This is a genomic window from Acetobacterium sp. KB-1, assembly GCF_003260995.1.
Taxonomy (GTDB): domain Bacteria; phylum Bacillota; class Clostridia; order Eubacteriales; family Eubacteriaceae; genus Acetobacterium; species Acetobacterium carbinolicum.
The window spans coordinates 346,029-461,371 of record NZ_CP030040.1 but is presented as its reverse complement, the minus strand read 5'-3'; the positions used below and the strand labels follow the sequence as shown (position 1 = coordinate 461,371).

At 42.2% G+C, this 115,343-nt stretch carries 113 protein-coding genes and 1 pseudogene (1 of these 114 only partly in view); 26 read left to right on the top strand and 88 right to left on the bottom strand.

Going from position 1 to position 115,343, the window contains the following annotated elements:
• Nucleotides 1-536 carry the start of an aldehyde ferredoxin oxidoreductase family protein gene (locus tag DOZ58_RS02180; RefSeq protein WP_162624386.1) on the bottom strand. The gene continues 1,348 nt to the left of window position 1, outside the view, so 536 of the gene's 1,884 nt are visible here — the first part of the coding sequence; the start codon lies at nt 534-536; its stop codon lies off the left edge, out of view.
• A 274-nt stretch (nt 537-810) separates the two neighbouring features.
• Between DOZ58_RS02180 and DOZ58_RS02175 the strand changes: the two genes are divergently transcribed.
• Complete coding sequence (locus tag DOZ58_RS02175) at nt 811-1,704, top strand: PLP-dependent cysteine synthase family protein (protein WP_111889657.1); 894 nt, start codon at nt 811-813, stop codon at nt 1,702-1,704.
• A 297-nt stretch (nt 1,705-2,001) separates the two neighbouring features.
• Here DOZ58_RS02175 and DOZ58_RS02170 read toward each other — a convergent pair whose 3' ends face one another.
• The gene (locus tag DOZ58_RS02170) at nt 2,002-2,553 is read right to left on the bottom strand and encodes a DUF2804 domain-containing protein (protein WP_111886796.1); all 552 of its coding nucleotides are present in this window, start codon (nt 2,551-2,553) and stop codon (nt 2,002-2,004) included.
• Between the two features lie 374 nt (nt 2,554-2,927).
• Here DOZ58_RS02170 and istA point away from each other — a divergent pair, with 374 nt between their 5' ends.
• Together istA and DOZ58_RS02160 are read left to right on the top strand one after the other, a co-directional pair.
• The gene (gene istA, locus DOZ58_RS02165; RefSeq protein WP_242988578.1) at nt 2,928-4,388 is read left to right on the top strand and encodes an IS21 family transposase; all 1,461 of its coding nucleotides are present in this window, start codon (nt 2,928-2,930) and stop codon (nt 4,386-4,388) included.
• Nucleotides 4,389-4,409: 21 nt separating this feature from the next.
• A complete protein-coding gene (locus tag DOZ58_RS02160; RefSeq protein ID WP_242988546.1) occupies nt 4,410-5,237 on the top strand; it encodes an ATP-binding protein in 828 nt (275 codons plus the stop codon).
• A 235-nt stretch (nt 5,238-5,472) separates the two neighbouring features.
• On the opposite strand, the gene DOZ58_RS02155 is transcribed toward DOZ58_RS02160, so the two are convergent.
• The 3 genes from DOZ58_RS02155 to DOZ58_RS02145 all read right to left on the bottom strand — a co-directional run bounded on the left by DOZ58_RS02155 (nt 5,473) and on the right by DOZ58_RS02145 (nt 9,999).
• Nucleotides 5,473-5,985 (bottom strand): DUF2804 family protein, encoded by a 513-nt coding sequence (locus tag DOZ58_RS02155; RefSeq protein WP_111886794.1) that lies wholly within the window; start codon nt 5,983-5,985, stop codon nt 5,473-5,475.
• 177 nt (nt 5,986-6,162) lie between these two features.
• Nucleotides 6,163-8,178 carry a M13-type metalloendopeptidase gene (locus DOZ58_RS02150; RefSeq protein WP_111886793.1) on the bottom strand — a complete coding sequence of 672 codons (2,016 nt, stop codon included), beginning with the start codon at nt 8,176-8,178 and terminating at the stop codon, nt 6,163-6,165.
• Nucleotides 8,179-8,292: 114 nt separating this feature from the next.
• Nucleotides 8,293-9,999 carry a S8 family serine peptidase gene (locus DOZ58_RS02145; protein WP_111886792.1) on the bottom strand — a complete coding sequence of 569 codons (1,707 nt, stop codon included), beginning with the start codon at nt 9,997-9,999 and terminating at the stop codon, nt 8,293-8,295.
• A gap of 346 nt (nt 10,000-10,345) precedes the next feature.
• Here DOZ58_RS02145 and DOZ58_RS02140 point away from each other — a divergent pair, with 346 nt between their 5' ends.
• A complete protein-coding gene (locus DOZ58_RS02140; protein WP_111886791.1) occupies nt 10,346-11,560 on the top strand; it encodes a pentapeptide repeat-containing protein in 1,215 nt (404 codons plus the stop codon).
• Nucleotides 11,561-11,575: 15 nt separating this feature from the next.
• Nucleotides 11,576-11,965, top strand: coding sequence for a response regulator (locus tag DOZ58_RS02135; protein WP_111886790.1), 390 nt, complete (start codon nt 11,576-11,578; stop codon nt 11,963-11,965).
• A 177-nt stretch (nt 11,966-12,142) separates the two neighbouring features.
• On the opposite strand, the gene DOZ58_RS02130 is transcribed toward DOZ58_RS02135, so the two are convergent.
• From DOZ58_RS02130 to DOZ58_RS02050, 17 genes are all read right to left on the bottom strand, one after another.
• On the bottom strand, nt 12,143-12,985 hold the full coding sequence (locus DOZ58_RS02130; RefSeq protein ID WP_111886789.1) for a prenyltransferase: 843 nt from the start codon (nt 12,983-12,985) through the stop codon (nt 12,143-12,145).
• A 202-nt stretch (nt 12,986-13,187) separates the two neighbouring features.
• Nucleotides 13,188-14,129, bottom strand: coding sequence for an alpha/beta fold hydrolase (locus DOZ58_RS02125; RefSeq protein ID WP_111886788.1), 942 nt, complete (start codon nt 14,127-14,129; stop codon nt 13,188-13,190).
• Between the two features lie 86 nt (nt 14,130-14,215).
• Nucleotides 14,216-14,701, bottom strand: coding sequence for a hypothetical protein (locus DOZ58_RS02120; RefSeq protein WP_111886787.1), 486 nt, complete (start codon nt 14,699-14,701; stop codon nt 14,216-14,218).
• An 11-nt stretch (nt 14,702-14,712) separates the two neighbouring features.
• Nucleotides 14,713-15,459: a hypothetical protein gene (locus DOZ58_RS02115; RefSeq protein WP_111886786.1), complete on the bottom strand. Its 747-nt coding sequence runs from the start codon at nt 15,457-15,459 to the stop codon at nt 14,713-14,715.
• A 264-nt stretch (nt 15,460-15,723) separates the two neighbouring features.
• Nucleotides 15,724-16,350, bottom strand: a complete 627-nt coding sequence (locus DOZ58_RS02110) for a DsbA family oxidoreductase (protein WP_111886785.1) — start codon at nt 16,348-16,350, stop codon at nt 15,724-15,726.
• A 225-nt stretch (nt 16,351-16,575) separates the two neighbouring features.
• On the bottom strand, nt 16,576-17,082 hold the full coding sequence (locus tag DOZ58_RS02105) for a hypothetical protein (RefSeq protein WP_242988577.1): 507 nt from the start codon (nt 17,080-17,082) through the stop codon (nt 16,576-16,578).
• A 51-nt stretch (nt 17,083-17,133) separates the two neighbouring features.
• Nucleotides 17,134-18,339, bottom strand: coding sequence for a hypothetical protein (locus DOZ58_RS02100; RefSeq protein WP_111886784.1), 1,206 nt, complete (start codon nt 18,337-18,339; stop codon nt 17,134-17,136).
• Between the two features lie 178 nt (nt 18,340-18,517).
• Nucleotides 18,518-20,599, bottom strand: a complete 2,082-nt coding sequence (locus DOZ58_RS02095; RefSeq protein ID WP_111886783.1) for an AAA family ATPase — start codon at nt 20,597-20,599, stop codon at nt 18,518-18,520.
• Between the two features lie 54 nt (nt 20,600-20,653).
• Nucleotides 20,654-21,934: an HNH endonuclease domain-containing protein gene (locus DOZ58_RS02090; RefSeq protein ID WP_111886782.1), complete on the bottom strand. Its 1,281-nt coding sequence runs from the start codon at nt 21,932-21,934 to the stop codon at nt 20,654-20,656.
• Nucleotides 21,931-22,233: a hypothetical protein gene (locus DOZ58_RS02085; protein ID WP_111886781.1), complete on the bottom strand. Its 303-nt coding sequence runs from the start codon at nt 22,231-22,233 to the stop codon at nt 21,931-21,933. Before DOZ58_RS02085 ends, DOZ58_RS02090 begins: the two co-directional genes overlap by 4 nt.
• A 166-nt stretch (nt 22,234-22,399) precedes the next feature.
• The gene (locus DOZ58_RS02080; protein WP_111886780.1) at nt 22,400-23,443 is read right to left on the bottom strand and encodes a hypothetical protein; all 1,044 of its coding nucleotides are present in this window, start codon (nt 23,441-23,443) and stop codon (nt 22,400-22,402) included.
• A 57-nt stretch (nt 23,444-23,500) separates the two neighbouring features.
• Entirely contained in the window at nt 23,501-24,289 is a 789-nt protein-coding gene (locus tag DOZ58_RS02075) for a PASTA domain-containing protein (RefSeq protein ID WP_111886779.1), read from the bottom strand.
• A gap of 57 nt (nt 24,290-24,346) precedes the next feature.
• Nucleotides 24,347-25,144 (bottom strand): hypothetical protein, encoded by a 798-nt coding sequence (locus DOZ58_RS02070; protein WP_162624385.1) that lies wholly within the window; start codon nt 25,142-25,144, stop codon nt 24,347-24,349.
• Between the two features lie 171 nt (nt 25,145-25,315).
• On the bottom strand, nt 25,316-26,899 hold the full coding sequence (locus DOZ58_RS02065; protein ID WP_111886777.1) for an FRG domain-containing protein: 1,584 nt from the start codon (nt 26,897-26,899) through the stop codon (nt 25,316-25,318).
• Nucleotides 26,900-27,271: 372 nt separating this feature from the next.
• Nucleotides 27,272-27,682 carry a holin family protein gene (locus tag DOZ58_RS02060; RefSeq protein ID WP_111886776.1) on the bottom strand — a complete coding sequence of 137 codons (411 nt, stop codon included), beginning with the start codon at nt 27,680-27,682 and terminating at the stop codon, nt 27,272-27,274.
• Nucleotides 27,682-28,083 (bottom strand): D-Ala-D-Ala carboxypeptidase family metallohydrolase, encoded by a 402-nt coding sequence (locus DOZ58_RS02055; RefSeq protein WP_162624384.1) that lies wholly within the window; start codon nt 28,081-28,083, stop codon nt 27,682-27,684. The genes DOZ58_RS02060 and DOZ58_RS02055 overlap by 1 nt, the downstream gene beginning before the upstream one ends.
• 423 nt (nt 28,084-28,506) lie before the next feature.
• Nucleotides 28,507-31,290 (bottom strand): DNA methyltransferase, encoded by a 2,784-nt coding sequence (locus tag DOZ58_RS02050; protein ID WP_111886774.1) that lies wholly within the window; start codon nt 31,288-31,290, stop codon nt 28,507-28,509.
• Nucleotides 31,291-31,448: 158 nt separating this feature from the next.
• On the opposite strand from DOZ58_RS02050, the gene DOZ58_RS02045 reads away from it, so the two are divergent.
• Nucleotides 31,449-31,838, top strand: a complete 390-nt coding sequence (locus DOZ58_RS02045; protein WP_322520059.1) for a DUF4160 domain-containing protein — start codon at nt 31,449-31,451, stop codon at nt 31,836-31,838.
• Here the strand turns inward: DOZ58_RS02045 and DOZ58_RS02040 are convergent.
• Complete coding sequence (locus DOZ58_RS02040; RefSeq protein ID WP_111886773.1) at nt 31,825-32,292, bottom strand: pyridoxamine 5'-phosphate oxidase family protein; 468 nt, start codon at nt 32,290-32,292, stop codon at nt 31,825-31,827. The genes DOZ58_RS02045 and DOZ58_RS02040 overlap by 14 nt on opposite strands.
• A 361-nt stretch (nt 32,293-32,653) precedes the next feature.
• On the opposite strand from DOZ58_RS02040, the gene DOZ58_RS02035 reads away from it, so the two are divergent.
• Both DOZ58_RS02035 and DOZ58_RS02030 read left to right on the top strand, forming a co-directional pair.
• Nucleotides 32,654-33,055, top strand: a complete 402-nt coding sequence (locus DOZ58_RS02035; RefSeq protein ID WP_111886772.1) for a helix-turn-helix transcriptional regulator — start codon at nt 32,654-32,656, stop codon at nt 33,053-33,055.
• Nucleotides 33,056-33,090: 35 nt separating this feature from the next.
• Nucleotides 33,091-33,543, top strand: coding sequence for a thioredoxin family protein (locus DOZ58_RS02030; protein WP_111886771.1), 453 nt, complete (start codon nt 33,091-33,093; stop codon nt 33,541-33,543).
• Between the two features lie 230 nt (nt 33,544-33,773).
• On the opposite strand, the gene DOZ58_RS19210 is transcribed toward DOZ58_RS02030, so the two are convergent.
• The 3 genes from DOZ58_RS19210 to DOZ58_RS02015 all read right to left on the bottom strand — a co-directional run bounded on the left by DOZ58_RS19210 (nt 33,774) and on the right by DOZ58_RS02015 (nt 34,977).
• A complete protein-coding gene (locus DOZ58_RS19210; RefSeq protein WP_204355456.1) occupies nt 33,774-33,950 on the bottom strand; it encodes a hypothetical protein in 177 nt (58 codons plus the stop codon).
• A 70-nt stretch (nt 33,951-34,020) separates the two neighbouring features.
• Nucleotides 34,021-34,416: a hypothetical protein gene (locus tag DOZ58_RS02020; RefSeq protein WP_242988575.1), complete on the bottom strand. Its 396-nt coding sequence runs from the start codon at nt 34,414-34,416 to the stop codon at nt 34,021-34,023.
• A gap of 66 nt (nt 34,417-34,482) precedes the next feature.
• The gene (locus DOZ58_RS02015; RefSeq protein ID WP_111886769.1) at nt 34,483-34,977 is read right to left on the bottom strand and encodes an NUDIX hydrolase; all 495 of its coding nucleotides are present in this window, start codon (nt 34,975-34,977) and stop codon (nt 34,483-34,485) included.
• A 361-nt stretch (nt 34,978-35,338) separates the two neighbouring features.
• Here DOZ58_RS02015 and DOZ58_RS02010 point away from each other — a divergent pair, with 361 nt between their 5' ends.
• Complete coding sequence (locus DOZ58_RS02010; protein WP_111886768.1) at nt 35,339-35,920, top strand: hypothetical protein; 582 nt, start codon at nt 35,339-35,341, stop codon at nt 35,918-35,920.
• Nucleotides 35,921-36,408: 488 nt separating this feature from the next.
• On the opposite strand, the gene DOZ58_RS02005 is transcribed toward DOZ58_RS02010, so the two are convergent.
• The 16 genes and pseudogenes from DOZ58_RS02005 to DOZ58_RS01925 form a co-directional block, all read right to left on the bottom strand.
• Nucleotides 36,409-36,594 (bottom strand): hypothetical protein, encoded by a 186-nt coding sequence (locus DOZ58_RS02005; RefSeq protein ID WP_204355455.1) that lies wholly within the window; start codon nt 36,592-36,594, stop codon nt 36,409-36,411.
• 222 nt (nt 36,595-36,816) lie between these two features.
• A complete protein-coding gene (locus tag DOZ58_RS02000; RefSeq protein WP_162624376.1) occupies nt 36,817-37,029 on the bottom strand; it encodes a DUF4315 family protein in 213 nt (70 codons plus the stop codon).
• On the bottom strand, nt 36,998-38,761 hold the full coding sequence (locus DOZ58_RS01995; protein WP_242988501.1) for a transposase: 1,764 nt from the start codon (nt 38,759-38,761) through the stop codon (nt 36,998-37,000). The genes DOZ58_RS02000 and DOZ58_RS01995 overlap by 32 nt, the downstream gene beginning before the upstream one ends.
• 393 nt (nt 38,762-39,154) lie before the next feature.
• A complete protein-coding gene (locus tag DOZ58_RS19205) occupies nt 39,155-39,244 on the bottom strand; it encodes a DsbA family protein (protein ID WP_242988574.1) in 90 nt (29 codons plus the stop codon).
• Nucleotides 39,245-39,285: 41 nt separating this feature from the next.
• Nucleotides 39,286-39,903, bottom strand: coding sequence for a transglutaminase family protein (locus DOZ58_RS01985; protein ID WP_111886767.1), 618 nt, complete (start codon nt 39,901-39,903; stop codon nt 39,286-39,288).
• A gap of 78 nt (nt 39,904-39,981) precedes the next feature.
• Nucleotides 39,982-40,539 (bottom strand): GNAT family N-acetyltransferase, encoded by a 558-nt coding sequence (locus tag DOZ58_RS01980; protein WP_111886766.1) that lies wholly within the window; start codon nt 40,537-40,539, stop codon nt 39,982-39,984.
• 252 nt (nt 40,540-40,791) lie between these two features.
• Nucleotides 40,792-41,013 carry a hypothetical protein gene (locus DOZ58_RS01970; RefSeq protein WP_162624383.1) on the bottom strand — a complete coding sequence of 74 codons (222 nt, stop codon included), beginning with the start codon at nt 41,011-41,013 and terminating at the stop codon, nt 40,792-40,794.
• A 151-nt stretch (nt 41,014-41,164) separates the two neighbouring features.
• Nucleotides 41,165-42,107 (bottom strand): annotated as a pseudogene (locus tag DOZ58_RS01965) (alpha/beta fold hydrolase).
• An 84-nt stretch (nt 42,108-42,191) separates the two neighbouring features.
• Nucleotides 42,192-43,007: an N-acetyltransferase gene (locus DOZ58_RS18440; RefSeq protein ID WP_162624382.1), complete on the bottom strand. Its 816-nt coding sequence runs from the start codon at nt 43,005-43,007 to the stop codon at nt 42,192-42,194.
• Between the two features lie 62 nt (nt 43,008-43,069).
• Complete coding sequence (locus DOZ58_RS01955; RefSeq protein ID WP_111886763.1) at nt 43,070-43,579, bottom strand: hypothetical protein; 510 nt, start codon at nt 43,577-43,579, stop codon at nt 43,070-43,072.
• Between the two features lie 39 nt (nt 43,580-43,618).
• Nucleotides 43,619-44,745, bottom strand: a protein-coding gene (locus DOZ58_RS01950) for an IS3 family transposase (RefSeq protein ID WP_111886762.1) whose coding sequence is annotated in 2 segments (ribosomal slippage) — nt 43,619-44,496 and nt 44,496-44,745 — 1,128 coding nt in all. Because the reading frame shifts where the segments join, the coding sequence is not laid out codon by codon here.
• Between the two features lie 57 nt (nt 44,746-44,802).
• Nucleotides 44,803-45,387 carry an FRG domain-containing protein gene (locus DOZ58_RS01945; RefSeq protein ID WP_111886761.1) on the bottom strand — a complete coding sequence of 195 codons (585 nt, stop codon included), beginning with the start codon at nt 45,385-45,387 and terminating at the stop codon, nt 44,803-44,805.
• Between the two features lie 18 nt (nt 45,388-45,405).
• Nucleotides 45,406-45,795 (bottom strand): hypothetical protein, encoded by a 390-nt coding sequence (locus tag DOZ58_RS01940; protein WP_204355454.1) that lies wholly within the window; start codon nt 45,793-45,795, stop codon nt 45,406-45,408.
• Nucleotides 45,796-45,820: 25 nt separating this feature from the next.
• Nucleotides 45,821-46,210, bottom strand: coding sequence for a hypothetical protein (locus DOZ58_RS01935; protein WP_111886759.1), 390 nt, complete (start codon nt 46,208-46,210; stop codon nt 45,821-45,823).
• Between the two features lie 208 nt (nt 46,211-46,418).
• Nucleotides 46,419-46,778 (bottom strand): VOC family protein, encoded by a 360-nt coding sequence (locus tag DOZ58_RS01930; RefSeq protein ID WP_111886758.1) that lies wholly within the window; start codon nt 46,776-46,778, stop codon nt 46,419-46,421.
• Nucleotides 46,779-46,797: 19 nt separating this feature from the next.
• Nucleotides 46,798-47,169 carry a MerR family transcriptional regulator gene (locus DOZ58_RS01925; RefSeq protein WP_111886757.1) on the bottom strand — a complete coding sequence of 124 codons (372 nt, stop codon included), beginning with the start codon at nt 47,167-47,169 and terminating at the stop codon, nt 46,798-46,800.
• Nucleotides 47,170-47,253: 84 nt separating this feature from the next.
• Between DOZ58_RS01925 and DOZ58_RS01920 the strand changes: the two genes are divergently transcribed.
• Nucleotides 47,254-47,664 (top strand): carboxymuconolactone decarboxylase family protein, encoded by a 411-nt coding sequence (locus DOZ58_RS01920; RefSeq protein ID WP_111886756.1) that lies wholly within the window; start codon nt 47,254-47,256, stop codon nt 47,662-47,664.
• Between the two features lie 56 nt (nt 47,665-47,720).
• Here the strand turns inward: DOZ58_RS01920 and DOZ58_RS01915 are convergent, their stop codons facing one another.
• The 4 genes from DOZ58_RS01915 to DOZ58_RS01905 all read right to left on the bottom strand — a co-directional run bounded on the left by DOZ58_RS01915 (nt 47,721) and on the right by DOZ58_RS01905 (nt 49,212).
• Nucleotides 47,721-48,212 carry a GNAT family N-acetyltransferase gene (locus DOZ58_RS01915; RefSeq protein WP_111889655.1) on the bottom strand — a complete coding sequence of 164 codons (492 nt, stop codon included), beginning with the start codon at nt 48,210-48,212 and terminating at the stop codon, nt 47,721-47,723.
• Between the two features lie 125 nt (nt 48,213-48,337).
• Nucleotides 48,338-48,499 carry a hypothetical protein gene (locus DOZ58_RS18435; RefSeq protein WP_162624381.1) on the bottom strand — a complete coding sequence of 54 codons (162 nt, stop codon included), beginning with the start codon at nt 48,497-48,499 and terminating at the stop codon, nt 48,338-48,340.
• 41 nt (nt 48,500-48,540) lie between these two features.
• Nucleotides 48,541-48,687: a hypothetical protein gene (locus tag DOZ58_RS01910; protein ID WP_204355453.1), complete on the bottom strand. Its 147-nt coding sequence runs from the start codon at nt 48,685-48,687 to the stop codon at nt 48,541-48,543.
• Nucleotides 48,688-48,741: 54 nt separating this feature from the next.
• Entirely contained in the window at nt 48,742-49,212 is a 471-nt protein-coding gene (locus DOZ58_RS01905; protein ID WP_111886755.1) for an abortive phage infection protein, read from the bottom strand.
• A 220-nt stretch (nt 49,213-49,432) separates the two neighbouring features.
• Between DOZ58_RS01905 and DOZ58_RS01900 the strand changes: the two genes are divergently transcribed.
• A protein-coding gene (locus tag DOZ58_RS01900) for an IS3 family transposase (RefSeq protein ID WP_256372196.1) occupies nt 49,433-50,586 on the top strand; the annotation gives its coding sequence in 2 pieces (ribosomal slippage) (nt 49,433-49,715 and nt 49,715-50,586; 1,155 coding nt in all).
• A 318-nt stretch (nt 50,587-50,904) separates the two neighbouring features.
• On the opposite strand, the gene DOZ58_RS18630 is transcribed toward DOZ58_RS01900, so the two are convergent.
• The 4 genes from DOZ58_RS18630 to DOZ58_RS18430 all read right to left on the bottom strand — a co-directional run bounded on the left by DOZ58_RS18630 (nt 50,905) and on the right by DOZ58_RS18430 (nt 52,752).
• A complete protein-coding gene (locus tag DOZ58_RS18630) occupies nt 50,905-51,123 on the bottom strand; it encodes a hypothetical protein (RefSeq protein ID WP_111886754.1) in 219 nt (72 codons plus the stop codon).
• 301 nt (nt 51,124-51,424) lie between these two features.
• The gene (locus tag DOZ58_RS18790; protein ID WP_242988573.1) at nt 51,425-51,886 is read right to left on the bottom strand and encodes a hypothetical protein; all 462 of its coding nucleotides are present in this window, start codon (nt 51,884-51,886) and stop codon (nt 51,425-51,427) included.
• Nucleotides 51,858-52,439, bottom strand: a complete 582-nt coding sequence (locus DOZ58_RS18785; RefSeq protein ID WP_242988572.1) for a serine hydrolase — start codon at nt 52,437-52,439, stop codon at nt 51,858-51,860. The genes DOZ58_RS18790 and DOZ58_RS18785 overlap by 29 nt, the downstream gene beginning before the upstream one ends.
• A 160-nt stretch (nt 52,440-52,599) precedes the next feature.
• Nucleotides 52,600-52,752 carry a hypothetical protein gene (locus DOZ58_RS18430; protein WP_162624380.1) on the bottom strand — a complete coding sequence of 51 codons (153 nt, stop codon included), beginning with the start codon at nt 52,750-52,752 and terminating at the stop codon, nt 52,600-52,602.
• 303 nt (nt 52,753-53,055) lie between these two features.
• Here DOZ58_RS18430 and DOZ58_RS01880 point away from each other — a divergent pair, with 303 nt between their 5' ends.
• Both DOZ58_RS01880 and DOZ58_RS01875 read left to right on the top strand, forming a co-directional pair.
• Nucleotides 53,056-53,298 (top strand): type II toxin-antitoxin system Phd/YefM family antitoxin, encoded by a 243-nt coding sequence (locus tag DOZ58_RS01880; RefSeq protein WP_111886753.1) that lies wholly within the window; start codon nt 53,056-53,058, stop codon nt 53,296-53,298.
• The gene (locus tag DOZ58_RS01875; protein ID WP_111886752.1) at nt 53,295-53,669 is read left to right on the top strand and encodes a type II toxin-antitoxin system death-on-curing family toxin; all 375 of its coding nucleotides are present in this window, start codon (nt 53,295-53,297) and stop codon (nt 53,667-53,669) included. Before DOZ58_RS01880 ends, DOZ58_RS01875 begins: the two co-directional genes overlap by 4 nt.
• Nucleotides 53,670-53,924: 255 nt before the next feature.
• Here the strand turns inward: DOZ58_RS01875 and DOZ58_RS01870 are convergent, their stop codons facing one another.
• From DOZ58_RS01870 to DOZ58_RS01860, 3 genes are all read right to left on the bottom strand, one after another.
• Nucleotides 53,925-54,956 (bottom strand): hypothetical protein, encoded by a 1,032-nt coding sequence (locus tag DOZ58_RS01870; protein WP_111886751.1) that lies wholly within the window; start codon nt 54,954-54,956, stop codon nt 53,925-53,927.
• A gap of 280 nt (nt 54,957-55,236) precedes the next feature.
• The gene (locus DOZ58_RS01865) at nt 55,237-56,499 is read right to left on the bottom strand and encodes a hypothetical protein (RefSeq protein WP_111886750.1); all 1,263 of its coding nucleotides are present in this window, start codon (nt 56,497-56,499) and stop codon (nt 55,237-55,239) included.
• Between the two features lie 127 nt (nt 56,500-56,626).
• Nucleotides 56,627-56,971, bottom strand: a complete 345-nt coding sequence (locus DOZ58_RS01860) for a DUF4145 domain-containing protein (protein ID WP_111886749.1) — start codon at nt 56,969-56,971, stop codon at nt 56,627-56,629.
• A gap of 243 nt (nt 56,972-57,214) precedes the next feature.
• Between DOZ58_RS01860 and DOZ58_RS01855 the strand changes: the two genes are divergently transcribed.
• Complete coding sequence (locus tag DOZ58_RS01855) at nt 57,215-57,580, top strand: carboxymuconolactone decarboxylase family protein (RefSeq protein ID WP_111886748.1); 366 nt, start codon at nt 57,215-57,217, stop codon at nt 57,578-57,580.
• A gap of 231 nt (nt 57,581-57,811) precedes the next feature.
• Nucleotides 57,812-58,321 carry a helix-turn-helix domain-containing protein gene (locus DOZ58_RS01850; RefSeq protein WP_111886747.1) on the top strand — a complete coding sequence of 170 codons (510 nt, stop codon included), beginning with the start codon at nt 57,812-57,814 and terminating at the stop codon, nt 58,319-58,321.
• Between the two features lie 111 nt (nt 58,322-58,432).
• Here DOZ58_RS01850 and DOZ58_RS01845 read toward each other — a convergent pair whose 3' ends face one another.
• The 5 genes from DOZ58_RS01845 to DOZ58_RS01825 form a co-directional block, all read right to left on the bottom strand.
• Nucleotides 58,433-58,684 (bottom strand): hypothetical protein, encoded by a 252-nt coding sequence (locus DOZ58_RS01845; RefSeq protein WP_111886746.1) that lies wholly within the window; start codon nt 58,682-58,684, stop codon nt 58,433-58,435.
• A gap of 191 nt (nt 58,685-58,875) precedes the next feature.
• Complete coding sequence (locus tag DOZ58_RS01840) at nt 58,876-59,010, bottom strand: N-acetyltransferase (protein WP_111886745.1); 135 nt, start codon at nt 59,008-59,010, stop codon at nt 58,876-58,878.
• 598 nt (nt 59,011-59,608) lie between these two features.
• A complete protein-coding gene (locus DOZ58_RS01835) occupies nt 59,609-61,573 on the bottom strand; it encodes an NAD(P)/FAD-dependent oxidoreductase (protein WP_111886744.1) in 1,965 nt (654 codons plus the stop codon).
• Between the two features lie 170 nt (nt 61,574-61,743).
• Nucleotides 61,744-62,640 carry a LysR family transcriptional regulator gene (locus tag DOZ58_RS01830; protein ID WP_111886743.1) on the bottom strand — a complete coding sequence of 299 codons (897 nt, stop codon included), beginning with the start codon at nt 62,638-62,640 and terminating at the stop codon, nt 61,744-61,746.
• Nucleotides 62,641-62,673: 33 nt separating this feature from the next.
• On the bottom strand, nt 62,674-64,722 hold the full coding sequence (locus DOZ58_RS01825; protein ID WP_162624379.1) for an EAL domain-containing protein: 2,049 nt from the start codon (nt 64,720-64,722) through the stop codon (nt 62,674-62,676).
• Between the two features lie 209 nt (nt 64,723-64,931).
• Between DOZ58_RS01825 and DOZ58_RS01820 the strand changes: the two genes are divergently transcribed.
• The 3 genes from DOZ58_RS01820 (at nt 64,932) to DOZ58_RS19200 (ending at nt 67,025) form a co-directional block, all read left to right on the top strand.
• A complete protein-coding gene (locus DOZ58_RS01820) occupies nt 64,932-65,990 on the top strand; it encodes a DUF3089 domain-containing protein (protein WP_111886741.1) in 1,059 nt (352 codons plus the stop codon).
• Nucleotides 65,991-66,164: 174 nt separating this feature from the next.
• A complete protein-coding gene (locus tag DOZ58_RS01815; protein ID WP_111886740.1) occupies nt 66,165-66,854 on the top strand; it encodes a PolC-type DNA polymerase III in 690 nt (229 codons plus the stop codon).
• Nucleotides 66,855-66,899: 45 nt separating this feature from the next.
• Nucleotides 66,900-67,025 (top strand): diguanylate cyclase, encoded by a 126-nt coding sequence (locus DOZ58_RS19200; protein WP_111889654.1) that lies wholly within the window; start codon nt 66,900-66,902, stop codon nt 67,023-67,025.
• Nucleotides 67,026-67,125: 100 nt separating this feature from the next.
• On the opposite strand, the gene DOZ58_RS01805 is transcribed toward DOZ58_RS19200, so the two are convergent.
• Nucleotides 67,126-67,632 (bottom strand): DUF2202 domain-containing protein, encoded by a 507-nt coding sequence (locus DOZ58_RS01805; RefSeq protein ID WP_111886739.1) that lies wholly within the window; start codon nt 67,630-67,632, stop codon nt 67,126-67,128.
• Between the two features lie 356 nt (nt 67,633-67,988).
• Here DOZ58_RS01805 and DOZ58_RS01800 point away from each other — a divergent pair, with 356 nt between their 5' ends.
• Nucleotides 67,989-68,357, top strand: a complete 369-nt coding sequence (locus DOZ58_RS01800; RefSeq protein ID WP_111886738.1) for a hypothetical protein — start codon at nt 67,989-67,991, stop codon at nt 68,355-68,357.
• Between the two features lie 188 nt (nt 68,358-68,545).
• Here the strand turns inward: DOZ58_RS01800 and DOZ58_RS01795 are convergent, their stop codons facing one another.
• The 9 genes from DOZ58_RS01795 to DOZ58_RS01755 form a co-directional block, all read right to left on the bottom strand.
• The gene (locus DOZ58_RS01795; protein WP_111886737.1) at nt 68,546-69,406 is read right to left on the bottom strand and encodes a class II fructose-bisphosphate aldolase; all 861 of its coding nucleotides are present in this window, start codon (nt 69,404-69,406) and stop codon (nt 68,546-68,548) included.
• Nucleotides 69,396-69,818 carry a DUF1667 domain-containing protein gene (locus DOZ58_RS01790; RefSeq protein WP_111886736.1) on the bottom strand — a complete coding sequence of 141 codons (423 nt, stop codon included), beginning with the start codon at nt 69,816-69,818 and terminating at the stop codon, nt 69,396-69,398. The genes DOZ58_RS01795 and DOZ58_RS01790 overlap by 11 nt, the downstream gene beginning before the upstream one ends.
• The gene (locus DOZ58_RS01785; protein ID WP_111886735.1) at nt 69,815-71,131 is read right to left on the bottom strand and encodes an NAD(P)/FAD-dependent oxidoreductase; all 1,317 of its coding nucleotides are present in this window, start codon (nt 71,129-71,131) and stop codon (nt 69,815-69,817) included. The genes DOZ58_RS01790 and DOZ58_RS01785 overlap by 4 nt, the downstream gene beginning before the upstream one ends.
• Nucleotides 71,128-72,585 (bottom strand): NAD(P)/FAD-dependent oxidoreductase, encoded by a 1,458-nt coding sequence (locus DOZ58_RS01780; protein WP_111886734.1) that lies wholly within the window; start codon nt 72,583-72,585, stop codon nt 71,128-71,130. Before DOZ58_RS01780 ends, DOZ58_RS01785 begins: the two co-directional genes overlap by 4 nt.
• Before the next feature lie 118 nt (nt 72,586-72,703).
• Nucleotides 72,704-73,462 (bottom strand): SDR family NAD(P)-dependent oxidoreductase, encoded by a 759-nt coding sequence (locus DOZ58_RS01775; protein WP_111886733.1) that lies wholly within the window; start codon nt 73,460-73,462, stop codon nt 72,704-72,706.
• A 183-nt stretch (nt 73,463-73,645) separates the two neighbouring features.
• A complete protein-coding gene (locus tag DOZ58_RS01770; RefSeq protein ID WP_111886732.1) occupies nt 73,646-75,145 on the bottom strand; it encodes an FGGY-family carbohydrate kinase in 1,500 nt (499 codons plus the stop codon).
• Between the two features lie 247 nt (nt 75,146-75,392).
• Nucleotides 75,393-75,947: a glycerol-3-phosphate responsive antiterminator gene (locus DOZ58_RS01765; protein WP_111886731.1), complete on the bottom strand. Its 555-nt coding sequence runs from the start codon at nt 75,945-75,947 to the stop codon at nt 75,393-75,395.
• 108 nt (nt 75,948-76,055) lie between these two features.
• On the bottom strand, nt 76,056-76,529 hold the full coding sequence (locus DOZ58_RS01760) for an HAD family hydrolase (RefSeq protein ID WP_111886730.1): 474 nt from the start codon (nt 76,527-76,529) through the stop codon (nt 76,056-76,058).
• A 19-nt stretch (nt 76,530-76,548) separates the two neighbouring features.
• Nucleotides 76,549-78,540 (bottom strand): GAF domain-containing protein, encoded by a 1,992-nt coding sequence (locus DOZ58_RS01755; protein ID WP_162624378.1) that lies wholly within the window; start codon nt 78,538-78,540, stop codon nt 76,549-76,551.
• A 376-nt stretch (nt 78,541-78,916) separates the two neighbouring features.
• On the opposite strand from DOZ58_RS01755, the gene hcp reads away from it, so the two are divergent.
• The 4 genes from hcp to asrC all read left to right on the top strand — a co-directional run bounded on the left by hcp (nt 78,917) and on the right by asrC (nt 83,477).
• Nucleotides 78,917-80,473, top strand: a complete 1,557-nt coding sequence (gene hcp / locus DOZ58_RS01750; protein WP_111886728.1) for a hydroxylamine reductase — start codon at nt 78,917-78,919, stop codon at nt 80,471-80,473.
• Between the two features lie 183 nt (nt 80,474-80,656).
• Entirely contained in the window at nt 80,657-81,670 is a 1,014-nt protein-coding gene (asrA, locus tag DOZ58_RS01745; RefSeq protein WP_111886727.1) for an anaerobic sulfite reductase subunit AsrA, read from the top strand.
• Entirely contained in the window at nt 81,671-82,498 is an 828-nt protein-coding gene (gene asrB, locus DOZ58_RS01740; protein ID WP_111886726.1) for an anaerobic sulfite reductase subunit AsrB, read from the top strand.
• Between the two features lie 10 nt (nt 82,499-82,508).
• Entirely contained in the window at nt 82,509-83,477 is a 969-nt protein-coding gene (gene asrC, locus DOZ58_RS01735) for a sulfite reductase subunit C (protein ID WP_111886725.1), read from the top strand.
• Between the two features lie 287 nt (nt 83,478-83,764).
• Here asrC and DOZ58_RS01730 read toward each other — a convergent pair whose 3' ends face one another.
• The 16 genes from DOZ58_RS01730 to DOZ58_RS01655 all read right to left on the bottom strand — a co-directional run bounded on the left by DOZ58_RS01730 (nt 83,765) and on the right by DOZ58_RS01655 (nt 107,973).
• Nucleotides 83,765-84,952, bottom strand: a complete 1,188-nt coding sequence (locus DOZ58_RS01730) for an anaerobic nitric oxide reductase flavorubredoxin (protein WP_111886724.1) — start codon at nt 84,950-84,952, stop codon at nt 83,765-83,767.
• 123 nt (nt 84,953-85,075) lie between these two features.
• A complete protein-coding gene (locus tag DOZ58_RS01725) occupies nt 85,076-87,568 on the bottom strand; it encodes a LuxR C-terminal-related transcriptional regulator (RefSeq protein WP_111886723.1) in 2,493 nt (830 codons plus the stop codon).
• 149 nt (nt 87,569-87,717) lie between these two features.
• Entirely contained in the window at nt 87,718-89,250 is a 1,533-nt protein-coding gene (locus DOZ58_RS01720; RefSeq protein WP_111886722.1) for an ABC-F family ATP-binding cassette domain-containing protein, read from the bottom strand.
• A gap of 770 nt (nt 89,251-90,020) precedes the next feature.
• Nucleotides 90,021-91,916 (bottom strand): molecular chaperone HtpG, encoded by a 1,896-nt coding sequence (gene htpG / locus DOZ58_RS01715; RefSeq protein WP_111886721.1) that lies wholly within the window; start codon nt 91,914-91,916, stop codon nt 90,021-90,023.
• A gap of 207 nt (nt 91,917-92,123) precedes the next feature.
• Nucleotides 92,124-93,359, bottom strand: coding sequence for an LL-diaminopimelate aminotransferase (locus DOZ58_RS01710; protein ID WP_111886720.1), 1,236 nt, complete (start codon nt 93,357-93,359; stop codon nt 92,124-92,126).
• Nucleotides 93,360-93,554: 195 nt separating this feature from the next.
• Nucleotides 93,555-94,808, bottom strand: a complete 1,254-nt coding sequence (locus DOZ58_RS01705; RefSeq protein WP_111886719.1) for a diaminopimelate decarboxylase — start codon at nt 94,806-94,808, stop codon at nt 93,555-93,557.
• Between the two features lie 2 nt (nt 94,809-94,810).
• Entirely contained in the window at nt 94,811-95,506 is a 696-nt protein-coding gene (locus tag DOZ58_RS01700; protein WP_111886718.1) for a TrmB family transcriptional regulator, read from the bottom strand.
• A 207-nt stretch (nt 95,507-95,713) separates the two neighbouring features.
• Complete coding sequence (locus DOZ58_RS01695) at nt 95,714-96,124, bottom strand: MORN repeat-containing protein (protein WP_204355452.1); 411 nt, start codon at nt 96,122-96,124, stop codon at nt 95,714-95,716.
• Between the two features lie 172 nt (nt 96,125-96,296).
• Nucleotides 96,297-96,641 (bottom strand): branched-chain amino acid transporter permease, encoded by a 345-nt coding sequence (locus tag DOZ58_RS01690; RefSeq protein ID WP_111886716.1) that lies wholly within the window; start codon nt 96,639-96,641, stop codon nt 96,297-96,299.
• Nucleotides 96,631-97,377: an AzlC family ABC transporter permease gene (locus DOZ58_RS01685; RefSeq protein ID WP_242988571.1), complete on the bottom strand. Its 747-nt coding sequence runs from the start codon at nt 97,375-97,377 to the stop codon at nt 96,631-96,633. The genes DOZ58_RS01690 and DOZ58_RS01685 overlap by 11 nt, the downstream gene beginning before the upstream one ends.
• A gap of 73 nt (nt 97,378-97,450) precedes the next feature.
• Nucleotides 97,451-98,866 (bottom strand): PLP-dependent aminotransferase family protein, encoded by a 1,416-nt coding sequence (locus DOZ58_RS01680; protein ID WP_111886714.1) that lies wholly within the window; start codon nt 98,864-98,866, stop codon nt 97,451-97,453.
• Between the two features lie 99 nt (nt 98,867-98,965).
• Nucleotides 98,966-100,603: an MBL fold metallo-hydrolase RNA specificity domain-containing protein gene (locus DOZ58_RS01675; RefSeq protein ID WP_111886713.1), complete on the bottom strand. Its 1,638-nt coding sequence runs from the start codon at nt 100,601-100,603 to the stop codon at nt 98,966-98,968.
• A 246-nt stretch (nt 100,604-100,849) separates the two neighbouring features.
• Nucleotides 100,850-102,169 (bottom strand): ATP-binding protein, encoded by a 1,320-nt coding sequence (locus tag DOZ58_RS01670; protein WP_111886712.1) that lies wholly within the window; start codon nt 102,167-102,169, stop codon nt 100,850-100,852.
• 71 nt (nt 102,170-102,240) lie between these two features.
• A complete protein-coding gene (locus DOZ58_RS01665) occupies nt 102,241-104,550 on the bottom strand; it encodes a methyl-accepting chemotaxis protein (protein ID WP_111886711.1) in 2,310 nt (769 codons plus the stop codon).
• A gap of 304 nt (nt 104,551-104,854) precedes the next feature.
• Entirely contained in the window at nt 104,855-107,185 is a 2,331-nt protein-coding gene (locus DOZ58_RS01660) for a methyl-accepting chemotaxis protein (protein WP_111886710.1), read from the bottom strand.
• Between the two features lie 383 nt (nt 107,186-107,568).
• Nucleotides 107,569-107,973, bottom strand: a complete 405-nt coding sequence (locus DOZ58_RS01655) for a hypothetical protein (RefSeq protein ID WP_111886709.1) — start codon at nt 107,971-107,973, stop codon at nt 107,569-107,571.
• A 243-nt stretch (nt 107,974-108,216) separates the two neighbouring features.
• Between DOZ58_RS01655 and DOZ58_RS01650 the strand changes: the two genes are divergently transcribed.
• Nucleotides 108,217-108,894 (top strand): LiaF domain-containing protein, encoded by a 678-nt coding sequence (locus DOZ58_RS01650; RefSeq protein ID WP_111886708.1) that lies wholly within the window; start codon nt 108,217-108,219, stop codon nt 108,892-108,894.
• Nucleotides 108,891-109,736 (top strand): DUF4097 family beta strand repeat-containing protein, encoded by an 846-nt coding sequence (locus tag DOZ58_RS01645; RefSeq protein ID WP_111886707.1) that lies wholly within the window; start codon nt 108,891-108,893, stop codon nt 109,734-109,736. Before DOZ58_RS01650 ends, DOZ58_RS01645 begins: the two co-directional genes overlap by 4 nt.
• A gap of 52 nt (nt 109,737-109,788) precedes the next feature.
• Here the strand turns inward: DOZ58_RS01645 and DOZ58_RS01640 are convergent, their stop codons facing one another.
• Nucleotides 109,789-110,424: a flavodoxin family protein gene (locus DOZ58_RS01640; RefSeq protein ID WP_111886706.1), complete on the bottom strand. Its 636-nt coding sequence runs from the start codon at nt 110,422-110,424 to the stop codon at nt 109,789-109,791.
• A gap of 182 nt (nt 110,425-110,606) precedes the next feature.
• Here DOZ58_RS01640 and DOZ58_RS01635 point away from each other — a divergent pair, with 182 nt between their 5' ends.
• Nucleotides 110,607-111,263 carry a YitT family protein gene (locus DOZ58_RS01635; RefSeq protein WP_111886705.1) on the top strand — a complete coding sequence of 219 codons (657 nt, stop codon included), beginning with the start codon at nt 110,607-110,609 and terminating at the stop codon, nt 111,261-111,263.
• A gap of 46 nt (nt 111,264-111,309) precedes the next feature.
• On the opposite strand, the gene DOZ58_RS01630 is transcribed toward DOZ58_RS01635, so the two are convergent.
• The 3 genes from DOZ58_RS01630 to DOZ58_RS01620 all read right to left on the bottom strand — a co-directional run bounded on the left by DOZ58_RS01630 (nt 111,310) and on the right by DOZ58_RS01620 (nt 115,202).
• Nucleotides 111,310-113,583 carry a PAS domain S-box protein gene (locus DOZ58_RS01630; protein WP_111886704.1) on the bottom strand — a complete coding sequence of 758 codons (2,274 nt, stop codon included), beginning with the start codon at nt 113,581-113,583 and terminating at the stop codon, nt 111,310-111,312.
• A 211-nt stretch (nt 113,584-113,794) separates the two neighbouring features.
• Entirely contained in the window at nt 113,795-114,340 is a 546-nt protein-coding gene (locus DOZ58_RS01625; RefSeq protein WP_111886703.1) for a hypothetical protein, read from the bottom strand.
• 25 nt (nt 114,341-114,365) lie between these two features.
• Nucleotides 114,366-115,202, bottom strand: a complete 837-nt coding sequence (locus DOZ58_RS01620; RefSeq protein ID WP_111886702.1) for a 4Fe-4S binding protein — start codon at nt 115,200-115,202, stop codon at nt 114,366-114,368.
• Nucleotides 115,203-115,343: the final 141 nt, after the last annotated feature.

The window sequence follows — 115,343 nt, the reverse complement described above, 5'->3', positions numbered from 1 at the left end:
ATAATCGCCGCCATCTTCGATAGATTTTCTCCGGCTTGGCCAATACAGGCAATCCGAGTGTTCTGATCGTTCACATCCTGCTTGATGATTGTCTGAATGATCTGCGTATCCATTCCCCAAATTTTTTCGGCGTTTTTTATCGACACCTTGTCGTCCTTGATATGAAGATAAACCGGGGTTTCTGATTTCCCTTCAATGATTAGCACGTCGTAGCCGGCAAATTTCAGTTCAACTGGAAAGTAACCCCCAGACAATGACATTCCCACTGCCCCAGTCAAGGGGGATTTAGTCGTTACCGCCATTCGGCTGGCACAGGGTGCTGAGGTCCCGCTCAAAGGACCCGGGGCAAAAATCAGCTTGTTATCGGGCCCCAGGGGATCCACCTCACCCGGGACCTCATCAAAGAGGTATTTCACCCCAAAACCGGCACCGCCAATATAATCTTTGGCAATCTTTTCCGGCAAATCTTCAACCGATACTGTTTTTGTTGTGAGGTTTACTCGCAACACTTTTCCCATATAACCGCCCTGAAACATCTCATTACCTCCTCGTAATCTAAAAATGATCAACCAAGTCATTTTCGTATTCGCTTATGATCAGGTTTTTGATAACGTTATCATAACATATTAGTAAAAATTAATCAATCAGCTAATTTAAGTGCAACTAAATTTTAAGCACGCTCAGATCTTCCTGTCCAATTCGTTTCACTCAAACGGTTCTGAAAATGATTGTATTTCACTTTATTTTTGTACTATAATAAGTTATGCACTGATTCTATCAATAGAAAGGACTACTCAATTGCAGAAACTTATTTATAATAATATTTTAGAAACCATCGGTAATACCCCGATGGTTCGGATTAATCATTTAAATCCTAACCCTAATGTGGAAATCCTGGCGAAGTTCGAAGGTTTTAATCCAACTGGCAGTATTAAGGATCGGATTGCCCTTAAAATGGTTGAGCAGGCTGAAGCCGAAGGTGTCTTAACCAAAGACATGATCATTATCGAACCGACCAGTGGAAATACCGGGATTGGTTTGGCGATGATCGCTGCCGTCAAGGGCTATCAACTGGAAATCGTCATGAGCGAAGCGGTCTCGATTGAACGCCGTAAAATGATTCAAGCCTTTGGTGCGACCGTCACGCTGACCTCACCGACCGAAGGAACCGATGGTGCAATTCGTAAGGTGCGGGAATTAGTTGCCGCCTATCCGGAGCGTTATTTTAATCCGGATCAATTCAGCAATCACTATAACAAACTCGCCCACTATTCCACCACAGCCGAGGAAATCTGGGAACAGACGCAAGGCAAGGTTACCCACTTTGTTTCCTCTTTAGGGACCTCCGGCACCATTATGGGCGTTGGCATGGGACTTCGCCGGCACAATCCGGATGTGAAAATTGTCGAAGCCCAGCCGGTGCTTGGACATTACATCCAGGGTCTTAAAAACATGGAAGAAGCCATTGTTCCGGCCATCTATCAACCCGATGAGATTGACTTACATATCATGGTTGAATCGGAGATCGCCTTTGATTTTGCCCGTCAAATTGTCAAAAAAGAAGGCATCTTTGTCGGCATGAGCAGTGGTGCGGCGATGTATGCCGCTACCGAAGTGGCTAAAAAAATTGATTCCGGTCTGATTGTGGTGATCTTCCCGGACCGTGGCGAAAAGTATCTCAGTACTGATTTGTTTAAGCTGTAATTTTTTAGGTGACAGGTGATATGAGGCATCGCTGATCCTTTCTCTTGTGCTTCACACCATTGCTTTCTATGTGTACGCAAGGTTCGATGCTAAAAAGAAAGCTGCTGAACTAAATAATTTGGTAAAAAACAAGCAATAATAGCGAGACGTTTTGAATGTCAATTCAAACTATACAACATGGAATATGACAAACAAAACGTCTTTAAAAAAATTACTTTCTAAATTAATAGTTAAACCCATACGTTAAGTTGAGCCAAGCACTATCAGCAGCATTCTGTCACCTTCTTTTTTGCTTATCTACCATCTGTTTTTCGCATGTTCACAAAATGCCAACAGATTATTTATGATAACTTTTTTACCGTCTGGCAACATCACAACTCCGTCAAAAGAACCGAATAACTGATGACAGTACATTTGAATAAATGCAACTTTAGTATCCGTCACCTGATCGTAAATTGGTGTCATCACAAACTGAAACTTCCCCTCTTCATCACGAAATTTCCAGGGTTTCATATAATCCGTCGTGTCAATTTCAGTATGAAGTCTGCCTAGTTTATAAGCTTTCCCGTTCCAGAAAAACATATTCTCCGAAGCGTTTTTTAAATCACCAAATCCCCAGCCAATATTAAATCCAAAGTGGTTGCCTTCAATAATGGCTGAACCGTTGCCCCAAAACCATTCTTGTGAAAAAGGCCACACCCCTCTGCCCCAATCAAGGACTGCGGTGCTATTCTCATTAAGTTCAACCCGTCGCTGGCCAAACGCGATGATCCCTTTTCCGCCAAAATAATTTTCTTTACAGTTTAAATAAAATTTTGTCTTTTTGGCAAAGGGTGTCGCAATCACCATTTTTTCATTAGTGATGTGAATATTTCACGGTAATGATACCAACGATATTCAATTGGATACCGGTAGCACACACATTGATACCGTGGACGATTCACAAATCAATATGAATATTTCACGGTAATGATACCAACGATATTCAATTGGATACCGGTAGCACACACATTGATACCGTGGACGATTCACAAATCAATATGAATATTTCACGGTAATGATACCAACGATATTCAATTGGATACCGGTAGCACACACATTGATACCGTGGACGATTCACAAATCAATACTGGCTATTCATGGAATGATACTGCTGCCTTATAATGTATATCAGGGAATAAATATCCAATATTCCTTAATACATTATAAAGGAGGACATAAATATGTCCAGAAAAATTGCCGTGAAGCTCATTATGGAATTGCGTGCTAATGGGCTTTCGCAATCATCAATCGCACGCAGCCGACACATGTCAAAAACTTCTGTTAATGAAGTTTTCCGTATTGCTGAAGAACAGCATCTTTCTTATGATGAGATCAAAGACCGGTCTTCAGACGAAGTCTATCATCTGTTCTTTCCGCATAAACATGCTGAAGAAACCGTTTATGCGCTGCCGGATTATGACTATGTTCATAATGAGTTGACCAAAGTGGGCGTCACCCTCAAAATTCTCTGGCAAGAGTATCGGGATCAATGCACTGCCACGTCACATCTCAACGTTGGTTATACGAAATTCTGTAATGGTTATCGCGATGAAGTGGCGCGTAAAAAGCTAACCAATCATCTGACCCATAAGCCGGGTGTGATCGCCGAAGTTGACTGGAGTGGCAAAACCCAAAAGCTGATTGACCAGGTGACCGGTGATGAGATAAAAGTTTATCTCTTTGTTGGCACCTTGCCTTACAGCCAGTATACCTATGTTGAACCATGTTTAGATATGAAACAAAATACCTGGCTCAATTGTCATGTGCACATGTATGAATACTTTGGTGGTTCAACGGTTCGCACGGTTTGTGATAATCTCAAGACGGGTGTTGTTACGCATCCCAGGGAAGGTGACATCATTCTCACTGAAGCTTATGAAGCTTTGGGTGATCACTATTGCACGGCTATTATGCCCGCCCCGGTGCGAAAACCAAAAGCAAAGGCTTCGGTTGAAGGCAGCGTTGGTAAACTCGCCACGGCGGTGATTGCCAAACTTCGAAATAATGTCTACTACACCCTTGCCGACTTGAGAGTCGATGTCCTGGCGGCTCTCAAAGTGTTTAATGACCGGCCTTTCCAGAAACGGCAAGGCAGTCGTACTGAAATCCACGACACCATTGAGCGCACCTGTTTGAGACCATTACCGGTGCATCCCTATGAGCCAGTTACCTGGTTTTACAACAATAAAATCTATTCGGATTGTCATATCGTTTTTGAAAAGAATCATTATTCCTGTCCTTATCAGTTTGCGGGTAAAAAAGCCGATTTACGTGTCGGTGATTCATTTATTGAGATTTATTGCCACAATGAGCGGATTGCCAGTCATCATCGTTTCCCATACTATACCATTGATGGTTGGTCGACTCATGATGAAGATTTGCCTGAAAGTTTTAAACAGGCGGAATGGAATCAGGAACGTTTTATGAAAGAAGCACAGAGCATCGGTGCTTCAACTTTGGCGGTGATTCAGCTGATTTTCGAAAATACCCGGCTCCCGGAAAGAGCTTTTAATCCGTCAAAGTCGGTACTGAAACTGGCTAAAAAATATTCGGCGGTACGGCTTGAAAATGCCTGCGAAATGGCCCTCAAAACGCTTCGTTCGCCGAGATACATACATACAAACATCTCGAACCGATATTAGCCGCTGGCGAAGATATCCTTTATGCCAAAGACCGGGATGCCGCTCATCAAGCTGAAACAGCGAGTACCACCGGTTTTATCCGTGGGGCATCTTACTACGGCGGTTACGACAATGATTAATGACGAAACCCGACGCAAACTCCGCGAAATTCAGCTTGAGGAAATGATTCAGGTGATTGACAGACAGGCCAAAGATACGATTTATGCCACCCTCTCTTTTGACGAACGCATGAAAATGATTGTTGATTATGTTTATCAGGAAAAGCACAACAAGCGTGTTGCAAGCCTTATAAAACGGGCTCGATTCAGAATTCCGAATGCCGCCATTCAGGATGTTTTCTTTGCTGAACGACATCTTGATAAAGATCTGATTCTGGAAATTGCTACCGGTACTTTTATCAGCAACAATCAGAATATCATCATTTGCGGGTTCACTGGCTCGGGAAAGTCGTATCTGGCTTGTTCCATTGGAAAAGAAGCCTGTAAACAGGGCATTCGCACCCGGTATATTCGCTTGCCCGACCTTCTGATGGAATACGGCGAAGCAAAGAACCAGCCGAATGGGCAAAGCAGGGAACTCAAAAAATATACGAACTATCCCTTATTGATCCTTGATGAATGGCTAATTACTGATCTTTCTGATGATGAACTCCATTTTCTTTTTGAACTGGTCGAACGCCGTTATGACAACGGTGCTACCATTTTCTGCACGCAGTATAAGATCGAGGAGTGGCATGCTCGTCTCGGTGGTGGTGTTCTGGCTGATTCTATTATGGATCGCATTATACATGGTGCTCACATTGTCAGCTCAGGCAGTATAAATATGCGTGATTTTGTATTAAACCTTTAATGAACCCATTTTAGGGAATGCCGGTATTACCGGTATCATTTTGTGAACCAATGGTATCATCTCAAGTACTGCCAGTATCATTAGCGTGTACTGGCGGTACTCTTAGCGTGAAATAATCAGTATCATTTTGTGAACCAATGGTATCATCTCAAGTACTGCCAGTATCATTAGCGTGTACTGGCGGTACTCTTAGCGTGAAATAATCAGTATCATTTTGTGAACCAATGGTATCATCTCAAGTACTGCCAGTATCATTAGCGTGTACTGGCGGTACTCTTAGCGTGAAATAATCAGTGATGTCGTTGTTTAGGACAATATCGATATTAATGGCCCCAATTTTATCGTCCTTGGCCGTCAGCTTTAGCTGCCGATGCGTCTTCTGCACTTCAAAGCTCATGGTGTAGTCTTTACCTTCAACCCGAATAAGACTCGGCTGCTCCGGGTCATTTGGCAGTACAATGCTTTTTAGCGGCAAGGGCTTCATTCTTGAAAATGAGTAACTCTCCTTTGTTGTCACATTAAAAAGTTCAGCCGAAAAATTAGCTATATATGAAATGTTGCCAATGGTCATCTTAAGAATGTAATCACCGCAATAGATTTGATAAAAGTCCCATTCCTTCAGTGCGAAGGGATGGGCTTTAATATTCTCTTTGTTATAGTTATATAGCATTTTCGTAGCATAGCCGGGCTTGATTACATGCCCTTTCCGATCCAACAGATCCGTTCTTTTTGTTATTTTATTTTCCATTTACAGCCTCCCTGTGGTTCATTTTAAACCAATATCTTAAGGGTAATTGCCTGACCTGCTGTCCACTGGTGTTGGTTTTGTCAGTTTTATATTACGATTCACTTATAGAAATATTATCAAAACCATACGAGAAATTGATTCTTTTTTTATGATTTGCCTTATTCGTGCAGAGCAAAATTACTTCGTTGCTTTTGTCTGCCAGATCGCTACCCGTTTATCTGGAGCGACATACATTTTATCACCTTCTTTAATCCCATAGATGTCATAAAATGCATCGATTGAACTGAGCACGGCATTGACGCGTACTGATGCCGGTGCATGCACATCGCTCAGCAAATAATTCTTTTCGAGATCCTGAGTCGTGAGTTTGGCCCAGATCGTTGCCCAGTTGGTGTAAACATCTTCCAGCGATTCGCCCTGTTTTTCGGCCACCGCTGTGACCGTGGACAAGGCCCCCAGATCAGCAATATTTTCTGACAGGGTCAGGGTGCCATCAACAGCATCTCCGGTAGAAATGGTATAGTTACCGTAATAATCAATGATTTTCTGTGACAAGGTGTCATAGTTTTGATATTCTGCGTCCGTCCACCAGATATTGTAATTGCCCTTTTCATCATATAAAGATCCGCTTTTATCAAAAGCATGACTGATTTCATGGGCAATGACGGCACCGATCCCACCGAGATTTTTACCATTACTTTGATTTTCATCAAAAAATGGTGCCTGCAAGATGGCCGCTGGAAAGACGATTTCATTATTGGCCGGATTGTAATAAGCATTGACTTCCTGGGGTGTCATATACCATTGCTCCCGATTGACGCCCTTTTTATATTCATCATAGTCAAATTGCCTGTTCGCCTTCCGAAGTTCAATCACATTTGATAGATAACTACCACCTTCTTCTTTCGCACTCACCTGGAGATATTCGCCGATAGTACTCCACTGATCCGGATAACCAATTTTTAAATCCATGGTATCCAGCTTCAGAATGGCTTTTTGTTTTGTCTCCGGGCTCATCCAATCCTGACTGTTGATGATTTCTTTGTACTCTTCGATGAGCGTTGCAACCATGGTTTTAACATCCTGCTTGGCTTTTTCATCAAAGTACTTTTCGACATAGATCTTTCCGAATTCCCACTGAAGAAACGTTTCCACCTCGTCAAAGGCCAACCGCTCGTCGGTTTTTTTCTCAGTAGAGCCATCCAGTTTCATTTCCATATTGAGCTTAAGATCCCGATAATCAACCGGTGCATAATCGGCCAGATCATTTAATACAACAAATTTTGTATACTCCTTCAGTACCGGCAGGTTTTCTTCGGTAAACATCGCATTGATCTGTTTTATTGCATCCACTTCAAAAACAACGTAGTGATCCTCACGAGAAAGCCCCTGAGCCTCGAGATACTTTTGCATATTTATATTACCGTAAAGGGCCAGCAGCTGCTCATAGCTATAGACATTATAGTAGCGATCCGGGTTATAAAACTCCTCCGGTGCCAAGGCCTGTGCGGCCACCGTGCTGGCAAAGGCATACACTGCTTCGGCATTTGTCCCGGCTGCCTCTTTTTCTTCACCGCCAAGAACTAACATATCCTGGATATACTCTTTATAGGCGTCGCAATACGCCTGCATTGAATCGTTTTCCATGTATTCTTTGCCAATTAAATCATCCATCGACTCGAATCCAACCATCATTGTATCCGAATTCATGTCATCCTGATAATAACCATAATTAATCAAGCTGGACTGGCCAATTGTTGATAAAGCGATTAGTCCATCCAGATATTCTTCCAGATTCCGGGCTGATTCAATCTGCTCCAGATAGGGTGTAACGGCTTTAAGACCCTGAGCGTTACGATTGTCCAGATCGATGGCACAGTCGTACAAATCACTTATTTTTTGTTCACTGCTGCCCTTGGGATAGGTTTCTTTGCTATTTGACAATTCGGTGACAATCTCTTGAAGCTGGACTGATGTTTTTTCACCCAATTCATAGAAGAAGGACCACGATCCTTCAGTTGGCGGAATCTTTTTTTCCGCTAGCAGGTCATAATTAATGGCACCATAATAGTCCTCGGACACACTCGGTTTAACCGTTTTTCCGGCATTTGAATTCGCACAACCGGCTAAACTGACCATCAATAGTATAGACATAAACAGGACTATCTTTTGAGTTGTTTTGATTTTTTTCATTTCATCTCCTTTTTTTAAAAATTATTTTTTGTGAAAAGGCATGGCACTGTTTTTAAGACAAGAGATCCCAGGGTCACAGCTAATCGATTGACTGAACTTCAACTGAAATCCAACTTATTGTTTAAGATATGGGCGTTCCACTTTCCCCGGCACTTCACTTCCTTTTACTCCCACCTGAACCTTAATCCCTTCCAGACGGTAACCAAAACCTTCGGTTCCGGCTGGCTCTCCATTCTTTGCCCAATCCATCCAACCGACATCCTGGACATGAACCTGATAGTAAACATCAAAAAGATCGGCATCTGCCCCGATTAACACAATTTTAATGGCTTCCAGACGTAGCGATTCACCCTCGGTTCCGCTTACTTCACCATTCTCCACAAAATCGTGCCAACCCTGATTTTCAACATGGGTTTGATACCGAACACCGATATCGTAGTTGCTGGCACTGGCGTTCAGTTCAATGGCTTCTAAGCGCAGGGCTTCACCCGCGGTGCCGCTGATTTGACCATTGTTCACCAGCGCCTGCCAGCCGTCATTTTGAACATGGGTACGATAGGCGGTGTTCACCACGGGATCTTTCGATATGACCTGGGCCAGAGCTTGATCCAGTTGAATCAGACCATAACCATAGTGATCGTCACGACCGCTTACACCCAGGTCGATGGCTGTTTCTTTTAACACCGCCTCGACCTCAGCTGCCGAAAGCGTTGCATCCGCTGCCACCAGAACCGCACAGGCACCCGTTACAACGGGACATGAAAGGGATGTCCCGGACTCCGTGATATAATTATCCTGAGCCCACAGAGTCGTAGTCTCAACACCTGGTGCACACAGATCAACCCTTTCGTTATACTGGGAAAAATCGCCAATCACATTGTCACGATCCGTGGCACCGACCGAAATGACCCCGTCATAGGCAGAAGGTATCGTAATTTTCCCAGCTTTTTCTGGAACGGCGCCATCATTTCCGGAAGCCGCCACTAAAATCTTACCCGCACTGGCCGCATAAGCGATGGCCGTCTCCAAAACCGGCGACACCTCATATCCCGCAAAGCTCATATTGATCGCCCGCACCTCGGGGCGATTGGCCGCATGATAAAGGGCGGCACAGGCATAACCCAGATTGACCTCGTAATCATCGACCGTTTCACCCCCAACCCGGTATGGAGCGATTTTAATATCCGCGATGCCGGCCACTCCGGTGATGCCAATCTCATTATTGGCAATCGCCGCAATACAGCCACTGATCGCAGTGCCATGGCCAACCTCATCGATTGTCGCCGTTTGTCCTATGACATAATCATAACCGTCGACAGACTTGCCGATGATATCCGGGTGGTTGGTATTAAGACCGGTATCAAGGACCGCGACGACGACTGACTCTTTATTGTTAACCTGATCCCAGGTCTTATCGGCGCCGATTGCTTCAAATTGCCAGGCTTCGGATAACATTGGATCATTTGGTAGGCTCGCTAATTTGAGGTAAGCATTTTTTTGAGCAGCCAGCACATGGGGATTCTTTAAAAGCTCTAAAACCAGCGCATCAGCCTGACTTCCATCCTTGACCTTGATAATATCAACCTGATCATTTAGTTTTTCGCCGGCTTCAATCTGATTCGTCGTCAGCCCCAGATCCTTAATCGTGCCTTCATTCTGATAAATGATAACGATTTGGTCATCAATCTTAGCATCATAATCTAAATCATTGACTTGACTATAACTGTGAATGCCTTGACTGGCTGCGACCACTCCAATTGGTAAACCGGTTAGAATTATAGCCACGATGAGCCAAATAATAATCCGCTTTTTTAATTTCAATTGATACCTTCTTTCTAAATTAAGCTTCTTCTCTTAAGAATTTGTCAATTAACGTGTAAACCCGATCGCGATCAAAATTCCTTGCGAAAGTAGTGCGAACATCACCTTAATCTGTCCGTCAATTTCGCTGACAAAACTAATCCGCTTGTATTTTTTTTATCTTATTATATAAATTCAAACCTTATAATCTATAAATTTGCAGCGTATTTTAAAATTTGCGTCAGATTTTTAACAAAATTTCCCCTTCTTGGTTATTCATATGGATCCGGGGTATTTATTAAGTACTCTCCTTAAAAAATAGGAGAGCAAAGCTTCCAAGAATCATACGAATAGCGAGGTCATCTTTATGGATCAAAATAATGAATTTGATATTTTTTTATATTTGCTTGACTGTATTGAACAGAATAAAAGCAATGATTGGAACACTTTCCGCCGGAGAAACAGAAAATTATCAATAAATTTTGATCACAAAGTACTCACCTCTATTGAATTGACCGGATTTAACTTTCGCAAGATTTCTTTTTGTGATGCCAACTTTTCCGAATCAGTCTTTAAAAACTGCGTCTTTGATTCGTGTCAAATCGATAAGGTTCAAGCATTTGGCGCAACCTTCGAGGAATGCAGTATGGTTCAGGCCACCCTGACCGATGGTAATTTTGTCACGACCCGTTTTAATCATTGTGACTTACGTTACGCAAACTTTTCTAAAAGTAAAATACATCAAAGCTACATGGCTCATACTCAAGCAGATTATGCCAATTTCCTTCATGTTTCATTTTATGACACTTGCTTAACCGGCAGTTCGTTTACCTATTCTGATTTTTTCGGATGTGATATGAAAAATGTACAGATGTATGATACTGATTTCTCTGCCATTTCCGTCGATGGCGAAACAATATTTTGGGATTGCTATTATGATCGGAAAACTAATTTTACCGGTGTTGGGCTAAGCAGTTGTAGAATCGAGCCAGTCTTATTGTCAAGCTTCCAATGTAACATCCGCCGTATCTGGTGGGAAAACTGGTATGAAGAAAAAAAACTTGCAACCGCAGACTATATAAAAACATTCAAACATAACCCCATAGTTAATTTTTTCAAACTTTTAAAAAGTTTAGGTAATTCCATCATCAATCCGGTAGTCAAGTTTTTCTGGTGGATTACCGATTATGGTTCATCAACGATTCGTTTAATTTTAGTGTTTCTGGCAACTACTTTGGGTTTTGCTCTAATTTATACTATTTTCCCACACTTTACTAATGATCTGGTTATTAATCAGTCAAGCAATCATTTTCTTGTTTTAATTAGGTCTTTCTATTTTTCAGTCATTGTCATGACGGGCCTTGGTTTTGGTGAGATTAATGCGAATCCTACTTCTTATATTGGACATATTGTCATTCTTGTTCAATCATTAATGGGCTATATCTTATTAGGAGCTTTTTTGGTACGCATTGGTATTCTGTTTCAGGGCGAGTTTCCGGTATCATCAATTCGAAAAAAAAATTGTAATACTGAATGTGATATCGACAGTAATCGTTCAATCAACCAGAATGATCGTGTTTAAAAGGAGATAATCTGAATGGACATTCAAAAATTAACATGCACTATTGCTGATGATAGTATTTTTTCAAGAAAAATTCTTCATAATATCTGCCAGGAACTTAATCTGTCTGTTGTGAAGGAATATGCCAGTGGCGATGAACTCTTAGCTGATCTTGACACGACAAGCTACCCTGACCTCATTTTTCTCGATATCAACATGCCTGGTCACTCTGGAACAGAACTGATCGAAATTTTACTCGATCTGAATCCAGATTTCATCATTATTATGATTTCATCAATTAGTGATCTTGACGAAATCAAAGAGTGCCTTGAACTGGGAGCCGCAAATTATGTTCATAAAGACGCTGGCATCTCGACAATGAAAGAAATCATTCGTTCAACCATAAAAAACAGTGGCTTGTCCTGATATTTTGATCGGATAATTCTAGACATTGGACCTGAATCTGTCAAAGCTTGTCTCTTTTTATCAATCTCAACGATACCAGCCAGGTATATCGTTTTTAAAATTGTCATTATGAGCCCATGATTTTTAATTTGTTTAAACATGCATACTTTCTTGAACCGACATCTTTTCACCAATAATTTAAACCGGTCTGATGGTTATGTTTTTGACGATTTCACCGTATCTGCTGGTGGCGGATTCAGAAGGACATCCTTTTTGACAGAACCTAAAATGACTGATTTTTCGGTTAGGATGTTCGACTTTCAACATCTGTTGATCATCCAGTTTTTGGCTAAGTGCTTCAAACGCTGCTTTAAACCGTTGATCTTGTTGGGCCTTTGGGTAAAAAGACAGCACATAAGTATAATAAAAAAGATTATACCTTAAGAATGGATATTCAACCTGCATAAACAAGCTTCCCATTCCATAATGACAGGGACCCACTGGTGTTTTTACAGTCCAATGATCAAGAAGGGTTTCTACCGCGTCGTCCAGTTCTTTGCTGTCCAGATATTTTTTTGAAAATCGAAAGGCATCCAAGGCCAGAAGTGTAACATTGGGATTTGAAAATTCCGTTTCCGGACCCCGACCATAAATGAATTTATTACACCGCCATCCGCCATCTTTAAATCGATTTGCTAAGAGCCAGGTAAAGATCGACTGAACCCTTTTGTCTTCGGCATAACCATTACGACAAAGGGCTGCTGCCGCATGTGCTGTATGACAGGGATAGATGGCAGCTTTTGGCGCAATCCGCACCCGACCATCTTCCCTGATTGCTGCCAGCACCAAATCCGCAGCCCCTCGCAACGCCTCAGAATCTTCACTAATATTTAATTCACTGATGATCATCAAAGCTGTCAAGGTGCTGATTGGTTTTTCAATGCCGAGACGACCATCCGGAGTTGCCCAAAAATCCGCACCATTATCATGGCGCATCGCCAGTAGTAAATCAAAATCGGTTTTGTTGGTTTGTTGAGTCATGTTTACGGTTTCCTTTCCATTGGATACTTAATTGAATCAAGATTGTTGCGGTCATTACCTGATACTTTTAAAGTTATATAATATTGCCCGTTTTACCTCGTCATTCTTACCAAAGGTAAGACCTTTCAACTAAGTTAAGTATGGCTGGTACTGTGGATTATAAACATCTTATTCCCTCACAATCACACTTCTGCCGTGTAAATCAGCTTTCCTTCGTCGCAATGATCGCATTGATGAAGTCGATCATGCCGTCTTCGACCGCGTCACGAATATCCCGATAATTGTGGATTTCATGACGATAGCCGGAATAAATCTTTGTCTTGACCTGATTTCCGGTATCTGCCAGCCAGTTTGACACCGCATAGACACCTTCTCCGTAAAGACCGACAGGGTCCTGATCACCGGCAATATTATAAACCGGAATGGCAGCCGGAACTTTCTCGGCCCATTGGGTTCCGATAATGCTATCAATCATCATGATAAAATCGTAGGTTGAGCGGATATTCGGCGGACTGGTGAAATTGTTGAAGGGATCACTGGCATGATCGGCAACGATATCCGGATCGCCAGCAATCCAATCATTGGGGGTCAGGGGATTAGTGATGCGGCCAGTCATCCATTCAAAAAGAACGCCTAAGTAGCTCGGATCGACTTCTTCGCCTTTGCCTTCTTCGATGCACTTTTGCAGCGCTGCCGCCAACTCCTGAGTCTTCGGAAAAATCGACGAGGTTCCGCAGAGCAGCAAACCATCAATGCCTTCCCCATAAATTGTCGCATAAGATCGAGCAATCATCGAGCCCATGCTGTGACCATACATAAAATAAGGCAGTTCGGGATAGTCTGCCTGGACCAATTGGCGCAGGCTGTGTTCATCTTCTGCCATGGTCAGATAGCCTTTATTTCCCCAGTCACTCCAGTTTCCCGATTGAGCGGCGGTTTTACCATGTCCCACATGATCATCTGCCGCAACCACAAACCCGGCCTCGTTCAGCTTGAGAATCATATGCAGATAGCGTCGTGAATGTTCCCCAAAACCGTGGACAATTTGAACAATCCCCCGGGGTTTGCGAATTGGCTTATAAATCCAAGCCTGGATTGTATCCTTTTCGTTAAATGATTTGAAACTTCTTTCTTCAAATGCCATTGTCTTCCTCCTATAAATTTATTATCAGGCTGTCATGCAGCCGGATGATCTTAAGTTAAGTGCACCTGGCATGTCAATTTCCAACGTCACTGACCTGATTTGTCAGGTCGATCTTTTTTTACAATCCGATAAAGCAAGAACCCATAGAATACCAGAATAAAACTGGGATTCCCTGGCCCGGTGTACATTCCCAACCGAAAGATTTGATATATTAGCGGCAGATCAATATTAAAGTAAATGGGATAACTAAACAGAATCAAAAATGAATAAACCACGCCCAGAATACAACCGACACGGATCGCCTTACCGCTATCGTTTTTAATGCCGGATCCCAAAATAAAGATGCCCGCACCAATAAACAGATTAAACACGATGGGTAGAATAAAAACCGATAAATTCTGATAAAAATTGCTGGCATTGGGACCAAAGGAGATTTCATCCCGGGCTAAATATTTTGTGTAGTTTAAAAGATAAGGGAACAGGGTCAGGTATAAAAATGGGATCACCCAAATTAATAACGTATAACTCCACTGCATTATTTTCTTTTTACGTTGTACCATACTGATCGTCATTTTCGCACTCCTTAATTACTATAATCATATTCCAATACTATCGACCGGGAATCGCCGTTTTCATGGATCAAATTTCCCGAGAAAATGGTCCGACAATGAACAAAGTCTTTCGTCCGAAGGAACCATGGACTAGGAGCAATTCGTTCTGTTTCGTAGGAATTGGATGCTGTTTCAAGATCCCATAGTACCAGCTCATTGATGGCACCATTTTCCACCCCAATGCCATTGCTAATCCGGTATCCTAATTCTACATCTTGCAGGCGAACCGTTGGATCTGTTATTTCCCAATCCACATAAACGCCGTCGATCCGGACAACCTGATATATCCCAAAGTCTCCCGTGGCATAGCGCATCCCCAGTACCACCGAAATCACATTATCTTCATCTGTTCTGGGACTGCTGATTTCTGTGCCAGAACCACTTTGATCAACATTTTTGGGCAAACTGACAATGATATCCTGATAATAATGTTTCTCTCCGGTACCATCATTGAAATAAACGAGTTGGGGTTCTGTGCTTTGAGTCACCAGATCTTTATCCTCTTGTGAGTTGAATTCAATGGATTCACCCGTCTCTTTATTGGCAATAGCACCCTTCCATGCGATCATCTCCAGCAGCTCCGGGTTTGTACTTCGCTGAAAATTCTGAGCATCAAGATCTGTTTCGCTCTTTTCCAATGCTGCTATTCCCGACGGCGATAAGCCAAAAATTAGAATGACCAGCACGATCAGACAAGTCTTTACTTTTCTGGATTTCATTCGTTTAGCTCCCCTCTTTACAAATTTTTAATCCCTCATCTTGGTAAAACAAAGATGACCTTCTGTTCTCCGGCTAGCTTTTCTTAATCCCTGATTTTGTTCAAGGTCTATTCAAGCTCCATTCGCTACATTTAGGACAGGGACGCTTTCTGTGTATTTTAGCAATTAGTAAAAGTCTGACCGAGCTGCCCGTCAAAAATCCGGCCGGAAACGACTGCCAGAGATTTATTGTTAGATTGACGATCTTTAAAACCGCTTTTAAACTTATTTTAATTCTTCAATTACGGCCACAAAAGTATCAACTGATTGTGCTCCATTTATGACCTCTTTTCCATTAAACAAGAAGTATGGCACACCATTTATTTGGCGCGAATGTGCATTCGACTGATCTTGTCTGACTTCTTTTGCAAAGGCTGATGATTCTAAAATGCGTAGTGCTTCTGTTTTATCTAATCCCACTTCACCTGCAATTGTAGTTAACACGTCAAAATCTGAAATGTTTACTGAATCGGTAAAATAGCCTTTCATCACAGCTTCTGTATATGCCATCAACTTGCCTTTCTCCTTGGCATAATGTGACAAACGATGGGCATCAAAGGTATTGGTCGGCTGCAATTTGTCAAAATTGAATTCCAGGTCAACTTCTTTTGCAACATTGATAATATTATTATTAGCGGCTATTGCTTGTTCGATGCTCATCCCATATTTCTTAGCGAGCAATTGATTAATGTTCTCTTCATAGCTCTTCTTTGCGTTCGGATCTAATTCAAACGAGTAAAAGACGATCTCAACGTCTTCTGTTATACCTGTTTTCTCAAGGGCTAAGGCAAGCTTTCTTTCCCCAATATAACAAAAAGGACAACTATAATCTGACCAAATTTCTATTTTCATTGTTATTTACCTTTCTTACCACTGGTAAGACCTTTCAAATTGGTTAAGTGTGCCAGGCATCAAGGCCGATTATTATTTGAGCTGCCTTCAAATTATTATCACCGATCTACTCATCTTCTCCCCGATGCTCTACTGCCATCTGGTCTACCCAATCTTCCTCTACGTACACCATTCCATTCCGACCTTCCACCTTACGGTTAGGACCAGGCTTATGCAGCTTGCAACTTAAAGGACCATAACAGAAACCTCAAACCGATACTTTCTTAGCCCTCTCGGATTCCAATTATCAACAATGATCTCAACTGGCATTCTACAACCCCACATACAACTGCGACACTTCGTATCATAGGTTCTTGCTGCCAGTCTGCGGTGTCCTCTTTCTCTGTAAACTTCCAGCAACGGTGGCACCAGTTCCCAGGGTGACGATGTGCTGCCCGGTTCTCCTTTAGCGATAACACTAAGCTTTGAGACTTTATAATAGTCAACCGGTTCCATATCAGGATCAGGAACTGGGACGCATTCACCTGAGATGATGTCATTGATTTTAAATTGATGTTTGGTATGGGCGGCTTTGCCGATACCGATGGAAAAAGTCGTTTCCACGCCATCGAGTTCCCCTTCTAACTTAATGGCGTAGCCGAGGTAGGTATGAGAGGCTTCATCGAAGGACCTCGTTAGACGGATACGGGGTTGGATTGAAATGATCGTACCTTTGAAAGTTGATTTAATCATGACTGAGTGGCCTCCTTCTTTATCTTATCGAAATATAAGCTTGTTGCAATTTTATGCTGGAATCAGATATATGTTCTCTTGATCAAAAATAAGCTCCATCGGTTGATTATACAGCCTATTAACGGTGTTGATATTTTCTATGAATGGATGGACACAGTTATTTTGGTTGTTTTCAAATTTCTTCATTGTCTGTACAGTCTTTCTTGAACATAATTTTTCCAATTGATTACTTGCTTCAATCAGAGTTTCATCAATCTGTGAATCACAGATAAAGGGAATCTTTGCCACCGCATCTCCGGCAAATTTATTTATCGATGCAAATCCTTCTAGCAAAGATGAATTGATCGAAGACTTGACATATTCTTCAATCTGGTTATAGCATTTTGTATATAATTCACGATATTGAAAAGAATAATCCTCTATTTTATGAACGGTACCTTCAAGGTATGCCGATCCAAAGTTTTCCAGTAACATCACTTCAAGAAAGGACGAAAAGGCAAACAAATATAACGCCAGTTGATATTCTTTGAGCTCAGCATGAACTTCTTCCAGCTTGCCTTTGACATCCTGGTCATGATGAATGAAAAGATTCCCTATTTTTTTATTCATTTTTTTAACGATCCGTTCCCGATAGAAAATAATGCTCTGCTCCGCCTCCCGTTTGATTTCCTGAACATGAATGTGTTTGTTGGTTTTATATTTTTCATTGTCCCAGTTGAATTTGTAATTATTTAAAACATCCTCCAAAACATTCAGGTTACCCCGCTGTTTTGCTTTTTCTTTTTGTTTCAAAAATTCAAAAATTTCGTGTGAAGTTTCAAGGATTTCTGCCAGTTTTTTATCGATGCTTATCAGTGCAACTGCAATTAACAGCAACGTAGGATCGTAAGCCATTTTTGTGGTCAAGGTTACGGAGTTACCAGCTGCCGGTACAAATACCGGTTGGCCAGTAATTTGACCATTTGCTCCCTGAATGAGTCCACGAAATCCAGTGCCATCTTTCGCTTTTACAAGTTCTCCCAAAACACCTTCCGGGAAGTCAGCCTTGTAGTAGCCCATTCCACCGGTTTCAAACGTTTGGGTAACGGTTCGAAATGCATCAGGCAAGGTAGGAAAAGCTGTACCCAACGCAGCAATACTTACTAATGGTAGTTTTGTACATTTTTCTAACGCTACTTCATCTTTAAGAACAGCAGAATAGTATTCAACATTCATCATAGCTTTTGAAATCTCATTTTTTTTAATGTTCTCGACCATTAATCATTTCCTCCAGAAATATGAATTTTTGCGTTTTGTATCCTTGTAAAGCATGTCTGGCACTTGTAGTCAACCATTGACCTGATAACTGATCATGAACAATGATGCCTCGATTGCTCAATAAGTTAATTGTGCCTAGCACAGGGGCCTACTCCTAGCACTGTAAGTGTATTGATTATTATTCTTCACTAGTCTCAATTATGTACTGTATCATTTCCATTCGTTCCGTTTTTTCTAAACTATCAAATAGAATAATTAACTCTTTTAAATTGACAGACCTATAATTCTGTTCAATTTTCTTTATCCTTCTTTCAAAAGATTTTCTGATAATTGGTTCACCTATGATCGCAGTTATTTTTTTGCAATACTGCATTGTATCATCTTCGTAAAAATTCATTCTGAAATTGTTTTCGTTAAGCTTAATCTCATGTCGTTTTAAATTTTCGTCAACTTCTACAATAATTTTTTTTGAACATTCACCAATCGTTTCCCTAAGAAAAAAAGCATCATTATAAAGCGTATAAATATTTTGAGCAAAAGTTTTTTCAAATCTATTTACTACATGTGCATTTTCAAGATATACAACGTTATCATCTGGTATATCGGAAAGTATAATCGGTGAATGAGTTGTGAAAACAACTTGAACTTTTCTTTCTCTAAACTCCACTTTCAATTCATTCATAAGGATATTTATAAACTGTCGTTGCCATTCTGGATGGCAATATAAATCAATTTCATCTATCAGAATTAAAACATTATTATTAATTCTACCATTTTCAAAACCTTTAATTGAATCAAAAAATGGTACTATATGCAACCATGAAAAAAAATTCAATAGTGCCCGTTCACCTGATGACATATGTTCAATAGTTATATTTAAATATTTTAAAACAAAAAATCTTTTGGCACGAGTATAATTCTCAATATATTCATAAATCTTAATCCATGGCTTCTCCAATTTGTCCTCCTCAAAATCGTTTTTCGGATTACAATCAAATTTGATATACCCTAGATTATCTGCAACACAGGAACATTCTTTAAGAATAATTTCAAGCTCCTCAATCTCATCGATCGCACTTTTATAATAAGCTTTAAGAATTTTTTTTTCATACTTTTCAACGAATTTTTTTATAGTTGTTTTAATTTTATCAATCTCATTAATTCCCATTAGAGTCTCAATATCATTTTCACTCATAAAACCACAGCATCGCAATTCAAATATTAAATTTAAAATCAATTGCAAAATAATGTTAGTTTTATCATATCTGTTTTTAAAATGACCAATTTTGGTAAATGAGTCTTCAATTTGATCCGGTTCGATAAATCCCCATTTTTCTTGGGGACTATACAAGATAATATTCTGAATTTCTTTTTTAATCGTTGTTTCCCAATTTGCATCAACCCCTAATGGTTTTTGTGAAAACTCAGTTAAAAAGTCTTTAGAATTATTCAAAATTGATGTTACTGATAATTTTATATAGTTATTTTTTTTTACAAAACTATCTTTGTTTGCTTTTCTCAAATTGTTATAATAGCAAACATCACATAGCGATTGAAATGTTTCCATCGAACGTGACCTGATCATGAATTTCTGGAAGTTATTAAATAAATTATTTACCCCTACACCTAAGAAGATCTGTGTCTTTGATGAATAAAATGTTCTAGATAAGTTTTCTATTGTTTTTGGATTCAAGCTAATATTATGCTCTTGCCCATCACCATCTTCATGTGAATATTTTGATTTCTGGCTACTATTTGTTAAAAATACCTTTGAAATCGAATTTGGATGTGAGTTATCTGAACGTGTCTCACTGTAGTAATCTTTATTTAACTCATTTATATCGTATTCTACAATTTCATCTCCTCTTAGATTCTCTAAATCATATTTTATTCTACAAGGCAAATTGAAGAAAACATTTATTTTCTCATCTGTTGCTGATTTATTTACATAGATTTGAATTGTTTCTATTTCAAATCTAATCTGCTCATTTTCTATACCTAAATCTTTTGTTTTTATCAATGAAGTATGAAAAATATGATCAATAATAGTTGTTTTACCTGATCCATTATTACCCACAATCGCAGATAACCCTGTTATGACTTCATCTGTTAACACACCGATATTTGCATGGTTTTTTCTTATCATTAGTTCATGTTTATGCTTGTTGAAATTAATAAAATAAGATTTGTTGAAACAAACCCCACAATCGTTTATAACTTGATTTTTAGTTTTATTTATCCAAATGTAAATTAATTCCATACTAAACCCTTTTCTATGCCTGATTCAAAAGATTTATAACACTCTCCTGTAAATTCAGTTCGCACTACAAATTTTTTGCAATTTTTTTAATTCTTTTATTTGAGCAGCTTCAGCAGGTTCGGTTAAAAAATTTAATTGCTTTGCTATGTCACGTCTTAGTTTCAAAAACGCTTCATTATTCAATTGGTTTTCGTCCGCAATATAACCAACTATAAATTCCTTAAACTCTTCAATTGAAACAAACGATTCGCCATAGACTTTAAATAGTTCTATAATATATATGTCGGGATACATACTCCTTTTTTTCAAAAGTTCTAGCGCTTGGTTATTATGATAACCATAAAGCGATTTTAATTTTAAAGTATCGATATGTAATTTAATTGCTTCATCATTTTTATCACAAGTTTTTATAGTGAGTTCTTGCGTCACTGGATTCACTTCAAATGTAAAATGATCGTTCAAACTTTCCTCAAAAGGATTAATACTATCAAATCCAAATTTTTTATCCCCCTTAATGTGATTACAAGTATGACAAACCGGTATCATATTGTACAATGACATTGAGAAATACGGATAGATACTTTTGGGTAAAAAATGATCGATCTCTCCTCTTAGTTTTCCATTATCAGAAAACACCGGTGTTATATATTGTCTGTTACAATAAGGACAAACTCGAATGCTACTTTCCATCACAAATGTATAATCTGACCAAGCATCTACTGAAGTAATCATATTCTTGAAATTATGTATCGTCAAATCGATCCCTAAATTTTTAAACCCTATTTCAAAATCAGATCTCTTCAGATTTTTTATTGTACCATTTTCGAAAAATGATTCATATATTATTCTCTTCTTACTTGGTAAGTATTTTAAAAGATCTTTGATCATTAATTTTTGAACTTCAAACGAATAATTTTTTATATTACTCCGTTTCTTTGTTTTCTTTAAAAGAATGTCAAACAAATCTTCCGATTTAAACTCTTCATAACGAAATTTTTCTAACAAATATTGGCTGTATGATTTAGTATTTTTATTTTTTGATTTTAAAACTTCAATACCCTTTGCAACTGTTGCGAACAATTTTTTTATCTTTTTATCATGCTTTCGTAATACATCAGGTTTACCAATTGAAATCTCTTCGAAATTTTCTATGATATAGGCCCAAAAGTTTTTTTCCTCTTGATTAAACACTTGAATATCAAAACACGGTTCCAACTTAAATTCTATCTTGTCAACAGAAAAAAGGTTCGCTTTCTTAATTCCTGGCAAAATATTCTCTGAACAATATTTAAAATGCTTTTCTTCAATTTCCTTTGATAATGAAATTTTTATCATTTGTTATCTACTCCTTTAGTTTCAACGATATACTGAATTAAGCTTGATTGATCAATTTTGTCCAGTTTTTCGAAATTATCTATGATTTTTCCCAATTCAGGTGACCGATATTCTACTTCAAGATTTTTTATCTTCATCATATAAAAATTTCTTATAACCGGCTCTCCGATTAATTCAACAATTTTTTTGCATTCTATCAGTTTTGTAGTCAATTCATTTCGTTTGATTGAATTTTGATCAGAAAGTATTTTAATATGGAGAAATGATTGCGTCAGTAAGATGGTATGATACTCATCCAAAATGCTTCCAGCTTAATGATCACCTTACGAACTATCATCAATCAATCCGCTATTAGCAACCTTTCGCTTCTGCTTAATTGATTTACTGGACAATCTCATTTTCATTAAGTATGAGCATTATGATCATCTCATCTTTTTTCGCTGTTAGTAAACGTTTTGCAATTAATCACCTGCTCTTTTTGTGTAAAATAAGCCACTTCATCAAATAAGGTCGATCGTTGTTTGCGGGTACTTCATACCATTCTGAACAGAGAAAATAATTTATGCCATAAATGCATACAGGGTTTGCATAATATCTGACCGGCTTAATCCCGCCAGTTGTTTCCGTTTTTAATAATAACGGAAATTGAATATCGAAAGTTTCCTTAGAATATTCTCGCGTCTGCATTTTTTTAACTTCTTCATGTGAAACAGCTCCATCTTCAAGCATACTCCGAAAGACTGTTCTGACAATCGCACCAATTTTCATTTCTTTGAGCCCATCAATATCGGTATTTTCAATTTTAACTATTTCTGGCGTAATCCGTCCAGGCGATGAAGCTCTTTGATTCTTATTGACTCTGGTTTCAGTATTAACAAATAGATTATACATCTGCAAACTTCGCATGAATAATTCAGACGTATCCGAAACCTCACCAAGCATGCTCAAAACTGGTTCCAGAATGCTCTCTCTAAAATCGTCATTGGCAATGATCCGCACGTCAAAATCAAGATCGGCTGTCTCTAGAACTGCAGTCATGTCACTCATGCATTCATTGATCGCTATCATAACACTCGGATTAATTTTGGGCGAGGCAAAAATGATTGTGCCACTACTTAAACCAAAATACCCGTAAATACACATCGCCGTGCGAATGCATTTTTTAATAACACGGGTTACCGTTTCCTCTTTCGAACCATAGTTAAGACCCGCCTCGTGAAAGGCAACATCAATTGCATAAATTTTACTGTGTGTCCCATCAGATGTGATACCAAGCGCATCAATTTCGGCCTGTGCCAAAATCTGTGACAAGCCACTGTTGGCTTTAAACAGATCATAACCGAATTTTTTGCTAAAACAATTTGCAGAATTTTTCAGCAATTGTTCGATTTTATCCTGATTTTTCAGTTCCCAGTGAGATGATGCTTTCCAATTAGTCTGGGCGATCTGGCATTCTTTTACATGCCGCAGCCACGATAGCATCAATGATTCGCCGACTTCTATTTTCATTTCATACCTCTGTAAAAATATTCTGCTCTAATGTGCTGGCACCGACTACTTAACCGTTTATTTTCTCATATCTGAACTTGATTTTTTCTTTGCAAACGGTTTGCCGATTTTTTTAACGACCGTTTTGTGCGTATCCGCAACCCCGGTGCAAAAACCATCTGATACGTCTTTACTAATTTTACCGATTTTATTGATTATTTCACGCCGATCTTTATCAATTTTTTCTTTTATAGACCGACTCTTTAAGATTACTTCTTCATTGACATAATAAATCAGAACTCGCTCGCCGGTTTTTAGTTTTGAGCCGATCTTTTGATCATTTGGATAAGTGACTCGAGTGACCTGTCCATCGTCTTTACTGACAAATTTCAAGCTTGGTTTTTCTAATTTCACAGCAACTTTTAGGCCTAAGCTTTCAAGGTCTTCTCGTGCTTCATAGAGATTAGCCCCAATGATTCTCGGAACTTTAAATTCATGAACAACGGTTTCTAATAACTTTTTGCTCTTATCAATTACTTCTTGAGTGAGATAGTAAACCTTAACTGCCGTTCCTGGATTGACCCGCGAGCCGAATCTTGGTTCAGAATACATCACTTCATTTTCACTTTCATCAACATACGCTAAATTAGGATTTGCAATCGCCGATGTTGGAATCAAATTTAGTTCGTCTTTTAGAACTCGCAATGCTTCATCAATATAGACGTCTTTTAAATCAGGTATTTTTATAAGGTTTTTCTGTTTTTCAATAAATTCAGTACCTGTTTTTTCTATAAGAACCAAAGCACTTGGTGCAATCACTTTAACTGCAGCTTTTCCATACATTGCTATCTTCGACCATTTCGACATTTTTCATTCCTCCATTTATTAGCAATAATTTTGTATATGTGTACCTGCTACCAGTAGTTAACCGTTGACCTGATAACCGATCATGAATAATGCTGCCTCAATGGCTCTCATTTTCAAAGCTCCATCAAATTGATTAAATTTGGAATCCGTTCGCTCAGCAATTTCTTTCAACAGCCAGTTCGCCCGAATATTGTTTTCAGTATGTCGCTTGGGATTGTTACTCAGTTCAGGGAAAGTATATTTGTCACTGCCGGGATTACGCCGATTCACAGCACTCCGTTGATAGGAGCTTTCTTTTCCTTTGCCCCAGGCAAACAACAATTCATCAGGAACCTTCGCCAGCGAATACTCCTCGCAGAAAAGCCGCACCAGCAACCCCAAAGCGGCACCAACTCGGCCATCATAAATAATAAAACCATCAATATATAAAGAATAGATTTTTGTAAAGCCAGAGTTCATGATCATCTCACGTTGATAATACGCTTCGGATGAACGATCATCGGTCATGCTGTTTTGGATTTCCTTGAGATAATAGCAGATCTCCATGCCAAGTCCATTGACCCGCTTATCATTATTTGCTAGGACGCCACCCCACTGCAAAATCGAACAGCAGTATTTTCGACATGCTTCTGGTTCAGAATCCTGAAGACTCTTTCTTAATCCCTGTGACAACCGTGTTAACGCTAATGCACTTTCATCAAATGTTTTACCGTTAACGACTCTTCCATTGATCGGATCGTTGTATCTGAATGACCAGCAATAATTTTCATAAGCTGAAAAGATTGAATTGCATTCCCAATGCATGATGGGCTTCTTCATATTATAATCGTGATTAAAAGAATTCGTACGATCCATTTTCTTTTCCAACCAGTGCATAAAATTCTGCACGGAATCATTCGTTAAAAATTCACTCTTTTTCAATGATTTGTATCCTTTCTATAGACTGATAAGCTTCCCTGCTATCAGAATTGATTGCAGTGTCGTATTGAAGTTAAGTGCACTTTCCTCCGTAAAGTATAATTTCAGTTAATCTGATCCCAGCACTGGCAGTACGTGAACACCCTTATTTATTATTGAATACGTTCCATCCATATTTTCTTCAACTAATGTATCTCCGCCTATTGTTATCATAGGTCTCATTTTAACTGAAAAACCGTAGTGTTTTTCAAAATCGAAACCTCTCCAATTTTTGTTTAATTTAGCAATACGTTTAATTCGTCTAGGGCTCAATTCTTTTTCGTATTCATGAAATGAACATCCATTATCTTCAAGTCTATCTCTGACATAAGGTGTGGGTGCGTTTGGCCAAAACTCTTTGGCAGTTGGTTCTAAATCGCAGAGATAAAAGGATTTGGATTTTTTAATGCTTTCAATTATATCCTCACATTCACTTAAACCATCATTTGGATAGATTTTTTCCCCTTGCTCCATTTTTTCATATACCATTTTGCAGAGTTTTTCTGAGAGAGGAATTTTAAATTTTTCAAATGTCTGATCTTTATACATATCATATTCACTATTCGTCCGAATCAGATACCCATATTGATAATTACAACGCATGAATGGTTGGTAACCAATAGGCATAACTTTCGTTAATTTAATCCCTTTATTCTCAACATAATATGCCCAATCAACAATTTCTGACAAAGCTCTGTGAATAACAGCATAACGGGAATCTCCCCCAATATTAGCAACATTTTTTCTGGAATCAACTTTTTCAAAATCAGTTCGTTCTAAAGGTAGCCATTTCTTTGTATAATTATCATATTTACAGCAAGCGAAAAAAAGGGCTACATCTAAATTACTCGTAACATCCATCAGATTAGTTGGAAACCCATAATGCTGTGCAATCGCGTATGGAAAAATTTGACCATACGACCATTTTTTGCATATGTCAAATTTCTCAAGAAAACGAATAAAACTAAATAGTTGCAATTGGCTAATGATAATTTTCATACGATCTTTATCAGTTTTACCAACAAAATTCCGAAAGTAATTAGCCTTACTGGAGCCATAAAATGCGTTTTCACCACGATAATAATAGCGTTGGCGACCTTGTCTAATTAAATCGATAAAATTTGTGCCATCTCCGTAATCAACTAATAATCCAGTACGAAAAATATCTACTAATCCACCAATTGGACCACTTTTATTATTTTTAGCATCTTCAATTTTTTTTATTTCCTGGTCTGTTAAACTATCAAAATTTATAAGCCAGTTATTTAAAGTTCTTTTGTTTTTTTCTGGACTAAGTCCCAACGCAGTGTAGATAAAAGACAATTCTTCTGGTTTTAGAGTTGACAAATTTTCATGATCTACAAGAAATTGAATGGTCTCTTGATCTTTTTTTTCATCTTCGAGCATTTTTTCAACATCACAAAAAGACAATTCTGGTAATTCACTCAGCTTTTCAATCATTCTAGCCGAATTTAAGTATTCATCACTGTTATTATAACGCAGAATATTACTACATACATCAGCTCTCTCTTGGTACTCAGCTATACATAGATTTTCAATAGCTTTATCATACATTGATCGTTGTAATGAAAAGTAGCTCGGACTATTTGATACATAATTTAGAAATGGTGGTGGGAAAGTTATTTTATTCATTTCAATATATCACCTTATGTTTATAGAGTTTTATTTGGTATGGAGATCATTTCGTCTGAGTAAACGTATATATAACATCAAAATTTATTATCGAACTGAAAAAATCATTGCTGTCTTCTCTTCTATCTATCACAGCCAATGCTTCTCTATTGCTATATTTTAGAATCTTCACCCCGCCCATCAACATGCAGCTTAATCCGTTAACGATAACAACTTATCCAAACCATTACTTTAATCGATTCCAATGGAACTATTGTATCATTTAATGGCATTGATGGAAAGTTTTTATCGGTGATTGGGCAAAAAAATAAACTCGCAAGATTGACTCTTGTGAGTTTATTAACTCGTTGCTTGTTTATCATCTAGAACCATTTATTCTTTGTGTTTCTCTTCCTCCTCCCCCAATTCCCGAATCACGGCTTCCAGCCGCTTCGGTAAAGGCACCCCCAGCCGTCCGAGGTTTTCCAGAATACTCAAGCCTTCATTGGAGAGGTAGAAGCCGATCATCGCCACCCGCAGGGGGGCACCGGCTCCGCCCAGTAGGGTGATATCCAGCAGATGGCCCATCCCTACGACCATAAAGATCAGGATTTTTTTGAGGATGCCCCGGAAGCCCTGGGCGCTGGAAAGTTTCTTTTTCTGAAGCGCACAGAGCACTCCGGTTAAGTAGTCCATCACCACAAAGGCGATCAGACATTGTAAAAACCCATCAAAGCCGCCGAGCATTTGGCCGAGCACCCCGCCTAACAGGGCAAAGACCAGTGAGACTTCAGTGATTTTCATTACACCTCGCAGTGAACAAAGCCCTGCTCCTGATAAAGGATGGTGGTGAGCCCCAGACTTTCGGCGATGCTGGCCACTCTTTCAATATCAATACCTGGGGCGTAGAGATCAGCGGCCTGTCCGATGCGGTGTTTGGATCTAGGGATGCCGCCCACCTCGCCGTTGCGGATTTCGCACCGGAGCCCAGAGGTAATGATCACCAGAGAATCCAGTGCGTTACGCAGAGCTTCAAGCTTGAGCATCAGCCACAGATCCATGGCTCCCGGAAAGCCGTCACAATAAGCGCCCTGACAATCGCAGGCAAATTTGCCCTTGGTAAAGTGCGGGGTGGCGCCATCGCCATCCATTGAAATCACTGACAACTGTTCCCGAAACAGTCGGTTTTCGGTGAGTGGTCCCACCAAGCCATCCGGTTCCAGGTCGTGATTTTTTCCTTGCCATCGACCATGCCATGGTTAGATCGGATCTGAACTTTTTTGGTTAAAAAATCGCTCGTCAGTGCCATTGGTAATCCTCCTTTCCTTTATTTGATTTCATTTTAGCATCCTAGGATACTGGCTTTAAACGCCCTAGTGAAGGGAAAGTATTAGATTTTCGACATAAAAAAAGCCGGTTTAATTTTAAATTAAACACGACTTTTTCTGATCAGTTTTTTTTAATTCTATCCAAGACAACTCTTACGCTTTACCGCTCAAACCATCCTCATCGGTGGTTCCTTCAACGATAAACACGATTCTGATCATCTTTTCACTCAGCATTGACAAAGTTACGCATGCCATTTATGTTGCTTCTTCTGGTAAGATGATGCCTTCCCACCTACTTAGCTACTTCTCGGTCAACGCCTGATTCAACCGCATCAGTTCGGCGACGCATTGGGACTCACGGATGTTTTTATCGAAACCATAGGCGGCTAGCACCGCTTTGTCGTTGGCCTGGTGAGCCCGGCGCAGCTCTTTGGGCATAGTGATCTCATCATAGAGATCGGCCAGGCTGCAATCGGGATAGAGGGCTCGGGCATCCAGAATGGCCTGAGCGGTTTTTTCGATCAGGGCCTGCTGAGCGACGGTGGGGCTGGGCCAGGGGAAATTGTTATAGACGATATTGATGGAGTAGCGGTAGTCACTTTTTAACCGCCCTGCCACGACACGCATCCAGGCCATATGGACGTTAGAAGTGAGAATACCGAAATGGTAAAGGGTGGCATCAGGTAAAATGATTGTAGAATTGCTTGGAATGGATGTGTCGTCAAGAAACCCGATAGGAATATATCGTCTGTTTTCAGATGATGTGCTTGGTACCAACACATATGATTTCGGGTTCTTTATCTCCCGAAAGAATGCCGGTTTTTCTGCCAATTTCTGCCTGCCAACGTCCGGCGCATTCAAGCGGTCAAGGCGACAGCGTTCTACCCGCTCTTTCACCAGGGGCATGCTGCGTATCTCTGCCGGTGACGCATCCACTAACCAGAGACACCAGCGTTTTTTGTTGTTGATAAATTCAGCAGCACCGACAAATTTTTTAATGAATTTCTTTGCTTTTGGCTCTTTTTTAATAAACGATTCATAATCATCAGCAAAGATCAGAAGATGTCCCCCATCAGCTGGCCGATTCCCGGTGGTCATTTCAGGTACGTCGCATAAAGGCTTCTTGATATTTTCAATAAACACCACCGGCGCTTCCACCAGATAGGAATTAATCTGTTCCACCTTATTGCTGATGGCTTCGCCGCTATAAATCCGTTTGTCTGCCGGGTTAGGCGCCTGACTAAAGCCGACAATGACACAGTGGACAGCGGCCTGATCACTGGCTTCGCTGGCCCATTTAAAGGTTCGGTAGGCAAAATCGAAGTGAATCCCAAAGCACTCATACAGCGGTTTAAAGACCCCGGCCACCTGTTCCCCCTGGGTAATCGAATTGGTCGAGACAAAGGCAGTGCGGATGCCTGTGCCGTCCATCAGCTGGGCAGCTTTGAAATACCAGCCGGCCACAAAATCAATTTTTCCGGCACTTTTATAGGGTTTACCGGCTTCATCGACATAAACCGCCAGCAGATCATTTTTCTGGGCCTTTGATTGCAGCGAATAGCCCACAAATGGTGGGTTCCCCATCACAAAATCAAGTTCTGTTGGCGGCACCACGGTTTCCCAGGCGATTTGCAGGGCGTTGCCCTCGATAATGTTGGCGTAGGATTTCAGCGGCAGGAAATCCAGATGCATATGGACGATGTCCTCGGTCTTTTTCATCATCTGGGCTTCGGCAATCCAGAGGGCGGTCTTACCGACCGAAACGGCAAAATCGTTGATCTCAATGCCGTAAAACTGATGAATCGACACTTTAATCGGCGAATGCAGATCGCTACCAATGCGGATCTGATCGCCCAGCAACACTTTTAAGACGTCATTTTCCAGCTGTCGCAGGGCCAGGTAGGATTCGGTCAGAAAATTCCCCGAGCCACAGGCGGGATCCAGAAAATTGAGCCCCGCCAGTTTTTCTTGAAAGGTGGAAAGATTGCGGTTTCTGGTCTTTTCGACGGGCTCCTCCTTAAGCTGGTCAAATTCGTCCTTTAAATCTTCAAGAAACAAGGGGTCGATGACCTTGTGAATGTTCTCGATGGAGGTATAGTGCATCCCCCCGGAACGCCGGGTCTCGGGGTTTAAGGTGCTTTCAAAGACGGCGCCGAAAATGGTCGGGCTGATTTCCTGCCAGTCAAAATCCTCGGAGGCATCGTGAATCAGCAGATCAACAATTTCCTGGGAGAAGCCGGGGATTTCGATTTTTTCAGTGGCAAAGAGCCCGCCATTGACATAGGGAAACGCCCCCAGCGCCGGTTCCATATATGGATCCCGTTCGGCGACGGTTTGATTGAGCACTGCAAAGAGCTCAATCAGAGCCTTTCGGACATCGGCGGGGTTGAGGTAGCGCTTGAGATAATCCTTAAAGATCCCGTGCTTACCAAAAATCCCGGCGTCTTCGGCATAGAGGCAAAAGACCAGGCGGACGCAGAGCATGTTCAGGCTTTTTAAGGACTCGGGATTTTCGGGATCTCGATACTGCTTAAGCAGGGCATCGTAAAACTTGCCGACGATTTCACCGGCCTTGATGGAAATCTCCATTTCCCGGATGATCGCCTCATTCTGGGCATCGACCAGAAATTCCAGGCGGTAGGTTTCCTCGTGCAGGTTGGCCAGGAGGATTTCCTCGGGCTCACCATTGGGGTTTTCCATGTCGTAGACCAGAAACGCTTTAAAATTGCAGGTCACAATCCAGCGGGGTCGCCGGGAATAAGGCAGATTGGCAGAATATCGCTTGGCCTGCTGAAACGGCGTCAAGTAGCTGCCGTCGGACTGGCGTATGGCCTTGCGCAGATCCCGGTCATTCCCTTTCTGTTCAATTAACACATGGGTCTCGGGGATGTAGCCGTCAATAAAGCTGGTATGATCCAGCATCACCTGATCTTCAAAGCTGATTTGCTGCTCGGGTCTAGCCACCCCATAGACGTCCCGCAACAGCACCAGCCAGAAAGGCTGACTGTGTCCTTTTTCATAGCCTTTATCCTGCCAGTCGGTCACAAAGGCTCTAGCCGCGTCACGTTTCTCAATTTCTGTCATGCTGTTATCCTCTCACATCTAAACTGGTTTTATTATAACGCTTTAAAGGGCGAATTGCAAAAGGATGGGGGGTTTTTTGTGCCTGTCGAAAGGGCATTTCTGCTCTCCTTTCCCCGTCTTTACCGTATTTTTCGAAAGCAAGATTTTTCCCAGTCTTTATGAACTTTGATGAGCAGCTTCAATTTTTATTGAGAAACTGTAAAATAAGCGTTATAATCAAGATAACATACAGGAAATGCCAAATACCAGAGTTATGCCGATTTTATAATATTGTTATCCGGATGCTATACAGTGATAATTTTCAGCATCACAAACCACATTTTCATGTTTATTATAACGAATATGAAGCCTCCGTTGGAATCGACGGTGACGTGTTAGTCGGGAATCTCCCGGTAAAACAATTAAAATCCTTCCGGCACTGTCATGGGACAGTCGCGGGAAGGATTTTTTTATCCTGGCTTGGGCTTTCACCCTTTAATATTTGTTCATTTACAGCTCATCGCGCCGCTTTGGCGGTTCGCCCAGCCTGTTCCATTAGTGCCGTTTAACCGTATACTGCTGTAAGGTCACCGCAATCACCGTTGTCATCGTCACCATCCGGGGCTCAAAAGAAAAATCATCCCGGCCGGTCTGGTGTTTCATAATCTGGTTCAGAGCCGTTATTTTTTCGGCCCCATCGGTCAGAATCACGGCCTGGCCGTCGCCAATCAAACTCTCAAAATTGCAGCTGTAATCACAGCCACTGGCCCCGGTGATCAGTTGAGCCATCCGATCCATTTCAATACAGACCTGGGGATTCTTTTCGAGCACCGCCAGCTTGCGGCCTTTAGGAGCACAATGGAGATAGATCGTCAACTCCGATCCGGCCATCGTATAGCCAAAGTTCAAAGGCACCACATAGGGTTTGCCATCATCCACCAGGCCCAACCGTAACACCTTACAGCCGCTGATGATTGCCAAAATTTCTGCTTCACTGGTTACTTCACGTTCTGAACGTCGCATCTTACCTCCACGGTCTCATCATTTTTTTCTGACTTTATTGTATCATCTTTTGGCCCCCCCGCCAACCACCGCCGGATGGTGCTTTGTGCAAGAAACTGAGCCCAAATTGCATCACAACGAAAAAAACTGGTTTTTACTAAAAAAATGAAACGCGGGAAGTTAAACAACCTCATCAACCGCCGGCAAAGCTGCAACAATATTTTCAGCTTACCCCGAAATACTGGTTGCATAAATAATCAGGCTATGTTAAATCTGATCTGGAGGTAGTAGTGTATGTCTAATAGTAGTGAAGGTTCATTAAACCAGCATAGTAGTGTATGTCTAATAGTAGTGAAGGTTCATTAAACCAGCATAGTAGTGTATGTCTAATAGTAGTGAAGGTTCATTAAACCAGCAAGCCAAATGTTCTTGCCAGGGGGGGACCCTTGATAAATTATTGCAGCCCCAAATCCTGACCATTTTAGCCAGTCAGAATTTACATGGGTATCGCATTATCCATGAATTAGAAATTCGAAAAATGATCCACGGTGATAAGATTGACCGTACCGGCGTGTATCGGACCCTTAAACATTTAGAGCAAAAAAACCTGATTGCGGCGGAATGGGACGTCAACGGAACCGGAGCCGCTAAAAAAATCTACCGCATCAACCCCTCCGGTCAAACCTGCTTAAAAAATTGGATCGAAACCCTGGAAACCTATCAAAATACTATTGCCGGCATTTTATCAGAGGCCCGTCGCACAATCGATCCATCATCAAAATAAGCTTTGCAACATCAAGAAAAAAGGAGACCTTTTACATGCATGAAATTTGGATTATCGGAACCAACCCGCCATGTCCCCGATGTGGCTTGCTGACCCATCTCATTGAAACCATCGTAAGTGCAGAAAATAAAGCGGCAACGGTGCGACATCTTGCCTATACCGATCCGAAAGCCAGCGATTTTGCCCACACGCAAGGTCTGATCCCGGGCACCGCAAAGAATGTGGCCCGCCTTCTCGATCTACCCATCGATCCCGTTTTACTGAATCAGTGTTATGATCGCCGGGATGACCCGGAAAATCTTCCCTACGAACCTTACAATCAGTTTGGCTGGACTTACGCTTTGGATCAGTATTTACAGCCTTACGAACAGGCTGCTAAGGGTGTCGGAATTCTAATGACCCCAGTTTTAATCATCAATGGTCAACTCAAACACGCCGGCAGCGTCCCGCCGCTGACCGACCTCACCCGCTGGCTAAACGCTCTTTAGGATCGTATCAAAATTTACAATGTATCATAGCACACAAAAACCTTCCCGCTGGTGTCATCGGACCCGGCGGGAAGGTTTTTGTCAAACTTCAACGGGGACTTCTTCAACGGGAACTGCTGCGACCCCAGCCGGTTTTTTTGAACCATCTGATCATAGAATTTCTGAACCATCAGGCTGATGGCATTGTCGCCGGACACATTGCAGGCCGTCGCGAAACTGTCCTGACTGATCTAGATGGCAATCATCAAACTTGCCAGGGGACTGTCAATGGCAATGCCGATAATCGACAAAAATGGCAAGGCCGTCATGATGGCGCCGCCGGGAGCCCCCGGGACCGCGACCATGGCAAAACCCAGGGTCATAATAAAACCCATCATCAGTCCAAAATCATGATCCATCTGATTCATTTTTTTATGGCGTCATGGCTGGCCCGGCAAAACCGTTTGCCGTGGCACCAAGAACGGTGACTCTGACCGCCTAATCGATGGTCTGAATCTCAACGGGAATCCACATCTTCGGATTGTAATTCAGGGTATACTTATATTTCGAAACCGTGTTCTCACCTAAATCTTCCAGCACATAGGTGACGTTGTCGCTTAACCCGATAAAATGCTTTTTATAACTGCCATCCTCATCTTCAACGATGACTTCCAACTGATTGTCGGCGGTGTCGGCAGTGATTGACATTTTGCCGGTCATCTGGAACAAAACGTCGCCCTCAATACAATTAATCACCGTCAACTGACGGATCACATTAAAGTTATCCGCCTGCTGCGACAAATTGTAAGAAACCTTTTCGGCCTCGCTCTCGCAGCCAGTCACCAGCAACAAACACCCCATCAAAGCCAAAACCACTGCGATTCTTTTCATCATATTTTTCCTTTCCATTTTTTACTAAAATTTCAAATGACCCGGGGCCAGAAAAATCGATTCGGCGACTCATGGTGCTTGCTTGAAAACAAAATGTTTGACATTTTCCGGCAGGGTAATTAAGTCGTCTACGAGATTCGTTGGATAAAACTTCACCTTTTTTAATTCGGACAAGAGAATCCAGCAAAAATCCAAATCAATTTGCATATTTTCCAGTTCGTCAATGACCTTAAACACCCCTTCCAACGGAATTTGCGTATCATCCCGCAATAAAATATGATAATAGAGACTGATTTGCTGACAGGGTCGATTGCCCCAGGGGAAAAAATTCTCGCCCACAAAAAGCAATTTCTCAACTTGAATATCCGCATTGATTTCTTCCTTGAATTCCCGGATCAAAGCTTCCTGGGAAGTCTCCCCCCTGCGCACATGGCCTCCCGGTATCGAGTAACCATCGTCATTTCGGGGTTTTTGCAAAAGTATTCTTTCATTCTTTACCAGCACACCGGCAATTCGATAAGAAAAAATAAATTCCTCGCTGCGATATAAAATATCATGATTCATCTTAAGCCTCTTTCTTTCTTCACAACAACCGTAATTCTCACATCTTTTCCTTCATTATTATACATGATCCGACCCCAGGATTCTATGACTTGCTGGGTATTTTTAAATGGCTTAAGTTAAGAGTCTCCTGGCACTACTGCCTGCCAGGCTTGAATTGCTTCATTCAATGTCTATTCAAGTTCCATCCGCTATACTTCAGATTAGGATACTTTTATTTGCTTTTCGACATCTCATTATTGAAAGTTTATCCTCGGCCCGCAGCAGATGGCAGGTCAATGGCCGCATCGCACGTCAATTGATACTATTCACCATGGCGTAATCCCCCTTACTGCTGCAAATTATTATGAAAGGAGAACCCAAAATGATCAGTTCAATCAGTCAAAGTAGTAGTGCTGCCAGTCTTTGGCAGGCCTATCAAACCAAGCAAACGACATCCAGCGATACCAGTGAAACCAGCCAGGTTGATGGTTCAAAGCCGCCACCAAAAGGTCCGCCACCACCACCGCCACCGGAAGTCAGTGCTACATCTGAATCATCCGATGCAACTTCTCTGACATCGGAACAGGAAGACATCATCAGTTCAATTCTTGAAGAATATGATGCTTCTGAACTCACCGAAGAAGATGCCACTGCTATCATCACCGCATTGCAAGAAGCCAGTATTAGCGAAAGCAGTGCCTTAGCCGATGCTATCAAAACCAACGGCTTTGATCTCGAGGAAATAAAAAGCCTCGTCCCGTTTTCGGAAAGTCCGCCAAATGGAGGTATTTCACAGAATTACATGCAAATCCGTGAAACCATGGGCAGTCTTAGTATCCTGGATGAAACCGAATGGAATCAGACTTCAAAAACAAAGCAGGATTTACTGTCTCTTTTTCAACAATACCAGGATAATCAAAACACCAGCACAACGAGTCTTACAAGTCTAAATGTCCTGGCATGAAATGGATTAGCAACCCCGATCTGTCGTGAAATACTGTATCCCATCATTTCGAGGTTAAGAAAACGTCAAGACTATCAGCTCTGTTTTCCTGACGCACATCACTCTAACGGTGAAAGAAACCTCAGGCAAATTTTATGCCTGAGGTTCTCTTATTAAGCATGGCCAATTATGTCTGTAACACCCATTTTTCACCCACTCATTATTGCTTTTTGCAACCTTCTCCTTCAATAAAGGGATACCTAGCCGCTCCGCCTCCAACTGTTTGTCGTCAGTGATTGGCATTTTTTCGGTCATTTGAAACAACGTCGTCCTCAATACAATTAATCACCGTCAACTGCCAGATCACATTGAAGTTATCAACCTGCTACAACAAATTGCAAGAAACATTTTTGGTCTGGTACCAGACACACTTAACTTAATCACGATCAGAAAACCGTAAAAGCAGCTTTACAGGAAAGCAAGCTACTTTCGTTTGAATATGCAGACCGCTACGGAAATAAAACTGCCCGAATGTTTGGATAGCGGTCAATCATTATATCAATTTTCGGCTGCAGTTTATCAAAATTGAAATCCAAACCAACTTCTTTGGCAGGATTGATGACATTCGCGTTCGCCGCAATTGCCTGTTCGATGCTCATCCCGTATTTCTTAGCCAGCAATTGATTAATCCTCAACTTTGCATAAAAGTTACACTAAATACTTTTTGAAACTCAAAACCGTTGCCTCAGACATCTAAAAATGTCATCAGCTCCTGCCTCAACTTTGCATAAAAGTTACACTAAATACTTTTTGAAACTCAAAACCGTTGCCTCAGACATCTAAAAATGTCATCAGCTCCTGCCTCAACTTTGCATAAAAGTTACACTAAATACTTTTTGAAACTCAAAACCGTTGCCTCAGACATCTAAAAATGTCATCAGCTCCTGCAAGCTTTTGCCACTTTTTTGGAAAGCCTCCATTACTTGTTTGGCCTCGTGTTCCTTCTTTTGCTTTTGAAGTTCCAACAATCTGTCCGATAGAGCCTCCTGTTTTTCTTGAAGTTTTGTTAGCTCACTATTTATTCTTGTAATTTCAGTTTCAATCGAAGTTATCGATTTCGTCCGCGCCATCGTCGTATTCCTCCTCATTCTGGCTATCTGTATTTGTCATCAGCGACTGGTTCTTCGACAATAGATTGCCGATTCCGCTTGCAATATCACGAATATTATTCTCGTCCATGCCGAATGAACTTAGAATAACCTTCTGCCGTTTGGTTACGGCGTGATCAAGCCGATAATGGTCTTTACTCCGTCTAACCATTTCGATTTTTTCCAGTTCGCGAAGCGCCGCAGGCACCGTCATATAATTCGGTTTTGTATCTAATCGAAGCATCGTTTCCTTCAAGAGGTTGTAGATTCTGTTACGGACAATCAGTGCAATAAATTCGATAAACAGCTTTGCAGACAATGATTCGGAAGTGTGAACCCGGTTGCTTTTAGACCCAATAAACGATTTGTCCGTGCTGAATAGTTTTTCAGAGATATCCCGACCTTTGTAATGGATAAGTGCCTGTGATACAGTCATTTCAGTAGAGGTGATAATGCAGAAATAACCGCATTGCTCCAACTTTTTCCGAACGACATCCTTTTTTTCTGTATACGAGACAAGCGCATGCTTGTTGTTATAGCGAAGGTCAAAATATTCGTGATATACGTTCCCAAGTGTGATATCTTTTCCAATATGTTTTTCCAAATACAATCCAAGTCTTTCAATCAGTTGCTCCAGCTGTTCTCTCTCAGCAGCCTGTTTGGAAGGGTTGAAGTATAAATGGAAATATCTAAGAGTATTATCGTCCTCATACAACTTAGCTAAAACTGTTTTTCCATAAACTCTGTATGAACGGATAGCACACTCACGATCAGTTTCAAATGTATTTCGGTTCGCTGTTATCAGCTCAGATACGAGATTTTTACGGCCTTTAACCATGATGATGAAGGAGTAACCATTATCTTCCATGTATTTTATATTGGCTTTGCTGAAATATCCTCTGTCCAGAATAAAACCGACCGATTTATAATTGTACTCTTTCACCTTGTCTACCATATACTCAAACTGGGAAACATCGGTTATTGAACCTGGATATTCCTCATAAAATAGCGGAACTCGGTTGGTCTTATCAAATGCTAATGCAAGATTAAACACTGGAAGTCCTTTTTCATCCTTCGCTTTGCCGTATTCTATAAGATCAATATCACCGGCTTGGCAGTTCTTGTTTGTTGAATCATACGAAATGTAAATGCATTGTTTATGATCACGTTTTTTGTTCCAGTCATTTAGGAAGCCAATAATCTGTTCCCGAGTAACTGATTTAAGGAACCGGCTTACTTTTGAATCGCTGTATATCCTCATTCCCTCCGAAAACAGTGGGTGGTTAAATGCAAAATCAGGATAGTACTGGCCTGCATTTTCTTCATCAACAATCAGATATGCCATTAGATCGAGTAGTAATCCACAGTCTTTTGGAAACCATGTATTCAGAAGATTCTCTAACTTATATTCTTGGAGAACCTTTTGGATTACCGCATATGAACCAATCTTCAAAGCGCAGCTTCGATAAGAATCCGGCAGTTCTTCTGGAAGGGTAACCTCCGGAAAGTAATCTTGAAATTTCTCGTTCGGATACATGACATCATGATTATCTGAATGAATCTTTCCGATGATGGTACGTTGGGGTATGGCATATTTCTTTTCGACATTGTATTGTTGGCCGTATTGAAAAAGGACATAAGTTGAATCGCCCTTTTTCTTGGTGATTATCTTGCCCCTAACCAAAGGGATTTTGACTGTGTAATCGTAGTACATGAGCAGCCTCCTTTAGTGTAACTGTTACACTAAAATTATACTACTTTTTTCTACGTTTTGCAAGTGAATTTCCTTGATTTTACTGGGGTTTTGAGACTTTCTCACACAGTTTTTTATGACTTAGTGTAACCTAGATGCAAAGTTCACAAAGTGAATTTCCTTGATTTTACTGGGGTTTTGAGACTTTCTCACACAGTTTTTTATGACTTAGTGTAACCTAGATGCAAAGTTCACAAAGTGAATTTCCTTGATTTTACTGGGGTTTTGAGACTTTCTCACACAGTTTTTTATGACTTAGTGTAACCTAGATGCAAAGTTCACATTAATGTTCTCATCATAACGCTTCTTGGCGTTCGGATCATTCAAACGCATTAAAGACGATCTCAACGGATGTCATCCCTGTTTTCTCAAGGGCCAAGGTAAGCTTTTTTTCCCGATATAACAAAAGGGACATCCATAATCTGACCAAATTTCTATTTTCATTTTTTTACCTCATCATTCTTACCAACGGTAAGACCTTTCAGTTAAGTTTGGCTGGTATCGTTGATTAATACATCTGGCTTGACGTTGAGCGTATCCGGGATGTTATCCATGATATCCTGAAGACTTCTACCCTTTTCAAGCATCAGCATGGTGTCCCGATGGGGATTGGCGAAGATTCCCGGCCAGTTGTATTCATCATATTCCGGTCGATTCTGAAAGGCCAGGATCGGTTTGCTGAGTGAAAATTGCGCATTGACACCCGGTTTATTGCCCCTGGCATCAAGCTTGATCCACTTTTCTTCGATAAAAACGGCATTGTATGCATGAACACAATACCCCAGGGAGTCATCATCGGCCAGCGTAATATGCTGAAAACAGAAGCCAGCAGGGATTTTCTGAGATCGCAACAGGGCCGCCAGCAAATTGGCTTTGGCATGACAAATGCCGGTTTTGTGGATCAGCACATCCGATGCTTTTGCAGTGATCACCTGGGCATTGCAATCAAACGAATGGGGAATTTCATCCCTGACAAAGTGATAGGCGGTTCTTGTCTTTTCGATATTTGTCATGCCAGCTGTAAATAACTGCTGTGCTTTGTCCTGGATTGTGAAATGATGAAAATCAATCATGTCTGTTGCTAATAAGAATTTTCGAATCATTCTTTGTTTCCTTCCATTTCAAAACCGCCTCATAGAACCATGAGTTTTTTTACAGTCTTTGGTAATCGAAGCGTCAAATTACTTTTGCAATGAGGTATCCATTAATCGGCATTTTTCATCATTAATGAGGTCTTTTCTCATCAGATAATCCGTCTGGATCTCATCTCCCATTATAAAATCATGTGACCCGATTTTATAGAAGTTGTGTTTTTGATAAAAACTCAAGGCTTTTTTGTTGTCCTCCCAGACCCCCAACCACAGATAGGTCAGCTTCCGGGCTTTTCCCAGCGCTACTGCTTTATCCATCAATTGCCATCCCAATCCATTTCCCTGAAACTCCTTCAAAACATAGATTCTTTCGACTTCAAGTGATAAGGGATCATGAAGATCGGTTTGTGCTTTGCCTTCATTAAGTTTCATATAGCCTGCCAATTGTTCATTACAAAATATGAAATAGAAAAATGAGGCTTCATTTAACCATTCACTTCTGAGCTTTTCTAAATTAAACGCCTCCTCCAAATAAGCCTGCATATTCGCTTGCGTATTCATTCCGGCAAAGGTCTCCCAATAGGTTTGGCGGGATATTTTTTGATAGTCCATTAAATCATCGATTGAACATTCTTTTATTAAAATCATTTTATTACTCCATTAAATCACAGCACTTCAGGAAGCCGTACGACCGCTTGTAAAAGTGCATTTAGTTTCATTTACTATCTTTTTTAACAAATTGTTACCGCCAACAAAGGAATCACCGTCATCTACAACTTCCTGAATGATTAAGATGTGATCAGCGATGCGGCCGAATTTTACAGCTTCCTTTAGTTTTACTGGCAGCCCTTTAACTGGGAGACGGTGCGGCTGGACAAAAATTACCATAACGTGGCAAATTCAATTTTTATCTTCGCCATAAAAAAGCGCGTCGTATCTGGAAATTTTTTCTTCAAGCTTAATCACGCTAATAATACCCGCTTCGCGGACGGTTTCTTTTCCTTGAACAAATAGCATCACAACCGACGCTGAAAAGATATGATAGCTGACCGTCAGTTCCGACACGTTTTGCACATCAACCTTAACCGCCCAGATATTTGGATAGCGGTCAATCATTGCCACAATTTTGGGCTGCAGATCCCGTCACACGCCGCAGGTATTGCTGCCAAAATAAACCAGCAACATGTCATTTTTCTGAATCAGTTGATGCATTTCTTTGATTGTCTTGACTGGTTCCATTTCTTCCCCCACACTCACACGTCTGCCGTTTAAATCAGTTTTCCTTCGTCGCAATGATCGCATTAATGAAGTCGATCATGCCATCTTCGACCTCATCACGAATGTCCCGATAATTGTGGATTTCATGACGATATCCGGAATAAATCTTTGTTTTGACCTGATTTCCGGTATCCGCCAGCCAGTTTGACACCGCATAGACACCTTCTCCGAAAAGACCGAAGGGGTCCTGATCTCCGGCAATATTATAAACCGGAATGGCAGCCGGAACTTTCTCGGCCCACTGGATGCCAAGAATACTATCAATCATCATGATAAAATCGTAGGTTGAGCGAATATTCGGTGGGCTGGTGAAATTATTGAAGGGATCGCTGGCATGATCGGCAACGATATCCGGATCACCGGCAATCCAATCATTGGGGGTCAGGGGATTCGTGATGCGGTCAGTCATCCATTCGAAAAGAACCCCTAAATAACTGGGATCGACTTCTTCGCCTTTGCCTTCATCGATGCACTTTTGCAATGCTGCCGCCAACTCCTGAGTCTTTGGAAAAACCGACGAGGTTCCGCAGAGCAGCAAACCGTCGATGCCTTCCCCCATAGATTGTCGCATAAGATCGGGCAATCATCGAGCCCATGCTGTGACCGTACATAAAATAAGGCAGGTCGGGATAGTCTGCCTGGACCAATTGACGCAGGCTGTGTTCATCTTCAGCCATGGTCAGATAGCCTTTGTTTCCCCAGTCACTCCAGTTGCCGGATTCCGCGGCGGTTTTACCATGTCCCACATGATCGTCTGACGCAACCACAAAGCCAGCCTCATTCAACTTGAGAATCATATGCAGATAGCGTCGTGAATGTTCGCCAAAACCATGGACAATTTGAACAATCCCCCGGGGTTTGCGAATTGGCTTGTAAATCCAAGCCTGGATGGTATCCTTTTCGTTTAATGATCTGAAACTTCTTTCTTCAAATGCCATTGTCTTCCTCCTGTAAATTTATTATCAGGCTATCATGCAGTCGGATGATCTTAAGTTAAGTGCGCCGGGCACCGGGCATGTGCACTATTTTATCTGCTCCAGCAAAGTTTTTCGGGGATAAAAACCAAAGCGCTCATAAAAGCTGAAAGCCTTCTCGTTGCCGACTGCCACCGCCACGGTCTTGGTGTGGGCCCCCATTTCATCCATCCAGGCAATGGCATTGCTTAACAATGTCTCACCAAGACCCAATCCCCGATAGTCGTCCTGCACATATAAGGATTCCATTTCAACATCACCCGAAAATTCGACCCGGGAAATACAGTACCCGACATTTTGAGCAGTTTTCTGATCAACCGCAATTTCAATTCGCAGTTGCCCATTTTTGGCCTTCTGGAGCAGATTTTTTTTACGCATCTCAAAAGTAAACGCTTCATAGTGTGATTTAAAATTCGCGGCGGCATCGCGATGATGCCAGTTCAATGCTTCCCACAGCTCCTGGATGTCATCCAACAGCGATTCATCGCCGCTGCGATAGGTAATCGCTGTGATTGGGGGTTTTTCGTGTTTCATCGGTTTTTTCGCCTTGCCTTGCCAACCAATATCATCTAGGACTTCCTCAATGATCACAATCGGATCGGAGATCAATCCATAGTGTTCATCCTCAGGATAAGTCACCGCAATCGCAGGTTCCTGCCCGGCATAGGCAATCATGCTGGCCATTGAATCCCACTTTGTGCAGAGAAAAAAATGAGCATATTCACCCTGCTCGACAATTTTTAAAAAAGCACCCCGATTGCCCGGGATGGCCAGGGTATCTTTAACACCGGTTTGATATTCATATTCTTCAAACGCCGCCCGCATTTTAAGCGGTACAATCCCATGCCAGGTTCGTGAAAACATGATAACTCCTTTAATATTCATTTAAACTACAGTTATATTAACATCTGCCATAATCAGAATAATCATTGTTGGTGACACCTCTTTTTTTCAATCACAAATCCCGAATTCATTTCGTGTTTTGATTTGATATATGCTGCGGTATTATCATAGTCTTTAAATAGGGCCATCCGATTAATACCAATATTATCTAAAGATTTTAATATGCCTTCTTTATTTTTGATAATGAATACTGGTTTCTTGAATCGTATTCTCTGAACCATTTGAACTCTGAAACTATAAACTTCTTCCACGTAGGAAGCATACGATTGATATAAAAATAATCCTCTTTGATTAAGGCCTCTATCAAATTTCATGATAGGTCGATACATTAGATTTGGCAAGAAATTAATCCACCATATAGGTTCCCCATAATTATACGCTTTTCTGAAAAAACTCCTGGCCAAATTCAAATAGACGAATACTTCAATTGAGAGGTCATTACTTAAAACGAATGATGTTGAATTATCTAGTTCTTTAAGATAATGTGTGACCATCCATAAGTCTGGGATATCCTTTTTAATTTCTTCTATCAATTGTTTTTCAACAACATCAATTGGATTGTCAACACTTTTTCAGACAACTTTTTTAAGGTCTGCTGTTTTGAATTCAATCGGCGTCATATAATCAAGAGACGAATGAATTCGGATGTGATTATACCAATGAATATAATCAAACAATTCCAGTTTTAGCTGTTCCAGGGAGTCAAACGTATTCGGATACACAAATTCAGTTTTAAAAACTTTAAAGGTAGCTTCAGCAACGGCATTGTCATACGGACAACCTTTTTGACTCAATGAACGTCTGATATTAAACGTATCGATGATCCCATCAATAATATTGTTTTTAAATTCATTTCCACGATCCGTATGGAAGATTGATATCTTATCCAGTCTGTATTTGACCGTTGCAAAAGCCTGATAAACAAGCATGGCATCTTTTTGCGCGCCTGCGCTGTAACCAATAATTTCGCGATTGTATAAATCCAGAAGAATACATACATAATTCCATTTTCCGGCAACACGAACATAGGTAAGATCACTGACAACTACTTCCAGCTGCTCTCTGTCATCAAACTGGCGATTAACTTCGTTTTGGATTTTATCATTGTTTACCGGTGTTTTATGAACTTTGAATTGAGCGATTGTATAGGTCGATACCAGGCCCAGTTCTTTCATTATTCGGCCAATCCGTCGGCGTGATACAATCTGTTTTTTCTTTTCCAGTTCTTTTTTGATTTTACGCGTGCCATAATTACGCCTGCTAGCCTTGAAAATGTCGGTAATATCCTGTTTCAGTTTTTTTTCATCTTCTGATTTTCGGGTTTTAGACTCATAATAATAGGTGCTTYGTGTTATTTTTAGGACTTTACACATTGCTGATACCGAGTATCTGTCTTGATTCGCTTGGATGACTTCTACTTTCGTCCTATGATCAGCGCTGCTTGCTTTAGGATGTCGTTTTCCATTTTTAATTGTTGGACTTCTTTGCGCAATTTGATTAACTCGTTTTCTTCATCACTGCGGTTGTCTTTTTCTTTAAATGATCCGGAGTTTTGATGCTGTTTCACCCAACGATCAAAGGCTGAAGCTGACAATTCATACTCCTTAATAATTTCATGTCTGGGTTTTCCGTTTAAATATAATTGGACGACCTGATTTTTAAATTCATCTGTAAAAATTCGGCGTTCTCTTCTGGTCATATTGGTTCTCCTTCATTTTATGGATTTAGTTTATATGACCTTAGTAAATCTGTCCAGTTAAGTATAGCCTATCCAAATAGTTTCACTAAAGTAATGATGATAATCTTTCAGAAGGTTAGATAGATTTGTATCGAAGTCAGTTTTATTGGTTTTATAGTATTTTTCAAGTACTGGAAGCAAACTCAAAAAGTCCTTTTCATTATTAACAAATAGTTCTTCAAGTACATTCTGGTTTGGATATTTCTGAATTATTTTCGTAATGTCTATATAATTATCTTCAAATAGATATACATAACCATTTTCTTCAGTTTCATTTTGGCATGCAAAATAGAGCGCTACTAATGGAGATTTTGTTACATCAATTAAAGGGGTTGGTATGCCATAATGCTGAGCAAATGCAATAAAGTTTTCATGTTCGACGTTCGATAAAACCGGTGTTACCTCTCTATAAAAGTCATCTAGCATTATGCTAAATGGATACTCCTTCGTATCATAAAATGTACCTTTATACTGGCGTAATGCCGATGAAGTTCGTTCTCGATATTCTTTAGCCTCTCCCCTATATAAAAATTCAGAGGATGGAAACTTTTCTATTTCATCAATGTACGCACTTAGAGAATTTATTATCAGTTGATTTGTCATCTTATTTTCATCACCTACCTACTCATCTTCTCCGCGATGCTCTACGGCCATCTGGTCTACCCAATCTTCCTCAACGTACACCATACCATTCCGACCTTCCACCTTACGGTTAGGTCCAGGCTTATACAGCTTGCAACTTAAAGGACCATAGCAGAACGTCTCAAACCGATACTTTCTCCGCCCTCTTGAATTCCAATTATCAACAATGATCTCAACTGGCATTCTACACCCCCACATACAACTGCGACACTTCGTATCATAGGTTCTTGCCGCCAGTCTGCGGTGTCCTCTTTCTCTGTAAACTTCCAGCAACGGTGGCACCAGTTCCCAGGGCGACGATGTACTGCCCGGTTCGCCTTTAGCGATAACACTAAGCTTTGAGACTTTATAATAGTCAACCGGTTCCATATCAGGATCAGGAACTGGGACGCATTCACCTGAGATCCTTTAGCGATAACACTAAGCTTTGAGACTTTATAATAGTCAACCGGTTCCATATCAGGATCAGGAACTGGGACGCATTCACCTGAGATCCTTTAGCGATAACACTAAGCTTTGAGACTTTATAATAGTCAACCGGTTCCATATCAGGATCAGGAACTGGGACGCATTCACCTGAGATGATGTCATTGATTTTGAATTGATGTTTGGTATGGGCGGCTTTGCCGATACCGATGGAAAAAGTCGTTTCCACGCCATCGAGTTCCCCTTCTAACTTAATGGCGTAGCCGAGGTAGGTATGAGAGGCTTCATCGAAGGACCTCGTTAGACGGATACGGGGTTGGATTGAAATGATCGTACCTTTGAAAGTTGATTTAATCATGACTGAGTGGCCTCCTTCTTTATCTTATCGAAATATAAGCTTGTTGCAATTTTATGCTGGAATCAGATATATGTTCTCTTGATCAAAAATAAGCTCCATCGGTTGATTATACAGCCTATTAACGGTGTTGATATTTTCTATGAATGGATGGACACAGTTATTTTGGTTTTTTTCAAATTGCTTCATCATCTGCTTCTTTTGAGGTATTTTACAGGTGCTCCAGCAGCTGAATCTTAAGCCCATTGGGGTCGCTGATAAAGAGGTACCTGATCTGCGGTGCGGGCTGAAACGGAACGCTGTGCTGGATACCTTTTTCTTCTAATTCTGCCATCGTTTGCTCCAGTGAGACGACTTCAAATCCCAGTGAAATGTTGGCGTCAATGCTCGTCGCCGGGATGGTCTTATTGTAAATCAGTTCCAGCTTGGTTTCGCCATCCCCTAAAAAAGCCAGTTCAAGATCTGGCCCGGCCAGCCTGCGGCTGTCCACCGTCAATCCCACAATATCGGTATAAAACCGGATCGATTCATCCATATCTTTGACGGTGACTGTTACCCATGAAAACTTCATAACTTTCTCCTTTTTAAATCTAAAATTTTGTTTTATCAGTAGTTAACGGTATTGTAGCATAATACTCTATTTTTGCATCAAGGTTACAAAGATTTTGAGCCCATTTTTGCTGTTCCGCAACAACGAATAAGCGGTGGGCTTCAAGCATCGCCAGTCGTTCGGGGATGGTCTGATCGCCTTCGGCTCTCAAATCGGAATATTTTTTGATCTCTCGCAGCGGCATCCCGGTCTCTTTTAGTCGTTTTATGAAACGAATCCATTCAATATCGTTTTCATCATAATTGCGTCGACCCCGGGCATCACGGGAAACGGTAATCAATTCCTTCTTTTCATAATATCGCAGGGTATATTCACTGATCTTGGTCAGTTGGGCCATTTCGCTGATAATCATATAAAGCCTTTCAAAAAGAGGGTTGACTTAGAGCATAGTCTAAGCACTATACTGATAGTATAAAGAATTTTGGAGGTAATTACAATGGATCAAACACGTTATCAAATTGGCATCGAGCAGTTAAGAAAAATTGATGGAGTTGGCGGCGAAAAAGTGATCGAATCACTTAAAACAATCGCGCCCGACCTGGGCAATTACATTATCGAATTCGCCTTTGGCGATATCTACCCCCGGCCGGAGCTGACCCTTGCGGAACGGGAACTGATCACCATCACCAGCCTGCTGACCGCTGGCGGCTGTGAACCTCAGCTGGACGTACATATTAATGGTGCCTTAAATGTCGGGATTCTACCAGAGAAAATTATTGAAGCTTTTATTCAATGTATCCCCTACACCGGATTTCCGAAAGTTTTAAACGCCGTTGCAGTTGCCAAAAAAGTCTTTGCCAACCGTGACGCACTCCCCCATGACCAGCCGGCTCCTGGCAAGCGTTAAGCGTTCCTGGCCTTGGTGCCTGAAGTAGGCCTGGTGGCGACGCTCCCGACCAGGTCTCACTTCTTGCCGACACGCTGATAGGCCAGCCGTTCAGCCCCACTCTTGAGATAAATCAGACCGCAATAAGTAAAACCATTTTTAGTGAGGACACGTTGCATGATCCGATTGTCCCGATGGGTATCAATCCGGATATTGGTACAGATTTTTTCGCACCAGTCAAAAATCGCCCTGGTTAGTCCGGCCACATTGCCGGCACTGGCCACCCGATGGATGGCAACGTACGGGTCATCATTTCGCCACTGTCCGTCAAAAATCCGGTTATAGTCAGGATCGCCTTCCCGTAGCAGCACAAACACCGCCTCGATCCGACCGTCAACTTCACAGACATAACTGATCTGCTTTTTGATGTCATCTTCAATCAGGCTTGGTTGGGGATAACCATCAACCCATTGATGGGGATTGCCCATCGCGGCCATCATGGTGCGGGCATGGCTGTAAATTTCTTCAATCCCCGGGATATCTTCAATTTGCGTATGTCTAATCTTCATTTTTTGCTCCTCATTATCCTTTTGTCGATCTGGTTTGGATTGAACACTGGGCATGTGCTTAACCTTCTTGTAATCGCACACGATTGTCATTTAAATTTCTTGAGGGCGTGCTGAAAAAAATCAAATCACCTTTTGGATAAAACCAATGCCTGCAAAACATTCCCGTTTTTCTGTTCCCGCAGTTCAATGATCTTACCACCAAGACGCTCATTTAAGCGCTTTGCACCGCTTCTGGTATTTCCGTCTTTTGAAAAAAAGACAATAACTGGGCGATTCTCATTTTCCATATCGTTTCTCCTTTAAATTAAGTGAACCTAACGCTGGGGTACTAACGCCGATTTTCCGCAATTTCCCGCTGTTTCTTTTTTGTCAGTTTCATAAAAACGGTCTGATATGCCAGTTGGATGCAGTCAATCAAAACCAGTTCCGGAACATCGCCGGCAAGCCGAATCCAATTCCAATGTTGTTTATTCATAGTTTTTCTCTTAGGCCAGATTTTTAATCTTGTCTTTTACCTGGGTGGCCATTTTCACATTAACACCTCCATATATGCTTTAATCCGCTTTTCTACGCCAAAGATATTGGCATAGTTAAGCAGTAGCGTAACATTTTTGTCTTTTTTTCTGAAATAGCGTTTAACGGCTTCAGCAATCAGCCCCAGATCGGTCTGGTAGCGGGGACTTAAGAGATCGCAAATGGTCCGTTCCTGATTATAACAGCGAATGCCCCGGCCAAAATTTGTTTTAACCTGGGTAATTCCAATTTCGTACCATTCTTTCTTGACGCTAAAAACACGGAGATTTTCTTTGCGTAAGTGGCTGCTATTATAACCAAAGGGAACTGTTACGGTGACCTCAAGGGGATCCCGATCTGTCAGTTCTAAAAAAACCAAGGCCGTTTCATGGGAATAAATCATTTTTTGGTTGATGGCCTGTTTCCAGTAATAGACATCATCCCAAGCATCCTCGCTGATATAGACACCTCGACGTATAATGTCCACAAATAGTTGGACACAAAATCCAGAAAATAAGATAAACTATACACATGAGTAGAAAACGACGAACCTGGACCCCAGATATAATGTCCACAAATAGTTGGACACAAAATCCAGAAAATAAGATAAACTATACACATGAGTAGAAAACGACGAACCTGGACCCCAGATATAATGTCCACAAATAGTTGGACACAAAATCCAGAAAATAAGATAAACTATACACATGAGTAGAAAACGACGAACCTGGACCCCAGAGGAAAAAGCAGCCATCGTGCTGGAAATCCTCAGAGAAGAAAATACGTTAGCCGAGATCTCTAAGAAGTATGATGTATCTCAGCAATTATTAAGCCGCTGGAAAACCGAATTTATCGCCAATATGTCCGCCGTCTTCAATAAGAAAAATGAAGATGTTGACAAACTCAAACAAGAGCATGAAGATGAAAAGGAGCTGCTCGTAAAGAAAATAGGCGAATTAACATTGGATGTCGATTGGCTTAAAAAAAAACAAATCCAAATCTCTCAAATGAAGAAAAAAGAACGTTAATTGATTGGAAGCACCCTTTCTTAACCATAAAAAAACAGTGCCAACTTCTGACGCTATCGCGATCAACAGCTTATCATGAACCCATAGATGTTGCGCCATCCAAAGATGAAATCAATATCAAAAACGCCATTGATCGTATTCATTTTGAGGAGCCAGCCTATGGCGTCAGACGAATCAGGAATGAATTGCATAAACTGGGCTTTCATCAAGTAGGCAGGCGTCTTGTCAGGCGTTATATGATGGAAATGGATATTGTTTGTTTCTATCCCGGCCCCAATCTGAGTAAGCGAGCCAAAGCAGCCAAAACTTATCCCTACCTGCTGAGAAATCTTGAAATTAACCAACCGAATCAGGTGTGGTCCATTGACATTACTTATATAGGAACCCCAAATGGATTTGTGTATTTAACCGCTATTATTGACTGGTATTCCCGTTATATTGTGGGATACACCATCAGCAACACCTTGCAAACCGACATGGTCACCCGTGTTATAAAAACCGCCATTCAAACCTATGGTGCACCTGAGATCATTAACAGTGACCAGGGCAGTCAGTTTACGTCAAATGCCTATATTGACCTGATTAAAAGCTTTAAAACGACAAAAATCAGCATGGACGGTAAAGGCCGTGCTACCGACAATATTGCCATTGAACGGTTTTTTCGATCATATAAATGGGAACGCCTGTATTTGCTGTACCCGGAAACCGTCACTGAAGTGAGAGCCATGACAAAGGAATACATCGCTAAATATAACAATGAGCGAGGTCACCAGCGATTCAATTACAAAACACCGGCAGCTGTATTCTATGAAAATATGGCATTGGCTGCCTAATCAAAACGCGAAAGGAGATTTATCTAAAAATTTCTAATTTCGTGTCTTGACAAGCGTGTACATTATAAATATGGCATTGGCTGCCTAATCAAAACGCGAAAGGAGATTTATCTAAAAATTTCTAATTTCGTGTCTTGACAAGCGTGTACATTATAAATATGGCATTGGCTGCCTAATCAAAACGCGAAAGGAGATTTATCTAAAAATTTCTAATTTCGTGTCTTGACAAGCGTGTACATTATAACGCAGGGCTTTAAGCCGACCTGAATTGACCAATTTGTATAAATAGGTTAGGGGAATGTTCTCATTTTCCACATCTTAAGTGAGAACCAACCCATCTTTTGCGACAATCAACGCTTCCAGTTTATTTTGATAATTCATGCTTCCACCTTTTTCTTTCACGCTATGATTATATCTTAAACATAGCGTGAAAGAAACATTAAGCCATCCCTCCGACTTGACCGAAACCACGGCATCCCCCGGGGAAAAGCGGTAGAAAACGCTGGTAACCGGTGATCGCCAGTCATGGATGAGCATTTTATAGGCGTTTTCTTTTTTCAGTGAATGGTGACCAATATAGATTGGTTCGGTTTGCTCTCCCTCACTAAAACAAAAATCAATCCGGGCAAAATAAGGCGTGTCACGAATGCTCCAAGGCTAACTACGGGCGGTTGGTCTACCTTACCCGATGGGATGCACCCACTATATGCAAGGCTGCTGTCGCCATGCCAGAAAGTGCACAAAACCTCCAACCCCTTGTGCACCCAGTTTCTCTGGCTACTGGGGTCTCTCGCATTTTCTAAAAGATGTGAGTAACTACCTCTATTAAGAATTTCTTTTAGAATACCTTCTTCAAAGCACCTAACTTTTTTCCATAAATTAATGAAGCCATCTCTCTACTGATATAGGTACCACCAGCCCCGCTCATTGATAAGAATTGGTATTTGACTAAATCATTGCTTAAAACAACAATGGTAATAGTGTCATCAATGTATTTCTCAAAATGAGACGTGTAACCATTTGGCATTGACCCACCATGGCAGATACTTTTACAATCAAAATGTTTTTTTACAAACAATCCATATCCACATTTTACATATTTGCCATCATGGTGAGGCTTTTGCATTTCCTTTACTGTTTGCGTTTTCAATAGTTTACCATCCTGAATTGCTCGATCAAGCAAATAAAAATCACCAACAGTTGTGACAATATCACCACAAGCAAAGAACATTGATGGGTCCATATAGAACCCTTTTTCACCGTTAATATAATTATTGGCTACATTTTTTTTGTTCTTCATCAATAAATCCTGAATGATTCATTTTAGCAGGAATAAATAGATAATTTTTAACATATTGGTGATAATTCATTCCTGAAACCATTTCAATGATCAAACCAAGAATAAGATAATTCGTATTACTGTACGACCATTTTTCACCAACAGGGAATTTCAATTTATAACCTTTGACAATTTGTAGTATTTCTTGGGGGGTATGATGTTCTCCCCATTTTATTTGTTTTCTTAACATCACGTAGTTCGGTATCCCAGAAGTATGAGTTAGCAGATGATGAATGGTAATACCATGACCCTGGTAAACGTCTGGAAGATAATCGTCAATATGCTGTTGTGTTGAAAGCATCCCTTTTTCTGATAACTGCATAATACATAATGCAGTTATTACCTTTGTCATCGAGCCAATCATAAATTTTGTTTGAAGTGTATTTTTTATTCCTTTTTCCTTATTTGAATATCCATATGATTCATTAAATATAATTTCATTATTTTTTGATAACAAGACATTTCCACTAAATTTATTTTGTTTTTTAAAGTACTCATTTAAATTAATATCCATCGTTGATGTCCTCTAAATTTATTATCGGGTAGCTTAAAACCAACCGGTCGATCTTTGATTAAGTGTGTCCTGGCAACGGGACTGCTTTCCATAATTTCCCGCCGTTTCTTTTTCGTTAGTTTCATCAACACGGTCTGATAAACCAGTTGGATACAATCGATCAAAACCGGTTCCGGGACATCGCCTGCAAGCAGAAGCGAATTCCAATAGTGTTCGTTACACCCGGACTCTGATCAAGAAAAAAGCAGGGAAGAATCGCCCCCCAAAAGTTAAGACAATCGGTCAATTCCATCAGCATTTTGGCTTGGCTCACAGAACTTTCGTCTCCTTGCGCTCCCCATACCTTACCCGATGAGATTCGCAACACCTATTTAAAACGTCATAGCTCAGGAACACTAGCTTGGGGTTACTCTTACTTACACTGAATCGGCTGTATAAATAGTGCACAAAACCTCCGACCCTTTGTGTACCCTGTGCCGGGGAGTTTTGGAGCTGTTTTATTCATGATAAACCTTCTTTCCCTGAACCTTAGTTTTTTACCTTAATGGATTTATATTTAGGTTTTATTTATCCTATAATTATAGTACAATGGTATAAAGACTAGGAGGTGCTAGTGATGCAAATCAATACCGAAAATTTAGTTTCCATTACCGAAGCCAACCAGAATTTTTCGAAGGTTGCCCGGCTTGTTGATGAAAACGGCGCTGCCATCATTTTAAAAAACAATACCCCCCGCTATGTCCTGATTGAGTTCAGCCAGTTTCAGGAAGAAGCCGCACTTGACGATGACGCAGTTGACGCCATTGCCAAACGGATTCTTAAAAAACATCAAGCCGCCTTTGAGGAATTGGCCAAATGAAACGGTTATCCCTTCAGCAGGTGTTGCGACTTCACACCATGCTGATTAACGAAACTGGCGGCAGTGATGGTCTCCGGGATGAAGGGCTGCTGGATTCTGCTCTAAATGCGCCCTTTCAAAGCTTTGCGGGTGAAGATCTGTACCAAACGGTTCCAGCCAAAGCCGCTCGTTTGGGCTTTTCACTGATCAAAAACCATGCGTTTTTAGATGGCAATAAACGGATCGGTATTCTGGTTATGCTAACATTTCTGGAGATGAACGGCTTTATGCCTGATTGTACGGATGATGAACTGATCCAGTTAGGTCTCAGGCTGGCGGCTGGTCAAATAGATGATCGGCAACTGCTTGACTGGATTATTGATCATGTCTGACACCACAACCAGTTAAATCTCTTTTTGGTGGGGCTGGCAAATGAGCCGCCCAAAGCAGACCGCTTTCTGGCAATTTACCGAGTTGGATAATAAGTTAAGTGTCCCTGGCATTGTGGCTCAGTTAAAAACTCAACAATTCCCGACTCTCTAGTTGCATGTAGCTGGACACTGGAGCTAATGTTAATTCTGTTCGCAAATCTCACTCATTATCTTAAGGGCATTAGTTAAGCTGCGCCTGCACCGAAGCCGTGATGCTTAACAATTTAATTTAAGCATCGAATTCAAAATAGCTTCAATCAAAATGATTAATTCTAGACAAAGATTTTGATGTGATTCTTCCTGTTCAGGTTTCATTTCTCTCGCATGAAAGAGCTGATTTCGTCTTTTAATAAAATCTTTCATTTTTTTTGAATCAATGTTGTATTGTAATATCCCGCTCTTTACATCAGTTATTTCAAAATACTCAGTTAATAGTTTTTGAAGTTTATAAGCACGGCTTTCTGAGGTGGTGTTTAAGCTTGTACTAATACTATTGTAAATATTGAATTTCAAATTTTTTTCATGTCTAGTTGAGTCATCTTTTGCAGATACTTGCTGCTTTTCGCTATCAATAAAAAAGGGACTTATTTTTTCTTTTATATTTTCAATCTCTTGGAGAGTCAAAATTTTGGAGGTGTTTTTAGATGTTTTATTTTTATACTGTTCTTCAATTAATTCAATTGGTGCAAAAGCATTATAGTATTTTGTTTTGTAGTCTGTGGCAGCTAAAGCTCTGTAATAACAATCCAATATAAAACAAAAATTTGAATCTTTGGATTTAAGAATTACTTTATCGAGCGGTTCTAGGTCAATTTTTTGAATTGTTTTTATGGTGACAAAATGTTGAATTTTTATGGTGCTGTTTATTAGAAATTGGTCTGGACTTTTTTCTTCATCATATTTCTCAATGATGGGTATTTCGGTGTAACTTATTTCAGTTGGATTATATATGAGTCTTAAATGAGTCGAATGTTGATTTTTAAAATTTTTTTGAATGATGAATGAAGCTACTTTTAGCACTTTATCTACAAGTACAGCTAATTTTTGAGCACATTCATTTTGATCAACCGCTTTCATTTGATAGAATGACAGACCATATTTTTCATTTTCGTTATATAATCTATATGGTGTATCATCGATAACCCCTTTGTGTTCAAATTCAAGGATTGTCTTGTCAAAGTTGACATTTTCTTTATAATAATTCTTTTGTTCTAAAGTAAGTGGAATAGATATGTCGAATGTATACATGGTTTTCCTTCCCTTTTTCAAGTTTAGTTGGATCAGTCTCCGCGAAAAAAAAACAGTTCCGTCGACTTATTTCTTTCACTTCAAAATAAAACATTTTTCGTTTTCCAGCATTTGTTCAATCTTCGACCAATGTTCGAATGGGTAAAATCTTACTTTTAAGTCATTCGATGTAAGTTAGATGTACCTGGAACCAGTAGCAACTGCATTTCAAAAACGGCTCTGGTTCTGATTGACACAATGTCAGTCCTTGAGAGCTCCTTACGCCATCGGTTCGATCCAATCACCGCTTGAAAAATTCATTTCTTAATTTTTCATCATTTTTACTTCTTTGATTACGATACAAATTTAGAATTTTCATGTTTTCAATATCCCAATTTTTGTTTGTAAAATAATTAAGCCATTCTGGCGTACAGCATTGCATCCCTCTCACTCTAAGACTATAATCAAAAGGAACAAATAACTCATTTTTCCCACTTAAAGGGTCAATGATCCATACTTTTAAATTTTCATTCTTTAACATTGCATTATATAAACGCGTATCGATATGGTAGTCACAAAAACTATACCCAACAATTGTTATTTCATCTAACATATCCAATATTTGTTCAAATAAAACCATCTTTTCTTCCCTTGATTTGGGATTTATCGTTTTACTGAACTTATTTCCACCTGTTTTAATTGTGTGACTTAAAAATTGCATTTCACCATTCATATCACTTACAGCTATATCTTTTCCAAACCTCATTGAATTCCCATTGATTTTGTACTCCATTTTATGCATAACTTTTGAAACTCTTTTTAAATAGTCCATTGGTTTATCCGTTTCATTTACGTTTACATAAGCAGTTTTTTTATTACCGTCATAAGTGTATTCATTCAGCGCACCATGTAATTTTAAAATATTTGCCCCTTTACCAAATTTCAAATAATCCATACTGTCTAATTTGAGATTAGCACGATCATTAACACCAAATTCCACAAGATTTACAAAATCATCATTGAAAATTGGAAAATCCGTGCTTGAAACTGCTCCAAATTTGATTGGAATACCAGAATCCAGACATAAAAATTCAATAAGTAGATCGTGATTTAGTGTCATAATCCACAGAGGTTCATCCCCGATAAATTTATCAAACTCTTTGTAAAACTGCTTGCAATTTTCGTAAATATGAAAATTATGTTCATGATATATGTAGAACATCTCTGTCAATACGTCCTCAAATTTACTTAACGCATATTGATAGGATCTAGCAGTCGCACGATCAGTAGTATTTTTTATTAGTTCTTCAATTTCTTTCAAAAATCCTTCATAGTTTAACTCAGGATCTCGCCTATATTTTTCAACTAATCTTACTAAAATTGGAAATGCCATAGGTTCAATTGGATCATCTACTCCATAAGGTTCGTTTTTAGACCATAAATCTATAAAACTTTTCAACCGTTTTTTACTAAAAAAAGAGAAGAAATCTTTAGTCAGAGTTTTGACTAGAGGCATCCCTAAATCATAAGAAAAACCGGCACCTAATAAAAGTCCTTTTCGCATCAAATTACCCTCTTCCAATAAATCGAATATTTCTTTCTATAACTTCTTTCAACAACACCACCGTACTCTCTTCCCCCGCCTCATTCGTCCCAGTTCTCCGCGAAAGGCTTGGACTAGGATGTTTTTTTCATGGTTTCATCTGGTCGATGAGGGCTTTGGCGTCGTCAAAGCCGTCGTAGCCTTCATGAACCGCTCGGTTTCGGGCTTTGCGCAGGGCGTAAAAAATGTCATCAATGGCCGCCGGAATCAGGCCTTCCCGTTTCAGCGTTTTGATCCGGTTGGCGTGGGTATTCTCCCCTTCTGGCGGGGTCACCCCATCCAGCGCCATCATCAGATTGACCATCGTTTCGCCAAAAAGACCCAGCTTAATCAGGCAGGAATTACCGTCGGTATACAGATAGTCCTCGGCCAGACTGCCCATCCCGGCCAGGGCTGGAAAGTGATCATTTAAAAAAGCGTAGTTTGACTTCATCTTACATTACCTCAATGCCTGTGTAATCGGTGCGAATGGATTTATTGTATCATTTAATGGCGCGGTGGGAAAGATTTTTAAGTGTTTGAGCAAAAAATTAAACTCACCGGATTAACACCTGTGAGTTTTAAAAAATGGTTTGGGCTATATCGCTAATTCTAGGATGGTTTTCTTCCGATACTGATTGCTACATGTGCTCCAGCAACTGAATCTTCAACCATTAGGGTCTCGGTATAAAACCGGATTGATGGAGTTGGCGGCGAAAAAGTAATCGAGACGCTAAAAACAATCGCCCCCGACTTGGACAACTATATTATTGAATTCGCCTTTGGCGATATTTACTCCCGACCGGGGCTGACCCTTGAGGAACGGGAACTAATCACCATCACCAGCCTGCTGACCGTTGGCGGCTGCGAACCCCAGCTGGACGTACATATCAATGGCGCCTTAAATGTCGGGATTTTACCAGATAAAATTATTGAAGCATTTATTCAGTGCATCCCCTACACCGGATTTCCGAAAGTTTTAAATGCGGTTGCGGTTGCCAAAAAGGTCTTTCCCGCCCGTGATGCACTTGCCCATGACCAACAAGCTCCTGACATGAGCTAAGCGTACCTAGCTACTGGGGCCTGAAGTAGACCTGGTGGCGACGCTCCCTACCGATCTAAGTTAAGTGTGCCTGGCACCCGGGATATGCGAAGTGGTAGTGAGAAATTTGAACGCTCGGTGAGCAAATTTATATACCCTTTAGCAGAAAAATAGTCATTGTTAATTTGCGTTGCTTGTCGCAACGGGCAAATATCTATTATAATTAAGTAGCAATCAAAGGAGGTATTTGCTATGTTAAACGAAAACATTAAAGCTATTAGAAAATCAAAAGGACTTTCACAAGAAGAACTTGCTATCAAGCTGAATGTGGTGCGACAAACCATCTCAAAATGGGAGCAAGGATTGTCAGTTCCTGATTCTGAAATGTTAATCTCCATATCGGAAGTGTTTGAAACACCCGTAAGCACTTTGCTTGGAGATACTGTTATTGAGTCGAAGGTTGATGACTTGAAAGTAATTTCCGAAAAACTGGAGATTATAAACTTACAGCTTGCACAAAGGAAGACCGCGAGAAGAAAAACACTTCACTGCCTACTTATCTTATTGTGTGCGATCTTAGTAACGATTTTGGCTGTTTTAATAGTATTAAATAGTCCTTACTTAGGTTGGGATTATAATGACCCTGAAACTGCCGTTGTCGGAGTAGCTTTTCACGCGTTTGAATGGCTGTTTGTCAGATTAGCACCAATTGTCCTTATAGGGGCAATCGTCGGAATTTTCTTGACACGAAAGAAAGTATAAAACGACTCTGATTTTTGGATGCAGTTCATACTTCAAAATTCCAATTTGTCAATGAGATTATGAGCATTCGCTTGATATGAGCCTTTTAGCTCTTGCTAAAGCTAATCTTGATTACTTCGAAAGTATGGGCAACCTCGCCATTATCGGCTTGGTTGCCCTCTTTCTATTTTCACCGTCCTTCACAATCAAATCATAATCAGACACTGCCGGGATGATGTCGGCTTCGTTATAGAGAATTCGTTTGACGAGACTTTGCACCGTGGCGACATGGATTTTAGTTTCCCGGTCAATGTCCCGTTCATACTGTTCAAATGCCGCCCGCATTTTAATCGGTACAATCCCATGCCACGTTCTCGAAAACATTGATAACTCCTTTAAGACGATATTTTTTCCAGATCGAAATTCAGACAATGATGACTTCGAAGAAATAGACCAAATATGACCGCCAGTTTCAGAGCAAGGCTGGTTATAAGTTATGTGCGCCTAGCATCATTGCACTAAAGAATTGCATTTTCGAATCATTACTTCGTTACTATTGGCTTTCATTGTCTTAACTACATCAGAAAATCATCCTGCTGAACACAAAGGATCTCAAAGCCACATTTTTTATAAAGAGCCACTGCCGGATTGTTTTGTGTCACACTGAGCGAAACCGTCGTGTGACCGGCTTCACGAAGCCTTTTTAACATCGCGTACTTCCTTCTTTAAGTTAGGGATCCTGACAAGTAGCTTAATATAACATTTACCTCAATGCCTGTGTAATCGGTGTGAATGGATTTATTGTATCATTTAATGGTGCGGTGGGAAAGATTTTTAAGTGTTCGAGCTAAAATTTAAACTCGCGGAATTGAAGGCGGTGTCGACGCCCAAATGGATGGTATGGGCAAAGGAATAACTGCCACCTTGCCAGCCACGATGGATCGGTTCCTTTCTATGGTCGAGCATTGAAAGGCTCCCGGTATCAATCCCATAATGAAAGTACCGGCTTACTCTTTTGGCAGGTGTCCACCCTTTGGCAGAGAGCGATTAAAGACGCATTAAGGCAATTCGATTTGACACATACCCAATATGTCATTCTTGCTAATAAAGACAAATTCCACAACAAACATTGAGCAAGTCATGCTTATGTCGTCAAGCAATAAAATAAACCGTTGTGATGGCGACAGTGTGGTTATGCTTTAAACAAAATATTGAAGCCTAACGGCGGTTTTTAAATAGCGATCAAAACCGCCGCTTTCTGATTATCAATCAGAAAGCGGCGGTTAAATCATGAGTTGCTATTTTTTCCTAGAATCGGCCGATGTTGCGGGCAGTCATAAAGGCTTCGGCATTGGCACTGGTAATATCTCTTGGGGCGATGACATCACCGACCAGATAGAATTCCGGAGCACAAAAATTAAGCGCCAGGGCATCGTCGCGGCGGGGTTTCTGGCCGACCGCGTAGATCACGGTATCGGCGTCCAGCAATTGGTCAGCACCGTCTATTTCACAGAGAACACCGTTTTCCCGAATTTCTTTCACCCTGGTATTGAATTGAATATCCAGATCCCGTTTGATGATTTCAAATTTCAAGCCCAGCATATGCAGGAAATTACCGCCGTCATTGATATGATCGGACAATTCAACAATTTTCACTTTTTTGCCATTGGCTATCAGGTGCAGTCCCAGCTCCACCCCGACCAGACCGGCACCAATGATCACCGTCTGCTCGCCGATGGTGTCAATGGCGGTATAGGCGTCCTGGGCACAGATGACATGTTTGTGATTGATGCCGGGAATCGGCGGTTTAACCGGTTCCGCACCCAGAGCGGCAATGATAATATCGGGCTCGATGGTTTCTGCCATTGCTGGCGTCACCGCGGTATTCAGAAGGACTTCGATGTTGGCATCCTGAATCCGTTGTTGCTGCTGGTTCAGGTAGGCATCCAGATTTTTCTTGAAGGCCACCGCCTCTTCACAGCGGAGCACCCCACCCAGACGGTCGCTTTTTTCAACCAGGATAACCTCATGACCGCGGTCGGCACAGGTCAGCGCTGCCTGCATCCCACCAATACCACCGCCGGCGACCAGCACTTTCTTTTTAACCGCCGTGGGAATGGCGAATTTCATTTCCAGCTCCCGGCCGGTTTCCGGATTCAGGGCGCAATAGGGCTCGCCGTTTGCAAGCTCACTGGAAAAACAGGATAAACAGCGCAAACACTTAATGATCTTATCTTCGTTGCCGCTGCGCAGCTTATTGGGAAAGTCCGGATCGCAAAGCAGCCCCCGGGCCATTTCAACCACATCCGCCTGTCCCGAACGGATAATTTCTTCCATCAGTTCGGGATCATCCAGAGCGCCCACTGTGGCCACCGGGGTTTTGACGTGTTTCTTGATTTCGGCTGCATATTGAACATTACAGCCGTCCGCCGTAAACATGCTGGGATGGGTGATCGCAAACACTTCTTCGACCTCGTGATTACCGGCTGAGATGTGCAGTAAGTCAACGTGGTTTTCCAGCTGTTTGGCGATGGCAATGCCGTCTTCAATTCCGAATCCGCCATCGTAACATTCCGATCCGCTTAAGCGAATTTCAATCGGGAAACCCGGTCCCACTTCTTTACGGATGGCATCACAGACGGCAATGATCAGCCGGGATCGGTTCTCGACATCCTTGCCGCCCCATTTATCGGTACGGGTGTTGGTGATCGGCGAGAGAAACTGGTGCAGCAGCCAGCCATGACCGGCATGAACCGTGACCATTCCAAAGCCACAGCGTTTTGCCAGCCCCGCCCCCTGGGCAAATTTTCTAATCGTCCGTTCAATGATCTCTTCATCCATGGCCTGAATCGTCCGGCCCGCCAGCTCACACTCCACCGGGCCATAGGCAATCCCTTTGGAGGAAGCGCCAAAAAAGGACAGATCCCGATTGGCAAACATGCCGGTATGCTGAAGTTCCAGGGATGCCACCGCGCCATAAGTTTTAACGCCATAAGCCAGTCGGGACAGATTATTACTGATGTTGGGCGTGTCCAGACAGATATGGGTGGCCCCGCCGCGGCCCAGCTCGCCATCGACAATCCCTTCAAAAGAAGTGACGCTGGCCGCCCCGCCCCGGGCTTTTCGTTCATAATAGGCGGCGGCGCCCTCATTGAGATAACCGTCTCCATTTAAATTCTGGTAACCGGTGGGGGAAGCAAAAATACGGTTTCTAAACAGGGTGTTCCCCAGTACAATCGGGGTAAAAAGATTGGGATATTTACAGTTTTTCATACGATCTCCTCTTCAACTCTGAATTATAGCGGCAATAGCTGCGCCATCGTTTGTCAGCGTTTACACGGGTCCTGCTTCAGGGCGCGTAAAAATGCCGACATAAGATTTTTCTAAGCTGATTATACGTCTAGCCCCATCCCCCTGTCTAATAGACAGATCTGATGAGGTGATCAGAATAGCTTATGGAGATTGTCCTGAATTAACTTTGCAATTTTGGGAATAAAGGCATTGCCATTATTTCTTAGCCAGCTCAAATCGACGCAGTCGATATGGTGAGTTCCTTCCAGCTCGACATAACAGATGTTTTTAAAGATTTTTTCAACATAGCCTTGGGAAAAAAACGAGACCCCGCTGTTGGCATCGACTTTCAGAAACATCGCTTCACAGGTGGGAACTTCTTGGGTGATATTGGGTTCATAACCATCGAGCCGACAGCATTTGATCATATTCTCATAACTCTTCCGGCCATAGTCGGGATTGAGCATAATGATCTTTTCGCCAGCAACCGCGGCGGCGCAGACACTTTGCTGCCCGGCCAGGGGGTGCCGGCTGCTGACCAGCAGACCCATCGGCTTCCGACGGATCGGGATGGTTACCACTTCGCTGGATTTCACCAGATCATAGGTGTAGGAGATCACCATATCCATGGAGCGATTCGATAACGCCTCGATGACTTCCCGAAAACTGCTTTTTTCGAAGTTAAAATTGAGATCCGGATAATACGCCTGAATCAAGCTGACCAGCGGTTCAATGATGGTAGCCTCAATGGGACCGGCATAACCGATGTTGATATCCAACTGACTGCGAAAATGAATTTCCCGGGTTTTCTTCTGGATCTGGTGATAGTAATTGACAAATTCCTGACAGGACTGGTAAAAATACGCCCCTGCTTCGGTGAGTTCAAATTTGTTTTTTAAGCGATTGATCAGGATCACCCCCAGGTCATCCTCCAGGCTGGCGATCTGCTGACTGATGCCCGACTGCGACACATGCAGCCGTTTAGCCGCCTTGGTAAAGCTGGCTTCATCAACTACACAGAGAAAATATTCAATCTTTCGGATATCCATTTCTTTCTCCTCTTCTGAAAATAAACTGTAGTCTTACAGACTATTCACTTGTGACGTTTTGGTTTTCTCATCATCAGTTACAATTTTATAACTACTTCGGTCTATAGCTAAAAAATCTAAATACGCCGCCTCGCTGATCGGTTTGGAATAATAATACCCCTGTAAATGGGTGACCCCGAGGTTGTTCAGGTAGGTCGCCATCTCTTTGGTCTCCACCCCTTCAGCGACGATTTTAACATTTAGTTGCAACAGAAGCTTGATGATATTTTCCAGAATAGCAGTGGCCTTACTGTTTTTCCCACTGTTCTCCTGGTCAAAACAGGGCCAGATCAGACTCTTGTCCAATTTTACCAGGTCGTACACCACTTCAGCCATCCGTGACAAATTGGAATACCCGGTGCCAAAATCATCCATCGAAAAGCTGCATCCCATCTGCCTCAGCTTAAGCATGTTCTCCCGGAGCATTTCACCCGATTCCACAAAGGCGGTTTCGGTTATTTCCAGGTTAATAAAACCCGGTGTTATATCATATTTTTTCATAATACCCTGTAACTGACTGGGGAGATCCGGGTGGACACATTGAATACCAGAAAGATTTACTTCAATGTACTCGATGCCCCGATCCTTAAGTGCCTCTTCCCGGGCAAAGGCACAGACTTTATCAAAGACAATCTCCCCCAGTTCCATGATCATGCCTTTTTTTTCGGCGATGGGAATAAACTCTTCCGGGGAGATAAAACCAACCGAGGTGGTGTCGGTTAAGCGAACCAGCGCTTCGGCCGAAAGAAACTGCTTATTTTTGGCATGGTATATTGGCTGGTACACCATTACAAACCCGTCATGCTCGATGGCGTCAATGAGGATATTTTCAATGGTTGAATAGCGTATTTTACTACTGATGACCGCTTCATTTAAAAGATGAATGATTTTTTCCGCTGTGGCATTATTATGTGAGGCCATATAATTCATCATGTCGTAGACCTCATCGCAGGTTTCCTGATTTTTGTAATTATCTGTAAAAATCACATCAATATGGGCTTTAATAACAATGGTGTGCTTTGAAAACTGGATCGGCTTTTTTATCTGCCGGGCCAACAATTCCAACTGTTCATTAATATCGTCAAGAGTGACTTCGGTTAAAAACGTCATCACATTGCTACGAGAGTGATAAAGGCTGAAATCGGCATTATGTTTTATTTTTTTAATCCTTTTTCGGTCACAACCGGGACAGAATTGGAAGCTGTCCTTCATCATCATCCCGATTATCTTGAGGATGTGATTGGTATTCTCATGCCCCACCATGGTTTGAATTCTTCTTAAATCATCCACCACCACGCTCACCAGAATCAATGGCTTCTCAGCTTCTTTTTTTTCATTTAGCACCAGATGAAAGGCCCGTTTGTTAAAGGAGCCTGTTTCCTCATCGATGTATTCTTTGGGATTTTCAAAGGCCAGATAGATAAACAAAATCATCAGGGTGACCGCTACTTCCGAAAAAAGCAGGCCAAAATTAAAGAGTTGAATTCCGCCTCCGGCAACCAGCATCAGAACCCCCAGTTGGATAGCCAACCGATTTTCTTTTTGGATCGTCTTTTTATAACGAACCGTATCCACAAAAATCCATCCACAATAGAAAAGCAGGCTTAATGTGAATCCGACAACCATTGATCCATCGGCATATAATTGCTGATTGCGGAGTTCGTAATTCAAATCCCCAAAGAGTATCATCACCATCGGGAAAGCCAGGGGCAGCATACGCCTCAGAACCTTTTTCCACTTCATCCGTTTCTGATTATTCCCTAAAATTTCAACATACCAGAAAAGAAACACCACAATCATGATCATACTGCCGTAAAAAAGCTGGCTAAACATCCGGTCTACCAGCGGTATAAACGCATCAACGTTGACCGTGGTATAAAGTTTAAGCACATTAAAAACAAGATTTACCGCCGTAAAATAAAGCATCAGCGCAAAACATTTATTTGATAAAAGCGGTAATTTTTTATTTCTTAAAAAATCCACAAAAATAATCGAAAAAAAGAGTATCGTTACGATCAGTAATCGAATATCCAATTGAAACATTACCATCCTCCAGTTTAGTTGTCGTTAAGATTGTATTCTATCATTTACGATATCCTCTTTTCAACGACTTTTGTTATATATCTACCTCATTTAATTTTTATCCCAAAGTATTTTCCGTACTTTTACAACTATGCCACTATACTTTTCACCCATTTCCCCTTATAATGAAAACGTTAAATTATATTTAAATCAAAATAAAGGAGAACAACATGAAAAGAAAAATCATTCTATCAGTCTCCCTGGCGTTTGTCATCTGTTGTCTGGTGGTTGCCGGATGTACTACCGCAAAAAAAGATGGTGCCCAGATTGAAACCTCGGAGGCCATCGTCCCCACGGATTACAGTCAGAGCGCACACTGGCTCAATGTTCCGGCTGAAATAACCAAAGAGGTGGACGTGTTCTACCTGTACCCCTCTGCCTGGGCCAAGGTAAACGCCGATGACCCGATTATCTGTGAAATCGACAATCCAGTCATGCTGCAACAGTCCAAACTGGCCTATGACCGACAAGCCACTGCCTTTGAAACCTCAGCTAATATCTTTGCTCCCTACTACCGTCAGGATGACGCCGGCTCCACCCTGGCGATGGATGTTGAGGAACAACAGGACATCGTTAAAGGCGTGCCGCTGACTGATGCCACTGCCGCCTTTGAATACTATATCGAGCATTACAACAATGGCCGACCCTTTATTCTGGCCAGTCATTCCCAGGGCTCCAACGTAATGATCTATATATTACAGGATTACATGAAAGAACACCCGGACGTTTACAAACGGATGGTAGCTGCCTATGTCCTTGGCTATTCCATTACCGATGACTACCTGGCTGAAAATCCTGACCTCAAATTTGCCTCTGGCTCTGGTGACACTGGGGTCATTGTTTCCTACAATACCCAGGCCCCTACCATTGAAGGCTCTGATGGTGTGGTTCTGCCCACCGCCCATGTTATCAACCCAATTAGCTGGACCACCGAAGAAACGGTCGCACCAGCCTCTGACAATCTTGGTTCCCTCCAATTAAATGCGGATGGGTCTGTGGTCAAAAATGCCGATGGCACCCCCTTAAAGGTCATGAATTTTGCCGATGCCAAGGTCGATAATACCAAAAATGTCCTGATCTGCAGCACCGTTAGTGTCGATCAATATGCACCCGGTGGTGGTACCTTTGGCCGGGGCGTTTTCCATACCTTTGATTTTCCTTTCTACTATTTCAATATCCGGGCCAACGCCGAAGAGCGGGTGGCAAACTACCTGAAAGAAGTTAAATAAGTACTTGTTAAAGTAAAACTAGAAAACTTAGTTCTGTATCTGCAGAATTGAGTTTTTTTATCTTTTCAATGATTTAAGATGAATAATCACTTCCAAATTGGTTATAAATATAACGCAGTACCAATTAAAAACGACCAACTGCAAAAAGAGAGTAACTTGTTAGGAGAATAACCAATGAATAAATATGGAATACTTCGAGAAAAAAAAGGCAATAGTCTGATTGAATTTCCGGATCATTACGTCATCATTGATATTGAGACGACCGGATTCAGTCCCAAAAACTGTGAAATAATTGAAATCGGCGCTGTTAAAGTCCGCAACGATAAAATCACATCCGTCTTTCAAATGCTAATCAAACCAAAGAACCCCATCAGTTCTTATATTACTAATCTGACTGGTATCACCAATAATATGCTCACCGATGCCAACCCCATTGCTGAGGTATTAGACGCTTTCGTTTCCTTTATCGACGACAATATATTAATTGGCCATAAGGTTAATTCTGATGTAAATTTTTTGTACGATCACTGTAAAATAACGATCGGTCATGATCTGACCAACGATTTTATCGATATTATTGATCTATTCAGAGAACGGCAAAGATCGGTTCTCAATCATCAACTAACTTCTCTGTGTGAAAAATGCGCCATCCAGAATACCAATGCTCACCGGGCTCTATCTGACTGCCTGGTCAGTAATAATTTATTCCAGTCGCTAAAATACCACGATGGCTCAATCGCCTGCGTGGAAGAACTGGATACCCTGATACTGGCCTCGGAGTTTAAACATAAACACTCCCCCTACAAAAAAAAATGTCAGAATATGTCAGCCAGCATGGAACGGTTTGCCCGAATTTCTGTTTAATTATAACCTCTTCTTTCGCGTAATCGCCGATTTTATCACGACACCATCGATCTGACGATTAGTAGCGAAATTGTCCAATGGGACCATACCAGCATCAGTGAATTGATCGAGACTGCCGACCGCCTGCTTTACCAGGCCAAAAGATCCGGCCGCAATACGATTCTGCAATAGGAAAAAATAATTCTATAGATCGAAAAAAAGAGAAAGACCAGCGGTCATTTCTCTTTTTTGGTTTATTCAGTTTTAAAATCTGCCTAACGATTCTAGCTGACTAGTTAGCTTTTCGCTGGAATGCTGCCAGATGGCTTTCGGATGCTTTTTTCAGTGATTCAAACACGTTACGAACAGTGTCTGGTAGTTCTTGCGTTAGAAAGCGGTTGTACATGTCAATATTCAAAATCTCAGCCTGGACACCAATGGCGTAGCTTTCTTTCAAGGATGCAGGCAAGACCAGGTGACTGGCTGCGTCGTTAACTGGAACCTCTAAGCAGTTGGCTTCAAAAAGCGGTGTCAGTGCTGCAATATGTTTGGCTTCTGCCTTGACAATGTTAGTGTATGGTCGAACCGATCCGTAGGTTTCAATGATTTTAGCGTACTCTGCTTCGGCAGCATATTCATCCTGAATTGCGTAGGTCAGCATTTCCTCCAGCGTCAAGTTGTCGTCAGCCAGCGCTCCCGCCGACCCGAAGTCATTGCCTTCCGCCATCACAACTCCCATGGAACCCACCAAGGTGAAAGCCAGTAGAAGAACAGTTAATAATTTTGATAAACGTTTCATTTTACACATCTCCTTATGTTTTTTTGGCGTCGGCGAAACGGTTAGTTGCGTCGCTGCGTCTTTTGTTTTCCTGAGATGATAATATTACGTTTCTGTGTCAATCGGGTGTCAGACCCCATTCGGCACTTTAAGGATCAGATATTTTCAGTTTCGTTTAAGAAAATCTAAAACCTGTAAACATCATCAATTGGGTTATGTAAACTGCAATCACACTTTTATTTCATTAAAACCCGCCACATGAAAAATCAGAAGTACTTATTTCAGACTTCCCTTTTATTCTTATTTTAAGATCATGTTTGAGTTGTTTTTTTTAGGGTATTATAATATAAGAAAAACAATTTTCAGGAGGTAGAAACATGGATAACGAAAAAAAAGGCGTTTACGGCAATGCCGAGGAACTTGGTGCAAAAGATAAAAATATCAAAAGTGGTGTAGATCCTATTTATGGGGAAGCTGAGGAAGCAGCAAAGGCGAATCGCGAAGATGTTCACACATTCATGGCTGATCCAGACGGTCACAACCCAAAAGTTGACAAGCAAATAAAACATTCCCCAGTAGAATCCGATCAAACCGAAGGTATTTATACACAAGCTAGCGAATTAGCGGAAAAAGAAAAAGTGGTTGAAGAAAACGAAGATGGTATTTATAGCGAAGCTGAAGAACTGGCAAAAAATAATGCTGGAAATATGCATAATTTCATGGCCGATTCAGATGGCAAAAAATAACAACTGATTTAATCTGTGTGTACATCCAGTTTTAGCCGATAGTCACAAAAATATTCACATTATATTAAGGATCCTTTTGATAATCGTCACAGTTTTTTCAACGGTGACGATATACATCAAAAGGATTTTTTTACGTTAGCCCGTCCCTTAACTTTTATCAATCCCAAGACAAAATGACAAACACTCACTTAACCCCGGAACATCTTCATCGCCCGTTCCACATCAGCCTGCATGGCAACCCGGGCAATCTCGGCAATTTCATCAAAGCGCAGGTCCCGACCGGGGTTTTGATCAGAATAGGCTTTAACCGCTTGACCTCCAGCCAGGGACATATATGTAAAGTAATTGATTTTTGAAATCCCGGATACGATGGCTTTGCGGAAGTCAGCCGCACATACCCCGGAACCACCATGCATCACCAATGGTACCTCCACCAATTCGTGAATCGCTGCGATCCGATCAAAATCCAGACAGGGTTCGGCTTCATAAACGCCATGGGCAGTGCCAAAGGCAATCGCCAGTGCATCCACCCCAGTGGCCGCCACAAAGGCGTTAGCCATCGCTGGATCGGTGTAGCATGCTTCCGGGGTCAGGGCTTCTTCCTCGGGATCTGGAACGCCCCCGCCTTCTGGTCGTAGCACCCGGCCCAGCTCAGCTTCCACCGATACCCCCAGATAATGGGCCACCCGGACAATTTCCCGGGTGTTGGCCAGATTTTCCTCATAGGGCAACCTCGAGCCATCATACATCACTGAGGTAAAACCCATTTTCATGGCGTGAAGCAGGTAACCCAGATCTTCGCCATGATCCAGATGAACGCAGACGTTTACCTTGGCCTGATCGGCGAACCGGATCATTACCGGACCGATCATTTCCAGGGGAACAAGGCTTTCATGAATCTGGGCATGCATGATGATCACCGGCTGGTTCAGGGTCTCTGCCGCAGCGATCACCGCCTGAACACTTTCCAGATTGGGTGTATTAAACGCCCCGATGCCGCATCCTTTGTGATTGGCATCCGCTAAAATTTTACTGAGATTAACACGCATGATTTTCCTCCTTAATACTTCGACAAGCCACCACATCTACCCCGGTGCCGCAGATATCCGCAATGACTACATCCCCCATCTGGCAGGAGCCGGTGAGCTTCGTTTTGCGGATCGCGTCCATGGCTAGAGCCATGGCTTTTTTGGGGATGGGGCCGGCCGTTTTTACTGGTAATAGGCAGGCTTTGTCACCACATTTCACCATAACTGTACTGGTTAATGTTCTTTCTGGCGTGGTAATCTCCTTTTGCGCAAACTTTTTACCCCGCTTACAGCCTTCTCCCTCCACTCTGTCCATAACGCCCTTTTTTAGATGAACCGTAATAACGCATTCCTTGGGACAGGTGGTGCAGCAAACTTTTATTTCTTCTTCACTTTTAATTTCACTTTTAATTTCACTTTTATAACGACTCATTGTTTCACCTCCCGGACCGATACGATTATCGGTAGCGCTACACTATTTTGATCGCTCATAGCCTTTAATCCATTTATTTCGTCTGGGTTTAGCTGTACCTCTTCCATCACACTGGGCTTAAAGGCTCTGGGTTTACCTTGATATATAATTTTTTTACCGGATTGAATGATAACTTCGGCATTTTCTAGCGGTTTTCGCACCCGGAATAAAATTCGTGCCGCTTTTTTAGTCGGGCTGGTCAGTTTAGCTGGCACGGTATAGCCGACATTTTCTCCGGGTCCCAGCGGAATAGTTGATTTATTTTTGGCCGATCTGTTTTCACCAGCCATTGCCTCTACCTTTTGCTGCAAAGCATAGACAGCGGCAGCAGCTCCGGCAGCTTCGGCTTCCAGGGTGACGTTATCCACCAGATCGTGAACGTGAAGGACATTTCCGCAGGCAAAGATTCCTGGCTGGTCAGTTTCCAGCTCTTCGTTAACCAACGGACCGTTAGTCCGGGGATTTAGACTGACTCCGGATTTTTGGGATAGCTCATTTTCGGGAATCAGACCAATGGATAGCAGCAGAGTATCACAGGGGACTACTTCTCGGGTTTCTTCAATCACCTTAAAGTTTTCGTCAACCTTAGCCACCTCAATAGCTTCCAGATGAGGATGGCCGATAATATTAGTTACCGTGGTTGACAAATGGAGGGGGATATCAAAATCATCCAGACAGTTTTTAATGTTTCGGTATAGTCCGTTAGCATATGGCATCAGCTCATACACCCCCAGAACCTGCATACCTTCAAGGGTCAACCGTCTCGCCATGATCAGACCGATATCACCGGAACCCAAAATGACAACTCGTTCCCCGGGTTTACGGTTTTCGATGTTTACATACCGCTGCGCCAGTCCGGCGGTGAGGACTCCAGCCGGTCTTGAACCAGGAATTTTAATCGCACCCCGGGTCCGTTCCCGACACCCCATGGCCAGCACAATGGCCCCGGCACAGAGAAGCAGCATGCCATCTTCATTCATCGCTTTAACCTGACGATCCTGGGATAAATCAATGACCATGGTTTTTAAATATACATCAATACCGGTAGTTGCCACCTGATTAATAAACAGCTCGGCGTATTCCGGGCCGGTGAGCTCCTGCTTAAAATAGCTGAGCCCAAAACCACTGTGAATACACTGATTAAGAATGCCTCCCAGTTCGTCGTTACGTTCGATAATGGCAACGGTGGCACCCTTTTCTTTGGCTTTCAGGGCCGCCGCCATACCAGCCGGACCACCACCAATGATGACGACATCATAATTTAACTGTTTCATTTCACACCTCCCTTAACCGATCCACAGAGCTGTTGTGAGCCCCGATCTTCCAGACAGATGTCAGAAACTGGCAGCCCCAACTCCCGGCTCAGAATAGAAATGACCTTATACTGACAGAAGCCGCTTTGGCATCTCCCCATCCCGGCCCGAGTCCGGCGTTTAATCGCATCCAAGGTGCGGGCCGGAATGATCCCGTGGATGGCATCGACGATTTCACCTTCGGTGACCGTTTCACAACGACAGACAATCCGTCCATAGGCAGGATTCTTTTGGATCAGGAAATCCTGTTCGTCAATGGACAGTGTGCCAAAGACAGGTTTTTTCTCCCGAAAAGGATTATAATCCGGTTTTAGTTTCATTTCAAGTCCGGCATCATCCAACAGATCACGGACCGTTTCGGCAATCGCCGGTGCTGAGGCTACCCCCGGGGACTGAATTCCAGCGGCATGAATAAAACCTTTGACAGTTAGCGACTCGGCAATGAAAAAATCATTATTGTTGTTCAGCACCACTGGCCGCAGCCCAGCAAAGGTGCGGATAATTTTACCGGCGTCGAGTTCCGGTAAAATCTTATGCACTCCATCAATCAAAGCCTGAATTCCGGGGGCATAGTTGTTGAGTGCCTCCTTGTCATCCATCATGGTCGCGGTAGAACCAACAATGGTATTGCCATGAACCGTGGGAATACAGGCAATCCCCTTGGTATCCGGTCCGGGACAGGGGAACATCACCGTTTTGGGCTTATTGACCATATCCTTGTCCAACACCAGCAGATCCCCATGCCGCGGCTTCATCTGGTATTCAGAAATCCCTGCCAACCTGGCCACATCATCAGCATGGTTGCCAGCTGCGTTGACGATATAGGAGCAGGACAATTGTTGATCGGGAGTGTTAATCAGAAAACTGCCGTCCTCTTTTTTTTGTATCGCGGTTACTGGCTGACTCGTCAAAATCGCCACACCGTTGGCTTTAGCATTTTCAGCAAAGGCGATCGCCACCTCAAAGGGGTCCACCACGGTGGCTGTAGGAGCATAAAGAGCATACCTGGCATTGGCAGCCAGGTGGGGCTCACGGCTTCGCATTTGGTCGGCATTGATAATGGCCAGATCCCGCACCCCGTTTTTGATACCGAACTCCAGCTTGTGTTTTAATGCCGCTTCATCGGCATCGGTAAACCCGATCACGAACATACCCGGATTGATAATACCAAAATTTAAGTCCCTGGCCAGTTTGGGATAAAGATTGGCTCCCCGGACATTGATCTTTGCTTTCAGACTGCCTGGAGTGGGATCGTAGCCGGGGTGAACGACCCCGCCATTTCCTTTGGTAGCACCAATACCGATATCGGTGCCCCGCTCTAACAGGGCGGCTGTCAGTTTATATTTTGAACATTCATGGGCAATGGCCGTACCAGTGATACCGCCCCCAATGATGATGATGTCATAATGATTCATTCTCTTTTCCTTTCGTAAATGGTGTGTGTTTTTTACGCCGTTGTTTATTCTGCTTCGTAGGGGCAGGTACTACCGCCCGCAGTCGTCCGTCTTGCAACCCATGTTCCGTTTAAATACCCTACCGCATTAGCATTCCTCCGGTCGCATCGATGGTTGTGCCAGTGAGATAAGATGCCGGTTCCGAGACCATAAAGACTGCGATGTTGGCCACATCTTCCGGCTGAGCCACGCGACCAATGGGGATCCGGCTTTCGTAATAACCGGGGTTGGCTTCTAAGTTGTCCCTAATCATATCGGTGTTAACTATCCCCAGGGCAATGCCGTTAACCGTAATCCCTTTAGACGACAGCTCCCGGGCCATGGAAATGGTCAATGCTACCATCCCCGCCTTGCTGGCAGCGTAGTGGGCATGGCCAGTGGTAGAGCCGTTAAAGGCCGCCTGAGAATTAATATTAATAATCCGCCCGGGTCGCTTCTTTTTTAGATTGATTTTGGCAAAATATTGAGAGGTGAGAAAAGGCGCTGTCAAGTTCACATCCATGGTCTCTTCCCAGTCCGATAAGGGGATATCCTGAATCCATCCGGTTAACCAGATCCCAGCGTTATTGATCAGTATATCCAGATCTCCCAGCAGCGCTTCGGCCGCCTTCATCATTTTCCCCACATCATCGGCATTATTCATGCTTACCCCCAAAGGATAGGCGTTTACCCCCATGGATTTAGCTTCTTCTACCACTTCCAATAGTTCTTTCGATTTTTTTCGGGCTGTTACCACCACATTAACGCCTTCTGCTGCTAGCCCCAGAGCAATCGCCCGTCCCACTCCCCGGGAACCCCCGGTGATGATGGCGTTTTTTCCTTTTAATTTTAAATCCATTTCTTAGTCTCCCGTTTTTTTACATATTTGTCCATTATGGGTTCGTAGGGGCGGGTAGTACCCGCCTGCAAGCGTTTATCTTGAGATCAACGTTTCCGGGCGATTGATAATGACCTAGGGGTCAGACCCTCGCCCCTACGAAGCGATGCATAACGTTCCTTGGTAATTGCTGAATGGCCTTCTTTAATACTCGTCCCAGATCCCATCCAGCGCATTGATAACCTTCAGATAGCGGTTGTACTTCTTTTCATAAAGGGCCTGTTTAGTGGGGTCGGGAACCGCAGTAAAGGCAATTTCCACCATCACATCCGAAGCCGCCTTGAAACTTTCATAGGCGCCAGTGGCAACCCCGGCACAAATCGCTGCTCCCAGTGCCCCCAGTTCGGTACATTCAGTGACTTCAATAGGCACCTTAAGAATATCTGCAAACATCTGCACCCAAACCCGGGATTTAGCCACCCCACCGGCTATGCGGATACTCTTTGGGGCACTACGATATTTAAGCAACTTTTCAATATGATACTTATGACTAAAGACAATCCCTTCGTAAACGGCTCTTAGCATATTATCCCGGTTGTGATAGCTGGACAATCCGACAAAACAGGCCTTGGCATTGATGTTGACATTGCTGGCGTATAAAAAGGGTAGGAAGACCACGCCACAATCTTCATCGGCCACACAGTTGACACAATGGTTGGAATACTCATAGACATCCTGCTCTTTGAGATCAATATCCCGAAGGATTTCAGTTAAAAACCATTCCAGATTACTGGCCGAGGTCGGGCTGCCTTCCAAGATCATCCAATAACCGGGGATCGGATAAATGGAGGTCATAAACAAGTCCTTGTCCACTACCGGTTTTTTACTGATATATTCATTGATGCTCCAGGTCCCGGCCACCACGCACATTTTATCCTCATCGGTGATTCCCACTGCCATTGCTGAGGCGTGAATATCCATACAGCCCCCGGCCACTGGGGTTCCTTCAGACAGTCCGGTCAGTTCGGCCACTTCCTTGGTAATCGTGCCGCAGACTTCCCCTGAATAACGCAGTGGCGGCAATTTATCATAAATGCTTTCAAGCCCCATGTCTTTGAGCAGATCCCGGTCATATTTCACATCCCGGACATTCATCAGACTGGAACCGGACATATCAGCAATTTCCCCATAAGCTTCTCCGGTTAACCGGAAACGGATATAGTCCTTGCACATAAAAATCCAACGGGTTTCTTCCAGTACCTCGGGTTTATGATCCATAAACCATCTTAGCAGAGTAGTGGGCTGTCCCGCAAAAACACTCTGCATGGTTTTAGGCAAGATCTTATCATGGGTGCCGTCTTTCTGCCATTTAATAACGTATTCCCGGCCCCGGACATCGGTGGAGATCATGCCATTGGTAGTCTGGCTACCATCAGCCCGAACCAGATAGAGGCCGTTCCCATGACCAGTGGCGGAGAGCCCGATGATCTCACTGCCATTGATACCGGCTTTGGCGATCACCCCTTTAATCGCTTTGACATTGGCCTGCCACATTTCTTCGACGTCACGTTCGGTGAAGCCCGGTTCCGGCTGGTACATGGCTGTTTTGGAGCTAGAAATTGCCACCTCGTTTCCTTTTAAATCGTAAAGTGCCGCTTTAATCATGGTGCCGCCATTGTCAAGACCCAGTAAATATTTTCCCATTTTGTAGCCTCCAATTATATTTTTAAATTTAGAACGATTTGATTGTTTAACCTTTGCGGGCAACTGCTATTGCCCCTACAGTATGATAAATTTCGTTTTGTTTCCCTTCCTCAATACCCCCTTTTCTCACGAAAAAAAGTCCTGCTTAATAAATGTGATATAATTTATCACATTTATTAAGCAGGACTCACACAATTACCATCCGGCACATTCTATTTTGTTTTAATATCCTATATCAAAAATCACGTTACCACAGCGACTTGTCGCTGACCGTCAAACCCTTAAAACCACATGCTTTAATCTTTCCCATCATTTCCCGGTCCCGGACAAATCCGCCTGCTAATAAGGGAATTTTTGCCGCCGCAATCAGTGTTTGATAACAATCCAGAGCCATGATCGCCGGTAGCAGCTCAGCTCCGTCAACCCGTGAACATTCAATAATTTTAAGCGCGGTCTCAAAAGATCGCGAATCATGAAGAAAAAATCGCTGAAAAGTAACGAGACCACATTGTTTTGCCATCCCCAGCTTACCGCTGTCGGTTGACATGACCCCATCCACATGGTAATAGTTTTTTAATAGCTTCATTCCCACGTGATCTTTTCCAAAACCACCCAGCAACTCCAGATTGATCAGCGCCTTCTTATCTTTTGCATGTACCAGTTTAACCAGCTCCTGCAGATTGGCAATGTGGGCTTCAGTGAGTAAAACGACCTGAACATCACTATTAAGCGCAATTTCTAAATCACCCAGCCTGCGAATCGAAGGAATAACCTGGAATTCTGTAAAATCAATCCAACTCATTTTATCTCCTCATTGACTAGATCATAGCACAAGGGGAATGAAACCGTCAACATTTTTTTAAGCAGTAACATTATCACTTGCTTAAAAGCACTGATCATTATCGATCGTCTACGTCCTTAGAGTAGCGACCATCCGGTCTGAGTTTAATAATAAATCCAGAGCATCCAGCGGACTGTTCACGACAATATCCGCTGCCAGCAGTGACTTTGCAAAACAGCCTTCAGTTCCGATCACAGCGATGGAAAGCCGGCTTTCTAAAAACATTTCCCGGTCATTGTTGCCGTTTCCGATGGCAACATTAGTCGCTCCACCGATCGACTCAACGAAGGCTTTTTTCTTTTTTGAAATATTATCTTTTGAAAAAATCTCAATGGTCACCGGCAGATCTCCGCATTGCTTTCGCACCAGACCAAAGGTATCAGCGGTAAGAATATACACGTCCACCCCCAGCTTTGTAAGAGCCACCAGTCTTTCTTTAAGCCCCTTCACCAGAAAGCCATCGACTGCCAGGGTACCGTTATAATCAAAGGTCACATGCTCAACTGTGATGGTCTCATAGCCGGGAATTTTTAGATTTATCATCACTAACCTCTCTTTCTCATCATTTGTCCGTAAGTACAATCACAGTGGCCACTTTCTTCTCGCAGTCTTTCTTAAGTCGACTGCACAAAGCCAAAAAGGCGGCGGTACTAACACCCCGAGGCGGGGTGTTGACAATAATCAATTGGGGTCGCCGGATTCGTGCCATGCCATATTCCAGGCGGATGTATTCAGCGCCACTAAGATCTTTAATAGAAGTATTCATCTTGTCCTCAAGACCAATCATGCTTGCCAGTGCATTTAGGTTGATCCGATTCTCCCGGAGATGTAAAAGCAGCGCAACCAACACTGTCTTGACCCGGGTTTTGCTAACCCGCAAATGCGAATTTTCAAAGATCATCACATATTCCTGCTTTCGCAATCGTTTTAACTGATCCTGCTTGTTCCTGGTAAATGTGACCCGGTTAAAAATCAACCGCTCATCGGATTCTAAAGACTGACCCATGATTTTTTTTAAAAAAAAGCTCTTCTCTTCTTGGGTAATAAAGTTTTCTTCCTGATAACCGTTCTTTTCCACCGCAAAGATCGGCTTTCCACCTTTTCGGATCTGTAACAAAGAAAAATCACGATAATTATCCAGAGATTTACCGGATTTTTTAAAGACATCCAACATTACCAGGGTCATTTCATTGACCAGAGCAAAATCTTCCACTGAAAAAAAACCATTTTGTTTGTTAACCAGCTCCAAGGCGCCAAAAACCTCCGATTCATCAATTCCCAACGGCACCGCAATTTCAGAGGTAATGGTCAAACCCATAGCTCGCTTCAGACTACCAACCTGTAGCCGGTAGTGACGGAAATCTTTGATATATAGTGGCAATCCAGCAAAGACTGATTGGGCTGCAATCCCCTGTCCCGGGCGCAGTTTCAGTTGATAAAGATCTTCTGCCCGGGGGCCTTTAATAATTAATGGATAAATAAATGACCCCCGGGTATCTTCATCTCGAAGCCAGATAATTGCCGCTTGAGCCTCGGTTACCAATAGGATTTCGTCCAGGGTAGTGCTTAATAGCCGGGGCAGTGAGATGATCTTGTCAATGTTTTCCTGGAACTGGGCCAAACATTCATCGTGGGTCAAACGCTTTTCAGTGGCATAGTCGTTAAAAAATCGGGTTTTCAGTCGGCTATTGGTTTCCCGGATAACCCGGGTACCTTCCAGATTTCCAAATTCGTCAAAACTAACCTCAGCAAAGCCATGAATATCAATAAAATGTCGGTTTGCATAGCGGTTCAGAGGAGCCGTACGGCTGATATAAGACACATAGCTGGCCTTTCTAGTGGGGTCATTGGCATGAACAATATACTCAAATCGATCTGTTTTTAAGGCCGCCTTCTGACTGTCACTCATGGTGTACCAACAATAGGGCTGGGCATTAACGCAATAAGCATTAGTGTTTTCGTCAAGCCGATTGATATAAACGTAGGTGGCCAGATTACCACCTTTAGAATGTCCGAAAAGATTACGTTCCCCCAGAATCCCGGTCATATAGTAGTCGAAAAAATCGATCGCTTTATGATGATGAGCGGTGACCACGCCCAACGAAGCAATCAGACATCCGCCCCAGTCCAGAACAATACTGCTGAGATCCATCTGTTCACAACCGCTAAAAACCACCGCCCCGTTATTTTCGCAGTCTTCCATGGCAATGCCAACAAAGCTGGATTTAATCTTATCGTCGGAATTACCGTAGCAACCATAATTATCATTACGATAACCAGTAATAATAACATCGTCCAGGTTATCGCTGGATGCGTAAATTCGCTTAAAATGAGCCTGCCTTCTTCTTTTGTATTGGCTCCCATGCCGAGAGCGACTAATAAAACCAGGATACGTCGAACAGCCACACTGCTCTATCAGATCGATATATTCATCCAATTTTATCGGGGTTTCCCGGGTAATCTGATTTTTATACTGGGATGGCAAATGAAAATAAACCAGTTCCAGCAACAAGTATTTTTCAATATCCAGCAACTTACTCATTTTCAGGCTCATGGTGTTCCTCATTTCTAATGATTGCACTTAGTTAAACAAATCATATCACAATGACTTTCAGAATAAAAGATAGGATTTCTATTTCAAGAGAATATTTCTATACAGGAGATATCAATAAAAAGAAGAAATATTTTTATTCTATGTTGCATTTGCAACCGTCAAACAGAAAAACATGTAGTATCATTATGTTATCGTCAGTTTAAAAAAACGCAATAGTTTGGATAAATATTTAGTTAAACGGATGTTTAAATAAATAAATACGATTAAATCGTTATTTTTCACTATCTATGGGTAATTTATAAGAGAAGTGATTTTACAAAGGTTATTCCCCGTTGATACGGGTTAACAAATAAAATAGTTACGAGAGAGGTAAAAAATGAAAGACATGTTTTGTTTTCAATGTGAACAGACTGCCAAAGGAACCGGATGTGAGGTCAAGGGAGTCTGTGGTAAAACAGCGCCAGTTGCCGGTCTCCAGGATAAATTAGTCGGTGCCTGTATTGGGCTGTCTAAAGCCGTAAAAAAAACAGCGGCTACCCCGGCCACCGACGCCTGTATCAAAAAAGCATTATTCACTACTGTTACCAATGTCAGTTTTGATGATGAGAGTCTTAAAGTAATGGTAGACTGTGTTGACAAAATGAAAGCTGATCTGGATCCAACCGCCGAAGATTATGATATGGCAAAACTCTGGGATGATAATGAAGATATTCGATCCCTGAAAACGCTGATCCTTTTAGGTGTTAAAGGAGTGGCTGCCTATGCTCATCATGCCGCAATCCTGGGTTACAACGACCCTGAAGTCGATGCCTTCTTCTATGAAGCACTCGCTGCTGTCGGCTCTGATCTGGGCATGGACGTGTTACTGCCACTAGTACTCAAAACCGGCGAAATTAATTTAAAATGCATGGCATTGCTGGATAAAGCTAATACCGAAACCTATGGCACCCCGGTACCAACAGAAGTGCCATTAACCATTGAAAAAGGACCTTTTATTATCATCACGGGTCATGATTTACATGATTTAAAATTATTGCTGGAACAAACCGAAGGCAAGGGCATCAATATTTATACTCACGGTGAAATGCTGCCAGCCCATGCTTATCCAGGACTCAAAAAACATACCCACTTAAAAGGAAACTTTGGGACAGCCTGGCAAAACCAGCAAAAAGAATTCGCTGCTGTACCAGCCCCGGTTCTTTTCACCACCAACTGTATTATGCCAGTGAAAGAAAGCTATTCTGACCGTATTTTCACCACCGATGTGGTTCAATACCCCGACATGATCCATGTTGGCAAAGAAAAAGATTTTGCCCCAGTGATAAAAAAAGCGCTGGAACTGGGCGGATACCCGGAAGATAAGGAAATGACCGGCATCAATGGCGGTAAAACACTATTAACCGGATTTGGTCATGGCACTGTTTTAGGCGTTGCTGACAAGGTTATCGCGGCTGTTAAAGCTGGCGATATCAAACACTTCTTCCTGGTTGGAGGCTGTGACGGGGCTAAAACCGGACGTAACTACTACACCGAATTTGTTGAAAAAACACCGGCTGATACGATTGTCTTAACCCTGGCCTGTGGTAAATACCGCTTCAACGATCTTGATCTGGGCACCATCGGCGGCTTGCCACGACTGATGGATATGGGCCAATGCAATGATGCTTACTCGGCCATTCAGGTGGCTGTGGCTCTGGCTGGCGCTTTTGATTGCGATGTTAACGAATTACCGCTAAGCATGGTCTTATCCTGGTACGAACAAAAAGCGGTTTGTATCTTACTGACCCTGTTACACCTCGGCATCAAGAACATCTTATTAGGACCATCACTACCCGCTTTTATTTCACCCAACGTTTTAAACGTGCTGGTTGAAAACTACAACATCGGACCAATCACCACCCCAGAAGCTGATATGGCAAAATTACTGGGTTAAAACCAACTCGCTATTGAAAAAGTGTGGTCGGTACCATCGGGTTTTCTTTATACTACCGTACCGATCAATTGTTAACATCATCAACCAAATTAAAAGTCTGTCAAAACTCCCCTGAAAAGGGCCTTTGGCAGACTTCACTCTTTACCGCAATGATTACCAAAAAACTTGAAGGAGGACTTGTTTATGGGTTACCAAACTACGCCAGAGAAAATCAATGCTATTTTTTCTGACCTTTCAAAAGACTTCATTATTTATGCCCCCAAGCGGTTTGTCGGCGATGGCACCTTTACCGATATCGACACCATTCGTTACGGCGAAATCGCAGATCTATCTGAAATCGAATTTGCCGAAAAATCAGACTACTCTTTTAAAGAGGTCTTACTCCCCATCTCTGAAACACTTTTTTATTTTACTGAAAATGAAATAAAGGAGTCTGATGTGCCCCAAAAAGGGGCGATTGTGTTTTTACGTAGCTGTGATCTGCACGGTCTTAAACGAATGGATACCATTTATCTGGAAAACGGCGCTGTCGATAGCTATTACAAAAGGCTGCGGGATCAGACCAAATTTATTTTAATCGGCTGCGAAAATTCCTTTGAAAACTGTTTCTGCGTTTCGATGGGCACCCAGAAAAGCGACGACTATGACGCTTACATAAAGGTTGATGGTGAAACCGTGCTGGTTGACAGTCACTGGGATCTCCTGGACACCGCTTTGGCCGGTGCAACACCATCATCAGTGATTCCTGATTCTGTCACCGCCAATGACACCGTCGTGACGATTTCCGAAACGGTTCCCCAGACCCTGTTTGACGCTCCATTCTGGGAAGATTACGGCAACCGTTGCATTGCCTGCGGACGATGCAACTTTGTTTGTCCCACCTGTACCTGCTTCACAATGCAGGATATTTTCTACACCGACAACGGCAAAGCCGGCGAACGGCGGCGGGTTTGGGCTTCCTGTCATGTTGATGGCTACACTGATATGGCCGGCGGACATGCGTTTCGAAATGACAAGGGCCAACGGATGCGCTTTAAGGTGATGCACAAGATAAACGATTATAAACGACGCTTCGGCACCCATATGTGTATTGGCTGCGGCCGCTGCGACGATGTCTGTCCGGAATATATTTCTTTTGCCAATTGCATCAATAAACTGAGTGATTTGGTAAATGATGCTGCAAAGGAGGAAATTTAAATGACTGCGACAACAACTGCGTCTCATACAACGAATTCAGATAATCCTTATCTTCCTTTCCTTTCGGAAATCGTCGACGTGATCAAACATACTGAAATTGAGTTTACCTTCCGGATGACCTATCGCGGCGAGGTCAAACCGGGACAATTTTTTGAGGTATCGCTACCCAAGTTTGGCGAAGCCCCCATTTCGGTCAGCGGCATCGGTAATGGCACGGTTGATCTGACCATTCGTAAAGTCGGCAAGGTTACGGATGAAATCTTCGAAAATTATGTCGGCGATACCCTGTTCCTTCGGGGACCCTATGGCAATGGCTTTGATATCACCAACTATATGGGCAAAGAAATTATTCTGGTTGCTGGCGGCACCGGTCTTTCGCCAGTGAAAGGGATCGTCGATTATTTTTCGGCCCATCCCAACGACTGCAAAAGTTTTACCCTGTTAGTAGGTTTTAAATCGCCCAACGATGTCCTCTTTAAAAAAGACTTCAAAGAGTGGGAAAAAAACATCAATGTCATTATGACCGTGGATACCCCGGTCGATGGCTATTGCGGCAAATGCGGACTGGTTACCCAATACATTCCGGAAATCCCGATTAAAAACACTGACGAAGCGATCGGGATTGTGGTGGGACCACCGATGATGATGAAATGCACGATCACCGAGCTTTTTAATGTCGGATTCAAAGAAGAAAATATCTGGATCTCCCAGGAGCGAAAAATGTGCTGTGGCATTGGTAAATGCGGTCACTGTAAAATCGATGATACCTATATTTGTCTGGACGGTCCGGTTTTTAACTACACCAAGGGAAAATTTTTAAAGGATTAGGAGGAGTGCCATGTTAGATCTAAATACCAAGAAGATAAAGAAGAATGCCTATCGCGTCACCAAGGTCCGTGGGGAAACCGCCTCACGAGTCCGGGTTCCCGGCGGCTTATTAACGGCGGAACTGCTGCCGCTGATTCAAAACATTGCAAAAACCTATGGCAATGGCCGCATCCATTTAACCACCCGTCAGGGCTTTGAAATCCCGGGTATTAAATATACCGATATGGACGCCGTCAATGCGCTGCTACAGCCGATTATTGATAAATTGGATATTAATCAGGAAATCCCAGGCAAAGGCTATACCGCAGCCGGCACGCGCAATATCTCTGCCTGTATCGGCAGTAATACCTGTCCATTTGCCACCTATAATACCACTAATTTTGCCAAGAAAATGGAGCAGGAAATCTTTCCCAATGATCTCCATTTTAAGGTCGCCTTCACCGGCTGTGCCAATGACTGCATCAAAACCCGGATGCAGGATTTTGGGATCATCGGGATGACCGAACCCCAGTATCAAAAAGAACGCTGCATGGGTTGTCTGGCCTGTGTTAAAGCCTGCCAGAAAAAATCGGTGGATGCTTTGTCAGTAGAGAATTACCGAATTGTCCGAAACACCGAAAAATGTGTCGGCTGTGGCGAATGTGTGATCAACTGCCCAACCCGGGCCTGGACCCGCAGCCCGGAAACCTACTACCGATTGGCGATTATGGGACGAACCGGAAAACGAAACCCCCGGCTGGCCGAAGATTTTCTGGTTTGGGCGACCGAAGACGCGATTGTCAAAATTATTAAAAATACCTATCGATTTGTAGAAAACTACATCAATCGGGAAGCACCCGGCGGCAAAGAACACATCGGCTACATCATCGACCGCACTGGCTTTGAAGAATATAAAAAGTGGGCTATGGAAGGCGTGGAACTGGATCCCCGCACCATCGTCAAAAGCCCGGTTTACTGGGGCGGTATTCACTACGATTGAAACAAGGGTTTCGGCAACTGCCGTACCGACCAATTGTTAATCTGTTGTTCGCTACGGAATCGGACACTAATAAAAAATTAGAAATTTCTTATTAGTCGCGGGCAGTCGCCAACTACAAGCAAGCTTGTGATTGGCTCGTTGCCTTCACGCAGGCTATCGCCGTGTCGGCTCTGATGCGCACAACTCGATATTGTCGGTACTGGGTTTGTTTGTAAAAGATAAGAACGTAATAAAAACGACTTAATCAAATCATGATTAAGTCGTTTTTACGTTGAATCGATCAGCTTCTAGGCTTTGGCGATTTCTTTACCAAAGTCGATGGCTGATATCTGCTCAGTATCATCGGGGTTCCACTGATTTTTCAGACCCTCGTTGATGATTTCGAATCCGGCGCCTTCCAGCCATTCATTTAACACCTTAGTTGACTCACCGCTCCAACCATAGCAGCCAAAGGCGGCAGCTTTTTTGTTTTTAAACTTAAGCTCCTTCATCAGATGAACAAAGCCGGCGATGGAGTGAAGGATACTGCCACCAATGGTCGGCGAACCAATCAGCACCGTCTTTGCTTTAAAGACTTCGGTAATTAAGTCATTCTCATCACTTTTTGACAGGTTGAAGACTTTTACTAAAACATCTGGATCGGTCAGGCTAATCCCCTCGGCAATATTTTCGGCCAGATTTTTAGTACCATTCCACATCGTGTCATAGATTATCGTGATCTGGTTTTCCTGATAATCTCCTGCCCACTGGGCATATTTCTCAACGATTTGCATCGGATTGTCATTCCAGATGACGCCATGGCTGGTGGCGATCATATCAATGGTCAGATTAAAGGCAATAATTTCGTCTAATTTCTTTCGCAATATGGCACTAAAGGGGGTTAGAATATTGGCATAGTATTTTATCGCTTCCTGATACAAATCGCATTGATCGACCAGCTTATTAAACAGTTTTTCGGTAGCATAATGCTGGCCAAAGGCATCATTGCTAAAGAGAATATTGTCTCCGGTCAGATAGGTGGCCATGCTGTCCGGCCAATGGAGCATCCGCATTTCCACAAAAATCAATTCTTTACCATTGCCGACGTCCAGCTTGTCTCCGGTTTTCACGACATTGAAGTTCCAGTCCTGATGATACTGACCCTTTAAAGACTTTACTGCGTTTTCGGAACAGTAAATGGGAACATCTGGGATTCTCGCCATCAGTTCCGGCAGGGCTCCGCTGTGATCCACTTCCCCATGATTAGCGACAATATAGTCGATCTCATTCAAATCGATTACCTGCGTTAAGTTTTCCACAAATTCTTTGGCATAGGGTAACCAGACCGTGTCGACTAAAACAGTCTTTTCTTCCTCGATTAAATAGGAATTGTAAGTGGAGCCATGATTGGTTGAAAATTCATTGCCATGAAACTGTTGCAGCTCCCAATCGACTTTACCTACCCAGCTCACGTTATTTTTAATTCGTTTTTTCATTTTAATCTCCATTCCGCCGCTATCATTTACTTATAAGCGACATATAATGTATATACCCTTACATGTCGAAAATAACTTTATTGGAGAAAAAAGCTGTATTATGTATGAAATCCAAACAGCCAACTAGTCTTTTTCATTTTCTGCAAACAACAAGCCATTTTTTAACGCTGTTTTAATCGCCGCATTTTTCCCATTAACCTCCAGCTTTTTATAAACATTCTGAAGATGGGTCTTAACCGTACCCGGAGCGATATAAAGCCGTTTAGCAATTTCTTCGCGCTTTAGACCTTCAGCGGTAAGCCGCAATACTTCTTGTTCTCGTAGAGTGAGACTGACTCTGGACAATTCCTCATTTTTCAGATTCTTTAGATAAACTTCACTAACTGATAGCAGCCAGCGAATAAATTGATCTTTAGGCTGTCGATCATTGATTTCTCTCAACATCACAATGAGAAAGGGTGCATTTTCCACAAAGGGCATAATGATTCCATCCAGATAAGCTTCTCCCAAAATCTTATTAAGGGCATTAATTCCTGCTTCAATGCCATATAGATTATATTTGGCAATGGCTTTAAAGATTCCGTTATGGATTATTCCCAACTGATTATGATAGATCGAAAAATATTCTATAAAACTCTCGGAAAGAATTTCAAGTTTAACAAAATTCCGGGATGCGGCGACCGCCTTGCCATAAACCAGATAATTTAAAGCCACCCCCTGATAAAGCAAATCAGCAGTGGTCATATCCCCCACCTGAAGCCAGTAGGGAATCATCTCTGTCTGTTCCAGATTGGCATAAACATAGCCCTTGCAAATGTCCATGGTGGTATTGTAAATAGGATTCCTGACCTCCAGAATTTCTTTTTCCAAATCACGAAGACGATTCAGGGCAGCAGTAATTCTTCCTTGTAAAATCATCAGCCGAATCAGTACAAAATTGCCACAAATAACAATACTGTGCTGATCTTTGGTCCGGGCTTTAAAGATTGCCTTTTCACCATTAAGTTCGGCCTCTGCCCAATTACCAGTTTCCAGACTGTATTCGGCCCGGGCCTGATATTCAGATCCGGTTCCGCAGCCACTGGTAAATTGAGAATAAACCGGAACCTTCTCGACAATCAGTTGGACTGTTTTTTGATACCGACCCGGTTCTCTGAAATAATTATAACTCAGATGGGGGGATCCAAAGGTAAATTCATTTTCTTTTCTCATAATGTAGGATTGTTCCCCATCCAATAGCTTGATAATCAAATCATTGGTGACGGTGGATTCTTCAATATGATTAAATACCGTAAACCGCTTAACGATGTTGATTTCAGCCAGAATCCGATTTCGGTAAGTCTGATCAATGCCATCCTGTTTATTATAAAACTGCTCTAACTGATCCAATTGTCTACGACTACCAATCGCTGTGCGCTCATTTCCGTGGAACAAACAAACAAGAATATGCAGTAAATAGGCCATCGGATAGTGATACAACACGTTAAGCGGCGTTTTTTCAAACATCTCCTGCGAGCCCTCAAATACCGCCATTTCAGAGCTGATGTTTTGGGGATTATTCAAATGCTCAAGAATCCGTCTAATTTCTCCTGCGCGATAAAAGCTCGCATAAGCCTTTGGAAAATTCAATTTGTCTAGATACCATTCACCCAAACGGATGTACAGCGCCTTTTTTTCATCGGCTAAGAGATTTTGTTTTGACCTTAAAAAATCAAGCAATACAAAATGAATTTGATAGGTTTTATTTACTTCATCAAAATAAATAAATGAATTTTCTTTCTTCATTTTTCTCAAAATATCAGCCGTCTGCGATTCGCCGGTTATAAACTGGGCCTGTTCGGCAGTAAAACGATCCATAATTGAAAGTTTGATTAAATATTTTTGGGTCAACGCATCATAAACACTAAAAAGCGTTAAACTGATGAGCTCATCGATGGTCATATTCATCCCTACTGGAATCCCTTTTTCCAAACCAAGCAGCAGCATATAGGTCAGAGTAATCCAACCACCTGCGTATTCGGTTATTTTTCGCAAGTCTTTCTCCGATATTGTTTCCATCATCATGATGCAATAATCCCGGACTTCGACTTCCGTGAACTTTAAAACTTCCTGGGTGATCCAATTGCAAAATCCCTTGGCCACAAGTTCTGCGCTGTTTAAATTCCCTGTATTTCGGGTGACAATAATAAGATAAAAGTTTTCAATTCGCTCGGTCACGATCAGCTCAATCAACCGATTCAAGGGCTCATAATCCGTCAGATGGTAGTCATCTAAAACCATGAATAAGGGCTCATCTGTGATTACCGTGTTTAATACCGATAACACTTGATCCATCTGGGGTACGTCCACCGGAAAGCCCAGCTGCTTTAATGTCTCGCCGGTATCACGATCCCATTTGCTAATTTCATCGCAGACTTTGCTCCATTTATAATCAGCAGAACCATTCTCAGGTTGAAACGTAACCCAGATGGATTTTATTTCTTTCGTTTCCAGAAATTCTCTAACTGCCGTAGTCTTTCCATAACCCATCGGTGCTTCCACAATGGTTAGTGGATAATCATAAACTCGTGCTAAACGATCATTAATGCGTTCTCTTTTTAAGAATTGTTTTTTCACTCTAATGTCTCATTTCCTAGTTTCAATTCTATGTAAATTGGTAATTAGAATAATCTCTATGATTCATTATAGCCGGATTTTTGACACCTGTTAAGTTTTTTTTAAAGACATTCTCGAATTTATGGTTCAGACCAGGAAAGCTGACCCTGCTAGCCCTCGATATTGATAATGTGCTCAGCCCAATCTTCATAAAACGCGGCTTCATGTGAAACGAGAATCAGACTACCAGTCCATTTGATCAGCTCGCTTTTTAGTACCGCTTTAGCATCGGCATCCAGATGATTGGTGGGCTCATCAAGAATCAGAAAATTCGCATTGGTCAGCATCAGGATACAGATTTTTACCTTGGCCTGTTCCCCGCCACTAAGGGTCGCGACCCCCTGAAGCATGCTTTTGGCTTTTAAACCGCACTGCGCCAGATAGCGCCGCAATTGGCTCTGAGACAGCTTGGGATACACATCAGAAACGACTTGAATAGGGGTCAGAGTGGGGTTGTCCCAATTGAGATCTTGCTCAAAATAAGCGATTTTAATATTATCCGCAAACTTGAATTTTCCCGAAATCGGTGGAATCTGTTTGACCAGGGTTTTTAGCAGAGTGGATTTTCCAATCCCGTTAAAGCCGGTGATGACGGTTTTCTGACCCGACTCGATTTTAAAATTCATTTTGGCTAGCAACGGGTAATCATAGCCAATCTCCAAATCCTTGACCGTTAAGGAGCGCTGGGCTGAGATGTGCAAGGAAGTCAAACGAAAATTGGGTTTTGGCACTAATTCTGGCGGCGGAATCCGATCGATTCGATCCAATTGCTTCTGCCTGCTCTTAGCCATGCTGGCGGTGGAAGCCCGAGCCTTGTTTTTGGAAATATAGTCTTCAAACTTTTTAATTTCTTTTTTCTGGGCTTCAAATTCACGAATATAGCTTTCCCGTCGCAGCCCTTTTAAGGTGATAAATTTGGTGATGTTGCCGCTGTACTTTTTGATGGTGGAAAACTCGATGTCACAGACACAGGTGGTGATCTTGTCGAGAAAATCAAAGTCATGGGAAATCACCAGAAAGGTGCCCTCATAAGCTTTTAAATAGTCGGTCAACCATTCCACATGTTCCTTGTCCAGAAAGTTAGTCGGTTCATCTAAAAGCAACACATTAGGTTCTTCCAACAGCAGCTTGGCCAAAATAACCTTGGCCCGCTGTCCCCCACTAAGCTGTTCCAGGATGCTATCCATCCCCAGTGCTGTAATCCCCAGCCCATCAGCAATTTTTAAGATCCGGCTTTCCAGTTCATAAAAACCGGAATTCTCAAGCAAACTTTGCAGGTCCGAGGCTCTGTTCATGGCCTTTTCACTGCAATCGCTGCCCATGTCTTCATAAATTTTGGTCAGCTGGATTTCTGTTTCGTAGAGCTCATGAAACGATGTTTTTAAATAGTCAAACACCGTCACATCCTGATCAATTTTAGCATGTTGATCGAGATACCCGACCTTGATCCCTTTTTGCCAGCGAATCTCCCCACCATCGGGAATAATTTCTCCGATTAGGGTATTTAAAAGGGTGGTCTTCCCCGTTCCGTTGCGCCCGACAATCCCCATATGCTCCCCTTTGAATAATTCAAAAGAAGCCTCCTGATATAAAATTTTATCACCAAACGTATGTGATAGATTAATAACGTCCAATAGTCCCATTCGTATTTCTCCTCGTTGCGAATTTTTAGCAAAAATAAAACAGAGAGCCATTTTATACTGACTCCCTGTCATTATAAAAGGCCATAACGAACATTGCGTTATGGCCTGAAAACTTTCCTGTTGATTATCGGTTTAAGCACATCAAAATAAAGCATAGCAATGTAATAAACAAATATCGTAGTACCGACAATTGTTATATCGTGTTGTGTGCCTCAAGGCGAACACGGCGATAGCCTATACGACTTGCGCGCATACAACTGATTAACAAGTAGTTGGTACGGGAGTTTGCCGTTACACTTAAAATAAGTTGCTATCCCATAAAAACGCTTAGACCGATGAGAATAAAAGTTTTAGTTTAGGCTCTAAACAATGTCTCATCGAAACTTTCATTGCCAGAGCTACTTCAATAGTTAAAATCATTTTGTTACACCTTCTGCACCTATTTTATCAAAACCGGTTGAACTTGTCAATTGACACTTAAAAAACCAGCACTGTCCTTTAAGGATGGTGCTGGTACTCTCTCAGTATAATGCTATAAGAACTTCCATAAAAATGAATACCCTAGTACCGACAATTGTTGCATCGTGTTGTTTGCATCAGAGCGGACACGGCGATAGCCTGAGTGAAGGCAACGAGCCAATCACAAGCTTGCTTGTAGTTGGCGACTGCCCGCGACTAATAAGAAATTTCTAATTTTTTATTAGTGTCCGATTCTGCAGCAAACAACTGATTAACAATTGATCGGTACGGTATCTCAATCGAACGCCTGATTACATCAGTTTGCTGATGTTTTTGGTAAAGGCTACCACGTCGTCAAGCGGCAGGCCGGCAATTAGTCGGGCCTGATTGTAAAGCAACTCGGTGTAGAGCGCAAACTGGTCATCATCTACTTCATAATAGCTTTTCAGTTTTTCATAAACCGGATGGTTTTTGTTGATTTCCAGCACTTTCTTCGCCTTCACATCACCGCCCTGAGGCATGGTGTTTAAGGTCATTTCCATTTCGATGGAAAGATCTCCTTCAGTGGAAAGATAAGCCACGTCATCTTTTAAGTGGGCCGTGGTTTTTACCTTCACGACTTCATCTCCAATCAGGTCTTTCATTTTTGCCAGAAGTTTTTCATCCACTTCAGATGTTTTTGTATCATCATCGACTTGATTTTCTTCCGGCGCTTCCAGTCCCAGATTCTGGCTGGAAACTGAACGGAATTCCTTGTCCTGATACTGTTTTAAGGTCTGGGTGACAAATTCATCAATGGTCTCGGTTAAATAGAGAATCTCATAATTTTTGTTTTTAATAATGGAAACCTGGGGCAGCTTTTCAAGCTGACTAACCGATGAACCAGTGGCATAATAAATGTATTTCTGATCTTCCGGCATCCGTTCTACGTATTCTTTAAGAGTAACCATCTTGCCTTCTTTGGATGAATAAAAGAGCAGGAAGTCCTGAAGTTTTTCCTTATCCTGTCCCCATTTGTCATAGGTTCCGACTTTGATCTGATTACCGAAAGCGGTAAAGAATTTTTCATAGGTTTCGCGTTCGTTGGCCAGCATTTTTTTGAGTTCTTCGGAAATTCGGGTATCGATTTTACGGCTGATTAAGCGTAGCTGACGATCCTGCTGAAGCATTTCCCGGGAAATATTTAATGAGATATCCTCGGAGTCCACCACCCCTTTAACAAAACTGAAGTAATCCGGCAACAGCTCACTGCATTTTTCCATAATCAGGACGCCGTTGGAATAGAGCTCGAGCCCCTTTTCATAGTCTCTGGTGTAGTAATCAAAGGGGGCCTGACCGGGGATATAAAGGATCGCTTTATAGCTCATCGCCCCTTCAATACTCAGGTGAACATGAGCCAAGGGGGCATCAAAGCCTAGTCGCTTGTCGTGGTAGAAATTGTTGTAATCCTCATCGGTCAGCTCATTTTTATTTTTTCGCCAGATCGGGATCATCGAATTCAGAACATCATCTGCCAGATAGGTTTCGTATTCCGGATTTTCACTGTCCTTGGTGTCTTCTTTGACTCGGCTCTTTTCCTCCACCATCTTAATCGGGTAACGGATGAAGTTGGAGTAATGCTCAACCAGCTGGCGAATGCGATAGGGTTCCAGATAGTCATCGTAGTTATTATCTTCCGAATTCTCTTTGAGATACAGGGTAATTTTTGAACCATGGGTGGTGCGGGTTCCGGGTTCAATGGTATAGCCATCAGCTCCTTCAGAAACCCATACAGATGACGTTTCCTCGTCAAAGGATTTGGTTTCCACCTCAACCTTGTCAGATACCATAAAGGCTGAATAGAAACCGACCCCAAACTGGCCGATAAGATCAAAATCTTCTTCCATTTCCTGATCGTCCTTAAAGTCGCTGGAACCACTTTTGGCAATGGTACCCAAGTTGTCTTCCAGTTCCGCTGCGGTCATCCCGATTCCGGTATCTTCAATGGTCAGGGTCCGGTTATCTTTGTTGGGATGAATACGGATGTAGTAGTCGTCCTTATTAAAGGTTTTATCTTTGTCTGTTAATGTTTTGTAGTAAACCTTGTCGATGGCGTCGGACGCATTTGAAATCAATTCTCTTAAAAATATTTCTTTGTTGGTGTAAATTGAATGGATCATTAAATCCATCAGACGCTTGGATTCTGATTTAAACTGCTTTTTTTCCATAACATACCTCTTCTTCATGTCGTAATCGTATTAGCACTCTTTCTTTGTGAGTGCTAACAATATTGTAAGTAACTTTATGAAAAGTGTCAACACTTTTAATGATTTTTTAAGACTAAATGGTCATCAAATTAATTAATCCTTTAAAACGATAAAAAATCAAAAAAATGCCCGGCTAATTCTCGCAGCCGGACATTTGTTATTTTGTTTTTACAACTTAAATTCGGTGGTAAAACGTCTGATCGCTTCTTGTGTGTTTTCCTTGCTGCCAAAGGCAGTCAGTCTGAAATACCCTTCACCGCTGGGACCAAAACCCACACCCGGTGTTCCAACAATGTTGACCTCACTGAGAAGTTTGTCAAAAAAGGCCCATGAGTCCATGCCTTCCGGCGTTTTTAGCCAGATATAAGGGGCATTAATCCCGCCAAAAACTTCAATTCCAGTACTGGCAACGCCTTCACGAATCATTTTGGCGTTATTCATATAATATGCTACTAGCGCTTTGATCTGCTGTTGACCAGCTTCGCTATAAACAGCTTCCGCGCCTTTTTGGATAATATAAGGAACGCCATTAAATTTGGTACAGTGTCGGCGATTCCACAGTTTATTAATTTCAACCGGTTCGCCCGCTTTGGTATAGCCCATCACTTCTTTGGGAACTACTACATAGGAGCAACGGGTTCCGGTGAAGCCAGCATTTTTGGAAAAGCTTCGGAATTCGATGGCTACCTCCTTGGCACCATCAATTTCGTAAATGCTGTGTGCCACATCGTCTTCCTGAATATAGGCTTCGTAAGCAGCATCGTATAAAATAATAGCCTGGTTGGCTTTGGCATAATCCACCCATTTTTTCAGCTCAGTTTTATTAATCGTGGTTCCGGTCGGGTTATTGGGGAAACACAGATAAATCAGATCCACCTTTTCGGTTGGCAATTGCGGCACAAAGCCATTTTCGGCGGTGCAGGGAATATAGACCATCTCGCTCCACTTACCGTCAGCACCTAACGTTCCACTGCGGCCAGCCATGACGTTACTGTCGACATAAACCGGATAAACGGGATCAGTGATCGCGATTTTAGTATCTTGACTAAATAGTTCCTGAATATTGGCAGTATCACTTTTGGAGCCGTCACTGACAAATATTTCATCAATCGCTAGATCGACACCCCGGGTTTTAAAATCAAACTCGACAATTTTTTCCAGTAGAAAATCATAGCCTTGTTCCGGACCGTAGCCCTTAAAGGTTTTTTCATCGGCCATTTCATCAACAGCGGCGTGTAGACCGGTGATGACTGCTTCAGGCAGCGGTTTGGTCACATCACCAATTCCCAGTCGAATGATGTTGGCCTCCGGATTAGCGGTTTTATAGGCTTCCACCCGTCTCGCTATTTCTGAAAAAAGGTAGGAGCCTGGTAATTTAAGATAATTTTCATTAATTAATGCCATGTTATTTTTTTCCTTTCGTTATCGTCTCTTGACTATTTAATAAAGGTCTTTTGCAAGAACCGTACCGACAAATGTTAATCTGTTGTATGCTGCAGGATCGGACAGGTCTATGACCTGTTCGCCCTGATGCAGACAACATGATGTAACATTTTTCGGTACTCCGATTTTTTTTAATATTAGCGTCACTATTTAAAACTACTTTTTCCACTTGGAAAAATCCAGGGTGGCGAAGTAATCGTCCGGGGTTTCGGCCCGACGGATCAGTTCGGTACTACCGTCTTCTTTAAGCAGCACTTCAGCAGATCGTAGCTTGCCATTGTAGTTATAGCCCATCGCAAAACCGTGGGCACCGGTGTCGTGAAGCACAACCAGGTCACCGATATCAATTTTGGGAAGTTCTCTGTCAATGGCAAACTTGTCATTGTTTTCGCATAAGCCCCCGGTGACGTCGTAGATATGATTAAGGGGGGCATCTTCCTTACCCATCACCGTGATATGATGATAGGCACCATACATGGCCGGACGCATCAGGTTGGCGGCGCAGGCGTCAAGACCAATGTATTCTTTGTGAGTATGTTTCTCATGCAGGGCGGTGGTGACCAGATGTCCAAATGGTCCCAGGACAAAGCGACCCAGTTCGGTGTAAATATCAATATCACCCATTCCGGCCGGCACCAGAATTTCTTCAAAGGCTTTTTTCACACCTCGGCCGACTTCATAAATATCGGTAGGTTGCTGATCGGGCAGGTAAGGAATCCCCACGCCTCCCGAGAGATTTATAAAGGCAATATGAGCGCCGGTTTCCTGATTCAATTCCACGGCGGTCTGGAAAAGAATTCGTGCCAGGGCCGGGTAATATTCATTGGCGATGGTATTGCTGGCTAAAAAGGCATGGATCCCGAAATGTTTAACCCCTTTACTTTTTAGAGTTGCAAATCCTTCGGTCATTTGTTCCCGGGTAAACCCGTATTTAGCGACCTGAGGGGTATCCATAATAGCGTTATCAATAACAAAGTCACCGCCGGGATTAAATCGGCAACTGATGGTTTCCGGCAATCCTGCTACCTCTTCCAAAAAGTCAATGTGGGTGATATCGTCCAGAGTAATCAAAGCGCCCAGTTTGCTGGCCAAAACAAAGTCTTCTTTCGGCGTTACATTGGAGGTAAACATAATATCCGCTCCGGAAAAACCAACCGTATCGGACATCATCAGTTCGGTATAAGATGAGCAATCTACCCCACAGCCTTCTTCTTTTAGAATTTGTAAAATAGTTGGGTTGGGGGTCGCCTTGACGGCAAAATATTCTTTGTAGCCCTTATTCCAGGAAAAGGCTTCCTGCAAGTTTCGCACATTTTCGCGAATCCCCTTTTCATCATAGAGATGGAAGGGGGTGGGGAATTCTCTTACGATTTCTTCTAATTTTTCTTTGTTTACAAAGGTCTTTTTCATCTTTAATTTCCTTTCGTCATTTCAATCAGTTTTATTTCATTTTTCATCGAGTCTTTAAATAAATCAACCAGATTCCGCTTGCGGGAATAAAGACAGGTGGAATGTTCACCGTTATTCATATCGCCGGTGAGGACATTGGTTGAATCAACAATCAGTCGAATCTGCTGGAGCGGTTGATCAGCAATATAGACAGTGGCTCCTGCCAGCGACAAGGACCCATCGGTGATGATCACCATCTTGATGTCGCGATTAATCGCTTCTTTTATATCTGGCAGTACGGTTTTTAAAACCTGACCGGGTACTGAGATGTAGATCCGCTCCTGGGCTTCCAGAATCATATTGCGCAATTTATTGAGGATGTTGCTTTCCCCTTTAATGGTAATATAGCCTTCCACCGCATCCCGTTTTGTGGGAATGGTAACAATCAGATCCTGCTTGGCTTGCTGTAGTTTTCTGATCTTATTTTCGCAGAATTCGGAAATAGCGACCGGGGTATAGCGGATGGTTGCTTCCTCGATGACATAAGCCCCGCCCTTTTCCACCAGCGACGCCAGCGATGTATAGGCGTTAGATCGTGAAATACCCGTTATCTTTGCCACCTCATAGCCATTTAAGTCACCTTCAGCAAGCAGGGTTAAATAAATCGAAGCCTCATGCCTTGTCAGTCCAAATTGTGTCAGTCGTTCAACAATATCCATCACTCCATCAGTCCTTATTTTAATAAACCATAAATTGTTGCCATAATCTGCCGATCGGAGCCGATTTAAAACTGCTACGCTTCAGATCTACTACTGTTTTACTTAGTGTTCCTACTTAGTAAGTCTACACTAGTTTAGCAATTTTGTCAAGAATGATTATAAAAAAACAGCATCGAAATTGGATGCTGTTTTTTTAACTATTATTATTTATGGACCAACATATAAATCATTGGCGAAGGTTCCCACATAGGTGGTCCCATCCGCCATGGTCAAGGTTCCTTTGCCATCCATTAAGCCTTTTTTAAATTCGCCCACATAGGTATTACCATTATCTGTCTTGGTCCCATAACCATCGAGCTTGCCATATTTCCATTCGCCTTCAAATCTTGTTCCCTCATATCCGATAGCAGTCCCCTGGCCATGAAGCTTGCCGTCTTTCCATTGGCCCTCGTAGATTACATCCTCTGAGTAAACAAACTTGCCGTAACCATTGGGCACGCCATTTTTCCATTCTCCTGTATACACCCCACCGCCATAGGTATGCGTACGGATACAGCCGCTGGTAACCAATAATAACAGACTTATCACTGTTAATATGGCAAATAATTTTGATCTCATCCTTTTGTTCATCCGATCCCCCTGTATAATTTTGCATCCTTTTCATATGCCTCAGCTTATAAAGAATTGTGATTTTATTATACCGCATAAGTCTGACATAATAAATATTAAAACAGTAAAGATCAACATTTTTTTAGAATAATTCCGAAACTGGTGCCGAGGCAAGCTTTCTTCAGCTTCCAATTATAAACAAGGTTCGCGTTAGCACCATATAAAGCCCGGTTCCAGCGATGATGCTAAGAAAAATATTTTTTTTGATGCGATGAACAAGGATCACCATCGCGACACTTAACAGCTCCGGCAAACCGAAGGGGTAGGCGATCAGGCTGATGTTTCGCAGACAAAAGACAACAAGAATAATCATAATCGCGGCCGGCAAAACAGTTCCCAGATAGCGGACTATATCGGGTAGCTCTTTCTTACCACCAAAAAACAAGAATGGCAGAGCTCGGGTAAAAATAGTAACCAGCGCCACAACCGCCAGAGCTTCCACGGTGTCAACCCAATTAATACTCATGGCTGATTTCCTCCGTTTGTCCAGCTAAGCCAGCTTCCAATTCTGGAACACCACTCTTTTTTTGATTATTTGATTTGGCTTTCATCATCATCAACACCAGGACACTGACTGTCAACGCTGGTAAAATAAACTGACTGGGTCCCAGGATAAAGTAAAAGACCAATGCACTGGTTAATCCAGTGATAGCCGGTAAATGAGAATCCATCACCTCCCATTGATTCATACAAACCGTAATAAAAAAAGCTGTCGCTGAAAATTCGATACCAGCCAGATCATAGGGTAATAGCTGACCAAACAGGGCTCCAGCCACACAGCTGAGAATCCAAACCAGATGAAGAATCAGAGTAATGTAAAAATCGGTCTTCCTGATATCCACTTCATCCGGATAGGTAATACTGCAAAGAATGGAATAAACCTCATCCGTAAGCGTTAAAACCATATAGGGGTATCGCCGACCCATCTTGCGGAACTGATCAATGAAGGCAATACCGTAAAAAATATGTCGGGCATTAACAAAAAAGGTCATCAGTGCAATGGTTCCTAATGAGGCTCCCGCGGTAAGCAGCGAAACCAAAACAATTTGCATCGATCCGGCATAAATAAAAACACCGGACAGAAATGACCAACCGGCGCTGTAGCCAGCCTCATCCATTAAAACTCCAAAAGCAATGCCAATAAACAGATAAGGAAAAAAAACCGGTAACACCTGTTTAAAGGCAAAAATAAAACTTTTCACTATGACTTACTCCCTTCACCCGCAGTTTAATTTGAGCCTTATTTTATCACGCAAAAATACGCCACACAATAAATTAAATGTATGGCGTACAAATTAAAAATCTTACAGCTGATCGAGAAGGTTTTTTTAAAATTATCATTCCCTGTTCCAGTTCGGCCAGGGTTTCCGGAGCACAAACAGACATCCGCACAGCACGGATGGGCACGTTATTTCCAACGGTAAATCGCTCAGCGCCGTAAATTCGAACCCCCTTTTCCATTGCCAGTGCTTCAAAATCCGATCCACTAATGGTTCCCGGCAACTCCAGCCAACGAAATATTCCCGTTTCATTACCATGACAGGTGAAGTCCCGTAAGTAGCAGTTTACCAACTTATTGCGCTGTCTGGCATTCTGCTGGTGACTTATTATAAATTGATCCAGCTGTCCGGAAACGATAACCCGGGCCGCCAGCACTGCCATTAACGGCGACACCGATATATTTAGATTATACAGCGCTTTTGACACCGGCTTTCGATAAGCCAAAGGCACTGACACATAGGCCATACGTAAGCCAGGGGCCAGCGTTTTTGACATGCTGGCGATATAGATGGTATGGTCCGGTGCAAAAGAGGCCACCGCCGGCAGAATATTTTGACTAAGCAAATGGTAGGCACCGTCTTCGATGATAAAGATCCCCTGATCTCTGGCGGTTTGGGCCAAAGCCCTGCGCCGATCAGTAGACATGGTATGAGTGGTCGGGTTGTGATTGTCCGGAATCAGATAAACACCTTTGATATTTTCATTACGGCAGGCATCAAGCAGTGCTTCATCGTCCATTTCCCCATCACGATGACGGATCGGGGTTAGCTGGATACCAAGCATCGAAGCAGTCGTTTTAAGCCCGGAATAGGTGTGGGGATCGGCCCCAATTTTATCGCTGTGACGGCACAGCCCAGCAAGAATGGCCGTAATGGCATTTTGGCCGCCATTAGAAAATAAGATACTCTCCGGTTCTGGACAAAAGCCTCCTTTTTCCATTAGCTTAATCGCTGTATCTTTTAACCAGATATTGGCATTAGGGCGGCTGTAATTTAGCAGTTTATCGGCATCCGCTTCGTTGAGTATTTCTTTTAAACAACCGATTAATGGTCCAAAGGTGGCGGTATCTGGGAAAACTGCCCCCATCTCAATCAAATTTCGTGGTTTATCATCCGGCAATAGGTAAGCATTTGCCAGCGCATCAAAGGAAACAAAGGTGCCGCTTCCGACCGTGGCACTGAGGAGGCCTTTTAATTCACAGACCTTACAGGCTTTGGACACGGTGCTGACGTTAATATCAAGAAAATCTGCCAATTCCCGCTGGGGCGGCAGTTTTGTTCCGGGCAGCAGCTGACCCTCTTTAATATCCTGCTCCAACTGGCGGGCCAGGGAGAGATAAAGCGGTTTAACCTTATCGTTTAACGTCGGTTTCCAGGACATCGGATAATCTTCAAATGAATTGACCGGCATGATCTTCGTCTCCTTTTAAACTAATAATTATCCCATTCTATCGAAAACACCTGCCGACGTCAAGCCGACAGGTGTTTTAGACTTTTTAAGATTATTGTTCTATTTGTTGATAACGGTCTTGAGTTTTTCACAGGTTTTTTCCAAATCTCTGGTCAATACCGCGAGATCCTCTCGCTTCTCATCCAGAAAGGACCCCTTTATCCCGATCCCCGGAATAGCCAGTAGATTGCCTAACTCATTATGGATGTCGTCCAGATTGTCTTTTAATTTATTGATCTGATTTTTGGTATCAATCCGATTTTTAATGCCATCTACCATTACGGTTTCATTATCAAGATCGTATTCGGAAACATCCTCGACTACGGTGCAATCAAATCCCAATGTGTTTTTTGCTGTATTGGCAAAGCTTTTCTTCGCTTCTTCTTCGCCGTGAACCAGGAAAATTTTCTTGGGTTTTTCTTTAAATCCGGACAACCACTTCAGTAGATCATTTTTGTCGGCATGGGCAGAGAATCCTTCCAGAAAATAGATTTCAGCATTTACTCGGATCCGTTCTCGCAAAATTCTAATATATTTTTCCCCGCTGGTGATGGCCCGTCCAATGGTCCCCTCGGCCTGGTACCCGGCAAAAACAATACTTGATTGGGGTTTCCAGAGGTTGTGTTTTAAATGATGTTGTACCCGGCCAGCATCAGCCATGCCGCTGGAAGAAATAATGATCTTAGGTGATGTATTCTCGTTTAAGGCCTTAGACTCATCAATGCTTTTTGTAAAACTTAAATTTCTGAAATAGAAAAGTTCATCCCCTTTTTTGATCCGTTCCTTTATATAGTCATTGAAGTAATGGGCATTTTTGCGGAAAATTTCAGTCGCATCGGTGGCCAGTGGACTGTCAACATAGACCTTGACCTTATCAAGCTGATTCTGATACAGCTCGTGGTTATCATAAAACACTTCCAGCTCATGAATCAGATCCTGGGTTCGACCCAGAGCAAAAGCCGGTACTACCACGGTCCCCCCCCGAGCAACGGTTTTAAAAACGATATCAAGAAAACGCTTCCCGCTTTCCCACCGGGTTTCATGGGTGCGATCCCCATAAGTCGTTTCCATGATTAGATAATCTGCCTCAGCGATCAGAGTCGGATCATTTAACATCCGTTGATTACTTGCTCCAATATCCCCTGAGTAGACCAGCTTAGTGGTTTTTCCGCCTTCCGCAATCCAAATCTCGATGATTGCAGCCCCCAGGATATGGCCTGCTTCATTAAGCCGGATCCTGATCTGGGGATTAACCTGAAAACACTGTCCGTATGCCACCGGGAAAAAATACTGGATGCAGCGGGCGGCATCTTCCTGGGTATAAAGAGGCGAAACCAGCGGCTGTCCGGAACGTGCTGTTCGCCTGTTGATCCATTTAGCATCCGTTACATGAATCGTGCCGCTATCCTGAAGCAAGATATCAGCGATCTCGGCTGTTGCCCCGGTACTGTAAATCTGCCCGCTGAATCCCTGTTTAACAAGTAAGGGAATCCGACCACAATGATCAATATGGGCATGACTCAAAATGATAAAATCGATCTCTTTCGGGTTGAAGTCAAACGCCTGATTATTTAGCTCTTCCAGAGCTTCGCTGCCCTGAAACAAACCGCAGTCCAGGAGGAATTTACAGTGCTCGGTAGTCACAAGATGGCAGGAACCAGTGACAGATAGTGCTGCTCCTAAAAATTTAATTTTCATTTTCTTTCTCCTGTTCTTTTTTTCAATTAAAACAATCGCAAATTTTTTAACTCAATAGCCTTGCGTATGCCAGCCATCAATCTTTATCATCTTTTCTATCTTTTAACCCTTTACTTTATAGATATCCAAATTACTAAAATTTACGCAGATTATGACGATAAAAATACCTGGAGCAAAATTAAGTGTCACTTTTTTGACCAGATCTTATTTTTTAAGCCTTATTGAAGTAAGTTGGCCCTGATCGAATTAATCATCCTCTACACTGATCGAAAGCAAATGATTGATAAATTGCTGAGCAGTTCGACCAGAAATCCCACCATGCTGTAGTTCCCATTTATTGGCTTCCTGAGAAAGAACTTCTTCAGATATCTCAAGACCTTCTCGCTTGGCCAGCTCCGCCACAATTTTAAAATACTGTTTCTGACTGGGACGTTCGTAAAAAATACTGACCCCAAAGCGATTCACTAGCGACAGTTTTTCTTGCATCGTGTCTGACCGGTGGATATCCCCGTTTGCTTCCAGATCATTTCGGTCATTCCAGGTTTCCCGAATCAAATGGCGTCGATTTGAGGTAGCATAAATCAAAATATTATCCGGTTTTGTTTCCACACCGCCTTCAATAACTGCTTTGAGAAACTTATATTCGATCTCAAATTCCTCAAAGGAAAGATCATCCATGTAAATAATAAACCGATAGTTCCGATTTTTTATCTGGGCAATGACATTTGATAAATCTCGAAATTGATGCTTGTAGATTTCAATCATCCGCAGTCCCTGATGATAGAATTCGTTGACGATAGCTTTGATACTGGTGGACTTCCCGGTACCACTATCCCCGAACAACAACACATTGTTTGCTTTTCGCCCTTCGACAAAGGCCTTGGTGTTTTCGACAAGCTTTTGTTTCTGACTTTCGTATCCAACCAGATCTGCCAGCATGACCTTATCCATGTTATTGATCGGATTAAAAATTACCCCGGTGTTATCGGCTTTGGGAGTAATCCGAAAGGCTTTATTCAGGCCAAACATACCCACCCCAAAGTCTTGATAAAACCGTGTAATCTCATCAAAAAATAGCTGTTCATTTGCTGATGCCGCCAGTTTTAGGCTCAGTTCTTTCACTTTTTCACTGACGTTCTGATTGTACATGAATTCCGGCTTTCGGATAGCCTGGTAATCTGAAATCCGGGTAAAGCAATCAATCCCCAATACGGACTCCAACTCAGTAAAATCGAAATCAAAAAGATCCTTAAAAATTTTACAATCGTTCTGAGCAAAATAATTAACACTACCTTCTTTTTTCCCCACCTTTTCACAGGTCAGACTGAATGGATTTTCATTGGTGATCAGTAAAAAGGTCAGATAGTGATGCCAGAGGTTGCGGTCAAATCCAAAATCTGTAGCTATTTCCAGCAGCGTTTTTATCTGGCGATAACTCTCAGCAATCAGTTCTTCCTTAGAATCCTCATCTTTGTAAAAACGTTCATAGAGCTGTCCCATTTGTTTAAGTAAATTTTTCTGATTTGAGTCGGTAAAAAGTATCAGTTTGGCAATTAATCGATTCATGCTGATCTCCCTTCTATAAAAAGACCACCTCATCACAAGGTGGTCTTTTTGTCTTTATTTTCCTGATTGACTTAACGCAGCGAAAACTGGTCGATCATCTGTTTTAACAAGATCGATTGGCCAGACAATTCTTCACTGGCAGCGGCACTCTCTTCGGCTGTTGCCGAATTCTGCTGCACAACCTGAGCAACCTGCTCAACACCCATATTAATCTGAGCGATGCCGGTGGCCTGTTCATTGGAGGCCGTGGCGATGTAGTCGACTAAGTCATTGACTTGGGTAATACCGCCAACAATTTCATCTAACGCACTGGCCGTTTCATCGGCAATTTTTGTACCGACCGCCACCTTGTTGATGGAACCTTCTATTAAAACGGTTGTTTCTTTGGCAGCTTCAGCACTACGGGCAGCCAGGGTGCGAACTTCTTCAGCTACCACAGCAAAGCCTTTGCCATGCTGTCCGGCCCGGGCTGCTTCCACTGCCGCGTTAAGCGCTAAAATATTGGTCTGGAAGGCAATATCGTCAATCACCTTGATGATCTTGGAAATATCTTCGGATGACTTGTTAATTTCCACCATTGATTGCTGCATCTCTGTCATCTGAGCGTTTCCTTTGTCAGCATTTCCCATCACATTTGTCGCCAATTCTCTGGCCTTGTTCGCATTGATGGCGTTGTTCTTCGTTTGGTCAGCTATTTCTGCTATGGATGCGGTTAGTTCCTGGATCGAGCTAGCCTGTTCGGTAGAACCCTGAGCCAGGGCCTGACTGCTGTCAGATACCTGATTGGCCCCGGCATTAACCTGTTCGGATGCATGATTGATATCTCCAAGCAACGAGTTCAAAGTTTCAATGATGGTATTGAGGGCATCAGAAATCGCATTAAAGTCACCGCCAAAAGCTCTGACATTCTCTAAATTAAGATTCCCATTGCTGATGGCTCCGGTAACGGTGGAAATTTCTGTCACAATCGTTTTAAAGTTGCTACCCATTTCATTGACAGCCTGTTTTAAGACATCAAAACTGCCCTGATAATAACCTTCAACCATCACATCAAGATTGCCACTAGCGATGGCATCCATCACATTAGCGACTTCTTCCATCGGCTTTGCCATAACACCAAGTATGCCATTCATGCCACTGATCAGTTCGTTCCAGGAGCCGCTGAATTTGGTTTCATCGGCCCGAACATCCAAATCTCCCTGCATTGCGGCCGTCGTCAAGATGATAGCATCACTAATGAGACTGTCGATGGAATCTTTCACTTCATGTAAATTTGTTTCGATGGCTTTAAACTGTTCATAAACCTCCTGAGTGTGCTCATCCGGTTCCTGAACATCCAAATCAAAATCGAGATTTCCTTCTGATAAACGTCTTAAATTATCCGCCAGCCGAGTAATTTCGGTCTTCGAATAATTGTTAACACTCATCGTTCCGGTCGTATTAAACGAGGTTTCAACATAACCAATGGTGTCACCATGTTTATCAATAATTGGCGTCGTGTCCATACGATAATGACCACCACGATATGGAAACGGAAATTCAATTCGGCCTGTTTTTCGGTAAGCCTTGACGCCACAATCCTCATTTTTACACATGTCAAGGTTTGACTTGCAACAATCATCACCATAAAGTGTTTCCCGTTCGCCTTCTCTTCCGGTAGCTATTCTCAGGTCTTGAAGGGTTTTATTTATAAATGTCCACTTCAAATCTGTATCAACAACCGTAATGCGGTACGGCATCGCATCAAGAATTGCCTGAAAGTAATCGCGTTTGTCGGCCACCGTTTGGATGGCCTGGTTCACATGTTCGATCCCAGTTTTATAATCACCAATAATTTCGGGTTCCAGTTTATTTTCCAGGTCCGCTTCTTTTTTTACACGTTCAGGCAACTGCATCAGGTAATCATTCACCCTTTTTATGGATGACTGAATCTCTAGCAGATTGTTACCCAGCACATCCTTATCAGATAACGGCGAGATCATAACTGATAGATCACCCTTAGCTAATTTAACCGCCGCTTCAGACTGCAACTGCATATTCTTTGCCAAACCCGAAAGGGCATAAGCAACTTCACCTAACTGATCTTGAGGGGGGCCAGATTCGTAAACGACTTCAACGTCTCCCTCTGACAACCGATTGGCAGTCTCGGCCAGGCTGGTTAAGCGACTCGATATTCCCTTTATGCCAAGTACACTTACACCAACCATTACAACTAAACCAATGCCAAAAATCAGTACGATATTATTCTGGATCTCCCCAAACTGATTAAAATTTTGACTGACAACAGACATTGCAATGCCCGCCGTTGCGCAGAATATCAAGACTACCGGCAGCACAACTGTCAATAGAACTTTTGACAGCAAACTCTTTTTATGTTCCATTCTTTCCTCCTTGAGATTGAGATAATTTGAAGCTACTTCTTTTATTCTCCACCACTTTTCTTTGAAGGGTTATATCGCTAAACGATATTGCAATCAATACTGTTGCGTTTCACAGCTAGGGCGTTTCGCTACAATAATTTATATATGGACAACATTATATATGATATTTATAGTAAACTCAACTTCAAATTTTGTTTCACCTTAACTTTCTGGTGTTATTTCGATCCACTTATGAAAAAGAATAACATTAGGTAATTCCTAATGTTATTCAAAATGACTGAGGATAAAAGTTCTGATTCTATTTTTATCTCAGTTGAAACTGATCAATCATTTGTTTTAACAAAATTGATTGTCCTGAAAGTTCTTCGCTGGCAGCAGCACTCTGTTCAGCTGTCGCCGAATTCTGCTGCACGACCTGAGCAACCTGCTCAACACCCATATTAATCTGGGCGATGCCGGTGGCTTGTTCATTAGAGGCCGTGGCGATGTAGTCGACTAAGTCATTGACTTGGGTAATACCGCCTACAATTTCATCTAACGCACTGGCCGTTTCATCGGCAATTTTTGTACCGACCGCCACCTTGTTAATGGAACCTTCTATTAAAACGGTTGTTTCTTTGGCAGCGTCAGCACTACGGGCAGCCAGGGTGCGGACTTCTTCGGCTACCACAGCAAAGCCTTTGCCATGCTGACCGGCCCGGGCTGCTTCCACAGCCGCGTTAAGCGCTAAAATATTGGTCTGGAAGGCAATATCGTCAATTACCTTGATGATCTTGGAAATATCTTCGGATGACTTGTTAATTTCCACCATTGACTGCTGCATCTCGGTCATTTGATGGTTACCTTTATCAGCATTGCCCATCACATTTGTCGCCAATTCCCTGGCCTTGTTCGCATTGACGGCGTTGTTCTTCGTTTGGTCAGCTATTTCTGCTATGGATGCGGTTAGTTCCTGGATCGAGCTAGCCTGTTCGGTAGAACCCTGAGCCAGGGCCTGGCTGCTGTCGGACACCTGATTGGCTCCGGCGTTTACCTGCTCAGCGGCATGATTAATATCTCCAAGCAGTGAGTTCAGGGTTGCAATAATGGTATTAAGGGCATCAGAAATTTTATTAAAATCCCCTCCGAATGAGCTGACATTCTCTAAGTTGAGATTTCCATTACCAATTTCTTCTGTAACGGTGGAAATTTCTCCCACTATTTTTTCAAATCCGCTCCCCATTGAATTGACAGCTTGTTTTAACGTTTCAAAACTACCGCTGTAAGAACCATTTACACTCACATTTAGATTTCCGTTAGTTATTTCATCCATCACATCCGAAACTTCTTTGAGGGGTTTTGCTATTTCACCAAGAATGCTGTTCATCCCGCTGATCAGTTCCTGCCAAGAGCCTTCGAATTTTGTTTCATCGGCTCTGGCATCAAGTTGTCCCTCAATTGCTGCATGCGTTAGCATGCTGGCATCATCAATGAGATTACCGATAGTACTTTTAACCTCTGTTAAGCTGTCCCCAATTGCTTTAAACTGGTCATAGACTTCGTTAGTATATTGTCCCGGTTCATCTACATGCAAATCAAGATCAAGATTTCCCAATGATAATCGATGCAGGTTGTCAGCCAGTCGAACTACCGCTTCGCTCCGATAATTATTGACACTCATTACCGGTGTTGTATCATGAGATACTTCAACATAACCGATCTTTTCACCGTATTTGTTTATGAGGTTCATGGTATCCATCCGGTAGTATCGATCCATAAATTCAAAGCGATACTCGGCATAGCCAAGTTCATTCAGTTGATCCCCACTGCCATTTAACATCGTTACGCCACAGTTTTCGGTATGACACATCTCCAGATTACAGCTATGGCAATCCGCGCCGCGAATATCTTCTCTCTTTTCAGCCGTACCGGTCAACTTCATCAGATCTTCAAGAATTTTATTGACAAAGACCATTTTCATATTTTTGTCCGTAGTAGTCACACGGTAAGGCAGGGCATCCAGAATGGCTAAATAGTATTCCATATTTGAGGTGACTGTCTCCATAGCCTGATTTGCCTGCGCAAGTGCTTTTTTATAATCACCCTTCATGTCATTTTCAATATTCCGATCAAAATACTCTTTGTTCTCAACCAAATCCGGCATCATATTAAGATAATCGAGTAGTTTTCCCACCGACTTTTGAACTGCTGATAAACTATTTCCCATCTGGTCCTTGTCTGACTGTGGGCTGATGATTGCTGAAAAATCACCAACTGCCAGCTTAGCGGCCATTTCTGATTGAATTTTAATATTTTCAGCAATCAATGATAACGCATAACTGATTTCACCCAACTGATCCTGAGGTTTCTCAGATCCAAGTCCACTTTCAAGATCACCTTCTGCCATTCGGTTAGCAACCACTGCCAGACTGGCGATTCTGTTTGAAACTTCTTTCATTCCTAAAGCGATCACACCAACAATAACAACTAAACCGATTACATAAACTAATAATAAGCTGTTTTGAATACCTGTAAACTGGTCATAACTTTGACTTGTAACCATCATTGCAATACCTGCTACGATACAAAATACAATTGCTACAGGCAAAACAACCGTTACCAGGATCTTTGACAACAAACTCTTCTCATGCTTCATCCTTTTTCTCCTCCTAAATTTTACTTCAATATAATATAACGCTTATATCCTAATTTATACCCATCTTTCATCGAATAATTAAACCGCAATCCTCAATAAAAAAAAGCGTTGCTACCTTTTTCTTTATCGGCATCGAATAAGGCAGCTAACTCATGATCAATCGTTTAGCGGATTAATTGTTGAATTACAATTGTCATTTCATTTTTCGTATACGGTTATTTTCATTTGCCACTTATATACTATCGTCATTAACCCGGCTTACTTTAGTTCTATTTAATTTTTTACGATAATTTTATTGTCGTGTTTAAAAAAAAGAATAGCCAGCTGATGAGAAATTCAGCCGGCCTGACAAAATTTGTAGCGGCACCTAAAATTCTACTAAATTAATGAGAACTACTATAGACCAAATCGTTATTATTAAAATCGAAGGTATTATTAATATGTCTTAAAATAATAAGCACCTTGCTGAGGTTCTCATAATAGACCTCATCATATTTAGCACTGCCAATATCAAATCCTTTTAAAGTAGGTAACAATTCTTCTGCCCGCTCAGGATTGCTATCCACCGTGGTACATAGCCTGTAAAGCTTTTTAAACTGGTATTCTTCCACCAGATAAAACCGCCCATCATCAACCCCATTTTGAATATTTTCTAAGAACCAGCGATGAATCTGGTTCGTTTTTTTAAACCGACCCATCACTTCAGAAGCTACCGCCCAGGGCTTTAGCCGTAATTGTTTAAGATCTACTCCCCGGTCGCATTTATATAAAACACTCTCTAACCCCATGTTACTATCCTCCATTGTCGATCTCACATAATCGACTGCTCTCTGTTTTAAATTCAAAAGATCCTCTTTCGATTATCATCTATTCTTAGATCCTCTTTCTACCATTTTACCTACCCTATTTCATTAAGTCAATTACTATAAGCCCTCTGACTGAATTATTTTCTCACTTGAATAAATCCAGGAAGAATGAAATTTTATCAGAAGCGTGCTATAATAAAGTAACTTTAAAAAAAGGAGAGAAAAATGAGAAATCGAGTAGGCAACTTGTTGTGGGGGCTATTATTAGTCGTTATCGGCCTTGGCTTTGCCGGAAACGTATTTGGTCTGTGGAATTTTGAGCTATTTTTTGACGGCTGGTGGACCTTATTCATCATTATTCCCTGTGCTATCAGTATGGTGCAAAATGGCGTACAACTCTGGAATACTATTGGCTTAGGTATTGGTGTGTTATTATTTATTTCTGCCAGAGGCTATTTTAACGGTGCATTGTTGGGGGACCTGATCTTTCCGATCATTATTATTGCCATTGGATTGAGCATCATGTTCAAGGATCGACTCAGTAAGAACGCTAAATTAATTCAGGGTATGACAAAGGATGGACTTCCTGAGTATTCGGCTATATTTGGCGGTCAGGAGATTAACTTTCCTGGGGAAGCGTTTAACGGCGCTACTATTACTGCAGTTTTTGGCAGTGTCGACCTTGATTTGAGACAAGCCATCATCAACGAAGATATTTATATTTCGGCTACTGCTGTCTTTGGCGGTATTGATTTGATGGTTCCCAGCAATGTCCGGGTAGAAATGGCAACCACACCGATTTTTGGTGGCGCATCAAATAAGACTAACAGACCGCTGGACGAAAATCCACCGACGATTTACATCAATAGCACAAATATCTTTGGAGGGACTGAAGTCAAATGAGTAGTAATCAAAGTTGGATTAAATACCTGGCCATCGCTTTTGGTCTGGTGCTGGCATTAGGAATCATCGCCAGCATTGTCAATGGGGGCGTCGCCATCATGCGGGGTTTTGGTCTGATTGAAAACAAAAACCAAATCATCGAACAAGGTGAATCCAATTTTCGACAGGATTTTACTGGTGACTTAAAATCTGTTTTTGTTACTTTTGATACCGGTAGTATCACGCTTCAAAGCGGAGATGCCTTTGTCGTTGAAGGAACCAATGTCCCACCAAGTCTTAATGCCACCCTTGACAACGGCAAGCTTATTATTGAGGATAAAAAGAGCACCCAAGTCTTTCCGAATCTGTTTGGTAAAGATCGCATGACCAACCTTATCGTTACCATTCCCCGCAACACCCAACTAAAAAAGCTGGAACTAGAAATTGGTGCCGGCCGCGGTGAATTGTCTCAACTAGTTACTGATGAACTGGTCATCAAGCAGGGAGCTGGAGAAGTCGTGGCCGATCAGCTACTGGCTAATTCCGGTAAACTCAGCGGTGGAGCTGGAGCCGTTCATTTTACTAACGTAAAACTCAATGACTTTGAGATCAACGGCGGGGTGGGACTTATTAGTATCCAGGGGATTGTCACTGGAGAATTTGAAGTCGACTGCGGCGTTGGCCAGACCAATCTGGATATCAATGGCAATGTTGATGACTATTTCATCACTGTCGACCAGGGTATTGGACCCATTACCATCAACGACCGGAGTATTTCAGAAACGGGCGTCGGCACGCAATCTGCCCCTCATCGCATCAATATTGACGGCGGAGTTGGGCCGGTTTACATGACATTTAAATAACCAATAAAAAAACACGTTTAACGTGTTTTTTTTATTGACATTAACAACTTCTTTATCTGACAAAGTGCATATAAACTTTTTTAAAGGGATTTGGTTCCGCAACCACACCCTTGCCGTTTTCGATGAGACGCATCAGCCAAATCATGTTGGCTGCCGTAACTTCAATGGTCTGGGCGCCTTCGGTATCCTGGGAAGCTTCTCCGGCAGTGCGACCATGAATAACATTCCAGTAATTGCCCGTTGCCATTACCATCTCCGAGTAGGTAATATAGTGATTCAATTGATCAATACTTGCCACTCCACCGGAACGTCTTACCGCTACTAGAGAAGCGCCGACCTTATGCCGAAATAATCCGCCATTGGCGCCAGCTACATAAAACGCCCGATCCATAAATGACTTCATATTTCCGCTGATGCCAGAAAAATGAACAGGACTGGCAAAAATAACACCATCAGCCTCTTTAATTTTTTGAATCCCTTCGTTGACGACATCTTTAGTAAAGATACACTGTTCATCTTTATTTTTACTACAAGCATTGCAACCAGTACACCCCTGTACCGCTTTCATACCAACATCGAAAACTTCAAAATCGATGCTCTCCTGAGCAAATATTTCACCAGCAATACTCAGTGCTGTAAATGTATTGCCTTCTCCATGAGGACTACCATTAATGCCTAATACTTTCATTTCTAACCTCCCGAAGCAGAGTGCTCCATCTGTTCTGTTTTATTGCTTTTAGTATACCACATTTTTAAGTAAGTAAAACCTCTATCGCGCAATTTAGCAAAATTCAAACGCTGTACACTTTGATCTTTAATCGCAAATAAATTTATGGTATACTTATACTATTACCCTTTAAGGAGGGCCTTATGGCAGAATACATTTTACGATTTTTAAAACTGAATTTTGGTCTTTTTCTTTATGGATTGGGAATTATTGTTACCATGCGGGCAAATATCGGTTATGCGCCCTGGGAAGTTCTTCATAGCGGTATCAGTCAAACTCTAGGCGTCAGCATTGGTTTAATAAACACAGCAGTGGGTGCGCTTATTGTCGCCCTTGTTTTTCTGCTTGGTGAAAAAATAGGACTGGGTACTATTTTTAACATGTTTATGATCGGTTTATTTATGGATCTCATCCTTTTTTTAGACTTTATCCCACTTTTTAATCATTTTTGGATTGGAACCCTAGTGCATATTTTGGGTCTCTTTATTATTTCCCTGGGGACCTATTTTTATATTTCTTCGGCCTTTGGCGCCGGTCCTCGGGACAGCCTGATGGTGGCGATAACCCGAAAAACCGGATTACCAGTCGGTCTGTGTCGCGGTATTGTGGAAATCAGTGTTGTCCTGATTGGCTGGCTACTCGGCGGGATGGTTGGTTTAGGAACGGTTATTTCAGCTTTTTCAATTGGTTTTTGTGTACAGATTACGTTTAGACTTCTGAGATTTGACCCTACTCAGGTAAAACACGAAACCTTTGGTGTGATGTTTCAGAACCTCCGCAAGCTAAAAAAAAATAATTAACCTGGTCTTAATGGATCGACCGGGTTAATTATCGGGCTGGATTATGTTATTTTTCATTTTCAATCATCTCAATAAAGACTCTGGCAATTTCCGGATCAAATTGGGTGCCGGAACAACGACTGATTTCTTCAATGGCTTCTTCAGCTGTTAAATCATTCCGATGCAAGCGCATCCTGGTCATGGCATCATAGGCGTCAGCGATAGCGATAATTCGGGCTTCCAGGGAGATCTCTTCGCCTTTTAGTCCTTTAGGATAGCCACCGCCATCCCAATGCTCATGATGCTCCAAAATATGTTCCGCAATTTCGGCAAATTCATTAGCTGAACTCAAAATCCGGTAACCGATTTCAGGATGTCGCCGAATCTCATCCCAATCTGTTTCATTTAGTTTTTCTATCTTATCAAGAATGCCCTCCGCAATTCCGATTTTGCCGATGTCGTTCATCAGCCCGGCGGTTTGAAGATCATGGGAATCTTTAGAATTAAAACCGATTTTATTTCCTATCTCTGCTGACAATTTGCCAACCCGCTCTGAATGAAACATTTCTTTCTGATATTTGTCGAATAGGGTTTCAATCATCATGCCCACCGTTTTGTTCCGCATTCCCAGGCTTTCGGTCAGTTTACGGCGATACATATAGTCTTCAGCTCGTTTAAAAATCCGCTGAATATCTTCTTCCTCGTTAAACTTTGTTTCAAAACCAAATGAAATTGAAAGTTCAACGGTACCGACTTTTTCAGCTTTAGCCAGTTCTTCAATCCGATTGATAATTTCTTCCGCTTCTAATTGATCTGTTTTTGGCAACAGTACCACAAATTCGTCGCCGCCTAATCTTGCCACCACATCATCTGCTCGACAGGCTTTGACAATTGTCTTAGCCGCTTTTTTTAATAACTCATCCCCCATTACATGTCCAAAACTGTCGTTTACCAATTTCAGGCCATTAACATCACCCATAATTAGCGAAAACGGTAAGTTTCTTGGCGTATCCATACGACTAAGCTCTTCTTCGTAAAAGCGCCGATTGTAAAGCCCAGTAAGCTGATCATGATAGCTTAAATACTCGATCTGATCCAGTTTCTGCTTTTTTTCGGTGTAATCTCTAAATACCAGAACAACCCCCAGAACATCGCCGTTTGCGTCAATAATGGGAGCGGCACTGTCTTCAATGGTTCGTTCTATACCATCCTTAGCAATCAGCAGGGTATGATTATCCAGCTCCCTGATTTCTTTTGTCTTAATCACTTCTGCGACAATATTTCCAGCTTTTTCCCGATTACTATCGTTTATAATACTAAAAACGGTTTCGATCGGCTTACCCAGGGCTTCCTTCTTTTGCCAGCCTGTCAATTCTTCTGCCACCCGATTAATAAACAAAACATGACCATTTTTATCGCATGAGATGACCCCATCCCCAACGGAAACCAAGGTTGTTTCGAGTAGTTTGCTTTCTTTTTTTAATTCACTTTCCAGACGTTTACTCTCAGTAATATCAATCCCCACGCCGGTGAAATATTTTTTTCCATCCAGGGTCATTACCACACCATTCGAACGAATAAGTAATTTTTTTCCGCTTTTGGTAATCAGATTGGCATCTACCTCTCCATACCCCTTACTAAACACCTCCTCTACTGCCGCCATCACTTTGACCAAATCATCGCCCTCAAACCACTGATCAAGCGTCATATGAGCCAATTCATCGGCCGAATAGCCTGTCATTTCTTCATGTTTTTTATTCCACTTTATCAGTTTTCCTGCTTCGTCATAAACATAAAGATAACCTGGAATGCTTTCAAACAAGGCTTCGATAAAAAGCATCTCGCGCTTTAATTCTGCCTGCGCGGCGATTAGCTGTTCATTAAGTTCCTTCAGCGCATAGGTGCGTTCAGCGACCACTTTCTCCAACATCATGTTTTCTTTTCGTAGTGCATCGCTATCGAGCTGCAAACCACTGATGTCTGTCACAATCGAGAGTAAATAATCTGTTCCATCCAAAGAAACGGGACTTGAACGCACCTCGACGTCTCTGATTTCGCCCTTACGACAACGATGCTTAAAATAAAACTGATTACGCTCTCTATTTTTTGCCAGTTCCGCTTCTTTTTTAATTTGATCTTTACTAAGGCAATTAAAATGGGTAATCTTAAACGTTATCATCTCACTATGGGTTTTCCCGTAGAACAAACAGGCAGAATGATTGCAGTCTTTAATTTCAAGCGTGTCAATATCGATCAGAAGCATAATTTCCTGATTATTTCGAAAAAGGTCTTCGAAAAATGATTCTTTGCCTTTTACCTGTCCTATTTTTTGATCGTTCATATCTCCACCCACTCACCTTCACTTAGATAAACGATAAATTAAAGCACTACACGTCACGACAAACTGCTAATCTATGATTGACTGATATTATCTATCTACCCCAAACGCAATCCGCCAATCAAGGCTGCTACTTTTTGGAGAACAAATTTTTCCAAACAAAAATCGCGAGATATCCTTACCAGGAGATTTCTCACGATCGGTTGACGATAGTTTAATCAGTGCCAAGCGGAAAATAATCGCCATCTTCAGACATCCCAACTGGATAATAGCATCGCTTAAGCCAACTCTGAGTAGAAAGCTCAGGAATGGGTGGAAGTTTTAGACAATGCTCAAATCCTTCTCTGACAATATCGACAAGCTTCTGATCCATGTCGGTGGCCACAGAGTCAAAGACCTCCCAACCTTTTGGGGGCAGATGGAGCAGGATAATCTGGGTTTTGTCTCCCCTTGTCCAGACATCTAGTACCTTGAAATGAGAACCCGCTTCCAAAACACATAAGCCCCAATGGGTATCGTGCTCATAGACCCGCATATTATCATAGTGGTTTGACAGGATCGCCAGACGATGGGTCGTAACCATACCACCGCGACGCAAACTGGCGTCGGTAAACCCCAGCTCTTTTAATACCATTCCCACCTGATATTTTGACCCCAGATCACCCAGATTGCAATCCCGAATCAATAGCGCAATACCCGGATAGGTAAACTCAATGACTTTTTCTAATTCTTCTCGTTTCTTATATTTTTCTGTTAACATTACACCATCCATTGTAGTTTTCTAATTATTTATTTCGGCCGGGAATGCCGCTTTCACAAGGCACATTAACCTGACATTTACCACAACCATATCGGGGTTTAAACTTTTGGGCAGTTTTATCAAGAAAAATGCCGCATAATCGATGATCCTTACCTTTTTCAATGGAGATGGCTTTGACCGGACACTGTTTAATGCAGGCACCACACTGGGTGCAATAGGCATTATAAATTTCATAAGGCCGCTGACTGGGCTCTAACTTAAGTTCAGTTACCAGACTACCAAATCTTCCCGCAATTCCTTTTTCAGTGATCAATCCCTTTGATAAACCAAAGGTTCCCAAACCGCAAAGATAGGCAATGTGCCGCTCTGACCAGTTGCTAGTAAACGCCAGGGGCTCACCGCAAAGTTCTTCAATCGGTTCGGTAATGCTAAAAAACTTATTATCCATGGTTGGCACCATTGTGGCGTAACCAGCACGATTGATACTATTTTGCAGATGCAATAGCAAAGAACGCAATAATTTGTGCCCTTCAACTCGGCCAACTAACCAACCCCAGGAGGGCCAAATTTTTTGTTCCCGATTACTCCCCTTTACGGCCTCACTAAAGGGCAGAAAAAACGAGATCACCGTTTGAGCTGTCGGCATCCACTCCTGCGGGTTTCTAAAGTGACAGCCAATCACCTCCGGTTCCTTAAGCACCTTAAAGACATCGTCACTCGCTTCACAAAATCCAAAAATAGGTGGATCATATATTTTTTCCCCAACTAACTCATGAGGTGCATTACTTTCTAACTTTATCTGATTATCCAAAGAATTCGCAATAAATTCTTTGGCAGTTTGGATTACATCTTTTTTGTCCATTTATAGCCTCTCGATCCGATTCATCTTATCACCTTAATTATAAACCAAGCTTCTGGCTTTGTAAATTTTTTAGTTGCTCAACGCAAGCATAATTGTTAAATATTCTACAAACAAACCTCATTCGGGCATTCAAATCTTTAA

Coding starts and splice junctions, on each gene's coding strand:
- DOZ58_RS01730 (WP_111886724.1), bottom strand. CDS start 84,952: ATGAAAAAACGAATTAAAAATAACGTGAGCTGGGTAGGTAAAGTCGAT.
- DOZ58_RS01755 (WP_162624378.1), bottom strand. CDS start 78,540: ATGAGCCTGAAAATGAGTAAGTTGCTGGATATTGAAAAATACTTGTTG.
- DOZ58_RS01920 (WP_111886756.1), top strand. CDS start 47,254: ATGGATCAAACACGTTATCAAATTGGCATCGAGCAGTTAAGAAAAATT.
- asrC (WP_111886725.1), top strand. CDS start 82,509: ATGTTAGATCTAAATACCAAGAAGATAAAGAAGAATGCCTATCGCGTC.
- DOZ58_RS02100 (WP_111886784.1), bottom strand. CDS start 18,339: ATGGTCGAGAACATTAAAAAAAATGAGATTTCAAAAGCTATGATGAAT.
- asrB (WP_111886726.1), top strand. CDS start 81,671: ATGACTGCGACAACAACTGCGTCTCATACAACGAATTCAGATAATCCT.
- DOZ58_RS01780 (WP_111886734.1), bottom strand. CDS start 72,585: ATGAATCATTATGACATCATCATCATTGGGGGCGGTATCACTGGTACG.
- DOZ58_RS02015 (WP_111886769.1), bottom strand. CDS start 34,977: ATGAATCATGATATTTTATATCGCAGCGAGGAATTTATTTTTTCTTAT.
- DOZ58_RS02050 (WP_111886774.1), bottom strand. CDS start 31,290: ATGACAGAAATTGAGAAACGTGACGCGGCTAGAGCCTTTGTGACCGAC.
- DOZ58_RS01645 (WP_111886707.1), top strand. CDS start 108,891: ATGAGTAGTAATCAAAGTTGGATTAAATACCTGGCCATCGCTTTTGGT.
- DOZ58_RS01695 (WP_204355452.1), bottom strand. CDS start 96,124: ATGAGATCAAAATTATTTGCCATATTAACAGTGATAAGTCTGTTATTA.
- DOZ58_RS18790 (WP_242988573.1), bottom strand. CDS start 51,886: ATGAAGAACAAAAAAAATGTAGCCAATAATTATATTAACGGTGAAAAA.
- DOZ58_RS02070 (WP_162624385.1), bottom strand. CDS start 25,144: ATGGATCGTACGAATTCTTTTAATCACGATTATAATATGAAGAAGCCC.
- DOZ58_RS02010 (WP_111886768.1), top strand. CDS start 35,339: ATGATCAGTTCAATCAGTCAAAGTAGTAGTGCTGCCAGTCTTTGGCAG.
- DOZ58_RS02030 (WP_111886771.1), top strand. CDS start 33,091: ATGCATGAAATTTGGATTATCGGAACCAACCCGCCATGTCCCCGATGT.
- DOZ58_RS01710 (WP_111886720.1), bottom strand. CDS start 93,359: ATGGCATTAATTAATGAAAATTATCTTAAATTACCAGGCTCCTACCTT.
- DOZ58_RS01650 (WP_111886708.1), top strand. CDS start 108,217: ATGAGAAATCGAGTAGGCAACTTGTTGTGGGGGCTATTATTAGTCGTT.
- DOZ58_RS01705 (WP_111886719.1), bottom strand. CDS start 94,808: ATGAAAAAGACCTTTGTAAACAAAGAAAAATTAGAAGAAATCGTAAGA.
- DOZ58_RS01995 (WP_242988501.1), bottom strand. CDS start 38,761: ATGTACTACGATTACACAGTCAAAATCCCTTTGGTTAGGGGCAAGATA.
- DOZ58_RS01625 (WP_111886703.1), bottom strand. CDS start 114,340: ATGTTAACAGAAAAATATAAGAAACGAGAAGAATTAGAAAAAGTCATT.
- DOZ58_RS01865 (WP_111886750.1), bottom strand. CDS start 56,499: ATGCGAAAAGGACTTTTATTAGGTGCCGGTTTTTCTTATGATTTAGGG.
- DOZ58_RS01845 (WP_111886746.1), bottom strand. CDS start 58,684: ATGTTTTCGAGAACGTGGCATGGGATTGTACCGATTAAAATGCGGGCG.
- DOZ58_RS18440 (WP_162624382.1), bottom strand. CDS start 43,007: ATGTTTTCACGAACCTGGCATGGGATTGTACCGCTTAAAATGCGGGCG.
- DOZ58_RS01820 (WP_111886741.1), top strand. CDS start 64,932: ATGAAAAGAAAAATCATTCTATCAGTCTCCCTGGCGTTTGTCATCTGT.
- DOZ58_RS02045 (WP_322520059.1), top strand. CDS start 31,449: ATGAACTTTGATGAGCAGCTTCAATTTTTATTGAGAAACTGTAAAATA.
- DOZ58_RS01690 (WP_111886716.1), bottom strand. CDS start 96,641: ATGAGTATTAATTGGGTTGACACCGTGGAAGCTCTGGCGGTTGTGGCG.
- DOZ58_RS02075 (WP_111886779.1), bottom strand. CDS start 24,289: ATGTCGAAATGGTCGAAGATAGCAATGTATGGAAAAGCTGCAGTTAAA.
- DOZ58_RS02080 (WP_111886780.1), bottom strand. CDS start 23,443: ATGAAAATAGAAGTCGGCGAATCATTGATGCTATCGTGGCTGCGGCAT.
- DOZ58_RS01985 (WP_111886767.1), bottom strand. CDS start 39,903: ATGATTCGAAAATTCTTATTAGCAACAGACATGATTGATTTTCATCAT.
- DOZ58_RS01850 (WP_111886747.1), top strand. CDS start 57,812: ATGTTAAACGAAAACATTAAAGCTATTAGAAAATCAAAAGGACTTTCA.
- DOZ58_RS01840 (WP_111886745.1), bottom strand. CDS start 59,010: ATGTTAAAAAGGCTTCGTGAAGCCGGTCACACGACGGTTTCGCTCAGT.
- DOZ58_RS02020 (WP_242988575.1), bottom strand. CDS start 34,416: ATGATGAAAAGAATCGCAGTGGTTTTGGCTTTGATGGGGTGTTTGTTG.
- DOZ58_RS01765 (WP_111886731.1), bottom strand. CDS start 75,947: ATGAGTTGGATTGATTTTACAGAATTCCAGGTTATTCCTTCGATTCGC.
- DOZ58_RS01785 (WP_111886735.1), bottom strand. CDS start 71,131: ATGAAACAGTTAAATTATGATGTCGTCATCATTGGTGGTGGTCCGGCT.
- DOZ58_RS01620 (WP_111886702.1), bottom strand. CDS start 115,202: ATGGACAAAAAAGATGTAATCCAAACTGCCAAAGAATTTATTGCGAAT.
- DOZ58_RS01935 (WP_111886759.1), bottom strand. CDS start 46,210: ATGATTAAATCAACTTTCAAAGGTACGATCATTTCAATCCAACCCCGT.
- DOZ58_RS01880 (WP_111886753.1), top strand. CDS start 53,056: ATGCAAATCAATACCGAAAATTTAGTTTCCATTACCGAAGCCAACCAG.
- DOZ58_RS02140 (WP_111886791.1), top strand. CDS start 10,346: ATGGATCAAAATAATGAATTTGATATTTTTTTATATTTGCTTGACTGT.
- DOZ58_RS02110 (WP_111886785.1), bottom strand. CDS start 16,350: ATGAAAATAGAAATTTGGTCAGATTATAGTTGTCCTTTTTGTTATATT.
- DOZ58_RS01660 (WP_111886710.1), bottom strand. CDS start 107,185: ATGAAGCATGAGAAGAGTTTGTTGTCAAAGATCCTGGTAACGGTTGTT.
- DOZ58_RS01770 (WP_111886732.1), bottom strand. CDS start 75,145: ATGGGAAAATATTTACTGGGTCTTGACAATGGCGGCACCATGATTAAA.
- DOZ58_RS01945 (WP_111886761.1), bottom strand. CDS start 45,387: ATGACAAATCAACTGATAATAAATTCTCTAAGTGCGTACATTGATGAA.
- DOZ58_RS01860 (WP_111886749.1), bottom strand. CDS start 56,971: ATGAAGTCAAACTACGCTTTTTTAAATGATCACTTTCCAGCCCTGGCC.
- DOZ58_RS02120 (WP_111886787.1), bottom strand. CDS start 14,701: ATGACGATCAGTATGGTACAACGTAAAAAGAAAATAATGCAGTGGAGT.
- DOZ58_RS02000 (WP_162624376.1), bottom strand. CDS start 37,029: ATGGCGCGGACGAAATCGATAACTTCGATTGAAACTGAAATTACAAGA.
- DOZ58_RS01700 (WP_111886718.1), bottom strand. CDS start 95,506: ATGGATATTGTTGAACGACTGACACAATTTGGACTGACAAGGCATGAG.
- DOZ58_RS01790 (WP_111886736.1), bottom strand. CDS start 69,818: ATGAGTCGTTATAAAAGTGAAATTAAAAGTGAAATTAAAAGTGAAGAA.
- DOZ58_RS01795 (WP_111886737.1), bottom strand. CDS start 69,406: ATGCGTGTTAATCTCAGTAAAATTTTAGCGGATGCCAATCACAAAGGA.
- DOZ58_RS02060 (WP_111886776.1), bottom strand. CDS start 27,682: ATGAAAATCACTGAAGTCTCACTGGTCTTTGCCCTGTTAGGCGGGGTG.
- htpG (WP_111886721.1), bottom strand. CDS start 91,916: ATGGAAAAAAAGCAGTTTAAATCAGAATCCAAGCGTCTGATGGATTTA.
- DOZ58_RS02040 (WP_111886773.1), bottom strand. CDS start 32,292: ATGCGACGTTCAGAACGTGAAGTAACCAGTGAAGCAGAAATTTTGGCA.
- DOZ58_RS01915 (WP_111889655.1), bottom strand. CDS start 48,212: ATGAAGATTAGACATACGCAAATTGAAGATATCCCGGGGATTGAAGAA.
- DOZ58_RS01930 (WP_111886758.1), bottom strand. CDS start 46,778: ATGAAGTTTTCATGGGTAACAGTCACCGTCAAAGATATGGATGAATCG.
- istA (WP_242988578.1), top strand. CDS start 2,928: ATGTCCAGAAAAATTGCCGTGAAGCTCATTATGGAATTGCGTGCTAAT.
- DOZ58_RS01870 (WP_111886751.1), bottom strand. CDS start 54,956: ATGTATACATTCGACATATCTATTCCACTTACTTTAGAACAAAAGAAT.
- DOZ58_RS02160 (WP_242988546.1), top strand. CDS start 4,410: ATGCCAAAGACCGGGATGCCGCTCATCAAGCTGAAACAGCGAGTACCA.
- DOZ58_RS01875 (WP_111886752.1), top strand. CDS start 53,295: ATGAAACGGTTATCCCTTCAGCAGGTGTTGCGACTTCACACCATGCTG.
- DOZ58_RS01825 (WP_162624379.1), bottom strand. CDS start 64,722: ATGTTTCAATTGGATATTCGATTACTGATCGTAACGATACTCTTTTTT.
- DOZ58_RS02090 (WP_111886782.1), bottom strand. CDS start 21,934: ATGATAAAAATTTCATTATCAAAGGAAATTGAAGAAAAGCATTTTAAA.
- DOZ58_RS01675 (WP_111886713.1), bottom strand. CDS start 100,603: ATGAAAATTAAATTTTTAGGAGCAGCACTATCTGTCACTGGTTCCTGC.
- DOZ58_RS18435 (WP_162624381.1), bottom strand. CDS start 48,499: ATGGAAAATGAGAATCGCCCAGTTATTGTCTTTTTTTCAAAAGACGGA.
- DOZ58_RS01940 (WP_204355454.1), bottom strand. CDS start 45,795: ATGGAACCGGTTGACTATTATAAAGTCTCAAAGCTTAGTGTTATCGCT.
- DOZ58_RS01630 (WP_111886704.1), bottom strand. CDS start 113,583: ATGAACGATCAAAAAATAGGACAGGTAAAAGGCAAAGAATCATTTTTC.
- DOZ58_RS02130 (WP_111886789.1), bottom strand. CDS start 12,985: ATGACTCAACAAACCAACAAAACCGATTTTGATTTACTACTGGCGATG.
- DOZ58_RS01800 (WP_111886738.1), top strand. CDS start 67,989: ATGGATAACGAAAAAAAAGGCGTTTACGGCAATGCCGAGGAACTTGGT.
- DOZ58_RS01655 (WP_111886709.1), bottom strand. CDS start 107,973: ATGGGGTTAGAGAGTGTTTTATATAAATGCGACCGGGGAGTAGATCTT.
- DOZ58_RS18630 (WP_111886754.1), bottom strand. CDS start 51,123: ATGCTCATCCATGACTGGCGATCACCGGTTACCAGCGTTTTCTACCGC.
- DOZ58_RS02065 (WP_111886777.1), bottom strand. CDS start 26,899: ATGAATAAAATAACTTTCCCACCACCATTTCTAAATTATGTATCAAAT.
- DOZ58_RS02035 (WP_111886772.1), top strand. CDS start 32,654: ATGTCTAATAGTAGTGAAGGTTCATTAAACCAGCAAGCCAAATGTTCT.
- DOZ58_RS01720 (WP_111886722.1), bottom strand. CDS start 89,250: ATGGGACTATTGGACGTTATTAATCTATCACATACGTTTGGTGATAAA.
- DOZ58_RS01980 (WP_111886766.1), bottom strand. CDS start 40,539: ATGATTTTAATAAAAGAATGTTCAATCGATGATTTAATGGACTATCAA.
- DOZ58_RS01815 (WP_111886740.1), top strand. CDS start 66,165: ATGAATAAATATGGAATACTTCGAGAAAAAAAAGGCAATAGTCTGATT.
- DOZ58_RS01910 (WP_204355453.1), bottom strand. CDS start 48,687: ATGAATAAACAACATTGGAATTGGATTCGGCTTGCCGGCGATGTTCCG.
- DOZ58_RS02115 (WP_111886786.1), bottom strand. CDS start 15,459: ATGAAATCCAGAAAAGTAAAGACTTGTCTGATCGTGCTGGTCATTCTA.
- DOZ58_RS01830 (WP_111886743.1), bottom strand. CDS start 62,640: ATGGATATCCGAAAGATTGAATATTTTCTCTGTGTAGTTGATGAAGCC.
- DOZ58_RS01640 (WP_111886706.1), bottom strand. CDS start 110,424: ATGAAAGTATTAGGCATTAATGGTAGTCCTCATGGAGAAGGCAATACA.
- DOZ58_RS02155 (WP_111886794.1), bottom strand. CDS start 5,985: ATGGAAAATAAAATAACAAAAAGAACGGATCTGTTGGATCGGAAAGGG.
- DOZ58_RS01635 (WP_111886705.1), top strand. CDS start 110,607: ATGGCAGAATACATTTTACGATTTTTAAAACTGAATTTTGGTCTTTTT.
- DOZ58_RS01775 (WP_111886733.1), bottom strand. CDS start 73,462: ATGGATTTAAAATTAAAAGGAAAAAACGCCATCATCACCGGGGGTTCC.
- DOZ58_RS19205 (WP_242988574.1), bottom strand. CDS start 39,244: ATGAAAATAGAAATTTGGTCAGATTATGGATGTCCCTTTTGTTATATC.
- DOZ58_RS02170 (WP_111886796.1), bottom strand. CDS start 2,553: ATGGTGATTGCGACACCCTTTGCCAAAAAGACAAAATTTTATTTAAAC.
- DOZ58_RS01760 (WP_111886730.1), bottom strand. CDS start 76,529: ATGATAAATCTAAAAATTCCCGGCTATGAGACCATCACAGTTGAGCAT.
- DOZ58_RS01925 (WP_111886757.1), bottom strand. CDS start 47,169: ATGATTATCAGCGAAATGGCCCAACTGACCAAGATCAGTGAATATACC.
- hcp (WP_111886728.1), top strand. CDS start 78,917: ATGAAAGACATGTTTTGTTTTCAATGTGAACAGACTGCCAAAGGAACC.
- DOZ58_RS02095 (WP_111886783.1), bottom strand. CDS start 20,599: ATGGAATTAATTTACATTTGGATAAATAAAACTAAAAATCAAGTTATA.
- DOZ58_RS18785 (WP_242988572.1), bottom strand. CDS start 52,439: ATGGATATTAATTTAAATGAGTACTTTAAAAAACAAAATAAATTTAGT.
- DOZ58_RS02135 (WP_111886790.1), top strand. CDS start 11,576: ATGGACATTCAAAAATTAACATGCACTATTGCTGATGATAGTATTTTT.
- DOZ58_RS01670 (WP_111886712.1), bottom strand. CDS start 102,169: ATGAATCGATTAATTGCCAAACTGATACTTTTTACCGACTCAAATCAG.
- DOZ58_RS02125 (WP_111886788.1), bottom strand. CDS start 14,129: ATGGCATTTGAAGAAAGAAGTTTCAAATCATTTAACGAAAAGGATACA.
- DOZ58_RS19210 (WP_204355456.1), bottom strand. CDS start 33,950: ATGAATCAGATGGATCATGATTTTGGACTGATGATGGGTTTTATTATG.
- asrA (WP_111886727.1), top strand. CDS start 80,657: ATGGGTTACCAAACTACGCCAGAGAAAATCAATGCTATTTTTTCTGAC.
- DOZ58_RS01680 (WP_111886714.1), bottom strand. CDS start 98,866: ATGCCGGTCAATTCATTTGAAGATTATCCGATGTCCTGGAAACCGACG.
- DOZ58_RS02150 (WP_111886793.1), bottom strand. CDS start 8,178: ATGAAAAAAATCAAAACAACTCAAAAGATAGTCCTGTTTATGTCTATA.
- DOZ58_RS01805 (WP_111886739.1), bottom strand. CDS start 67,632: ATGAAACGTTTATCAAAATTATTAACTGTTCTTCTACTGGCTTTCACC.
- DOZ58_RS01835 (WP_111886744.1), bottom strand. CDS start 61,573: ATGAAAAACTGTAAATATCCCAATCTTTTTACCCCGATTGTACTGGGG.
- DOZ58_RS01665 (WP_111886711.1), bottom strand. CDS start 104,550: ATGGAACATAAAAAGAGTTTGCTGTCAAAAGTTCTATTGACAGTTGTG.
- DOZ58_RS02105 (WP_242988577.1), bottom strand. CDS start 17,082: ATGATTAAATCAACTTTCAAAGGTACGATCATTTCAATCCAACCCCGT.